Annotated in this window: 110 protein-coding genes, 1 tRNA gene and 5 pseudogenes (1 of these 116 cut by a window edge); 73 read left to right on the forward strand and 43 right to left on the reverse strand. The window is 60.8% G+C overall.

Features of this window, described 5'->3' with window-relative positions; genetic code table 11:
* The 3 genes from FFS45_RS21630 to FFS45_RS21640 all read left to right on the forward strand — a co-directional run.
* Positions 1-610: DUF932 domain-containing protein (locus FFS45_RS21630; RefSeq protein ID WP_249362876.1), on the forward strand; the 610-nt coding region annotated here is incomplete at its 5' end.
* A gap of 78 nt (positions 611-688) precedes the next feature.
* Positions 689-2,740 (forward strand): ParB N-terminal domain-containing protein, encoded by a 2,052-nt coding sequence (locus tag FFS45_RS21635; RefSeq protein ID WP_137956675.1) that lies wholly within the window; start codon positions 689-691, stop codon positions 2,738-2,740.
* 750 nt (positions 2,741-3,490) lie between these two features.
* The gene (locus tag FFS45_RS21640; RefSeq protein WP_137956676.1) at positions 3,491-3,808 is read left to right on the forward strand and encodes a DUF736 domain-containing protein; all 318 of its coding nucleotides are present in this window, start codon (positions 3,491-3,493) and stop codon (positions 3,806-3,808) included.
* Positions 3,809-3,860: 52 nt separating this feature from the next.
* Here the strand turns inward: FFS45_RS21640 and FFS45_RS21645 are convergent, their stop codons facing one another.
* Positions 3,861-4,151, reverse strand: coding sequence for a helix-turn-helix transcriptional regulator (locus FFS45_RS21645; RefSeq protein WP_137956677.1), 291 nt, complete (start codon positions 4,149-4,151; stop codon positions 3,861-3,863).
* Positions 4,152-4,449: 298 nt separating this feature from the next.
* Here FFS45_RS21645 and FFS45_RS21655 point away from each other — a divergent pair, with 298 nt between their 5' ends.
* The 13 genes and pseudogenes from FFS45_RS21655 (at position 4,450) to FFS45_RS42145 (ending at position 13,899) form a co-directional block, all read left to right on the forward strand.
* Positions 4,450-4,800 carry a DUF2958 domain-containing protein gene (locus tag FFS45_RS21655; protein WP_137956679.1) on the forward strand — a complete coding sequence of 117 codons (351 nt, stop codon included), beginning with the start codon at positions 4,450-4,452 and terminating at the stop codon, positions 4,798-4,800.
* 325 nt (positions 4,801-5,125) lie between these two features.
* Entirely contained in the window at positions 5,126-5,881 is a 756-nt protein-coding gene (locus FFS45_RS21660; RefSeq protein WP_137956680.1) for a DUF2285 domain-containing protein, read from the forward strand.
* Positions 5,882-6,006: 125 nt separating this feature from the next.
* Positions 6,007-6,288 (forward strand): helix-turn-helix domain-containing protein, encoded by a 282-nt coding sequence (locus FFS45_RS21665; protein ID WP_085561521.1) that lies wholly within the window; start codon positions 6,007-6,009, stop codon positions 6,286-6,288.
* Positions 6,289-6,302: 14 nt separating this feature from the next.
* Positions 6,303-7,151: a replication initiator protein A gene (locus FFS45_RS21670; RefSeq protein WP_137956681.1), complete on the forward strand. Its 849-nt coding sequence runs from the start codon at positions 6,303-6,305 to the stop codon at positions 7,149-7,151.
* Positions 7,152-7,392: 241 nt separating this feature from the next.
* Entirely contained in the window at positions 7,393-8,031 is a 639-nt protein-coding gene (parA, locus tag FFS45_RS21680) for a ParA family partition ATPase (protein WP_137956683.1), read from the forward strand.
* Complete coding sequence (locus FFS45_RS21685; RefSeq protein ID WP_137956684.1) at positions 8,028-8,279, forward strand: chromosome partitioning protein ParB; 252 nt, start codon at positions 8,028-8,030, stop codon at positions 8,277-8,279. The genes parA and FFS45_RS21685 overlap by 4 nt, the downstream gene beginning before the upstream one ends.
* Positions 8,276-8,812 (forward strand): DUF2840 domain-containing protein, encoded by a 537-nt coding sequence (locus FFS45_RS21690; RefSeq protein WP_137956685.1) that lies wholly within the window; start codon positions 8,276-8,278, stop codon positions 8,810-8,812. Before FFS45_RS21685 ends, FFS45_RS21690 begins: the two co-directional genes overlap by 4 nt.
* Positions 8,809-9,393 (forward strand): S26 family signal peptidase, encoded by a 585-nt coding sequence (locus FFS45_RS21695; RefSeq protein ID WP_137956686.1) that lies wholly within the window; start codon positions 8,809-8,811, stop codon positions 9,391-9,393. The genes FFS45_RS21690 and FFS45_RS21695 overlap by 4 nt, the downstream gene beginning before the upstream one ends.
* A complete protein-coding gene (locus FFS45_RS21700; protein WP_137956687.1) occupies positions 9,390-9,857 on the forward strand; it encodes a hypothetical protein in 468 nt (155 codons plus the stop codon). Before FFS45_RS21695 ends, FFS45_RS21700 begins: the two co-directional genes overlap by 4 nt.
* Complete coding sequence (locus FFS45_RS21705) at positions 9,854-11,815, forward strand: relaxase/mobilization nuclease and DUF3363 domain-containing protein (RefSeq protein ID WP_137956688.1); 1,962 nt, start codon at positions 9,854-9,856, stop codon at positions 11,813-11,815. Before FFS45_RS21700 ends, FFS45_RS21705 begins: the two co-directional genes overlap by 4 nt.
* Before the next feature lie 300 nt (positions 11,816-12,115).
* Positions 12,116-12,481, forward strand: a complete 366-nt coding sequence (locus FFS45_RS21710) for a hypothetical protein (RefSeq protein WP_137956689.1) — start codon at positions 12,116-12,118, stop codon at positions 12,479-12,481.
* 211 nt (positions 12,482-12,692) lie between these two features.
* A pseudogene (locus FFS45_RS42420) lies at positions 12,693-13,517 on the forward strand (MFS transporter); the annotation flags it as partial.
* Between the two features lie 55 nt (positions 13,518-13,572).
* Positions 13,573-13,899: an NAD(P)-dependent oxidoreductase gene (locus tag FFS45_RS42145; protein WP_249362882.1), complete on the forward strand. Its 327-nt coding sequence runs from the start codon at positions 13,573-13,575 to the stop codon at positions 13,897-13,899.
* 215 nt (positions 13,900-14,114) lie between these two features.
* Here FFS45_RS42145 and FFS45_RS21720 read toward each other — a convergent pair whose 3' ends face one another.
* Entirely contained in the window at positions 14,115-15,029 is a 915-nt protein-coding gene (locus FFS45_RS21720; RefSeq protein WP_137956691.1) for a LysR family transcriptional regulator, read from the reverse strand.
* Positions 15,030-15,189: 160 nt separating this feature from the next.
* On the opposite strand from FFS45_RS21720, the gene FFS45_RS21725 reads away from it, so the two are divergent.
* Together FFS45_RS21725 and FFS45_RS21730 are read left to right on the forward strand one after the other, a co-directional pair.
* Positions 15,190-15,975, forward strand: coding sequence for an SDR family oxidoreductase (locus FFS45_RS21725; protein ID WP_137956692.1), 786 nt, complete (start codon positions 15,190-15,192; stop codon positions 15,973-15,975).
* 68 nt (positions 15,976-16,043) lie between these two features.
* The gene (locus FFS45_RS21730) at positions 16,044-16,751 is read left to right on the forward strand and encodes a ribonuclease activity regulator RraA (protein ID WP_137956693.1); all 708 of its coding nucleotides are present in this window, start codon (positions 16,044-16,046) and stop codon (positions 16,749-16,751) included.
* A gap of 33 nt (positions 16,752-16,784) precedes the next feature.
* On the opposite strand, the pseudogene FFS45_RS42425 reads toward FFS45_RS21730, so the two are convergent.
* A pseudogene (locus FFS45_RS42425) lies at positions 16,785-16,898 on the reverse strand (IS5/IS1182 family transposase); the annotation flags it as partial.
* Between the two features lie 13 nt (positions 16,899-16,911).
* Between FFS45_RS42425 and FFS45_RS21740 the strand changes: the two are divergent.
* On the forward strand, positions 16,912-17,316 hold the full coding sequence (locus tag FFS45_RS21740) for a PhzF family phenazine biosynthesis protein (RefSeq protein WP_249362877.1): 405 nt from the start codon (positions 16,912-16,914) through the stop codon (positions 17,314-17,316).
* A 46-nt stretch (positions 17,317-17,362) separates the two neighbouring features.
* Entirely contained in the window at positions 17,363-17,824 is a 462-nt protein-coding gene (locus tag FFS45_RS21745) for a RidA family protein (protein WP_137956695.1), read from the forward strand.
* On the opposite strand, the gene FFS45_RS21750 is transcribed toward FFS45_RS21745, so the two are convergent.
* The 3 genes from FFS45_RS21750 to FFS45_RS21760 all read right to left on the reverse strand — a co-directional run bounded on the left by FFS45_RS21750 (position 17,740) and on the right by FFS45_RS21760 (position 20,357).
* The gene (locus FFS45_RS21750) at positions 17,740-18,339 is read right to left on the reverse strand and encodes a transporter substrate-binding domain-containing protein (protein ID WP_171029711.1); all 600 of its coding nucleotides are present in this window, start codon (positions 18,337-18,339) and stop codon (positions 17,740-17,742) included. The genes FFS45_RS21745 and FFS45_RS21750 overlap by 85 nt on opposite strands.
* A 25-nt stretch (positions 18,340-18,364) precedes the next feature.
* Positions 18,365-19,567 (reverse strand): pyridoxal phosphate-dependent aminotransferase, encoded by a 1,203-nt coding sequence (locus tag FFS45_RS21755; protein ID WP_137956697.1) that lies wholly within the window; start codon positions 19,565-19,567, stop codon positions 18,365-18,367.
* Between the two features lie 514 nt (positions 19,568-20,081).
* Positions 20,082-20,357 carry a hypothetical protein gene (locus tag FFS45_RS21760; protein WP_137956698.1) on the reverse strand — a complete coding sequence of 92 codons (276 nt, stop codon included), beginning with the start codon at positions 20,355-20,357 and terminating at the stop codon, positions 20,082-20,084.
* 10 nt (positions 20,358-20,367) lie between these two features.
* Here FFS45_RS21760 and FFS45_RS21765 point away from each other — a divergent pair, with 10 nt between their 5' ends.
* From FFS45_RS21765 to FFS45_RS21860, 20 genes are all read left to right on the forward strand, one after another.
* On the forward strand, positions 20,368-21,258 hold the full coding sequence (locus FFS45_RS21765) for a LysR family transcriptional regulator (protein WP_137956699.1): 891 nt from the start codon (positions 20,368-20,370) through the stop codon (positions 21,256-21,258).
* A 53-nt stretch (positions 21,259-21,311) separates the two neighbouring features.
* Positions 21,312-21,557, forward strand: a complete 246-nt coding sequence (locus tag FFS45_RS21770) for an EexN family lipoprotein (RefSeq protein WP_137956700.1) — start codon at positions 21,312-21,314, stop codon at positions 21,555-21,557.
* 219 nt (positions 21,558-21,776) lie between these two features.
* Positions 21,777-23,792: a conjugal transfer protein TraG gene (locus FFS45_RS21775; protein WP_137956701.1), complete on the forward strand. Its 2,016-nt coding sequence runs from the start codon at positions 21,777-21,779 to the stop codon at positions 23,790-23,792.
* Positions 23,789-24,253, forward strand: coding sequence for a CopG family transcriptional regulator (locus tag FFS45_RS21780; RefSeq protein ID WP_137956702.1), 465 nt, complete (start codon positions 23,789-23,791; stop codon positions 24,251-24,253). The genes FFS45_RS21775 and FFS45_RS21780 overlap by 4 nt, the downstream gene beginning before the upstream one ends.
* A complete protein-coding gene (gene trbB / locus FFS45_RS21785) occupies positions 24,250-25,266 on the forward strand; it encodes a P-type conjugative transfer ATPase TrbB (protein ID WP_137956703.1) in 1,017 nt (338 codons plus the stop codon). The genes FFS45_RS21780 and trbB overlap by 4 nt, the downstream gene beginning before the upstream one ends.
* The gene (locus FFS45_RS21790; RefSeq protein ID WP_137956704.1) at positions 25,263-25,631 is read left to right on the forward strand and encodes a TrbC/VirB2 family protein; all 369 of its coding nucleotides are present in this window, start codon (positions 25,263-25,265) and stop codon (positions 25,629-25,631) included. Before trbB ends, FFS45_RS21790 begins: the two co-directional genes overlap by 4 nt.
* Positions 25,628-25,897, forward strand: a complete 270-nt coding sequence (locus FFS45_RS21795; RefSeq protein ID WP_137956705.1) for a VirB3 family type IV secretion system protein — start codon at positions 25,628-25,630, stop codon at positions 25,895-25,897. Before FFS45_RS21790 ends, FFS45_RS21795 begins: the two co-directional genes overlap by 4 nt.
* A gap of 10 nt (positions 25,898-25,907) precedes the next feature.
* On the forward strand, positions 25,908-28,334 hold the full coding sequence (trbE, locus tag FFS45_RS21800) for a conjugal transfer protein TrbE (protein ID WP_137956706.1): 2,427 nt from the start codon (positions 25,908-25,910) through the stop codon (positions 28,332-28,334).
* Positions 28,331-29,059 (forward strand): P-type conjugative transfer protein TrbJ, encoded by a 729-nt coding sequence (gene trbJ / locus FFS45_RS21805; protein ID WP_137956707.1) that lies wholly within the window; start codon positions 28,331-28,333, stop codon positions 29,057-29,059. The genes trbE and trbJ overlap by 4 nt, the downstream gene beginning before the upstream one ends.
* Positions 29,060-29,064: 5 nt before the next feature.
* Positions 29,065-29,355: a hypothetical protein gene (locus FFS45_RS21810; protein WP_137956708.1), complete on the forward strand. Its 291-nt coding sequence runs from the start codon at positions 29,065-29,067 to the stop codon at positions 29,353-29,355.
* Positions 29,352-30,719: a P-type conjugative transfer protein TrbL gene (trbL, locus tag FFS45_RS21815; protein WP_137956709.1), complete on the forward strand. Its 1,368-nt coding sequence runs from the start codon at positions 29,352-29,354 to the stop codon at positions 30,717-30,719. Before FFS45_RS21810 ends, trbL begins: the two co-directional genes overlap by 4 nt.
* Before the next feature lie 12 nt (positions 30,720-30,731).
* On the forward strand, positions 30,732-31,439 hold the full coding sequence (trbF, locus tag FFS45_RS21820) for a conjugal transfer protein TrbF (RefSeq protein ID WP_137956710.1): 708 nt from the start codon (positions 30,732-30,734) through the stop codon (positions 31,437-31,439).
* Positions 31,436-32,443 carry a P-type conjugative transfer protein TrbG gene (gene trbG, locus FFS45_RS21825; protein WP_137956711.1) on the forward strand — a complete coding sequence of 336 codons (1,008 nt, stop codon included), beginning with the start codon at positions 31,436-31,438 and terminating at the stop codon, positions 32,441-32,443. Before trbF ends, trbG begins: the two co-directional genes overlap by 4 nt.
* Positions 32,430-33,722, forward strand: coding sequence for a TrbI/VirB10 family protein (locus FFS45_RS21830; RefSeq protein WP_137956712.1), 1,293 nt, complete (start codon positions 32,430-32,432; stop codon positions 33,720-33,722). Before trbG ends, FFS45_RS21830 begins: the two co-directional genes overlap by 14 nt.
* A complete protein-coding gene (locus FFS45_RS21835; protein WP_137956713.1) occupies positions 33,719-33,952 on the forward strand; it encodes a DUF2274 domain-containing protein in 234 nt (77 codons plus the stop codon). The genes FFS45_RS21830 and FFS45_RS21835 overlap by 4 nt, the downstream gene beginning before the upstream one ends.
* A 348-nt stretch (positions 33,953-34,300) precedes the next feature.
* Positions 34,301-34,585, forward strand: a complete 285-nt coding sequence (locus tag FFS45_RS21840) for a DUF6516 family protein (RefSeq protein WP_137956714.1) — start codon at positions 34,301-34,303, stop codon at positions 34,583-34,585.
* Positions 34,586-34,589: 4 nt separating this feature from the next.
* Positions 34,590-34,937: a helix-turn-helix domain-containing protein gene (locus FFS45_RS21845; RefSeq protein WP_137956715.1), complete on the forward strand. Its 348-nt coding sequence runs from the start codon at positions 34,590-34,592 to the stop codon at positions 34,935-34,937.
* Positions 34,938-34,947: 10 nt separating this feature from the next.
* Positions 34,948-37,641 (forward strand): ATP-binding protein, encoded by a 2,694-nt coding sequence (locus FFS45_RS21850; RefSeq protein ID WP_212745750.1) that lies wholly within the window; start codon positions 34,948-34,950, stop codon positions 37,639-37,641.
* The gene (locus FFS45_RS21855) at positions 37,638-38,843 is read left to right on the forward strand and encodes a site-specific DNA-methyltransferase (protein WP_137956716.1); all 1,206 of its coding nucleotides are present in this window, start codon (positions 37,638-37,640) and stop codon (positions 38,841-38,843) included. Before FFS45_RS21850 ends, FFS45_RS21855 begins: the two co-directional genes overlap by 4 nt.
* Before the next feature lie 64 nt (positions 38,844-38,907).
* On the forward strand, positions 38,908-40,767 hold the full coding sequence (locus FFS45_RS21860) for a Z1 domain-containing protein (protein ID WP_137956717.1): 1,860 nt from the start codon (positions 38,908-38,910) through the stop codon (positions 40,765-40,767).
* 51 nt (positions 40,768-40,818) lie between these two features.
* On the opposite strand, the gene FFS45_RS21865 is transcribed toward FFS45_RS21860, so the two are convergent.
* The 5 genes from FFS45_RS21865 to hemN form a co-directional block, all read right to left on the reverse strand.
* The gene (locus FFS45_RS21865) at positions 40,819-41,430 is read right to left on the reverse strand and encodes a hypothetical protein (RefSeq protein WP_137956718.1); all 612 of its coding nucleotides are present in this window, start codon (positions 41,428-41,430) and stop codon (positions 40,819-40,821) included.
* A 251-nt stretch (positions 41,431-41,681) separates the two neighbouring features.
* Entirely contained in the window at positions 41,682-41,888 is a 207-nt protein-coding gene (locus FFS45_RS21870) for a hypothetical protein (protein ID WP_137956719.1), read from the reverse strand.
* 1 nt (position 41,889) lies between these two features.
* Positions 41,890-42,138: a hypothetical protein gene (locus tag FFS45_RS21875; protein ID WP_137956720.1), complete on the reverse strand. Its 249-nt coding sequence runs from the start codon at positions 42,136-42,138 to the stop codon at positions 41,890-41,892.
* A 1-nt stretch (position 42,139) separates the two neighbouring features.
* Complete coding sequence (locus FFS45_RS21880) at positions 42,140-43,021, reverse strand: hypothetical protein (protein WP_137956721.1); 882 nt, start codon at positions 43,019-43,021, stop codon at positions 42,140-42,142.
* Between the two features lie 620 nt (positions 43,022-43,641).
* Positions 43,642-45,027: an oxygen-independent coproporphyrinogen III oxidase gene (gene hemN / locus FFS45_RS21885; protein ID WP_137956722.1), complete on the reverse strand. Its 1,386-nt coding sequence runs from the start codon at positions 45,025-45,027 to the stop codon at positions 43,642-43,644.
* Between the two features lie 236 nt (positions 45,028-45,263).
* Here hemN and FFS45_RS42770 point away from each other — a divergent pair, with 236 nt between their 5' ends.
* The 5 genes from FFS45_RS42770 to FFS45_RS21910 all read left to right on the forward strand — a co-directional run bounded on the left by FFS45_RS42770 (position 45,264) and on the right by FFS45_RS21910 (position 49,746).
* Positions 45,264-45,392, forward strand: a complete 129-nt coding sequence (locus FFS45_RS42770) for a hypothetical protein (protein WP_283204768.1) — start codon at positions 45,264-45,266, stop codon at positions 45,390-45,392.
* A gap of 7 nt (positions 45,393-45,399) precedes the next feature.
* On the forward strand, positions 45,400-45,657 hold the full coding sequence (locus FFS45_RS21895) for a YkgJ family cysteine cluster protein (RefSeq protein ID WP_137956723.1): 258 nt from the start codon (positions 45,400-45,402) through the stop codon (positions 45,655-45,657).
* Positions 45,658-45,742: 85 nt separating this feature from the next.
* Entirely contained in the window at positions 45,743-47,161 is a 1,419-nt protein-coding gene (locus FFS45_RS21900) for a protein kinase (protein ID WP_137956724.1), read from the forward strand.
* An 18-nt stretch (positions 47,162-47,179) separates the two neighbouring features.
* Positions 47,180-48,343 (forward strand): UvrD-helicase domain-containing protein, encoded by a 1,164-nt coding sequence (locus tag FFS45_RS21905; protein ID WP_137956725.1) that lies wholly within the window; start codon positions 47,180-47,182, stop codon positions 48,341-48,343.
* Entirely contained in the window at positions 48,340-49,746 is a 1,407-nt protein-coding gene (locus FFS45_RS21910) for a hypothetical protein (protein ID WP_137956726.1), read from the forward strand. The genes FFS45_RS21905 and FFS45_RS21910 overlap by 4 nt, the downstream gene beginning before the upstream one ends.
* 366 nt (positions 49,747-50,112) lie before the next feature.
* Here the strand turns inward: FFS45_RS21910 and FFS45_RS21915 are convergent, their stop codons facing one another.
* On the reverse strand, positions 50,113-51,978 hold the full coding sequence (locus tag FFS45_RS21915; RefSeq protein ID WP_137956727.1) for a replication endonuclease: 1,866 nt from the start codon (positions 51,976-51,978) through the stop codon (positions 50,113-50,115).
* Positions 51,979-52,111: 133 nt separating this feature from the next.
* Between FFS45_RS21915 and FFS45_RS21920 the strand changes: the two genes are divergently transcribed.
* Positions 52,112-52,417 (forward strand): hypothetical protein, encoded by a 306-nt coding sequence (locus FFS45_RS21920; RefSeq protein ID WP_137956728.1) that lies wholly within the window; start codon positions 52,112-52,114, stop codon positions 52,415-52,417.
* A 237-nt stretch (positions 52,418-52,654) separates the two neighbouring features.
* Complete coding sequence (locus FFS45_RS21925; protein WP_137956729.1) at positions 52,655-53,035, forward strand: hypothetical protein; 381 nt, start codon at positions 52,655-52,657, stop codon at positions 53,033-53,035.
* A 14-nt stretch (positions 53,036-53,049) separates the two neighbouring features.
* On the opposite strand, the gene FFS45_RS21930 is transcribed toward FFS45_RS21925, so the two are convergent.
* Complete coding sequence (locus FFS45_RS21930) at positions 53,050-53,799, reverse strand: hypothetical protein (RefSeq protein ID WP_137956730.1); 750 nt, start codon at positions 53,797-53,799, stop codon at positions 53,050-53,052.
* A 572-nt stretch (positions 53,800-54,371) separates the two neighbouring features.
* Positions 54,372-56,075 (reverse strand): recombinase family protein, encoded by a 1,704-nt coding sequence (locus tag FFS45_RS21935; RefSeq protein WP_137956731.1) that lies wholly within the window; start codon positions 56,073-56,075, stop codon positions 54,372-54,374.
* Between the two features lie 27 nt (positions 56,076-56,102).
* On the opposite strand from FFS45_RS21935, the pseudogene FFS45_RS21940 reads away from it, so the two are divergent.
* The 3 genes and pseudogenes from FFS45_RS21940 to FFS45_RS21950 form a co-directional block, all read left to right on the forward strand.
* Positions 56,103-56,297, forward strand: a pseudogene (locus FFS45_RS21940) (YkgJ family cysteine cluster protein); the annotation flags it as partial.
* Positions 56,298-56,377: 80 nt separating this feature from the next.
* A complete protein-coding gene (locus FFS45_RS21945) occupies positions 56,378-56,962 on the forward strand; it encodes a DUF1439 domain-containing protein (protein ID WP_137956732.1) in 585 nt (194 codons plus the stop codon).
* 75 nt (positions 56,963-57,037) lie between these two features.
* Positions 57,038-57,874 carry an undecaprenyl-diphosphate phosphatase gene (locus FFS45_RS21950; protein WP_137956733.1) on the forward strand — a complete coding sequence of 279 codons (837 nt, stop codon included), beginning with the start codon at positions 57,038-57,040 and terminating at the stop codon, positions 57,872-57,874.
* Positions 57,875-57,981: 107 nt separating this feature from the next.
* Here FFS45_RS21950 and trmB read toward each other — a convergent pair whose 3' ends face one another.
* Both trmB and FFS45_RS21960 read right to left on the reverse strand, forming a co-directional pair.
* Entirely contained in the window at positions 57,982-58,809 is an 828-nt protein-coding gene (gene trmB, locus FFS45_RS21955; protein ID WP_137956734.1) for a tRNA (guanosine(46)-N7)-methyltransferase TrmB, read from the reverse strand.
* 170 nt (positions 58,810-58,979) lie between these two features.
* Positions 58,980-59,053 (reverse strand) — tRNA-Gly (locus FFS45_RS21960).
* A 786-nt stretch (positions 59,054-59,839) separates the two neighbouring features.
* Between FFS45_RS21960 and FFS45_RS21965 the strand changes: the two genes are divergently transcribed.
* Positions 59,840-60,727 (forward strand): hypothetical protein, encoded by an 888-nt coding sequence (locus FFS45_RS21965; RefSeq protein ID WP_137956735.1) that lies wholly within the window; start codon positions 59,840-59,842, stop codon positions 60,725-60,727.
* Between the two features lie 202 nt (positions 60,728-60,929).
* Entirely contained in the window at positions 60,930-64,043 is a 3,114-nt protein-coding gene (locus FFS45_RS21970) for a tetratricopeptide repeat protein (protein WP_137956736.1), read from the forward strand.
* 61 nt (positions 64,044-64,104) lie between these two features.
* Here FFS45_RS21970 and FFS45_RS21975 read toward each other — a convergent pair whose 3' ends face one another.
* The 3 genes and pseudogenes from FFS45_RS21975 to FFS45_RS21985 all read right to left on the reverse strand — a co-directional run bounded on the left by FFS45_RS21975 (position 64,105) and on the right by FFS45_RS21985 (position 65,967).
* The gene (locus FFS45_RS21975; protein ID WP_137956737.1) at positions 64,105-64,668 is read right to left on the reverse strand and encodes a YggT family protein; all 564 of its coding nucleotides are present in this window, start codon (positions 64,666-64,668) and stop codon (positions 64,105-64,107) included.
* Positions 64,669-64,858: 190 nt separating this feature from the next.
* A pseudogene (locus FFS45_RS42895) lies at positions 64,859-64,951 on the reverse strand (EthD family reductase); the annotation flags it as partial.
* 77 nt (positions 64,952-65,028) lie between these two features.
* Positions 65,029-65,967 carry a DUF2520 domain-containing protein gene (locus FFS45_RS21985; RefSeq protein ID WP_137956738.1) on the reverse strand — a complete coding sequence of 313 codons (939 nt, stop codon included), beginning with the start codon at positions 65,965-65,967 and terminating at the stop codon, positions 65,029-65,031.
* A gap of 271 nt (positions 65,968-66,238) precedes the next feature.
* Between FFS45_RS21985 and FFS45_RS41800 the strand changes: the two genes are divergently transcribed.
* Complete coding sequence (locus FFS45_RS41800; RefSeq protein ID WP_171029713.1) at positions 66,239-66,400, forward strand: hypothetical protein; 162 nt, start codon at positions 66,239-66,241, stop codon at positions 66,398-66,400.
* A gap of 381 nt (positions 66,401-66,781) precedes the next feature.
* Positions 66,782-67,081, forward strand: coding sequence for a hypothetical protein (locus FFS45_RS21990; protein WP_137956739.1), 300 nt, complete (start codon positions 66,782-66,784; stop codon positions 67,079-67,081).
* A gap of 212 nt (positions 67,082-67,293) precedes the next feature.
* On the opposite strand, the gene FFS45_RS21995 is transcribed toward FFS45_RS21990, so the two are convergent.
* Positions 67,294-68,862 (reverse strand): UbiD family decarboxylase, encoded by a 1,569-nt coding sequence (locus tag FFS45_RS21995; RefSeq protein ID WP_137956740.1) that lies wholly within the window; start codon positions 68,860-68,862, stop codon positions 67,294-67,296.
* A 585-nt stretch (positions 68,863-69,447) separates the two neighbouring features.
* Between FFS45_RS21995 and FFS45_RS22000 the strand changes: the two genes are divergently transcribed.
* Entirely contained in the window at positions 69,448-70,590 is a 1,143-nt protein-coding gene (locus FFS45_RS22000; protein WP_137956741.1) for a lytic transglycosylase domain-containing protein, read from the forward strand.
* A 157-nt stretch (positions 70,591-70,747) separates the two neighbouring features.
* On the opposite strand, the gene FFS45_RS22005 is transcribed toward FFS45_RS22000, so the two are convergent.
* From FFS45_RS22005 to ribBA, 4 genes are all read right to left on the reverse strand, one after another.
* On the reverse strand, positions 70,748-71,941 hold the full coding sequence (locus tag FFS45_RS22005) for a pyridoxal phosphate-dependent aminotransferase (RefSeq protein ID WP_137956742.1): 1,194 nt from the start codon (positions 71,939-71,941) through the stop codon (positions 70,748-70,750).
* Between the two features lie 170 nt (positions 71,942-72,111).
* Positions 72,112-72,543 (reverse strand): transcription antitermination factor NusB, encoded by a 432-nt coding sequence (gene nusB, locus FFS45_RS22010; RefSeq protein ID WP_137956743.1) that lies wholly within the window; start codon positions 72,541-72,543, stop codon positions 72,112-72,114.
* Complete coding sequence (ribH, locus tag FFS45_RS22015; RefSeq protein WP_137956744.1) at positions 72,540-73,061, reverse strand: 6,7-dimethyl-8-ribityllumazine synthase; 522 nt, start codon at positions 73,059-73,061, stop codon at positions 72,540-72,542. Before ribH ends, nusB begins: the two co-directional genes overlap by 4 nt.
* A 78-nt stretch (positions 73,062-73,139) precedes the next feature.
* Positions 73,140-74,276 carry a bifunctional 3,4-dihydroxy-2-butanone-4-phosphate synthase/GTP cyclohydrolase II gene (gene ribBA / locus FFS45_RS22020; protein WP_137956745.1) on the reverse strand — a complete coding sequence of 379 codons (1,137 nt, stop codon included), beginning with the start codon at positions 74,274-74,276 and terminating at the stop codon, positions 73,140-73,142.
* Between the two features lie 169 nt (positions 74,277-74,445).
* On the opposite strand from ribBA, the pseudogene FFS45_RS22025 reads away from it, so the two are divergent.
* Positions 74,446-75,212: pseudogene (locus tag FFS45_RS22025) on the forward strand (hypothetical protein).
* 37 nt (positions 75,213-75,249) lie between these two features.
* Here the strand turns inward: FFS45_RS22025 and FFS45_RS22030 are convergent.
* From FFS45_RS22030 to FFS45_RS22040, 3 genes are all read right to left on the reverse strand, one after another.
* On the reverse strand, positions 75,250-75,969 hold the full coding sequence (locus tag FFS45_RS22030; protein WP_249362883.1) for an ABC transporter substrate-binding protein: 720 nt from the start codon (positions 75,967-75,969) through the stop codon (positions 75,250-75,252).
* A gap of 189 nt (positions 75,970-76,158) precedes the next feature.
* Complete coding sequence (locus FFS45_RS22035) at positions 76,159-76,446, reverse strand: hypothetical protein (protein ID WP_137956746.1); 288 nt, start codon at positions 76,444-76,446, stop codon at positions 76,159-76,161.
* A 146-nt stretch (positions 76,447-76,592) separates the two neighbouring features.
* Positions 76,593-77,471, reverse strand: a complete 879-nt coding sequence (locus FFS45_RS22040) for a LysR family transcriptional regulator (protein WP_249362879.1) — start codon at positions 77,469-77,471, stop codon at positions 76,593-76,595.
* Positions 77,472-77,754: 283 nt separating this feature from the next.
* Here FFS45_RS22040 and FFS45_RS22045 point away from each other — a divergent pair, with 283 nt between their 5' ends.
* The 3 genes from FFS45_RS22045 to FFS45_RS22055 all read left to right on the forward strand — a co-directional run bounded on the left by FFS45_RS22045 (position 77,755) and on the right by FFS45_RS22055 (position 81,191).
* Positions 77,755-78,882, forward strand: a complete 1,128-nt coding sequence (locus FFS45_RS22045; RefSeq protein ID WP_137956747.1) for a C45 family peptidase — start codon at positions 77,755-77,757, stop codon at positions 78,880-78,882.
* 73 nt (positions 78,883-78,955) lie between these two features.
* Entirely contained in the window at positions 78,956-79,822 is an 867-nt protein-coding gene (locus tag FFS45_RS22050) for an alpha/beta hydrolase (RefSeq protein ID WP_249362880.1), read from the forward strand.
* A gap of 4 nt (positions 79,823-79,826) precedes the next feature.
* On the forward strand, positions 79,827-81,191 hold the full coding sequence (locus tag FFS45_RS22055; protein ID WP_137956748.1) for an MFS transporter: 1,365 nt from the start codon (positions 79,827-79,829) through the stop codon (positions 81,189-81,191).
* Between the two features lie 22 nt (positions 81,192-81,213).
* Here FFS45_RS22055 and FFS45_RS22060 read toward each other — a convergent pair whose 3' ends face one another.
* Positions 81,214-81,465 (reverse strand): hypothetical protein, encoded by a 252-nt coding sequence (locus FFS45_RS22060; protein WP_137956749.1) that lies wholly within the window; start codon positions 81,463-81,465, stop codon positions 81,214-81,216.
* Positions 81,466-81,658: 193 nt separating this feature from the next.
* Here FFS45_RS22060 and FFS45_RS22065 point away from each other — a divergent pair, with 193 nt between their 5' ends.
* Together FFS45_RS22065 and FFS45_RS22070 are read left to right on the forward strand one after the other, a co-directional pair.
* Positions 81,659-82,813, forward strand: a complete 1,155-nt coding sequence (locus FFS45_RS22065) for a serine hydrolase (RefSeq protein ID WP_137956750.1) — start codon at positions 81,659-81,661, stop codon at positions 82,811-82,813.
* Between the two features lie 125 nt (positions 82,814-82,938).
* Positions 82,939-83,418 carry a DUF2501 domain-containing protein gene (locus FFS45_RS22070; protein ID WP_137956751.1) on the forward strand — a complete coding sequence of 160 codons (480 nt, stop codon included), beginning with the start codon at positions 82,939-82,941 and terminating at the stop codon, positions 83,416-83,418.
* Positions 83,419-83,479: 61 nt separating this feature from the next.
* Here the strand turns inward: FFS45_RS22070 and FFS45_RS22075 are convergent, their stop codons facing one another.
* From FFS45_RS22075 to FFS45_RS22115, 9 genes are all read right to left on the reverse strand, one after another.
* Positions 83,480-85,015 (reverse strand): MFS transporter, encoded by a 1,536-nt coding sequence (locus tag FFS45_RS22075; RefSeq protein ID WP_137956752.1) that lies wholly within the window; start codon positions 85,013-85,015, stop codon positions 83,480-83,482.
* Between the two features lie 41 nt (positions 85,016-85,056).
* Entirely contained in the window at positions 85,057-85,572 is a 516-nt protein-coding gene (locus FFS45_RS22080; protein ID WP_137956753.1) for a cupin domain-containing protein, read from the reverse strand.
* A 77-nt stretch (positions 85,573-85,649) separates the two neighbouring features.
* Positions 85,650-86,486 (reverse strand): isopenicillin N synthase family oxygenase, encoded by an 837-nt coding sequence (locus tag FFS45_RS22085; protein WP_212745751.1) that lies wholly within the window; start codon positions 86,484-86,486, stop codon positions 85,650-85,652.
* A complete protein-coding gene (locus tag FFS45_RS22090) occupies positions 86,483-87,703 on the reverse strand; it encodes an MFS transporter (protein WP_212745752.1) in 1,221 nt (406 codons plus the stop codon). The genes FFS45_RS22085 and FFS45_RS22090 overlap by 4 nt, the downstream gene beginning before the upstream one ends.
* A gap of 98 nt (positions 87,704-87,801) precedes the next feature.
* A complete protein-coding gene (locus FFS45_RS22095) occupies positions 87,802-88,626 on the reverse strand; it encodes a class I SAM-dependent methyltransferase (protein WP_137956754.1) in 825 nt (274 codons plus the stop codon).
* Positions 88,623-89,264 carry a maleylacetoacetate isomerase gene (gene maiA / locus FFS45_RS22100; protein ID WP_137956781.1) on the reverse strand — a complete coding sequence of 214 codons (642 nt, stop codon included), beginning with the start codon at positions 89,262-89,264 and terminating at the stop codon, positions 88,623-88,625. Before maiA ends, FFS45_RS22095 begins: the two co-directional genes overlap by 4 nt.
* 30 nt (positions 89,265-89,294) lie before the next feature.
* Positions 89,295-91,214 (reverse strand): FAD/NAD(P)-binding domain-containing protein, encoded by a 1,920-nt coding sequence (locus tag FFS45_RS22105; RefSeq protein WP_137956755.1) that lies wholly within the window; start codon positions 91,212-91,214, stop codon positions 89,295-89,297.
* Between the two features lie 17 nt (positions 91,215-91,231).
* Positions 91,232-92,155, reverse strand: coding sequence for an N-acyl homoserine lactonase family protein (locus FFS45_RS22110; RefSeq protein WP_137956756.1), 924 nt, complete (start codon positions 92,153-92,155; stop codon positions 91,232-91,234).
* The gene (locus FFS45_RS22115; RefSeq protein ID WP_137956757.1) at positions 92,152-93,546 is read right to left on the reverse strand and encodes a lysine 2,3-aminomutase; all 1,395 of its coding nucleotides are present in this window, start codon (positions 93,544-93,546) and stop codon (positions 92,152-92,154) included. The genes FFS45_RS22110 and FFS45_RS22115 overlap by 4 nt, the downstream gene beginning before the upstream one ends.
* A gap of 160 nt (positions 93,547-93,706) precedes the next feature.
* Here FFS45_RS22115 and FFS45_RS22120 point away from each other — a divergent pair, with 160 nt between their 5' ends.
* Together FFS45_RS22120 and FFS45_RS22125 are read left to right on the forward strand one after the other, a co-directional pair.
* Positions 93,707-94,561, forward strand: coding sequence for a LysR family transcriptional regulator (locus tag FFS45_RS22120; protein ID WP_137956758.1), 855 nt, complete (start codon positions 93,707-93,709; stop codon positions 94,559-94,561).
* 138 nt (positions 94,562-94,699) lie between these two features.
* The gene (locus tag FFS45_RS22125; protein ID WP_137956759.1) at positions 94,700-95,713 is read left to right on the forward strand and encodes a hypothetical protein; all 1,014 of its coding nucleotides are present in this window, start codon (positions 94,700-94,702) and stop codon (positions 95,711-95,713) included.
* 35 nt (positions 95,714-95,748) lie between these two features.
* Here FFS45_RS22125 and FFS45_RS22130 read toward each other — a convergent pair whose 3' ends face one another.
* The 3 genes from FFS45_RS22130 to FFS45_RS22140 all read right to left on the reverse strand — a co-directional run bounded on the left by FFS45_RS22130 (position 95,749) and on the right by FFS45_RS22140 (position 98,160).
* Positions 95,749-96,345 carry a PPC domain-containing DNA-binding protein gene (locus FFS45_RS22130; RefSeq protein ID WP_137956760.1) on the reverse strand — a complete coding sequence of 199 codons (597 nt, stop codon included), beginning with the start codon at positions 96,343-96,345 and terminating at the stop codon, positions 95,749-95,751.
* Positions 96,346-96,454: 109 nt separating this feature from the next.
* A complete protein-coding gene (locus tag FFS45_RS22135; RefSeq protein WP_137956761.1) occupies positions 96,455-97,372 on the reverse strand; it encodes an EamA family transporter in 918 nt (305 codons plus the stop codon).
* A gap of 290 nt (positions 97,373-97,662) precedes the next feature.
* Entirely contained in the window at positions 97,663-98,160 is a 498-nt protein-coding gene (locus FFS45_RS22140) for a hypothetical protein (protein WP_137956762.1), read from the reverse strand.
* A gap of 152 nt (positions 98,161-98,312) precedes the next feature.
* Between FFS45_RS22140 and FFS45_RS22145 the strand changes: the two genes are divergently transcribed.
* Positions 98,313-99,185 carry an AraC family transcriptional regulator gene (locus FFS45_RS22145; protein WP_249362881.1) on the forward strand — a complete coding sequence of 291 codons (873 nt, stop codon included), beginning with the start codon at positions 98,313-98,315 and terminating at the stop codon, positions 99,183-99,185.
* A gap of 32 nt (positions 99,186-99,217) precedes the next feature.
* Positions 99,218-99,499, forward strand: coding sequence for a hypothetical protein (locus FFS45_RS22150; protein WP_137956764.1), 282 nt, complete (start codon positions 99,218-99,220; stop codon positions 99,497-99,499).
* A gap of 44 nt (positions 99,500-99,543) precedes the next feature.
* On the opposite strand, the gene FFS45_RS22155 is transcribed toward FFS45_RS22150, so the two are convergent.
* On the reverse strand, positions 99,544-100,032 hold the full coding sequence (locus tag FFS45_RS22155; protein ID WP_137956765.1) for a hypothetical protein: 489 nt from the start codon (positions 100,030-100,032) through the stop codon (positions 99,544-99,546).
* Positions 100,033-100,868: 836 nt separating this feature from the next.
* A complete protein-coding gene (locus tag FFS45_RS22165; protein WP_137956767.1) occupies positions 100,869-101,744 on the reverse strand; it encodes an ornithine carbamoyltransferase in 876 nt (291 codons plus the stop codon).
* Between the two features lie 1,062 nt (positions 101,745-102,806).
* Between FFS45_RS22165 and FFS45_RS22175 the strand changes: the two genes are divergently transcribed.
* Positions 102,807-103,130 (forward strand): hypothetical protein, encoded by a 324-nt coding sequence (locus FFS45_RS22175; RefSeq protein WP_137956769.1) that lies wholly within the window; start codon positions 102,807-102,809, stop codon positions 103,128-103,130.
* Positions 103,131-103,202: 72 nt separating this feature from the next.
* Here FFS45_RS22175 and FFS45_RS22180 read toward each other — a convergent pair whose 3' ends face one another.
* Entirely contained in the window at positions 103,203-104,306 is a 1,104-nt protein-coding gene (locus tag FFS45_RS22180; RefSeq protein ID WP_283204769.1) for a helix-turn-helix domain-containing protein, read from the reverse strand.
* Positions 104,307-104,433: 127 nt separating this feature from the next.
* On the opposite strand from FFS45_RS22180, the gene FFS45_RS22185 reads away from it, so the two are divergent.
* From FFS45_RS22185 to aspA, 7 genes are all read left to right on the forward strand, one after another.
* A complete protein-coding gene (locus FFS45_RS22185) occupies positions 104,434-105,441 on the forward strand; it encodes a porin (protein WP_349292326.1) in 1,008 nt (335 codons plus the stop codon).
* 336 nt (positions 105,442-105,777) lie between these two features.
* Positions 105,778-107,031, forward strand: coding sequence for an MFS transporter (locus FFS45_RS22190; protein WP_137956783.1), 1,254 nt, complete (start codon positions 105,778-105,780; stop codon positions 107,029-107,031).
* A gap of 73 nt (positions 107,032-107,104) precedes the next feature.
* Complete coding sequence (locus FFS45_RS22195; protein ID WP_137956771.1) at positions 107,105-107,956, forward strand: dihydroorotate dehydrogenase electron transfer subunit; 852 nt, start codon at positions 107,105-107,107, stop codon at positions 107,954-107,956.
* Positions 107,949-108,899, forward strand: a complete 951-nt coding sequence (locus FFS45_RS22200) for a dihydroorotate dehydrogenase (RefSeq protein WP_137956772.1) — start codon at positions 107,949-107,951, stop codon at positions 108,897-108,899. Before FFS45_RS22195 ends, FFS45_RS22200 begins: the two co-directional genes overlap by 8 nt.
* Positions 108,900-108,989: 90 nt before the next feature.
* Complete coding sequence (locus FFS45_RS22205; RefSeq protein WP_137956784.1) at positions 108,990-110,243, forward strand: allantoate amidohydrolase; 1,254 nt, start codon at positions 108,990-108,992, stop codon at positions 110,241-110,243.
* A gap of 27 nt (positions 110,244-110,270) precedes the next feature.
* Positions 110,271-111,323, forward strand: a complete 1,053-nt coding sequence (pyrC, locus tag FFS45_RS22210) for a dihydroorotase (RefSeq protein ID WP_137956773.1) — start codon at positions 110,271-110,273, stop codon at positions 111,321-111,323.
* A 28-nt stretch (positions 111,324-111,351) separates the two neighbouring features.
* Positions 111,352-112,444, forward strand: partial view of an aspartate ammonia-lyase gene (gene aspA, locus FFS45_RS22215; protein ID WP_137956785.1) — the 5' portion only. Its footprint extends 392 nt past the window's final position; only the first 1,093 of its 1,485 coding nucleotides appear in the window; its start codon is at positions 111,352-111,354; the stop codon falls past the right edge of the window.

The following is a 112,444-nucleotide window of genomic DNA, read 5'->3' on the forward strand; positions in this document are numbered from 1 at the left end:
CGTTCTGTCCACTTTTTCTTCTAATCTGATGGACGTCCCGCAGACTGGCGATTCCAGTATTTTCAAGGCTCAGGCTGATGTCCATCGTTTTTCTCTTGCGCGTAACGATGGCACGAGCAGCTATCAGATGCTGGCCGGGATGTTCCGCTTCGTGTGCCAGAACGGCCTCGTTTGCGGCAACACCGTGGCGGACGTGCGTGTACCCCACAAGGGCGACGTGGCCGGGCACGTCATCGAAGGCGCTTACGAAGTCCTGCACGGTTTCGACCGGGCGCAGGAATCTCGCGATGCCATGCAGGCAATCACGCTGGACAGCGGGGAATCGGAAGTGTTCGCCCGCGCCGCGCTGGCGTTGAAGTACGACGAGGCCACGCCCGCGCCCATCACCGAATCGCAAATCCTGATGCCACGTCGTCACGACGACAGCCGCAGCGACTTGTGGAGCGTGTTCAACCGCACGCAAGAAAACCTCATCAAAGGCGGGCTGTCCGCCCGCGCCGCGAACGGTCGCCGCCAGACCACGCGCCCGGTGCAAGGCATCGACAACGGTATCCGCCTCAATCGCGCCTTGTGGCTGCTGGCCGATGGCCTGCGCCAGTTGAAAGTCTGAACCCCACAGCGGCAGGGGCAGGCAGCAGCCCTCGCCGCTTCTTTCGCTGCTGCATCTCAACCGCTAGGAGTTGTCACCATGAACGCCGTTACCAAAACCAAAGCCTTCGCCCTCGAAACTGCCGAGCCGCTGGAAGTGGCCGACCCGACCAAGAACCTGATTCTGGTTCCGCTGTCGCAACTGTTGCCGCGCCGCTCCAGGCGCAATGTCCGCACGATGGCACGCCAGTCCATCCCCGAATTGGCTGCAAGCATTTTCCGGGTCGGGTTGTTGCAAAACCTCATCGTCATCCTGTCCGCCGATGGCGAGCAATACGAAGTCGTTGCGGGCGACCGCCGACTGACCGCGTTGAAGCTGCTGGCGAAGAAGAAGCGCATCGCCACCGATTACGAAGTGCCGTGCCTGCTGGTGGCCGATGCGTCCGCCCGTACCGTGAGCCTTGCCGAGAACGTGCAACGCGAGGCCATGCACCCCGCCGACCAGTTCGCGGCCTTCGCCGCGCTGGTCAAGGAAGGCCGACCCATCGAGGACATTGCCGCCGATTTCGGCGTGTCTCCGTTGACGGTGCAACGCCGCTTGAAGTTGGCGAACGTGTCGCCGCGCTTGATGACGGATTACCGCGATGGTGGCGTGACGCTGGAACAGTTGACGGCCTTGACCGTCACCGACGATCACGCCGCGCAGGAAGTCGCGTATTACAGCGCGCCTGATTGGCAGCGCGGCGCATCGGCGCTGCGCGAGCGCCTGACCGAACGCGAGATTGACGCCACGCATTCGCTGGTGCGCTTCGTCGGGTTAGATGCCTACACGATGGCGGGTGGCGGCATTCGGCGCGACCTGTTTGCCGACGATGACAGCGGCACCTATCTGACCGACGCCACGCTGCTGGAAACGCTGGTGCGAGGCAAGCTGGACGCGCTGGCCGAGGACGTGCGCGACGAGGGTTGGGCATGGGTGGAAACCGTACCGCATATGAGCCATGCCGACAGGCAGACGTTCGAGAACGCACCACGCCAGCGGCGCGAGCCGACCGCCCGCGAAGCCCGCCGCATCGCTTCACTGCAAACTCGCCTCGACAAGATCGACACGACACTGGAAGAAGCCTACGACCCCGAGGACGAGGACAAGGTGGCCACGCTGGAAGAACAACGCCAGCAGGTAGCCGGGGAACTGCGAGCCATCGATGACGCCTTGCAGGACTACGCCCCGGACGTGCGCGCCGTGGCCGGTGCCATCGTCACGCTCGACCGCGATGGTGAAGCCGCCATTCATCGCGGCCTGCTGCGCGAGGCCGAAGCGAAAGCGCTGCGCACGCTGGAAAAGTTGCGGCAAGGTTTCAGTGCAGGCGCCAGCGCGAACGACCAGGAAGGCGATGATGCCGACGAAGCGCCCAAGACCGCGAACCTGTCTGACCGGCTGGCGCAGCGGTTGAGCGCCCATCGCACGGCGGCGCTGCAAATCGAAGTCGCGCAGCATCCGCACGTCGCGCTGGCCGCGCTGGTGCATGGCATGGTGCAGACCGTCTTGCAGCCCCACACCTACAGCGGTGATAGCCTGCCGCTCGGCGTGCGCGTGAACGTGCAAGACCGGCTGGAAAGCGTGGCACCGGATTGGTCGGAATCGTCTGCCGCCGTGGCGTTGCGCGAGTTTCAGCGGGTCGCGGGCGAGGCGTTGCCGCAGGTCAGCGCCGAACTGTTCGCGGCGCTGCTGGCGAAGTCGCAGGACGAACTGGTGCGGTTGCTGGCCGTATGCGTGGCGTCTACGGTGGACGTGGTGACGCCTCGCGCTGCGCAGCGCCCGCCCGGCGCGGAACTGGCGCAGGCCGTGGGGTTGGACATGGCGGCATGGTGGAAGCCGACCGGCGAAAGCTATTTCCGGCACGTACCGAAGGCCGCGATTCTGGAAGCCGTGGGGCAGTACGCTCCGGCGCACGTCACCCGCCTGTCGAAGTTGAAGAAAGGCGACATTGCCAGCGAAGCCGAACGGCTGGCCGAGGGCACCGGCTGGATGCCTGCCGTGTTCCACATCGACCACGACACCGAGCCGGAAGGCGTACCGGAGGCGGCAGACGAAACGGATACGCCGGAAGATGCCGCCGACGAAGTGGAAGCGCACGCGCTGGCCGCGTGAGGTAGTCCCATAGCCCCGGCGCAACACGCCGGGGCTTTCTTTCATCCAAGACCGGGCGCGGCAGGTTTCGACGTCCACAGCAAAACCGCCCGTCGTCGCCTTCGATCAGGCGGCGACGGGGCGGGCGCGCAAGCAGCTTGCGCGCGACACAGTGAATCGGTGCCCGCTGACGCGGGCAAGATTTTCAACCGCGCTCCGCCGCAATGGACGGGGCTTATGCGGGGCTACGCCCCAGCTTGCTGCGGCAGGTCGCGCCAAAGCGTGCCGTCCTCGACGCTGGCGGTTCGCCTGTCCGTCAACGAAGGATGGTTCACCGACACGCCGTTCGACCTTGCCTAAGGAGCGTCCACACCACGCCTCACGCACGAGGCCGCATGCTGCAGCAGGAGCATTCTCGTCTTGTAGTTTGTGTTGGCCTTGCCTGCGTCAGGGCACAAGCCAGTGCAGCCGTCATGCGCTGATACCGAGGTCGGCCATATCTCCTTTCGGGAGTGGGCGGCCCCTGCGTCCTTGGCTTGTCGTGAATCCTGGCGAGGGCACGGCTGCGCCTTGGGCTTCATGGCTGCAACCTTCCCGCGAAAACAATTTCCCCGCCGCTGCGCGGCTTCCTCGCGCAGCAAATTCTTTTCGCTTCCAGGTGCTCCACGCTGTTGCGCCCGCTGCGCGATGCAGCCCGCCCATCCCTCGCCGGCCGGTTCACAACAAGGACGCGATGGGCGCGACCTTGTTCAACCCGAAAGGAGAAACATCATGGCTAACATCGGCACCTTCACCGCAGAGAAAGACGGCTTCACCGGCACGCTCCGTACCCTGACGCTCAACGTCAAGGTCAAGCTGGTTCCCAACGACAAAGGCGACAACGAGAACGCCCCCGACTTCCGCGTGCAGGCGGCAAGCCACGACATCGGCGCGGCGTGGAAGAAAGTCAGCAAGGCCGAACGGCCCTACGTGTCCGTGACCCTCGACGATCCTTCGTTCCCGGCAACGGTCTATGCCCGCTTGATCGAGAACGAGGAAGGCACGCACGACCTGATCTGGTCGCGCAGCAAGCCACAGGCGGCGGACTGACCGCCGCCCACCGCGCCCCGTCCGTTGCGGCGGGGCGCTCTCCGTGTGATGCCTACGCCTCGGACACCGCGAGCTGGCGTTCCGTGGCGGTCATCACTACGGCCGTACTGCATCCAAGCGCGCTGGCGATCTTGAAAATGATCGCCAGCGTGGGCATGTGCTCGCCCCGCTCGATCTTGCCCATGTGGGAACGCTCAATGCCAGCCAGGTTGGCCAGCGATTCCTGCGCAATCCCGCGTTCCGTTCGCAGCGCGCGCACCGACGCGCCGAAGGCTTGCGCCAGCTCAGCATCGAAGGTGGTGGCACCGGCCGGTCGGCCGCGCTGGATGGATCGCTTCTGCATGGACAGAAGCGTCCAATCGCGGGACAATTAAAACCACGTTATCTTTAACTCATTGGCGGCAATTTAATCCGCTTCCGTGCTTTTGCTGAAATCCGCATCGGCGGATTTCAACTGAACCAGAGAGGCACATCCGTGTCTTTCCTGACCAGCACAATTCCGCTTCGGCGTTTTCCTGCATGGTCGGATTCGATGGCTTGCGCATCCGTGCTTCTGCATGAAAGCACGAATCCGGTTTCGCGGTTCCGTGCCTCGGTACAGAAGCGTATCCGTGCATCCTCGGCTTTACGGGGTTTCTGACATGACCCAGCCGCTGACCACCGCCGCTGAGCGTGCGCAACTGCTCATCAACGGCACCGCGCGCGCGGCCGGCCAAAGCATCGACCCGATGCCGGTGATACGGCTGTTTACCCCGGACGCGCACGCCATCTGGCTGCTCGCTGCGCTCGATCCGGCTGATGGCGATACCGCCTGGGGATTGATTGACCTTGGCATCGGGATGCCGGCGCTGGGGATAGTCAAGCTGTCCGACCTGGCCAGCATCGTCGGGCCGCAGCAGCGGCCCATCGTGCGCGACCTGTATTTCTATGCAGCACGGCCGCTATCAGAGTACGTCCAGCTCGCGCAACGCGATGGTTCCATCCCCGACTGACCACAGCGTATTGTGTCTTTTCCGGTCTAATGTCAGACGAATACGGTCTCGATCCGCACTCTTGCACCAGACGAGTGCAACCCCGACTAAAAGAGACATGATGCGCGGTACGGGTTGCGGCAGGGTGTCGAGTGCCGCGCGTCATTTCTGTGCGGCGTAGCCGCCGCACTCGGACGATCCGTGCCAGGTTTCGGAGCCAATCGGCCTTTACCCCATCGTTACAGTTTGAGTTCTCGCCTACTGAATGGCGTTTTGATGTTGCCGATATCGTAGCTCCCATGTTCGACGCCCGTGGCGACGTGCCTGCTCGACAGGAGGTTGCGTCGTGGCTGATCGAAGCACCAATGCCTGGTATCCCACTGCGGCGTATCTCTACGTGCTGCATCTGGACGGTCCCGCGCTGGCGTGGGAATACCTGCGCCGGCATCCCGGCTACCGGCGCGACTGGCTGCGCCGTCGCCCCCGGCCGGACTTGGCGCAGGCCTGGGGCCTGCGCCTGCTAGAGGACCCGGCGCTGGATGCGCGCGACGCACATCCGATCTGGTTCCCCGACCACGACACCGTGCTCCAGCTCTACCCGGACGCCGACCCACTGCCCAATGCGGCGGTGTTCGAGTTCTGGCGCATCCCCGGCCACAAGCAGCTGACCCACGACGGCAAGCGCCTGGTGCTGGTGTCGCGCGGGCTCCGCTACCGCGTGCGGCTCGTCCTCGCGCCAGGGCTGGCCGAGGGCATGCCCTACCTCTATGCCGTCCGCGCGTGCCTCACCCCTCGCGCAAGCTACCGTACGATCCTGGCCGAGCTGGACAAGCTGGTGACAGAGGACGGATTTGCGCCTGCAGCGGTGGCCCGTTCCCGGCCCACGCCGTCCGCGCTGCTGGAATTGCACACCTTGCAGGCGCTCGACGCGACCCTTGCGGGCGCGTCCTTGCGCGAAACCGCCGCAGGGGTGTTCGGCGCCGAGGCAGTGGCCGCTGGCTGGTACACCGACGGCGGCCTGCGCTCGCGCGTGCGCCGCTTGGTGCGGCGCGGCCAGTCGCTGATGCGCGGCGGCTACCGCCGCCTTACACAGATCGATTGATTTGCACAGGGTCGTATTACCTGCGTTGCAAAACGACCCTCTGCGCCACGCATCGCTATCTTGAAACTGCCTCCATCCGGCTGCGCTGGTGCCGCCGGCGTTTTTGACCGATGGAGGTCCATCCGATGCGTCCCGCTCCCTTGCGGCCTGCCGCCGTACCCGTCGCCACGCCCGCACAGCCCCAACGCTACCTGACCAACGATGAAGCTGCCGAGTATCTGCGTCTGTCGCCGCGCACGCTCGAAAAGCAGCGCGTCATCGGCAACGGGCCGAAGTTTCGCAAGTTCGGCCGCCGCGTCATGTACGCGGTCGCCGACCTCGATGCCTGGGCCGACCAGCGCAGCTACGAAACCACGTCCGATCCCGAATACGCCGAGCATCACTCGGCCGACAGCCGTGCGCGCTGATTGCTGGCTCGCCGGTGGCCGTCGCCATGTCCAGCCCATCGCAGGAGCGGAACCAGCTCGACCTGTTCCGCGCGCTGCCGGGCGACGGCATGGTGCCGCGCGACAGCCAGGATTTGATGGCCTTTCCGTTCTTCTCACTGGCGAAGTCGCGGCGCACCGCGCCGATCGACTTCAAGAGCGGAAACGTCACGATCCGCGTGGAGGGCACGCAGGAGCACGGCATCGCCACGATCTGGGATGCAGACGTGCTGATATGGGCGGCCTCGCAGATCGTCGAAGCGCGCGACGCGGGCTTGCGCCCGTCGCGCCTGATGCACGCCACACCCTACGAGATCCTGCGCTTCATCGGGCGCGGTGTGTCGCTGCGCGACTACCAGCGCCTCAAGGCCGCGCTCGACCGGCTCCAATCGACGACCGTAGCGACTTCCATCCGGGAGACGACCGGGCGGCGACTGCATCGCTTCTCGTGGATCAACGAATGGAAGGAACTGGCCAACGCCGGCGGCACACCGTTGGGTATCGAATTGATCCTGCCGGACTGGTTCTATGCCAGCGTGCTCGACGCCGCCTTGGTGCTGACCATCGACCCGGCGTATTTCCGGCTCACGGGCGGCATCGAGCGGTGGCTGTATCGGCTCGTGCGCAAGCACGGCGGCAAGCAGCCCGGCGGCTGGCAATTCGACTTCCGGCACCTGCACAAGAAATCGGGCAGCACGGCGAAGCCCTACGACTTCGCTTGCGACCTGCGCGCGCTCGTCGCGCGGCAGTCATTGCCCGGCTACGTGCTCGGCATCGAGCGGATGCCGGACAGCAACACCGAACTGCTGACCTTCCGATCTGTGCCGCTCACGGCACGGGGATAACTGCGGGACAAGCTGTGAATGGCCTCGTGCTATCAGGCGTGCCGGGTATCGTGCTATCAGGCGTGTCCCTATCGTGCTATCAGGCGTGCAAAATCGTCGAAAAGCCAATAACGGCGCGGGTTTCAACGCCCTCTAACTTATCTAACTTAAAAGCTCTAACAGATAGTAGAAGCACGCCGCGTCGGTGGACAACCACGAAACGGCACGCCTGCGTCGTTCCTCCAGCACGGCGGAGCATGCCATGATCGTTGCCTTCCTCAACCAGAAAGGCGGCGTCGGCAAGACTACGCTCGCCACCCACGTTGCCGGCAAGCTGGCAATGCGCGGGCAGTCCGTCATCCTGCTCGATGCCGACCCGCAAGGCTCGGCGCTGGATTGGACGCAACGCCGAAGCCAGCAAGGCTTGCCACGGCTGTTTAGCGCCGTGGGTCTCGCCCGCGAGACGCTGCACCAGGAAGCGCCGGAGCTGGCCCGTCATGCCGATCACGTCGTCATCGACGGCCCGCCGCGCATCGCTGCCCTGGCGCGCTCCGCGCTGCTGGCGGCCGAGCGCGTGCTGATTCCCGTGCAACCCAGCCCCTACGACTTGTGGGCCTCGTCGGAGATGGTGGCGCTGATCCGAGAGGCCCAGGTATTCCGGCCTGCGCTGCGCGCGGCCTTCGTCGTCAATCGGCGCGTCAGCACCACCATCATCGGCCGCGAGGCGCGCAACGCGCTCGCTGAACAGCCGCTGCCGGCACTGCGCGCGGAAGTGCATCAGCGCATCGTCTTCGCCGACAGTGTGGCCGCTGGCCGGCTCGCCCACGAGACGGCGCCCGACAGCGCTGCCGCGCAGGAGATCGCTGCGCTGACCGACGAGCTGCTGCGGTGGCCGGCATGAGCCATCGCAACGGCAAGCGCGTCGGCATCGGCGCACGTCCACCGGCGAACCCGCACGCTGAGGCGTGGGTTCGCCAAGGCGACGCCGACGGCATTCAGAAAGGCGACCTCTACACCGCGCGCCTGACCCTCGACATTACACCCGCCATGCGGGCGCGCATCAAGGTGTCGGCCTTCACGCGCGGCGTGACCGTCGCCGAACTACTGCGCGCACTGCTGGAACGCGAGTTCCCGGAGAAAACGCCATGAACGCAAAACCTTCGGCGGCAACGGCTGCGCCGCCGGCATCGCTTGCTGTGCTCGCCGGCCAGGCCGGCATCGCGCCATTGACCCGCGTTTCGCTCACCTACATAGAACAACGCATCGACGTATATCTGCGCTTTGGCGAACCGGCTCGCACCATCCGGCTTGACCGCTGGCGTCGCGTCGCGGTGTTCCTGCCGCGTGCGATGTTCTGCCGTATTCGCTGGCAGGCCAACGACTACGGCACGATCCGCTGGCAGCTCATGGTGATGCAGGCTTGCACGCCATTGGACGCGGCGCAGCGCATCCCCGGCGTACTGCCGGGCGCGTACCTGTTGCTGCACGCCGAGAGCGAACCCGCCGTGCGCGCCGTGCTGGCGCAACTTGACGCCATCGAGGCGCAGAACATCGCGCCCGCTGACGTGGCACCTGCGTACTGGCGCACGCTCGGCAACCGGCTCGCTGCGCGTTTGCCGCGGCCGGCTTACACCGCCGAGCGGCACGCCGTCTGGCTGGCCGGGAGGAGGCTGCCGCGATGACCATTTACCCATCCGGAACCGCGTCGCATCCTCACTCGCGCTGGCAGGTTCGCATCAGCGTAGCGACACTGGCCGCCGTCGGTTTCGCTGCGCTCGCTTGGGCGTCCCTCGTGTCGTCGCTGCCGCGCCTGACCTACAACCCGTCCGACAGCGTGGCGGTCGGTTGGTATCGCATCACACCGTTCGATCCGCGCACCGCCTCGCTGCCACGTCCGCCGTCCGTGGGCAGCATCGTGCTGGTGCCGCTCCCGGCCAAAGCCGCCGCACTGGCTGCGCAGCGTGGCTACCTGCCGACTCGCATTCCACTCCTCAAGTCGGTCGCCGCCGTTGCGCCGCAGGTGGTGTGCATCACGGGCGGCATCGTCCGCATCGACGGCGTGCCTGCGGCCGCCGTGCTGCGTGCCGACCGCATGGGCCGTCCGCTGACATCGTGGCAGCACTGTCGACGCCTCAAACCGGGCGAGCTGTTCCTGTTGAGCACGACGAATCCGGCGTCGTTCGACAGCCGTTACTTCGGGCCAGTGAGCGCATCCGCTGTAATCGGCGTCGCGCATCCGGTCTGGCTGGAGACACGCCGATGATGGCTGCCGATTCGCTGCATGGCATCGTGCATCCGATCGTGCCATCCGGCATGTTCTTCCTCTGGTCACCGCCATTTCGCTGCGCGTGTCGTGCGAGCGATGATTTTGCGTATTCGGCGCTGCACGTCGCGCAACATCCGGCGACCCTTTCCCCCGTGCAGGCATCTTGCCTTGGACGCGCCCGGCCGATGGCCGTGGCCGCGTTCCCCGGCGCGCGGGCTGCAAGCAGCACCGCGCCACCGGGCCGCCGATGCCCGGAGCGACAGCGATGGGCAAAGGCGGAAGGCAAGATAAAAGGTCGCGGCACATCGCCGCTTGAAAACCTTGTCTGCACATGGGGGGAGCGCGGCACGCGCCACGGGGCAGCAGCGTGCCACGAAGGTGCGCCACGCCGCATCGGAATTGGCGAAGTCGCGTGCTTCGTCCGCTGGACTGCGCCAGTCTTGGTTGGAGCCACACTATGAGCCAACGCGACGATGACCGTTTCCGCGTCCGCCCGGGTGTGCCGAAACAGCGCTGCGATGCCTACGTCAACAAGGTGCTGCGGCAGGCCAACAAGGCCGGCACGAAGCTCGGCAAGGCGGCCGGCAAGGTCGGTCAGCGCCCCGGTTCCCGGCTGGGGCGCGGCCACGCCGCGGCGCGCTTCGTGGGTCGCGGACTTGGAGCGAACGCCCGGCGCGTGACGATCAAGACAAGGCTGGTGAATCTGAAACAGGCCGGGCCGCGCTCGACCGCCGCGCACCTGCGCTACATCGAGCGTGAAGGCGTCGATCGTCAGGGCGGGCCGGGCCATGCCTACGGGCCGGTGACTGACGATGCCGACCTCGAAGCGTTCAAGGAGCGCGGCGAAGGCGACCGCCACCAGTTCCGGCTCATCGTCTCGCCGGAGGATGCCGAACAGCTTGACGACCTGCGCACCTATACCCGGCACCTGATGGCGCGCATGGAGGCCGACCTGGGCACGCGGCTGGAGTGGGTCGCGGTCGATCACTGGAACACAGATAATCCGCACACGCACGTCGTCCTGCGCGGTAAGGACGATACCGGCAAAGACCTCATCATTTCCCGCGACTACATCGCCGAGGGGATGCGCCGGCGAGCATCCGAGCTGGCGACCGAATGGCTGGGGCCGCGCACCGAACTGGAGATGCAGCGCGCCATGCAGCGCGAAGTCGAACAGGAGCGATGGACGGGCCTGGATCGCGCCTTGCAGCGCGAGGCCGGCAATGATCCCTTGGTGCGTGTGGAACGCTTTGCCGAACTCCGATTGCAACGTCTGCGGCAAGTGCTGATTGGCCGCTTGCAACACCTGCAGCGCATGGGGCTGGCGACCGAGCAGCAGCATGGCGCGTGGGCCGTCCACGCCGACGCCGAAACCACGCTGCGGGCAATGGGCGAACGCGGCGACATTATCCGCACCATGCAGCTGGCCATGAGCGGCCAGCAGCGCGAGTTGGCCGTGTTCCATGCCGGCGGGGATGGCCGCGCCATCGTCGGCCGCGTCGCCGGCAAAGGGCTGGCCGACGAGCTATATGACAAAGGCTATCTGATCGTCGATGGCACGGACGGCAAGGCGCACTACGTCGCGCTGTTGCCGAGGGCGGAACTGGGGCAGTATCCGACCGGAGCCGTGGTGGAAGTCAAAGGTGCGGCCGACGTGCGCGCCGCCGACCGAAACGTCGCCGCGCTGGCCGTCAATGGCGTGTACCGCACCGATCATCACCTGGCCATCGCCCAAGGTCAGGCCACGCCCGACCGCGACCCGCGCGAGGTGGTGGCCGCGCATGTGCGCCGGCTCGAAGCCCTACGCCGGGTCGGCATCGTGGAGCGCGAGGCCGAAGGCGTCTGGCGTGTGCCCGGGAACCTGGCCGAGCGTGGTCGCCAATACGACGCTCGGCGGCTCGGCGGCGGCGTGGCGGTGTATCTGAAATCGCACCTGCCCATCGAGCGGCAGGCCCGCGTGATCGGCGCCACCTGGCTCGACCAGCAATTGATCGGCGGTGGCAAAGGACTGGGCGACCTGGGCTTTGGAGCCGAGGTCAAGGATGCGCTGCGCCAGCGCGCCGACTTCCTGGCCGAACAGGGGCTGGCCGAGCATCGCGGGCAGCGCGTCGTGGTCGCCCGCAACCTGCTGGCGACGCTGCGCGGGCGCGAGCTGGCTCAGGTCGCGAAGGACATTGCCATCGAAACCGGCCTGGAGCATCGGCCGGTGGCCGACGGGCAGCGCGTGGCCGGTATCTACCGGCGCAGTGTGATGCTCGCCAGCGGACGCTACGCGATGCTCGACGAGGGAACAGGATTCAGCTTGGTGCCGTGGAAGCCGGTGATCGAACAGCGATTGGGACAACAGCTCGCCGCGACGGTGCGCAATAGCGGGGTCTCTTGGGAGATTGGGCGACAGCGAGGAATGTCGATCATCTGACGTAGTGCGGTCAAACGCAACCGACGATCAGGCCATTCCTCGCTGGTACTCGCTGTGGAGACGAGAGGCCGTCGGAGAGTTGAACAAGATATCAAGACGCGTGCGTGCAATCATCTGACGGAACTGACCATGTCGCGTGGGATCTCCGGCATCGTGCATCGTGCATCGTGTCGGTCGTCCATGTGCTGAGTCCTGATACTTCCAAACGTGAGGCAGAACTGTGTTGGAATAATTCTCCAATGCAGTCCTGTCGTGATCCCATAGGGCTCCCACATCTATATCAGTGCCGCCGCGGTCATCATGGACGATCGCGGCTCACCCGTACGCAACGCCAACGAAAGCGCCCACACGTTCCCGAACAGTTCCTCCGGCCATATCGCAAGCAAGGCGTGGAGCGACGCAGCCGTGCTAGCAGCGGACAAACCCAGCTTTCGCACTATCAGCGGCTCGCATGAATTCCGCGTGATCGCCGACACGGGACATCAAGTCGGCGATCAGCGGGGCGGCTACACCGCGGCTCACCCGGACGAGTTTGCACCTCTCGCCGCACTCGCTGCGCATGGTAATGCCCAATCACCGATTGGGCTCTGGAAGACCGCGCATCCACGTGGTGTCGTGCGAGCCTATGAAGAAGGCGGAGGTATCGGGGGGCATGCGCTTCGTTGACGGCTTAGCATTTTTGTTTTGACACATTCCTTTCCCGACTCAAACCGGCGAAGATTTATCGCTTTTTTCTCGACGTGCCCCCTCCTACCGTGAGGCACAAAAACCGCGAGCTGCGGCAACCAATGGAGGAAGTAAGTGTGACAGAGCCGGATGCAATTGAAGCGGTGACAATGCGCAAGCTATCGCGCAGGATCGTACCGTTTTTAATGCTGTGCTATGCGCAGCTTACATCGACCGAGTGAATGTCGGCTTCGCTGGTCTCACGATGAACAAGGATTTCGGCTTCACGGCCACTGTGTTCGGTGCAGGCGCCGGACTTTTCTTTCTCGGGTACGTACTCCTTGAAGTGCCGAGCAATCTCGCGCTGTACAGGTTCGGCGCGCGGCTATCGTTCGCGCGCATTGTGATTTGCTGGGGGTTGCTTGCCACAGCGTCCGCATTCATCAGTGGTCCGCTCAGCTTCTACACGATCCGATTTCTGCTGGGTGCAGTCGAAGCCGGATTCTTTCCTTGCGTGTTGTTCTATCTAACGCTGTGGTTTCCCAAAGCCTATCGCGGGCGGATCGTCTCGATGTTCATGACGTCAATTCCAGTCTCCGTCGTGATCGGCGCGCCGCTGTCTAGCCTGCTACTTAAACTCGATGGCGCGATGAGCATGCGCGGCTGGCAGTGGCTTTTTGTGATCAAAGGGGTGCCTGCCGTATTGCTCGGCGTCCTCGTGCTGTTCATGCTTGCGGACAAACCCGCCGACGCGACCTGGCTCTCGGACGAAGAAAAGGGCTGGCTCAGCGAACGGCTTGCTCGCGAACGGCAGCAGACCGACGAGGCTCAATCTGCATCGCTCTTCCGCGCCCTGGCGAACGGGTCTACACTCGGTCTCGTGCTCGCGTATTTCGGGCTCGTGACCTGCACGGTCGGCATTAGTTTCTGTCTACCGCAGATCGTCAAGTCGCTGGGGCTCGACAATTTGCAGACTGGCTTCGTGACGGCGATTCCTTCCGTTGCGGCGCTGATCGGCATGGTCCTGATCGGACGTAGCTCGGATCACCGATGCCACGCGCAATCTCGTCGGTCGCGCGGCGATCGCACGCATGAAACCCGGCGTCGTGCTCATCAACACGTCCCGTGGCGAAGTCGTGGATCTGAACGCACTCGAAGACGGACTGCGAAGTGGACGGATCGGAGCGGCTGGCTTGGACGTGATGCCGACCGAGCCGCCCGACCGTCCGCATCCGCTGGTGAAGGCGTGGACCGACAGGGAACCATGGTTGGAGGGGCGTCTGCTGGTGACGCCGCATACTGCGTTCTTCAGCCCCGAAAGCGTGCTCGATCTGCGACGGCTCGCGCTCAAGACCGTGTTGGACTATCCGGCGACAGGCGCGCCAAGAGCATGTGTCAACCGACGCGAACTCACGTAACCGCTCCCTAGACACGCTTAGATGTACGAGGCCGCGGCGTAGGTCGACTTTTTTTCTGCGCGCGTCCGAGATCTAGACGCGAGTGAGCCGCTTTTTCTGACGCGCTGCCCGCCCGAACATCGTTGCTGCAAAGGCCGGCGCTCGCGGCGCGAGGGCTTGACATCTGCGCCCGTCAACAGTGAGTCGCGAGTGAACGACCATGCACCACGCAACCCTTACCGCGGAGAAAAATAGGCCGGAGCAGTTCGAGTAAAATCACAAACATCAGATGCCAGCGACGAGACATACCGCAAAAAGTCATCGGCGCGAGCCTTCTTGTACATCATCACGTAGGGTGCTCGAGGAAGCGGCGGCTTACTCCGTAGCAGTCGCAACTGCCCAGCGGAGATAAGGTTATCGAAAATCCGCTTGGGCAGGTAACTAATCCCCAGCCCACCCAATGTGAGAGAAGCAATGGCCGTGAGGCTGCTGCTCGACAACGTGTTTTCGATCTTGACTCGGTTGTCCTGCAGCCATCGTTCGATCATATCGCCAAGGCCGGAGGCGTGCAGCTGCACGATGATCGTATGTCGGCACAGGTCACGCAGTGGCAATTCGTTAGCGCTATCGAGATACCCGGGGCTGCACATCCAGGCGTACTCGACCGAATCAAGCGCCATCAGCTCGAACTGTGCGTCCCGATAGGTGTCCGGCACGACAACCATATCGAGTTCCTCCTGAGCGAGTTTCTCCATGAGATGGGCGCTCGAATCCACTGTCGGCTCAAGCGCGATCTCGGGATAGCTGCCGCGAATACGCTGCACCAGAGCCGGGAGCCAAGTCATCGCCGTTAGTTCGGTCACACCGAGTCGCAATACCCTCAGTGTGGGCGCCATCACCGCACTCATGCCCATGATACGGTCGCGCACCTCCAGTATTTCCCTTGCCATGACGAGCAGCCGCTCGCCCTGTGGAGTGATCATCGCCTTGCGGTGAGTGCGATCGAATAGGGCCACGCCCAGCAGCGATTCCAGTTCCTGCAGGCGTTTCGAAATCGCGGACTGAGTCGTGTTCAAGCGAGAAGCCGCTTGCTCGAGCCCGCCCAATTCTGCTGCCCAATAAAAACCTTCCAGTTGCTTAAGTGTGACCACAGTTGGCGCGCGAGTTATTTGGAAAAAAATTCCGATTTTGGGGGATAAAAAGTCGCTTGTGGAATGATTACTCGGAACTCTACCATGCCACTAAGGTCTGTGCGAGCGCGGCTAGTTTTGTGCTTGGACACAGGCTTTCGGCACACATATGAGGTCACGAATGGATCTTGGAATTTTTGGAAAGACCGCTCTCGTCCTAGGCGGCGCGGGCGGACTAGGTTCGGCGATCGCCTTTGCGTTGGCGCGCGAGGGGGCATCGGTTGTCATTGCTGACCGCGATAGCCAGGCGCTCGATGCGGTGAGAGAGCGTCTGGCGGAGTCGCAGTTGGATTGTCATTCGATCGTCTGGGATCTGGCCGATTTAGACGCGGTAGATGAAAAAATCGCGTCGATCGAGTCGCGCCTAGGGACTGTCGATATCTTGGTTAACAACACCGGTGGACCGCCTCCTTCGGCGGCGCATGGGCTTGGTGCGGCAGTTTGGCGGGAGCATTTTGAGAAGATGGTTCAGCCACCCATAGCGATCACCGATCGTGTTTTGCCGGGCATGCGCGCTAAACGCTGGGGGCGCGTCATCACGAGCGCATCGTCGGGCGTAATTGCACCGATCCCAAACCTGGCCGTTTCCAACGCGTTGCGTTCGACCTTGGTCGGATGGTCGAAATCGCTGGCCAGAGAGGTTGCGGCGTACGGCGTGACGACCAACATTATCATTCCAGGGCGCATCGCGACGGCCCGCATCGCATTCCTCGACGAGCAGAAAGCAAAGAGAGAAGGAAAGCCGGTAGACGCAATCGCGGCTGAAAGTACCGCCTCAATTCCAGCGGGGCGTTACGGGCGCCCGGATGAGTACGCGGATATGGTCGCCTTTCTTGTCAGCGAGCGCGCGTCTTATATCACCGGCTCGACCGTACGCGTCGACGGTGGTCTGATCGCCAGCATCTAGGGTAGCGAGCAAGTCGCGCGGGATACATCAGTTGAACAGAAGCTTCATGTCTGCGGTGGAGAATTTCAATGATTGGTAAAGACATTGTTGAGACGTTGTCGAAAGTGACGACTGCAACATTAACGACGATTCTCTTCAAGAAAGGCTTGCGAAACGTCTGGCTGCGTCGAACGGCGCCGCTTTTCAATGGTCAACGCCGGATCGTGGGTGAAGCGTTCACGATGCGATTTGTGCCCGCGCGCGAGGACGTCGCAACGCCGGCGGCCTGGTCGTCGCCAAAATCAACTCGAGCGGCCGTCGAAGCAATGCCGGAAGGATGTGTAGTCGTCGCGGATACTATGGGCGTTGCCGATGCGGGGATTTTCGGCGACATCCTGTGCGCCCGCATGCATCAAAAAGGTGTAGTGGGATTAGTGACGGATGGGGCTTTGCGCGACCGTATGGGCATTGCGGACGCAGGATTGCCCGTGTGGTGCAGCGCGGTCGCCGCCCCGCCGGCCGTCGCGCAACTCGCCTTTGTCGACTGGCAAGAAACAATCGGCTGCGGAGGCGTGGCTGTTATCCCGGGCGACGTGATCGTTGCTGACGACGACGGTGCGGTCGTCATTCCTGCCCAGTTGTTGCTCGACGTGCTTGACGTCGCGCTAGCTCAGGAGCAAAGCGAGTCATGGATTCTTAGACAGGTCAAATCAGGAGCGCCGCTCAGCGGCCTCTATCCCATGAGCACGGAAAATCAGGCTCGCTATGAAGCCGATGTCAGGGCAGGGTTGGTCTAAGAGTCGCTGACACAAGTAAACCACAAAACGTGAGCAGATAACGGCAGCGGCCAGGGAGAGTAACGCAGCATGGATGTCGAGACGCCGCTCGAAGCGAATGCGCAGTTTGCCGAAGCCGGCGAACCAGGCGTGCGCACGCTCGACCACCCCAAAAGCGCAGATGGAGTGCGTGCTCCATTGCGAGATAAGCGAGGTGCGAGAAAGCGTTGGTCGTTACGTATGCGTTCTCGGTAGCGAAGCGGAGGTTCGCGATGTGAATGTGAACGTCTGTCAGGCGTCGACGCTACCGCTCCCGGTATTGATCGCAACGGAAAGAGGTAGCGACTGCGACTTCGTTTCCCGATATTTCGCACCGACGAAAGGTGTGCCCGAAGATCCCATCACCGGTACCTCGCATTGCACTCTTGCCCCATTTTGGGGCCGTCGTTTTGGCAAGACGCAATTACATGCCCGGCAGCTATCGGACAGAGGTGGAGAGATACACTGTTCTCTTGACGATGACCGCGCTCGCCTTACCGGTGAATGCAGATATATCTTCAGGGCACGATTGCAGTGCCAGTCTTAGGCTAACAACCCAATCGCAACCGGCCAATGGCCGCAGGAGAAATCACATGTCACCGGAAGAAAAAATTGTCGCTCTGGGTTTTGAGCTACCGCCGGCTCTGCCGCCGCGCTTCAGCTACATCCCGTACAGGCAGGTTGGAGATATGATATTTCTCGCGGGGCACGGACCGAGGCTCCCCGACAACACCTACCGAAGTGGAAGGATCTCAAGCGACGACCAGATTCCTGGCGCGTACGCTGACGCGCAACTCACTGCGCTGAACATTCTTGCCACGCTCAAATCTGCGGTTGGAGAACTGAGCCGAATCAAGGCATTCATTAAAGTTCTGGGAATGGTAAACGCTGCACCGACCTTCACTTCGCATCCGAAAGTGATTGATGGCTGCTCCGATTTGCTCATTAATGTATTTGGCGAAACGGGCCGTCATGCTCGATCAGCCGTCGGGACGTCGTCACTACCTAGCGACATGACAGTCGAGATCGAAGTGATCGTACAACTCGCTGCATAACACTTGGCTGACGGGCCATCGTCGAAGGTGACGATGTTGCTGTCCGTCAGTACCTGTCGAGCGAAGAGCTCCGGCGTCGACGCCCGAATCGCGCTGATGCTTTTTCCTTTTAGGTTTGCGAGCGTTTTGAGGCCCGAATCCGACTTGACCAGTAGCGGAATTGGCATCTGGTAATAGGCCGAGGAAAAGTCGATCTGCTTGGCGCGTACAGGTGTGTAGCCCATGGCCGCTACGACGACGTTGACCCGGCCGGTCAGAAGGGCTGGAATGCGACCCTCCACCGATAGGGTCTTCAGGTCGAGCTTGACGTTCAAGTCCTGCGCGATGGCAGCACATACGTCGACGTCAAAGCCGACTACGGAACGTGTCTTCGGATCCTGATAGCCGAGCGGCACGATGTCGCCGAACACGCCACATGTCAGCGTGCCGCTCGCTTTGATATCGGCGAGCTCGTCTGTATGGGCATTGAGGCTCAGCACGCAGCAGACTGTCAGAAGGGTTGCGAGTGGTTTCACGATGTCTCCTTGGTTTTGGGGCTAGTTATCGAAGTTGTTCGCAGGCTTGCAGGATGCGGTCACACGCTTTCGTGATGACCTCCGTCGAAGTGGCGAACGAAATCCGGAACGCTGGCGACAGCCCGTATGCGGCTCCTTGCACGGTCGCGACCTTAAATTCATCGAGCAGATACATGACGAAGTCGCTATCGTCTTTGATGATCTTGCCCGTACGCGTGGTCTTCCCGATATGCGCCGCACAGGACACGTAAACGTAGAACGCCCCTTCGGGTCGCGGGCAGCTCAGCCCAGCTTTCCCGTTTAGAAGGGAAACGATCAAGTCGCGCCTGGCGCGATAGGTGTTCCGCCATTCCCGGAAGAAGTCAAACGGGCCCGATAGAGCAGCAAGTGCGGCTGCCTGGCTCACTGCGGCGGGATTGCTGGTGCTCTGGGACTGCAGCTTTTCCATTGCCTCGATAAGGTGAACCGGACCCGCGGCATAGCCGATTCGAAAACCCGTCATGGAATACGCTTTGGACACGCCGTTGATTGTCAGGGTGCGATCGGCGAGGTCTGGGTTGACCGCCGCAAAAGTAGCAAAGTGAGTGGCGTCATAGAGCAGGTGCTCGTAGATGTCGTCGGTCATGACATAAACGTGCGAGAAATCGCGCAGCAAGTCACCGAAGCTCCGTAACTCACTCGCGGTATAGGTGGCGCCCGTCGGGTTATTTGGCGAGTTCAACACGAGCCACTTCGTGCGCGGCGTGATCGCGGCTCGCAGCTGAGAGGCCTTTACTTTGAACTGCTGCGTCGCGTCGGCCGTGATCACTACTGGAACGCCGCCGTTGAGCCTGACAATGTCCGGATACGAAACCCAATAGGGTGCGAGTACGACAACTTCGTCGCCGCTATCGATAGTGCAAGTCAGAGCGTTGTATATGATCTGTTTCGCGCCGTTCGCGACGGAGACCTGCTGCTGCGTCACCCGCAAGCCGTTTTCGCGTTCGAACTTGGATACGATTGCCCTCTTGAGATCGGCTGTGCCGTCGGTCGCAGTGTATTTAGTTGTGCCCGCACGCATAGCATTTGCTGCGGCTTCGACGATGTGCGGGGGTGTAGGAAAATCTGGCTCCCCCGCGGTCATGTTGCAGATGTCGACGCCTTCAGCGGCGAGTGCTTTGGCCCGCGTCATTGCCGTGATACTCGGGGAAGGCTGAATACAATCGAGACGCGTTGCGAGAAAGATCATGAATGGGCACCGTCAGGCTGAATTTGCCCTGACTTTGCAACTCGTCAATACAGTCGTCAATGGAATATTTGGATAAAATAAATGTCGATTCTGGAATGTTGTGCTGGTGGCTCACGATTAGCGTTGTGGGCAGGTCCAGTTCGGGGAGAGAGCGGGACTTTGCGTCGCGCTAACTGCAGCCCGTGCAATGAGCTGCCGTTCCTCCGTGCGCCGGAATTCTTTCGGCATGCGGTGGTGATGCGTCGCCGACTGGGCCCATCTCCCTCGTCGCTGCGGATTCGGCTGTGCCCAGCAGTTCAGGCCGTACCCAACGTTTCTAGGAGGAATATTCGCTTCGGGCTTTCCAAAATGTCCCTTGTCGTTAGGGTGCAATCGTTCATAACATCAGAGGATAATTTTGCACAACGTACGACATGGCATTCAACTCGGCAGAGATTTTGGGATTGGCGAGCCCATCGTCGATGGTGTTGACGGCGATATGAGCCGGCGCGACTTTGGACACGGCACTTTCGTGCTATTCAACCCGGCCGAAATTATCGATCTTGCGCATGTCGCCTTTCGTGTGAGCGAGGAACAGTTCGATACTATTGTGGGACGACTGCACAACCTTGGCGTGTCGGTCGGAAACCGGCACGACGACACGCGAAATGGTCAAACCGATGACCTCGAGTTGGACGGAGCAGGGCGTGTCTACTTCGTCGACGAGGACGGCCACCTCTTTGCGATCACGTGCTGAGTGCGCTCGTTCCAGCAGGCAGAACATGAGCATCTGGCGCTCAATCAAAGTCATCTAAAGCCCAATGGAGCTTCGACACTTGCGCTGCTTCGTTGCCGTAGCCGAAGAGCTTCACTTCGCGCGGGCTGCTGAGCGTTTGCATATTGAGCAGTCACCGCTATCGCGTGCTATCAAGGAGCTAGAAGAAGACTTGGGAGCGCGGCTATTCGATCGAACTACTCGTAGTACTCGACTGACGTGGACCGGCCAAGTCTTCCTCGAAGATGTACGTCGCATTTTTACAGCATTCGACCAAGCCCGTGCCAATGTGAAAGCTACCGCCAACGGTTACCGCGGCATTCTTCGTCTTGCTCTCTCCGACGGTATTGTTCCTTCGCGTCTGGCAACGCTGCTTGCACAAAATCGTGCAGAAGAACCGGAGGTGGAAATCCGATTGTTCCATGTGCCGTTTTCACAACAGGTTAGAGGGCTTCGCAACGATCTCTACGATGTTGGGTTCGCACAGTCGGATCACGTTGGTGAAGGTATCCGTGCCACGCCCGTTTGGCGCGACCCGTTAGTTGTCGTGGTGCCGGCACGCCATCCACTGCTGAGGCATAAGCGCATTCCCCTAGAAGACGTACTGCGTTACCCATTGGTGCTATGCCACCCAGAAACTTGTGAGGGGAGCAGTCGGCAGATCAACCGGGTACTGCGTATGGTCGACTCTGAGCCAATCGTTGCCGACCACGTGACGACACATGACATGCTAATAGCGCTGGTGGCCGCGGGTTACGGTATCGGTCTGACCAATGCAACCCAGGTCGAAGACTTCCGCCATGCTGACGTTGTCGTCCGTCCTTTGGCAGGCAGATCAGTTAGTTTGACGACGTATGTATTGCGGCCGCACGGTGAGCCTTCTGAAACGCTGCGGAATTTTATTGCGCGACTCAAGCCTGATATTGATTCGACGTAGAACGACAAAGCCCTAGGTGTTGTGTCTGGATATTAGCGGCAGGAGGATATTTCGTGAACAAATCCGCTCTGGTATTGACAGCTTCCTTGCTGGCGGCATGTAACAGAACTACCCCCATGGACGCCGTGGCTTATTTGATTGCTCACCCTGACCGACTGCGTGAGATCGAGCAGCAATGTGCAAACAATTACGCGCAGGTCGGTGCTGCTGAGTGTAATGTGGCGTCCCAAGCGCGCCACCGCCTGTTCATAGGAAACGGCCCGCAATACGCGCCGTCGAAAGAGCCTCCTAATTTCTGAGTCGTTGGGCACGCAACATATTTCGTGATGCGCTGCGACTTACGTCATTACATGCGCGAATGCGCCGTGATGCGCTACCCATTTCTCTAGCTGGAAATCTTGTTGTTTTAATCATTCTTATCGCTATAACGGTCTTTGACCGGCACTGACCCGGCACCGATGCTCCTGGCTATGCGGCACGTTTTCGCTGCGTGAAGTAGGAGAAAGTCGGAGGCCGGCATGAACGGGACCAGTGTGCTGTTCGGCCAGATGCTGACGGTGTTCGGCATCGTGGTCGCGGGAACTTGGGCTGCTACCCAATGGACCGCCGCACGCCTGGGCTATCAGCTACGCCTTGGCTCGCCCTGGTTCGACTGCCTTGGCATTCCGTTCTACCACCCATGGCGGCTATTCGAGTGGTGGTACTGGTACGACGCCTACGCGCCGCGCCTATTCCTCAAGGGTGGCGCTATCGCGGCGACCAGCGGCATTGCCGCAGCCTTCGTCGCCATCGGCATGTCGGTATGGCGTGCGCGGCAATCGCGCCTCGTCACCACATACGGCTCAGCTCGCTGGGCTGATGCCCGCGATGTTCGCAAAGCTGGTCTGACGCAACCGGCGGGTGTCTTTCTCGGCCTGCATGATGGCCAGTACCTGCGCCACGGAGGCCCGGAACACGTCCTGTCTTTCGCGCCGACGCGTTCCGGTAAGGGCGTGGGCCTGGTGATCCCCACGCTGTTGAGCTGGCCGGCGTCGGCGGTCATTCACGACATCAAGGGCGAGAACTGGGCGATCACTGCAGGCTGGCGCACACGCTTCTCGCATTGCCTGCTGTTCAACCCGACCGATACTAAGTCGGCCGCATACAACCCGCTGCTCGAAGTCCGGCGCGGCGCGCATGAAGTGCGCGACGTGCAGAACATCGCGGACATCCTGGTCGATCCCGAAGGCGCGCTCGAACGCCGCAACCATTGGGAGAAGACTTCGCACGCGCTGCTGGTCGGCGCGATCCTGCATGTGCTCTATGCGGGCGAAGACAAGACGCTGCGCGGCGTCGCCAACTTCCTGTCCGATCCGGCGTGCCCGTTCGAGCTGACGCTGCACCGGATGATGACGACGCGGCACCTGGGCCCGGATCAGGGAAATCGGCCGCATCCAGTCGTCGCGTCTGCCGCGCGCGAAGTGCTCAACAAGTCGGACAACGAGCGATCGGGCGTGCTGTCCACGGCCATGTCGTTTCTTGGCCTGTACCGCGATCCTACGGTGGCAGAAGTCACGTCGCGCTGCGACTGGCGCATTGCTGACCTGATCGCGTCCGAGTATCCCGTCTCGCTGTACCTCGTCGTGCCGCCGTCGGACATCAGCCGCACGAAGCCGCTGGTGCGCCTGATTCTCAACCAGATCGGCCGACGGCTCACCGAATCGCTCGATGGCAGCGACGGCATCGCGCGCCGTCACAAGCTGCTGCTGATGCTCGACGAGTTTCCGGCGCTGGGTCGGCTCGACTTCTTCGAGACGGCGCTCGCCTTCATGGCCGGATACGGCATCCGTAGTTTCCTCATTGCTCAGTCGCTCAACCAGATCGACAAAGCCTACGGCCAGAACCACTCCATTCTCGACAATTGCCATGTGCGCGTGACGTTCGCCACCAACGACGAGCGCACCGCCAAGCGCATTTCCGAAACGCTCGGCACGGCGACCGAGCTGCGCGCGCAGCGCAACTACGCCGGCCACCGGCTTGCGCCGTGGCTCGGGCACCTGATGGTGTCGCGCCAGGAAACCGCGCGTCCGCTGATGACACCGGGCGAAGTGATGCAGCTCCCGCCCGACGATGCCGTGGTGATGGTGTCGAGCCTCGCACCGATCAAGGCGAAGAAGCTGCGCTATTACACCGACGCCAATTTCCTGCGCCGCGTGCTGTCACCGCCCGCGCTCGCGGTCGGGCACTACACCGACGCGCCGCCGTTGCGGCCGAACGACTGGAGCGGTCTGGCGATTCCCGCCGTACCGGCAGAGTCGGCCGCTGCTGGCACGACCGAGGACGCGACCGGCTCCGCTGATGACGGCGGCCTGCGCCGTCAGCCGGAGCTATCCGAAGTCTCCGAATACAACCCTGAACGGCAACCCGCCGACAGCGACCTGGCGCTGCTCGATGACGACGATTTGCCGTTGCCGCTTCCTCACCAGTTCGATCCGGCCATGCAGCGCACGGCCCGGCTGGCGTCCCTCGACCACGACGACGGACTCCAGCTATGAGTCAGTACCGCCTCAACCTGTTCATTGCGCCCGAGCATGCCAAACGCCTCGACGAGCTGGCGACGAAGAAAGGTGTGTCCAAGTCGTCGATCGTTGCGGCGGCACTCGCGTCCTGGCTTTCACCCGACGCGGGCGACCAGCGCGAGGCGGCGATCGCCAAACGACTCGACCGGCTTTCGCGCCAGTTCGAGAAGCTGGAGCGTGACCAGAACATCGAGATCGAGACGCTGGCGCTGTTCGTCCGCTACTTCCTCACGGTCAGCACGCCGGTTCCCGAGGCTCACCAGGATGCTGCCCGTGCGCAGGGCAAGGCGCGTTTCGAGCAGTTCGTCGAACAGCTCGGCCGCCACCTGATGCGCGGGCGCAGCCTCGTGCGCGAAGTGGTGGAGGAACTGAACCCCGACGCCGCACGGCTGGACGATGCGGTGGCGCAAGCCGAAGCGCAGGAGCGTGCATCATGAGCGCGCTCATTTCCAACCAGGGCCAATCCTTCGCCTCCACGTCGCTCGACCGGCGCATCCGCATGTTGCGCACGGCGATGGGGCCGCTGATCGCCGCCGCGCTCGAAGACCCGGACGTGGTGGAAATCATGCTCAACCCCGACCACACGCTCTGGATCGACCGCCTGTCGTCGGGCCGCGCACCGATGGGCGCGGAGCTGTCCGAGGCGGATGGCGAACGCATCATCCGCCTGGTCGCTGCGCACGTCGGCGCGGAAGTGCATCGCGGCCAGCCGCTCCTGACCGCCGAACTGCCGGAAACCGGTGAGCGCTTCGAGGGCATCCTGCCCCCCGCAGCTCCTGGCCCGGCCTTCGCGCTGCGCAAGCGCGCGGTCGGCGTCATTCCGCTCAATCGCTACATCGCCGACGGCATGATGACCGTCGAACAGGCTGCGTTCCTGCGCGACGTGGTACGTGAGCGGCAGAACATCCTGATCGCCGGCGGTACCAGTACCGGCAAGACCACGCTCGCCAATGCCTTGCTCGCAGAGATCGCCGCGACCGGCGACCGCGTGCTGGTCCTCGAAGACACCATCGAACTGCAATGCACGGCGCGCGACCACGTACCGCTGCGCACGCGCGCAGGCGTCGTGTCCATGACCGAACTGGTGCGCGCCACGATGCGCCTGCGGCCCGACCGCGTGATCGTCGGCGAAGTGCGCGGCGGCGAAGCCCTGGATCTCATCAAGGTGTGGGGCACCGGTCACCCCGGCGGTATTGCCACGATCCACGCCGGCTCCGCGCTCGGCGCGCTCTTGCGCCTCGAACAACTGATCCTCGAAGTCGCCGTGAATCCGCCGCGCGCGCTGATCGCCGAGGCGGTCAACGTCGTCATCCACATCGCCGGCCGCGGCCGGCGTCGCCGCATCGAGCGCATCGCCCGCGTGACCGGCTTCGATGCCACCGGCTACCAGCTTTGCGACGCCATGCCGTCGCCATCCCCATCTGTGCTTCTCTCTGGAGAACCCTCATGAGCCACGCCCATGTTCTGCGTTTTTCCGTAAATCCGCTTGTACGTCTTCGCAGCCTGGTCCAGCCCGCGCGTCAGGGACTCATGCTGGCCGTCGTAACGATCGCGCTGACCGGCACCGCGAAGGCCAGCGGCTCGAACATGCCTTGGGAAGCGCCGCTGCAATCCATCCTCGACTCGATCCAGGGGCCGGTCGCCAAGATCGTCGCGGTCATCATCATTATCGTGACGGGCCTCACGCTCGCGTTCGGCGATACCAGCGGCGGCTTCCGGCGTCTCATCCAGATCGTGTTCGGGCTGTCGATCGCCTTCGCCGCATCGAGCTTCTTTCTGTCGTTCTTCAGCTTCTCCGGCGGGGCGGTTGTATGAGCACGACTACCGACCTGCCGGGCTTCGAGGTGCCGCTGCATCGGTCGCTCACCGAGCCGATCCTGATGGGCGGTGCGCCGCGCACCGTCGCGATCGCCAACGGCACGCTGGCCGCTGCCGTCGGGCTGGGCCTGCAACTGTGGATTCCCGGCCTCGCGCTGTGGCTGATCGGCCATTCGCTTAGCGTTTGGGGCGCGAAGGTTGATCCGCAGTTCATGCAGGTCTTCGCGCGGCACCTGAAACACAAGTCGCTGCTGGATGTGTGAGGTCGATGCCATGCTATACCTCGCCGAATACCGCCAGCGTCCTGCCATGCTCGCCGACTGGCTCCCGTGGGCCGGGCTCATCGCGCCCGGCGTGGTGCTCAACAAGGATGGTTCGTTCCAGCGCACTGCACGGTTTCGCGGGCCGGACCTCGACAGTGCGACGCAAGGCGAACTGATCGCCACGACCGCGCGCCTGAACAACGCGCTGCGCCGCCTGGGATCGGGCTGGGCCCTGTTCATCGACGCCGAGCGCCGGCCGGCCGCCGACTATCCGCGCTCGGATTTTCCCGAGGCTCTGTCATGGCTCGTGGACGAGGAGCGCCGCGCCGCGTTCGAGCAGACCGGCAGTCACTACGAGAGCGGCTATCACCTGACGCTTGTATATCTGCCACCAGAAGAATCGCGCGCACGCGCCGCGAAGCTCCTGTACGAGAACACACCTACGTCCGGCGTGGACTGGCGCGAACGGCTCGCTGCCTTCGTTGCCGAAACCGACCGGGTATTCGACCTGCTCGATGGCGTGATGCCGGAGATCGCGTGGCTAGACGACAGCGAGACGCTCACGTACCTGCACGCGACCATCTCGACGCGGCGCTTTCCGCTGGCCGTGCCGCAGGTGCCGTTTCATCTCGACGCGCTGCTGGCCGACTCGGCGTTGATCGGCGGCCTCGCGCCGATGCTCGGTGACCAGCACCTGCGCGTCGTCACGGTACGCGGCTTTCCGATCTCGACCTGGCCTGGTCTGCTCGATGACCTCAACCGGCTCGGTTTCGCCTACCGCTGGTCCACGCGATTCCTCTGTCTGGACAAGGCCGAAGCGGAGAAAGAGCTGACGAGGTTGCGCCGGCAATGGTTCGCCAAGCGCAAGAACGTCATTGCACTGCTGCGCGAAACCATCTTCCAGCAGGAATCGCCACTCGTCGATACGGACGCGAGCAACAAGGCAATGGACGCCGACGCCGCCTTGCAGGAACTCGGCAGCGATCAGGTGGCGTTCGGCTACGTGACCGCGACCGTCACGGTCATGGATGCCGACGCCGCGGCAGCCGACGAAAAACTGCGGAGGGTCGAACGCACGATCCAGAGTCGGGGTTTCGTCACCATCCCCGAAACCCTCAACGCGGTCGAAGCGTGGCTGTCGTCGATTCCGGGCCATGCCTACGCCAATGTGCGGCAGCCGAGCATTTCGACGCTGAACCTCGCGCACCTGATGCCGCTGTCGGCGGTGTGGGCCGGGCCGGAGAAGAACAAACATCTCGGCGGCCCGCCGCTGATCGTTACGCGCACCGATGGCGACACGCCGTTCCGGCTCGTCACGCACATCGGCGACGTGGGCCATACGCTCGTGGTCGGCCCGACCGGCATGGGCAAGTCGGTACTGCTCGCCACGCTGGCGATGCAGTTCCGCCGCTATCACGGCTCGCGCATCTTCGCGTTCGACATGGGCCGTTCGATGCGCGCCACTATCCTCGGTCTCGGCGGCGAGCACTACGACCTCGGCTCCGATGGCGCGATCGCCTTCCAGCCGCTTGCGCGCATCGACCGTGAAAACTATCGCACCTGGGCGGCCGAATGGGTCGAAGGCCGCCTGCTGCACGAAGGCATTGCCATCGGCCCCGAAGAGAAGGCGGCCGTCTGGTCCGCGCTCGGCAGTCTCGCCGGTGTGCCCGTCGAACAGCGCACACTCACGGGCCTGTCGGTGCTGCTCCAGTCCAATGCGCTGCGCCAGGCACTCGCGCCCTACGTGCTTGGCGGCGCGCATGGCCGTCTGCTCGATGCCGATCATGACCGGCTCGGCAGCGCCGACGTGCAGGGCTTCGAGATGGAGGAACTGATGCCGAGCAAGGCGGCGGTGCTCGCCGTGCTCGGCTACCTGTTCGCGCGCTTCGACGAACGGTTCGACGGCTCGCCGACACTGCTGATCCTCGACGAATCCTGGCTGTTCCTTGACGACCCGGTGTTTGCCGCGCGCATCCGCCAGTGGCTCAAGACGCTGCGCAAGAAGAACGTCAGCGTGATCTTCGCCACGCAGTCGCTCGCCGACATCAAGGATTCGAGCATCGCGCCCGCGATCATCGAGAGCTGCGCAAGCCGCATCTTCCTGCCAAACCCGCAGGCCACTGAACCGCAGATTCGCACGATCTACGAAGGTTTCGGCCTGAACAGCCGGCAGATCGAGATCGTCGCCACCGCCGAACCTAGGCGTGACTACTACTACCAGTCGCGCCTGGGAAACCGCCTGTTCGACCTCGACCTGGGGCCAGCCACCCTGGCGTTCGTCGGCGCATCCACGCCGCAGGACCAGCGCGACATCGACCACGTGCTGATGAACGCCGGCACGCCCGGCTTCGCCGGTGCCTGGTTGCGCCATGGCGGCCTCGACTGGGCCGCCGACCTGATGCCTTCGTTCCTCACCTCAACGGAGATTGAACCATGAAGAAGACCGGACTGGCCGTCATCACGGCCTCGCTGCTGTCGGTGTCGTCCGTGTGCTTCGCGCAGTGGGCGGTGTTCGATGCGGCCAACTATTCGCAGAACCTGCTGACCGCCGCGCGCGAGCTGCAACAGATCGACAACCAGATCCAGCAGTTGCAGAACCAGGCGACGATGCTGGTCAACCAGGGCCGCAATCTCACGAGCCTGAATTTCAGTTCGTTGTCGCAGTTGCTGTCCACGCTGGCGACGACGAACCAGTTGATCTCGCAGGCACAGGGATTGACCTTCAACGTCACGCAGTCGCAGGCGACGTTCAACCGGCTGTATCCATCGTCCTATGGGGCCGGCACCAGCAACGCGCAGATGGTGCAGGACGCGCAGACGCGCTGGCAGACCTCGGTGCAGGCGTTGCGGACCTCGACGCAGATGCAGTCGCAGGCCGCGCAGAACCTGCTGTCGGACCAGGGTGTATTGAGCAGTCTTGTCACGCAGAGCCAGGGTGCGATCGGTGCCTTGCAGGCGAGCCAGGCAACGAACCAGTTGCTCGCGCTGATTGCACGTCAGGCCATCCAGGCACAGCAGCTCACCGTGTCGCAGCAGCGCGCAACGGCACTCGACCAGGCGCGTGCCGCAGCCGATGAGGCGCAGGCCCAGCAGGTCCGTACCCGTTTTATCGGCAGCGGTCCGCAATACACGCCGCAGTCGGTGAGCTTCTACGGGAACTGACGGCCATGCGTCACGTGCTCATCGTGTCCACCTTCGTTGCGCTGACCGCTTGCGGTCGGCACGAACCGGCATGGACGGTCGACGCACTCGCACACGATCCGCAGCGGCTTTACGCACTGCGTCATCGCTGCGCTGTTTCACACGCACACATGGACAGCGCGACCTGTCGCGTGGTGGACGCTGCCTATGCGCGGCGCTTCTTCCTCGGGCTGGGCGGTGCCAGCGAGTACCAGACGCTCGCGGAACTGCCGCCGATTCCGGCGAGCTTCGAGGCGCCGCAGCGAGATCGACTATGAACGATCTTTCCGTCATCGACCAGTTCCTGGCCGTCTTCTCGCAATACATCGACTCGGGCTTCGGTCTGCTGCATGGCGAAGTCGCGTATCTGTCGGCCACATTGATCGTCATCGACATGACGCTCGCCGGTCTGTTCTGGGCGATGGGCGGCGAGGAAGTGCTGGCGAAGCTGATCCGCAAGACGCTCTACGTCGGCGCCTTCGCCTACATCATCGGCAACTTCAATACGCTCGCGGGCATCGTGTTCCGCTCGTTCGTGGGCCTCGGCCTGCTCGCGTCCGGCTCGTCGATCAGCATCGGCAATTTCCTGCAACCCGGACGCCTGGCCGCGATCGGTGTTCAGGCCGGACAGCCGATCCTGCAACAGGTTGGCACGATGTCGAACGGTATCACGGCGGTCTTCAGCAACATCGACATGATCGTGGTGCTGCTGCTCGCCTGGGTGATCGTGGTCATCAGTTTTTTCATCCTGGCCGTGCAGCTTTTCGTGACCCTGATCGAGTTCAAGCTGACCACGCTCGCGGGCTTCGTGCTGGTGCCGTTCGCGCTGTGGAACAGGACCGCGTTTCTTGCCGAGAAGGTTCTGGGTAATGTGGTGTCGTCGGGCGTGAAGGTGCTGGTACTCGCCGTGATCGTCGGCATCGGTTCAACGATCTTCGGGCAGTTCCAGACGCCGGCTGGTGCCGATCCGTCGCTGAATCACGCACTCGCCATCATGCTGGCTTCGCTGACGATGCTCGGACTCGGCATCTTCGGGCCGGGCATTGCGACGGGCCTGGTATCTGGTGCGCCGCAGCTCGGTGCTGGCGCTGCCGCCGGTACGGCGCTGGGCGCGGCGGGTCTTGCCGTCGCCGGTGGTGCCGCCGTGGCGACGGGCGGTGCGGCAGTCGCCGCCGGCACACGTCTCGCAGCGCGCGGTGCAGTTGGCACCGCGCGCGCCGCCAGCGGCGCCGCGTCGGCCTATCGCGCGGGTGCCGCCGCATCCGGTGCAACGGGCGCGCGTGCCTTCGGTGCAGGCGTCGCCAACGTCGCGCGCAGTGGCGCGCAGGCCGCTGGCGAGCGGGTCGCGGCCGGTGCCCGTGCCGTACGCGACCGCGTAGCACCCGCTGCCGGCGCAAACACCGGCACATCGTCCACTTCGCCTCAAGCCGCAGGTGCCGCATCCACACCGTCGGCGACTGCCGATAGCGCCTCGCCAGCATCTGCCGACAAGGCGCCCGACTGGGCGCCCGACTGGGCGCAACGCCTGCAACGCCGCCAGCGCGTCGCACATGGCGCAACGACCGCCGCGCATGTCGTGCGTTCGGCCGATCACGGCGGCGGCGGTGCCGCGCCGGACCTCAACGATTCGTCGAACGAGTAAGGGAGGCAAGCCATGCGCTTCACACGACCCGGCGTGCGCTACAGCGAATCACCTGCGCCCGCTACGCCTTATCAGGCCGCCGCGCAGGTCTGGGATGAACGCCTCGGGAGCGCCCGCGTGCAGGCGAAGAACTGGCGGCTGATGGCCTTCGGCTGCCTCGGCCTCGCGCTGCTCATGGCCGCGGGCCTCGTCTGGCAGTCTGGCCAGTCGCGCGTCACGCCCTACGTGGTCGAGGTCGATCACACGGGTCAGGTCCGCGCGGTCGGCGCGGCCGTCACGCCGTACAAGCCCACCGATGCGCAGATCGCCTATCACCTGGCGCGCTTCATCACCGATGTGCGCTCGCTGTCGATCGACCCGGTAGTGGTGCGTCAGAACTGGCTCGAAGCCTATGGCTATACCACCGACCGGGGCGCGGCCACGCTGAACGACTACGCGCGCGCCCACGATCCGTTCGCCCACGTCGGTCAGGACTCCATATCGGTTGACGTCACCAGCGTGGTGCGCGTCACCGATACCTCGTTTCAGGTGCGCTGGACCGAACAGCACTTCAACGACGGCACACCCACCGGCACTGAGCAATGGACCGCGATGCTCACGCTCGTCATGCAAACGCCGCGTACCGAACATCAGGTGCGCCGTAATCCCCTCGGTATCTACATCAACGGGCTGTCCTGGAGCCGCGACCTGGACGCACCGGAAGGAGCCAAGAAGCCATGAAACCGTCGATCACTGCCATTGCCATCCTTGCCCTGACGGGCAGCCTTGCCGGCTGCGCCACGCAAGGCAAGCCGCCGCCGGCGATCTCACTGGACGAATCGGTCAAGGCGCAGCGGTTGCCCGAGCCGCCCAAGCCGGTTGCGGTCGTGGAAGTGCCGAAGCCCTTGCCGCTACCGGGTCAGATGAAGCCGTTGCCCGGTAGCGCCGATGCGAAGCCGACACCGGAGCCGGCGGACGCGAAGGCGCGTGTCGAGCAGGCCAACGCTGATGCGAGCGTGGTGCCGACGCGCGACGGGTACATCAATGCGATCCAGGTCTGGCCGTTCTCCGATGGCGCGCTGTATCAGGTCTATACGAGTCCCGGCCGCGTGACGGTCATCAGCTTGCAACCGGGCGAGGAGCTGGTGACGGTCGCGGCCGGCGATACCGTGCAGTGGATCGTGGGCGATACCGCAAGCGGCAGTGGCACGAGCCGGCGCGTGGCCGTCATGGTCAAGCCGGTGCGCACGGGGATCATGACGAACCTCGTCATCACGACGAACCGGCGTACCTATCTGCTCGAACTCACATCCACCGCGAAAGCGTGGATGGCCTCGGTGTCGTGGGAATACCCGAAGGACCAGATGCTGGCCTTGCAGGCCCAGGCGCAAGCCGCCGATGCGCAGGCACCGGCAGCCGAGGGCCTTTCGCTCGACCAGCTGCATTTCCGCTATGCGATCACGGGCGATCGTCCATCGTGGAAGCCGGTACGCGCCTTCGACGATGGGCAGCATGTTTATATCCAGTTTCCCGCTGGCATCGCGCAGGGCGAATTGCCACCGCTGTTCGTGGTCGGGCCGGATGGCAAGGGCGATCTGGTGAACTATCGTTTCCATGCGCCTTACGACATCGTGGATCGCCTGTTCGGTGCGGCCGAGCTTCGCCTGGGCGGTGACAAGGCAGCCGTCGTGCGTATCGAGCGTACCGACGGCGTGGCTGCGGGAGCTGGTCATGGGCACGACTGACCACGAAGCCCGGCCCGCGCCGAAGGTCGCGCCCGAGGGCGTGGCGCTGCGCGCCGCACCTCGCGCGGTCACGCGGCTCAACCGCCGCACGCTGGCCGTCTCCGCCACACTGCTCGCGGTGGCCGTAGCGGGCGCGTCGATGTGGGCGCTGCAATCGAAGGGCCGGCGCGGCTCAGGCGACCAGACCAATCTCTATAACGTCGATCGGATCACCAAAGCCGACGACCTCGACCAGTTGCCGGCCGACTACTCGAAGCTGCCGCCGAAACCCGCGCCGACGGCCCCGGCCAGCGTGCCGCAGCTCGGGCCGCCGCTTCCCGGTGACTGGGGCGCGGCGTCGGCCATGCCGCCGCTGCCGGACGGCATGGCGAATCAGGGGCCGTCGGCCGAGAGTGTTGATCGTCAGCGCATGGCCGACGAGATTGCGCGGTCGGCCGTGTTCTTCCGCACCGGCAGCGATGCAGGCAAGCCCGATGCAACCGCCGCATCTGCGGGCACCATGCCGGTAGCCAATGCGGCGGCTGGCGCGTTCAATCCGATGGGCGCCGGGCCGGCGTCCACGGCTGCGCAGCCCAACGATCCGACCGCGATCCAGAACCGGCAGGACCAGAAGGAAGCGTTCATGGCGAAAGGCGGCGATGCGGCGACCAGCAACACCGGCAGCTTGCAGGCGCCGGCTTCGCCGTACATGGTGATGGCGGGCACGATCATTCCGGCCGCGCTGGTGACAGGCATCAATTCCGACCTGCCGGGGCAGATCATCGCCGAGGTGACGCAGCCCGTGTACGACACGGCGACCGGCCACTACCTGCTGATCCCGCAGGGTTCGCGCCTGATTGGCCGTTACGACAGCCAGGTCGCGTTCGGGCAGCAGCGGGTGCTGCTGGTCTGGCTGCGCCTGGTGCTGCCGGATACCTCGTCAATCGCGCTCGACAAGTTGCCCGGCACCGACCCCGCCGGCTATGCCGGCCTGGAGGACGGCGTGGACTGGCATTGGGGCCGCGTTCTGGCGGGTGCTGTGCTGTCCACGATGCTCGGCGTCGGCTCCGAGCTGGCCGTCTCCAATCAGGGCAGCGCCAACGGCAATACGGTCATCGCGCTGCGCGACAGCTCGCAGGACACGGCCAATCAGGTCGGTCAGGAAATCACGCGCCGCGACCTGAGCATCCAGCCGACGTTGACCGTGCGGCCGGGATTCCAGGTGAACGTGATGGTGAACAAGGATCTGGTGCTGCGGCCGTATCAGCCGCTCTTTATTCAGCGAGGGCCGATGCAATGAGCACGTCTACGAAGAAACTGAGGCTTGGACCGCTTCCCGACACGCAGACTGTCAAGCTGACTTTCTCGTGCCCAGCGCCCCTTAAGGCGGATCTTGATCGTTACGCCGTGCTACATGCACAGATCTACGGCGAGACGGTCGACGCGGTAACGCTGATTCCGCTCATGTTGGAGGCGTTCATGGCGGGCGATCGGAGATTTCGGCGCATGGGGCGTTGGGAAGCAGGCTGAAGAGTTCGGCCGCGACTGGGTATTAGCCAAACCTGGCCTACCACCATCCGCCGCCGCAGACGGTGTAGTCGGCGGCGATGAGATCTACGTGGATCTGACCTAAGGCGATGCATCGGTTAAAAATGCGTTGATCTCGAATTGGCTTCTAGCTCCAATGGACATATCAACCGGAAAGCGGCGCAGGTGCGGCCATAAAGGACAATTGCTTTGCTCGGGTGCTGCCTCCGCTGCGCTACCGCCAGGTTTTAGCGCTGAGGATCGAGTCTCGTCCACCGGCATCAGATGCCTTAGCTCCGAGCGTCATTATGGTCATTGACGCCATAAATAGCTTATGGTGAAATTCGCCATATGCCGGCGAAACGGATTTTCTACGACAAACAGATCAACCCGATTAAAGGAACCATCATCGAAATGGTGATCTGGCATTTGCCTTCGCCCGTCGTCGGTAGCCGACACCGATTCAAATACCGGTTGTTTTTCGGTCGGGCAGGCGAGCGCGTTGTGGGTTACGACAACGAGCAGCCCAAAGGCGACCACCGGCACGTCGACGGCCGGGAATTACCGTATCAGTCCACTACGCCGGAGCAGTTGATCGCCGATTTTCTGGCGGATGTTCGAGAGGCGGGAGGGTAACGCGATGAGCAAGAACGTACAGTTACATGTCGGAACGGCCGATGAGATGGGGCAGCGTTTCGTTGACGCATGGAAACGCGCAGAGGCAGGCGCAGAGGTCAATGAGTCGCATTTGACGTTCATTGGCCTAGATACGCTGCTTGCAACGCTTACGAACAAGCGTCTGGATCTGCTCCGTCATGTTCATCGCAACGGAGCAGTGACGGTGAAGGCGCTGGCTGATGCGTTGTGTCGGGACTACAAGAACGTCCATACTGATGTCGCAGCATTGGAGGAGGCTGGGCTGCTAGTTCGAGATGGGCGCAAGATTGCAGCCCCCTGGGACGAATTGCAGGCTAGCATTTCGCTGTAACGAAGAAGGGGTGAATAAAATCGACGCGAAAATGAATGGCCCAGTTCCTTCGCTGGAGACGATCGGCCACTTAGCAAGCACTATGAAGGTGGAGCTGAGCACGCGCTTTCTTGAGCACTTCAGTGAGCAGCTCTATTCTTCGCCCCAAAAAGCTTTTGAAGAGTTGATCTCAAATAGCTGGGATGCGGGTGCAGATTTCGTCGATGTGAGAATCTCGCCGCAGCTTTCGAATCCGGATGCGACTATGTGTATTCTCGATAACGGCGCATCGATGGATGAGGACGGACTACGTGACCTGTGGCACATCGCTTTCTCGCCAAAACGAGATAACCCGATTCAACATGGCCGATCCGTTGTTGGTAAATTCGGAATTGGAAAGCTCGCTACTTACGTTCTCGCCTCTCGCTTGACGTTCATCTGTAAAGCGTCCGACGGAAAGATACGTCGCGTTACGATGGACTACGGCAATATTGATCGTCAAAAGGGGCTGAAAGCAGATCGACTCATTAGCGATCTAGAACTCGAGATTTTCGAGGCTACCGACGCGGATGTTAAGTTGGCCTTGGCGGTCGCAGAAGGAGGCGAAGTACTCTTAGATTTGATCTCGAATGGGTTGAAGGTGGACCTTAGTGACGCCGATCAAGCAAGCGAGTTCGGGGGAGTAAAAGCGGAGCTCACGCGTCCGAAGAAGGATACCTGGACACTTGTGGTGCTTTCGGGTCTCAAGCCCACGGGCCAGGCGTTAAAATTACATGTACTGAGACGGATGCTAGAAGCGGCACTTCCCTTTGGAAGTGAAATGCTTATTCGTGTAAACGGTAGCCGGCTTTTTTCCTCGAAGACCGATTTTCCTGTTGTCAAAGAATGGCGGATCGGACCGGACTTGGGCATCGACTATGTGGAGATTGATGCTGAGGAAGACGGTGACACTGGCGACGACGCCGAAGACAGCGCAGCGGGCGACGAGTTGAGTTCGAAAGCTGCCTACACGGCTGGTAAGTCAAAGAAGACACGGATCGCAGTTTTCAGCGGCAACAAGCCGTTTCCCTATGTCGAGATACCAGGCGTAGGGAAAGTCACCGGATTGGCTCGATTATTCGAAGAGAAAATTAGTGGTGGAAAGAGCGATGAACGAGGTTCGTCGAATGGTTTCCACGTAAATGTGTTGGGTCGAGTGGTGAATCAGCTCGACCCTAGCTTTGGGGAAGACAATCTCAGTCATGCAGCTTGGGCGCGCTTTCGAATGGCCGTTAGAGCGGACGGCTTGAATGAGTTGTTGACGACTAATCGAGAGCAGTTCAAGGAACGTCAGGAGACGAAAGTTTTCAGAGCGTTCCTGCGGCGCGTATTCAATGTAGTCCGCAGTTACCACGATAGCGATGTCAATCTAGACATGCCTGATGGAGGAGACGTTCTCGTAAAATCTCTCGGCGTCCTATCTCTCAGCCCCTTGCGAAACGTAGTATCTGAAACATTACGTACTCAAGCAGCCATACCTGGTCTATTTGACGAATCAGGCATTGCGAATAGAGAGGAGCGGCGAAAAACTTGGCGGGCTAATACTGCCGAGAGCATCCAGAGCGCGCTCGCTCATGTGAAGTATGAAAAAGTGGGCGACGATAGTTTTGTCAAATTCAGAATTTCCGACAACACGATTGTTATCAATAAAGAGCATCCATTTGTCATTGAGCATTCTCGTTCCAAAGCCGAGAAGGAGCTAATTCGAACGATTGCGATGGTCAGCTTGCTGTCCGACGTCTATGCTCTTGACATCGGAATCGAGCCGAGCTTACTCAAGGACGTTAGGTCGTATCGCGACAGACTTTTTCGCTTCCGAGCCATGCAGCGCAGACAGTCAGGAATTTCGATCGCCAAAATTCTGCTGCAAACCCAGCACGACAGTGGAAATAGCAAGCGCATGGAGGCCGCAGTCTCTGATGCTCTGCGATATCTGGGATTTCAGGTTCGGGACCTGGCGAAGCCGGGTGAGCCCGAAGGAATTGCTAGTGCCTATCCGACACCGACCGAATCAGATCCGACCGATGATTTCCCGGACCCGCCTCTTTATAGCTTTTCGTTTGATGCCAAATCATCCAAACATGACGTGGCCGCAACCGGCAATATAAAACTGGATGGCGTTGTTGAGCATCGAGAGCGATTTAAGGCGGACTATGCCCTGGTTGTTGCACCCGGTTTCAGCGACGGCGCACTTAGCACCCGATGCGAGCAGCAACGCGTCACGCCAATAAAGGCGCGTGATCTCGGGCAGTTGCTTGAGTACACTGTAGAATACGGCGCGATTTCTGTTGTCAAGCTGAGAGACATTTTCAAGATTTACGATCCGGATGCGGTGACATTGTGGGTGTCCGAGCTTCGTTCGTATCTCAAGGACAGTCGTCGTCTTACGATCGACATTTTTTTACGGGCACTCGAGGCGCTCAAGGGGCAGGTGCCGGACGTTCTTTCGGCGTCGACCATTGCACTCACATGTCGTCGAGATCTGAAGATTTCGAACGTCAAGGAGGCTGATGTCATTGCTCTTGTAAGGGGGCTATCGATCTTGATACCAGATCTCGTGGGGATTACTGAAGACAAAATTATCATTAACGCAAGTGCGAGACGCGTCGCTGACGCGGTCGCCGTCCAGCTTGAAAAATTACATGACGACGACCCTGACGAAATCGGGGGAGGGGAAACACTATGATTCGCACAATCCATCCATTTCCAGCACGCATGGCGCCAGAGCTGGCTCTTGAAACGCTCAATGACCTGGCCGCAAACAGTGTTGTATTAGATCCAATGTCTGGGTCGGGTACGGTCATTCGTCAGGCCGCTGAAATGGGGCACCGGCCAATCGGCTTTGATATGGATCCGCTCGCAGTACTAATGAGTCAAGTATGGACCAAATCGGTCCCGGACGAGCTCATCGTGACGGTAGCTGAAACCCTTCTCGATGAAGCGCGGAAGATCGGTAAGAAGAAAGTGTACCTCCCATGGATTGACGAGGACCCAGAAACGCTAAACTTTATCGACTTCTGGTTCGGGAAAGCTCAGCAGATCGAATTGCGAAAAATCGCCTACGTGCTGCACGCCTTTGGAGCGCGTCGGTTCTCTAAGGAGAAACATGCGGCTGCGGACGTTATTCGCGTGGCGCTGAGCCGCATTATCGTGACAAAGGAACAGGGCGCATCGCTTGCCCGCGATACGTCCCACAGCAGGCCACACAAGGTCGCAGAAGTTTCGGATTTCGACGTAATGTCGGCGCTTGAGCGTTCGATCATACAAGTTCGCAAGCGACTTGACGAGCATCCCCCTTCGGGCATCTCCGACATCAAGCTAGGGGATGCGCGAGCTCTCAAGAAGGTCGCAAATCAGACTGTGGACGCCGTTCTGACCTCGCCTCCTTACCTGAACGCGATCGACTATTTGCGAGGACATCGTCTTTCGCTGGTTTGGCTTGGACACCGCTTGGGTGATTTGCGAACTATCCGCTCTGCTAGCATCGGCGCTGAGCGTGGACCCGATCAGCCGAGACCCGCGGATATGTTTGAGCCAATTAGGCGTGCGATGTGTGACACGACCTCGCTGCCTACGAGACATGTTGCAATGATCGAGCGCTATTCCGAGGACCTTTATCGCATGATGTCAGAAATTGTGAGGGTTGTTAGGGTCGGTGGGGTTGCCACCTTCGTGGTCGGGAATTCATGCCTGAAAGGCTCGTTCATTCAAAATTCTGCCGGCGTTTCAGCGGCAGCATCTATGTTGGGAATGCGAACGCTTCGCGAATTTGAACGCGATCTGCCTTCAGGTAGCCGCTACCTTCCAATGCCAAAGAGCGGGAGCGGAAATGGGGCGCTGGGGAAGCGCATGCGCACCGAAACAATACTTTCGTTCGGACGAGTCTAGAAGTAGGATGTCAAGTGAATTCCGTGAGTTTTTGAATACCAATTCTTGTTTATCTAAGGCACTCATGTTGAACGCTATCGATTTAGAGAAATTTAAAAAAGAATCGAAACTCATGGATCGGTACGGGAAGCAACTGCTTCGACTGTCTGGAAGTGGCATTCCGACAGATTGCATCGAAGCAGCGGTGAACGGAGCGATTGAGAACTTGACGAAGGCGACCACTTCAGCTCTCGTTATTTATGGCGACCCGCAGAGTGGAAAGACAGAAATGATGATATGTCTAACCGCAAAGCTGCTAGACAGCGGGCATAAGACTATCGTTCACTTAATGAACGATAGTGTGGATCTATTAACGCAAAACCTAAAACGATTTAAAGCATCGGGCCTTGCGCCGGCGGCACGCATTTCTTCAGAACTCCCTGAATCTGTCGCGGGACAGAAGCCTCAAGAACTAGTCGTGTTTTGCAAGAAAAATGCGCGAGATCTTGATAAGTTGATCGAACGATTAAAGGACGTAGAACAGGTCGTGGTCATTGACGACGAAGCTGATTACGCAACCCCGAATGGAAAAGTAAATCAAGGTAAGAAGACCGCGATTAATAAATTGGTCGAGCAACTGATAGGGAAAAAGGGATGCTACATCGGCGTAACTGCTACACCTGCTCGACTTGATTTAAACAATACATTCAACAACAAAACAGAAAAATGGGTTAATTTCCCGCCGCATTCAGCCTATACGGGGCAAGACGTTTTTTTCCCCATCAATAAAAAGGTCTCGTTCCGATTAAAATTACTTGATCAAGCGGGGGACGCTAAAGAAGCACAAGCGGCATTGGTGCGGTTTTTGGTGACAGTTGCATATTTGAACGAAACTGTAAAAGACAAAGAAAAAAACTACAGTATGCTTGTCCATACGAGCGGAAAAAAACAGGATCACAGCACAGATTTAATTACGATCGAAGATTCGATAAAGACCCTGCGTGACAGTGATAGTGATGGGTTCGAAGGGTTAGTCACATTGGTTCATTCTACGGCGCAGGAATTGTATAAAGATGCAGACGCCAATCAGTTAACTTCTTACGTCGTATCCAATGCATCACGAGCGACCACTGTCGTATTGAATAGTGAGAGAGATCGGGCTGCCGCGGGTGACAGCGCCACGGAGCCCTCCTCTCCATTTACCATAATTATTGGTGGAAACATAGTTTCGCGAGGCGTCACGTTCCCAAATTTATTGGCAATGTTTTTTACACGGAATGTTCGTCACAAACTTCAACAGGATACCTATATTCAGCGCGCCCGGATGTTTGGTGCTCGCAACGAATATTTGAAACACTTTGAACTTACAATTCCAGCCGATCTTTATGCCGATTGGCATCGATGCTTTGTCTTTCATCGACTGGCGCTAGCCACCGTGAAGACGAATCTGGGCTCACCCGTCTGGATTGGAGATAGTCGAGTCGCGGTTGCGTCGCACGCGAGTATTGATAAGGCAACAGTCACGCTTGATAAAGGTGAAATGTCTTTCGGCGTCTTTGATTTTGCTCCTGATTTGGATGAATTGATTTTAAAAAATCGGAGCAGTTTGGATACGTTAAAATTATTGCGCGATAAACTTGGTGAACAGGCGTTGCCCCATTTTCTGATCGAATATATCCGAGCGGTGATTATGGATGATGCTGAATTGCTTGCAATCCACACTGCTTCGTCGATTGCAGGATATGGTGCTTCTGCCGACAAGGCGACCATTTCTCGGGAAAAGGGGTTCATGGGTAAGAATCAGCTAGAACCCAAGAAATTTCCAATTGCTATGCATCATATTAAGATATTTTATAACGATGAAGGTAAGGCAAAGCTTTTTTATAAATACAAAGAGCGTATTCAATTTGTCCAGAACATGGCGGATGTTCTCCAGGCCGCATAAGGTTCGATGCCAACTCAGTATCTGCGACTCAATCGTTCGCCAGTGGGCGACTTAGGTATCCGATAAAGGAAACTGCAATGGATGCATTTCAGCGATCGGTGGAAGGTTGCCGCTCAATGCTGTATAGAGCGTAAGCATCGCCCGTTGTAGATGATTTAAGTTAATGTAAATTTCGCCGTCGACGGGGATGTCACGTTTTTGTTTGTTGTTGTAGTTTTCGGCGTACCGAAACGCAGTCGCGCCGGGATCTATGAGAGCGATTTCCTTTAGGCGCTTTATGATCCAACTCGGCGCCGCCGCACCACCCTTTGTGACGGCTAAAGAATTGAGCTCGTCAGCGAGCTTAGACAAGTCGTGCGTTTTTACCTTGCCGATAAGGCTCTTTACCATAAGTTCTAGCGCGTGCCGGTATAGGAAAAGCGCTGGGTTGACGAGCTTGTAGTCTTCCCACGCCTGGTTTTTGATTGATTCAATCAGTAGGTGAGCTGCGTCGAAATATTGCTGGCTCAGCTCATTTAAGGTCGGCAGCGACATACCGCCGATCATGAACCCCTGCGGTCCGGACCAGGGGTCTTCGCGCACCGACGCATCGGACGGTTCTTCAAAGATGGGTCGATGCATGGCTTCGTCGGTAAAGATATCGGACAACATGATTTTTTCCATACTCACTCCGTGGTGACGAAGCCTACGGCAGAAAGTCTTTTCAGGACGATGAAGGACAGGGGCCCTGAGTGTATTATTGGAGTTGGTTGATAACGAGGTCGAAAGAGTCGATACCTCGCAAATTGCTCCGTCTCCCGCCCCGGAAGAAGATGTGTGCCTTTGACGGTAAAAGCGACGGTAAAGCCCCATGTCGATCACAGCCAATCCTTTTAACCACGCGGGCTTGGGCGGTCAGTTGATGATCGAGTGGTTTATTTTCCCTTCGGCGTCGTCTTGTTGTTCGATGCGACAGGCGTCGTACTCGACCGAATGCCGTTTTGTTTGATTTGTTTATCGATGGACTTGATTTGCTCCCTTACCTGCCGAAGAGCATCAGGTCGGAGATGACGGATACCTTCAGCGCTATCACCAACACCAACCCAGTTCGATGTTTTGCTAGGCTTTTTGGTATCCGTCATTTTACTTCCCCTTGGAACTCGGGTTGTTTGCTTGGGTTGCCGGTGCGGAGTTGGAAGCTTGGGCCGAGGGCACGGACTGGGCCTGCGATGCGTTCGAGGTTACACCACTTGCGTTCGGACGCAGCGAGTTGATACCGACAAGCGATTTTTGCAAGGAAGTAGGGTGAAGCTTGCTGATGCTGTCAAAGCTCTCGTTAGCCGGGGTCAAGCCAGAAACGTTTGCCTCATTGGTGTTGCTGTCGTTATCCATGTCACTTACCTTTATCAGTTGGATTTGATGCGGGACGGCTGGCTGGCGCCACCGGAGTTGATGAAGCTGGACGTGAAGATGTTGCCACAGGCACGGCCGATTGAGTCTCTTGAAGAGACAACGCCGGAACACTGCTGCTCGCGCTGCTGTTGACGCTGTCGCTCCGAACAGTGGGAGTCGCGGGATGGGCGGGTTTGTTATCAGCCTCTTCCTTCACCTTGTCATATGAGTCCACGGCAGCGGAGACCCCGACGAACGCAGCACAAACAACGCCGATGAAAAAGACGCACATCACGGCAAAGTCGAAGCGCTTGAGCTTCTTGGTGCTTAACTGCTCCTGTCCCTGAACCACATGAATGATGTGGTCCTTGTTCAAGCGAAAAATCCACAACAGCAAAAGCAGGTCGACCGAAAAGGCGCTGATGCCACCCAAGTAGCCGGCAAGCTCGCAAGAGGTCTTGAGACTTGATGTGGTGAGCAACGTTACAAGCAAGCCAAGACCACCGGCCGCTAAGGTGAATATACCCTTGTCGTACTCAAGCGACGTGGTGTAGTAGCCATCGAGCGCGGCGGCGTAAAATTCAATCTCGCGGTCTTTTTCAAATTCTTGCTCTTTCTGTTCAAGCTCGTCCGCTCTCCGGTGAAGCTCTTCTGCTTGCCGCTGCTTTTTCAACTGCCGCCGTTTGTTCGGTGTCGTTGTACGCAAATTCGCCTCGCGTGCTGAACGCAAAAAAGCCGCACATCCGGAGATGGCGGCTCTTCGCTGAATGGTGGTGCCCGAGGCCGGAATCGAACCGGCACGCCTTGCGGCGGGGGATTTTCTTCCCACTTCGACTTTCGCCGCCGACGCTTCCGAAGAAGCGGCGTTCGTGGTCTGGAGCACGCCTTCACCATAGCGCCGCGTGTTACCGCTTTGCCTTAGGTGCCCGCCGTCTGCTCTCTACACCTTCCCTTGGATCTTTCGATCCGAGGGTTTGGCTCGGCATTAGCTCGGACTGAATTCGTCCAGGGCCTTCACCGAGTTTGACGGGCTTCACCTCAAGAATTTCTTCGAGAGGGCTCAAATTTGGTCTGAGTCCCCTGCGTCTACCAATTTCACCACTCGGGCATGACGCGATGTTACATCACTACCTACTACGACCTACCAAGAGCCAGTACGCGCCGTACCGACTCCTGATTGGCTCCTAGCTCGAAAAGCCGACTTTTCGCTCAGGAGCCGCAATTTCCTGAAAACCTTTGCCAGACGTGGCTTTGCAGACGATGAACCTAGACTAACCGTAGGTACAAGTACCTATTTTTGAGTCCCCTGCGTCTACCTGTTTCACCACCTGGGCTTGTCTTGCGACACGCGCGCATAGAACTGCGCGCGGCGGGAAACGCAGATTATGGCTGAAAACGCCGGGCAGGGCAAGTTCCCCTTCCGTCCGGGCCTGCCGGATAAGGCGGCAAACGGCCCGCGCGGCGGCACGCCTCGCCGCGTTCCCAGAATGAATGCCTGAACCCTCAAACCGTCCGCGAGAACCGCTCCAAGGTCTGCTGACCGAGATACCGGTCGAACACCATCGCGATGTTGCGCACCAGCATGCGCCCGGCCATCAGGACTTCGAGCCTGCCGTTTCTGATCGACACCAGTCCGTCCTGTTCGAAACTGCGCAGACGCTCCAGCTCCTGCGCGAACGTATCGGCGAAGCGGATGCCATAAACCGCCTCGAATTCGTCGAGGCGCAGTTCCAGGTTGCACATCAGTTCGGTGATGACGTCGCGGCGTAGCCGGTCGTCGGCGGTGAGGCGCATGCCACGTGCGATCGCGAGGCGTCCGGCGTCGATGGCGGTGCCGTAGCCCAACAGATCCTTGGCGTTTTGCGCATACACGTCGCCCACTTTGCCGATCGACGATGCCCCAAAGCCGATCAGGTCGCACTCCGCACGCGTGCTGTAACCCTGGAAATTGCGGTGCAGGCTGCGTTGAGCCTGGGCGCGCGCCAGTTCGTCGGTAGGCAACGCAAAGTGATCCATGCCGATATACACATAGCCCGCGCTGGTCAGCCGCTCAACCACCAGCCGCAGGATCGCCAGGCGCACCGCCGGCGAGGGCAGCGCGGTGGCGTCCATCCGGCGTTGCATCTTGAAGAGCTGCGGCATGTGCGCGTAGCCAAACACCGAAAGCCGGTCAGGCGCGAGCGCCAGCATGGTGTCGAGCGTTCGGCTAAAGCTGTCGACCGTTTGATGCGGCAGCCCGTAGATCAGATCGACGCCAATCGAATGAAAGCCGGTCGCGCGTGCGGCTCGCATCACCGAGGCGGTCATTTCCAGCGGCTGAATCCGGTTGATCGCCTGTTGAACCAGTGGATCGAAATCCTGTACGCCGAGACTCAGGCGATTGAAGCCGAGATTGCGCAAATGGACGATGGTCTTGGCCGACGCCTCACGCGGATCGACCTCGATCGAGAACTCGCCCGCCGAGTCGGGGCTCAGCGTGAAATGCCGGCGAGTTGCCGCCATCAGCTCGGTCATCTCGTCGTGCGAGAGGAAGGTCGGTGTGCCGCCGCCCCAGTGCAACTGGGAGACTGGCCGCGCGGTGTCGAAGCAGGCCGCCTGCGAGGCGAGCTCGCGCTTGAGCCGCTCGAGGTACGGACGGGCATGAGCGCGGTTCTTCGTCGCGACCTTGTTGCAGCCGCAATAGAAGCACACGGTGTCGCAGAACGGGATGTGGAAGTACAGCGAGAGGTCCGTTGCCGAGGCGCCGGGATCGGCTGCGGCGCGCAGATAGTCGGCCTGGTCGAAATTGTCGCGGAACTGAAGGGCGGTCGGGTAGGACGTATACCGTGGGCCGTTCGCGCTGTACTTGGCGAGCAGGTCGGGACGAAACAGGGTATCGGCGGTGGTCATGGGTGGCTCGGTGGGCGCCACGCCGGGAAGGGCGGAAGAGACCTGCGGGTCGGCTAGGCCGGATGGAACGGGGCAGGCGCCTTCTGAGCGTGGCCTTGGGTATCGTGGCCAGTCTACGTGAGCACCCAAGGCCTGCATTGTGTAAAAAGGTCGCACGCGGCGCAATGGCACAATGCGGGGTTGGCGTGCTGCAGGGGCGCCGTCAGCGGTCGTTGGAGTGTTTCAGGAAGAATGTGGTGACTGTCGAATCTCTGTTTCAGGTAGCGGGTCATGCGTGCCGCCCGGACTGCGGCGCGTGCTGTATTGCGCCGTCGATCTCGAGTCCGATTCCCGGCATGCCGCACGGCAAGCCGTCAGTCAAGTAATTACACCATGAACTGTCGCCCCAACTGCGGTGCATGTTGCATCGCCCCGTCCATATCTAGCCCCATCCCAGGCATGGCTCGTGGAAAGCCAGCGGGAGCACGCTGCATCCAGCTCGACGAAGATGACCGATGCATGATTTTTGGTCGTCCGGAGAGACCAGTCGTTTGTCAGTCTTTGCGGCCAAGCGATGAGATGTGCGGGGAGAGCCGAGAGCAAGCTATTCGCTGGCTCGATAGAGTGGAACGACAGACTTCTCCCAATTGAGCGTGGCTATAATGATGCGCCGCACCTTTCGGCGGTTACAGGGCGATAGAAAGAAAACTGACGACGTCTTCACGGGGGAACTGTCATGCCAGCACTCGACGAAAAAATCGTCGCCGACGTGGCCGAACGGCTTCGCCGACACCTCGCGGGTAAAGCGGGATATGGGGAAGCGAAATACTTGACGTCGGGTGGTTCCGCAGCGGTGTTTTTGGTTCCATCCCCTACGGGTCAGCGCGTGTTCAAGGGCTTTAACCCGAAATTCTTTGACGGACTCACCGGGGCTGCCGAGCGAAAGCGCTTAGATGTGCAACGCAAGCTAATAGGGCATCCCTGCCCCTCGCTAGTCCAGACATTCGAAGTCGTCGAAGCGGAGGGTACCGCTTTCGTTGAAATGGAGTACTTGGACTGGCCGCCGCTCACGGAGGCGCTCGTCACGGTACCTGATGAAGCTGTGGTTCCTTTGTTCACCCAGCTTGTCGACGCAGTTAAGTTTTTGGATACGCTTGGGATAGTGCACCGTGACATCAAGCCCGAAAACATCCACGTTTCAGCGGATTTCACGACGCTCAAGCTGCTCGACCTTGGCGTCGTGCGAGAGGTTGAGCAGAGCGACGCGCCGGATGGCGCTATAACGGACCATGGAAGTACTCGACCGTTTCTTGCTACGGCGCAGTACAGTTCGCCGGAGTACCTGTTCCGACTGGACGAGCCGTCGCCGAAGTTCTGGAAAGGTTTGAACTTTTACCAGCTTGGCGCTGTGTTGCACGACCTCATAGCAAAGCAGCCTCTATTCCAGTACGAGATGAGCCTGGAAAACAGATGGCTTGTCGCGCGAGCGGTGCTCTCAAAGGTGCCCGTATTCTCTGACGGAAATCCTGCTCGATTGGCGAGCCTCAAATCACTTGCTTCGCGTTGCCTTGTGAAGGATTTGGAATCCCGCCTCCAATTGGTGGGCTGGGAGGATTTCAATTTGGGCGATGCGAAGGACCCCCTTGCGACATTGCGAGCTAGGCTTGCGAAAGGCAAGGTGAATGCCGGTGGCCAAATGAGCGCAGCAAACGCTTCCCGGCTAGAGTTCGATAGAGGCGAATTCTTCCGGCGCTTTTGCGAAATGGTGCGGACCGAACTCTTGCAGGTGTGCGGAACTGATATGCCCCTCACGCTCCGTCCGTCGGCTCCTGGAGATGTGCAGGTTGCTCAGTTACTCTTAGCTGTAAGCGCCGAATGGACGGTTGAGTGTGAGCTACATTTCGATTGGCAGCAGCCGCTTTATGAAAGAACCGTCAACGTGTCGCTCCGGGCAAAGCTGGTGCGAGCGGCGCAGGCCGTTGGTAACGTCGGAACTAGCACGCGGTTGGTCGCCGTAGCTACCATCGGGGAGAATGAAGCAGAGGGGGCCGCGTCGGCTGCCGGTGCTGTCGCGAATGCGGCTGGCTCTGCTCTTGACCGCCTGGAGGGCGCAGCGGATGCAAGCACACTCCACGACGCCGACCTGGTTGCTTAACCCTCAAGGAGCAAAAAAATGAACAAGGGTTGGTTTAGGTCAGTAAAAGAACTTGATGACGACCAGAAGGCGTTCATCAAGCTTCCTCCATATGGCAAACATTCACTGGTTGGGCCGCCTGGCTCGGGGAAGACAAATCTCTTATTGCTTCGTGCAGAATTTCTTGCAGGTACCGGTGAGAAGAATGTCCTTATTGTTACCTATACTCGTGCGCTGGCCGATTTCATTCGAACAGGTATCGGAGCCGCAGGCCTAATATCGCCCGACCAAGTTAAAACCTATCATTCTTGGGCATCGGACCATATTTTTCAGTATTTGGGCCGGCCGGCATTGCAAAAGAATATTGATTTTGATGACCAGTCACGCGCCGAAGTGCTGGCGTTGGTGAAGGAGGCTAATCTCAAAATTCCCGCGCCCAAGCTCTTTAGTGCAATATTCGTAGACGAGGCGCAAGATTTAACATCCGAAGAGCTGGAAGCTCTCTTGGGTTTAAGCGACAACGTTTGTATTTGTGGCGATGGCCGACAAGGAATTTATAATCGCGATGGACTGGCTGTCGCTGAAAAGCTAGGTTTGCAGCAACACACTTTAAAGCGCCATTTTCGTATTGGTCAGCGTATCGCTCGTGTCGCTGACCGACTATTGCCACCCGCGTCGGGTGCTAACAGCCTCGAGGCAACATCGAACTACAACCCCAAAGAGCAAGGGGAGTCTAGCGCAAAGATGCATCTCCTGAAAAGCAGGGATGAACAGTTCGAGAAGATGCTAGAGATGATACGTGTCCAGCTTGACGCTTTTGCTGGCGATACAATCGGAATTTTTTGCGGGAAAAAAGATACTCGAATCGAGTTGCGTGAAAGATTCAATGCTACTGACCTTGCCGATAAAGTGGCAGTCCACGGAGTGGACGCTGATTCTACTTTTATGGGTGGACGTCCAATTCATGTTTTAACTATTCATGGTGCTAAGGGGACTGAATTTAGAGCGGTGCATATGTACGCCACCGAAGAGCTTGCCGATTTTCCGTTAAATCGTTCACGATTGGGGTTCACAGCAATAACGCGTGCAAAAACCGCGCTGAACGCTTATCGCACAGGCGACACGAACAAACCGCTCGAAAACGCATTTTCTGAGCCAACGCACTTTGACCTTGAAGATTTACTGCCAGGTGACGCAGCATGAATGAACCCACCATTCGTTGGCAAATATTTCCACGGGATATTGTTCCCGATGTGCTATTTGGTGGACGCCATACTTTAAGCGGTCCCGCGCATTTCTCGATTGAACCCTATGACCTAAAAGATTCGCGTGTAGCCGTTGGGTATTGTGATTCGAGAATGAGAGCCGACTATAATCCGCCCGTCCTCTTAGTGCTGGGGGATGCGTCGGCCGTCGAAACACTTTCGTGGCTCAGAACATATGCCCCTGAGACGGCACCATTGAGTCAGTACGCACGGGTAGTATCTAGTCAAGATTGGGGGATTTTCGGCAGGACGCAGGAAGACATGCGCGATTTGCGCGAGGATATTTGGTCGTCTGTCATTCTGGGTGAAGTCTTAGCTCAGGGTGAAACCGATGTCGAACTGGCGTCTGTTCCTCTATCTCGCGCTGGAGCGTGCTTCTCGATGGCAATCGCGCGGGCTGCCTGTATGCATGGGACGGGTGAGGCGACCAAGATTTGTGCTGACCGGCTGAGCCAGGTCGAAGCAGACAGACGTTTCGTGCGGCGCTCAGTTACGGTTAGCGATTTGATGCCTATCTGGGCGATGGCGGGAGGGCAATTCGGACCGCCCGTCTCCGCCGAGGAGACCGCTAACTTGGTCCTCGACGCTGCGTCGAAGTTTATGCGCGACTCCGCGCGCGCCGCGTTATTTCCCACGTCGATGAAACTGCGGAACATCCCAGGTCTCTCAAGCGATTCTATCGAGGAACGGGTTCTTGCTTTTCAACGTCTTTCGACGGAACTGACAAATGCAGAGGCACACGTTGCCAACAACGGGCTGCCTTCTGTCCTGCTCGCGGCAGCCGCATTTTTAGTAGGTCGGAGCACGTCTCACGAATTCCTGCTGCGTCGCGTAAGCAAGCGATTCCCTACCGCACTCGCATGGTACGGGCTGATTGCCGGGCTGGCAGGTCCGTCGACGTGGGAGGCTGGGTGGTCCAAGGCTGTAAAGGGTGTAGAGCGGCAAGTGCGGCAGCGTTTCGACTGGTCCGAGTCTACTGGATTCGACTTATGTTGGATTGAGTATTCATGGATGGCCAACACTTTCGACGGGCCCGATGCATTCAATTTGCTCCCGAAGCTCTTGCCCCGGGTCATCTCAATCGAAGCCATCCCTGGCGCGGCATGTCAATTTCGCTTGGCGACTGGTTCTTCGCCGGACTCGGATGCTAGGTTACCCCATGACAGTGCTCGCGAAAAAGACCTGCAAGCCGCTCTGGCGCAGTTTGTGACGCTGGCTAACCGGGCTCGTCACCTGCTCGAAGGGGGCAATGTGCCCAGTCAACAGAGCTTGGAGTTTGATAGCGACGACATTGCGCGCGGACGTTCAACTAAGGGCAAGAAAGGGAAAGCATCGAACTAAAAGACTAGGCAGGCGATTGACCAGCGCGTCGTCGTCGTGCCTAGTCGCTATCTAGCAGACCGTGGACCAAAAAAACTTCCGAATAGTTCACAGTCGCTCCAGCAGCCTCGTTTCGCGATGCTTGTACTAACCGCTGTCTCCAACGGTAAGCTTGGATAACTAGGCAAAGTTTTCCGGCCTTATCCACAGTGCCAGGCTATGCCTGACCCCGTGGATAAGGCCGGTCTCAATAAAACTGGCAGTTTTCGCACGTGGCCGACCCAAATCGGGCGGTGTTTCGCGGCACCGCTGACAGATTTTCAGCGTCCAGACATGCCACAGCCTCCACCGCAACGGAGACCTCGTCAAGATTCTGAATCGAAGGCACTAGGCGGATACGTCGATGCCTGTCATCTCAACGAAACGGGCCTGCGCCAGCTTGATGGCCATCGGAAGGGTTTTCTGCGGTGCGAGTATCCATTCCGTCAGTCGGGTGTGCAAGGCTGCGATGACGGTTTTGACGGAGCGCCACGCAAGTTTTGTCGTGATTTCGCCAGTGTGCCGGTTAACCCGTGAGGCCGGGACGCGCTGACGCGTACGCTCGACAAGCGTTATTCCTTTGATTCGCTCAATGTTTTCGCCATAGGCGTTGAGGCCGGGTTCGGTTAGCCGTCCGATGCTTTGCCGGGAGATGCCCTTTGGTGGCTTGCCGCACGCAGCGAGGCCGCCGAGTGCCTGGATAAATCCCTTCGCATTGCCGCGCTGACCTGTACCCGAGTTGATTCGGCCTTCCTCGTCGGAACCCCGCGCTAGCGCCCACAGATGCCGCAGCTCCGGTCGGTCCGGCGCTGCGGCCAGACGGCGCAATTCGTCCCACGCGGTCAAACATTTTGCGACGCCGAACAGCTGGCCTGCATTGATGCCCCATAGACTACGATAGGCATCGACCCGCCGTGCCGCCGCCTTGTGTTCCTTGCGTTTCGCTTTCTTCTCTGCATCATTCTCGATATCGGGAAACAGACCGACCTCGTTGTTTAGCTGCTCTCCAGCATCGACCGTCTTGAGCAGATATTTCATGGCGTAGCTCGCGCCGTTCGATATCGAGCGGTCGATACGCGACAGCTCGACCTGCGCGCCTTCATTCGCGTACGTCAATGGCCGGCTCACCCTGGCAAACAGGTCGGCGCGGCTGTCGAATATCCGGTCATTGGCGGTGTTTTTTTCGCCCTGACGGCTGGGCGCGCGGACCTTCAGCTTGTTGGGGAAATACTTCATCACGGTGGCAAGAATCGCGGCTTCCGCGTCGGGTTGATACAGCAGCCAGATGTGCCAATGGGGGCAGGCGTCCTTGTGCGGCTCAACGACGCGCAGCCCGGACAGGCCGACGCCCGCGCGGTCGAGGTCACGCAAGATGGACTGCCAGCGCGTTGCCATCGAGCGGTGGGCGTCGCGCGGACTGGCCCCGTTCCATGAACCGGTGCCGTGGCTCGGGTTGGGGTGCCACTCGGGTTCGAGCGTCAACGTCAGCATGCCCGCCGAGAGTCCAGCTTCCTGTGCGAGTTCGTCCATTGCTTTCGTGAACGCATACAGCTTCGCGAAGCGCGATTTCGGAGAGCTGGCGACCTGCTCCAGCGTCAGGGTTTTCTGTTCGTCGCCGGGCATCAGGTAGCGCGGTAACAGGATGGTCTCTTTCATCCACTGGTCCTGCCTGCGCAGCTGGGCGACACGCGTGGAGAGTTGAACATCCGAGACGTAGGCTTCAGCACGTTGGCCGACCAGTCGCAAGCGCAGAAAGAGGTGTTCACGTTCGCGCAGCAGGCGTGTTCGGATGGCGCGTCTCCAGAACCTGGCGTCATTGACCCGTGCCAACTGGCTCGATACGGTCTTGCCGGGCACAGGCGCACCGAGTCGTTTCTTTGCCCAATCGAGCTTGCGTAGTTCTGGCAGGTGGTGCTTCGCATAGCGCAATGCCAGCTCGCGAATGTCCTCTTCAGTCGCGTCGAGGTATCTCGCGAGCCTCCCGGCGGTGCCGGTCAACCCGTCGCGGTAGTTGTTGAGCGCCTGTGTAATGGCCTTCAGGTGCGGCGCGTTACGCTCGGCAAATAAGTGAGGAAAGTCGGCCAGCGCCGTCCAGGGACAGTCTTCAGGGAAAAGCGGCGAAAACGTTCGGGCTAGAAGTTCGCGCTCGCGGTCGGCGCAGGCACGGGCAATCAGGGCGTTGACCCCAGAGGTCGAACGTAAAGCGTGGGTCATTACAGCGTCGCATCTTCAATGGGATGCGACGTGTAGCTACCGGTTTATCGCGCTGAAACTGTGCGCGCCTGTCGAGCGTGCCTATACGTTGTCGTGAGGAGGGGCGCTATCGTCCCCTGAGAGGAGTGCAGTGATGCTCGATACCGACTTTCTTCGACTTGCGTGGCTTGCGTGGCTCGTCTACGGCGGCGACACCTTCGCCGCATGCGTGGCCTTTGAGCAGTTCGACGCCACGCGGCATATCAACCGCGTCAACCTCAGCCACGCTCTTCGCGATGGCTTCGAAGTCTCCCGGCGCACCCATGCATGGCTCGTCGGTGAACGGCGGATACCGCTCTCGCAGTTTGTCGAAGACGTTGCGCATGCCCGTGGACGCGTCTCCAGCGAGATTGCCGGGGGCTGGACCCGCCCGGTCCTGATACGCCGCGCTCATCTTTGATGCTGCTTTCGAGTGGGGAAATGACGTAGGAATCCGCCCCAGCAGGATGTTTCGCTGGAGGTGTGACTATACGTTGGTGACGCGGCGAGTGCGTCGCATCTGGGAGAGGTGCCCGATACCCCGGCCCGCAAGGGCTGGGGTATCACTTTTTTTCGGCGTGCAGGCTAAAACCGGTTCATTTACGTAACCGGACCGATTTGAGCATCGGCCTCAGCCACCTTGCCGGAGAAATTTCAAATGAATCAAGTTACCCAACGCCGCCGTCCGTCACGCCAACCGCAACTGCCGCCACTGCGCGAAAGGTTCGCCACCGAAAGCGGAGCCCAGGCGGCCTGGCGTCTGTTCGCCGCGTGCTGGCGACACGACGGCGGCAACACGTTGCCGGTTGCAGCGTTTCTCGTCGGGCTTTACAACGGACGCTATGCGTCGGCTGACCTCGCATGGCTCAGCAAGTGGACCGATGACGCAACGTTCGAGGATTTGCTCGCGACGATGCGCTGGATTCGCGCGAACTCGCAATACGAAATCCACCACATCTTCGCGGGCGACGGCGGCGAAACCATGCTTGCGCTGATGCAGCGGTTTGAGCTTTGGCCTCAATCGGGCCGGGAGGACTGAGCGCGTTCAGGCGTTCAGGCGGCCAGCACGGGAAGCAGCCCGTCGTACCACAGGCTGCCCGTGACGGGTTCGCCAGCGACCAGGCTTTTGTCGACGGGCAATAGAACGAGTTCGACATCAGCAGCCTGACTCTCGCTGATGTCGCCTTGAGTGAATGCATCGGCAAACGAGCGGCACATCGCACGCAGGGCGTGGACGTTCGTGCCGACAATCGCAAGGCGAGCCAGGTACAGGTCGGGAGCCAGTTCGGCAAGTCGGTTGCCGGTGGGCAGATAGCGGCGACTGAAATGGACGACCTTCGCGCGCTCGCGCCGATTCTTCCATGCGTTCTCGACCTCTGCCCAGATGAGCCCGAACGGGGTATCGACAAGGGCGTCCGGTACCTTGCCGTCAACGCTGACGACTGGCGAAATGCCCGTCTGGATTTCATGTTCCGTCCAGGCGGTTGTGCCCTCAAGGATATGGCCGATGACGTACCAGTTCGCGCAGGCGCGGTGGACGGTGTTGCCAAGCGGTAGGCTGGCACCGCTGCGCGCCGGCAACCCGGTCGCCTCGCTAAGGAGGCGGGCACCGGCCGCTGAGAGCGTATAACAGTCACCGCCGTCAGGCAGCGGGCGGCGCAGGATAAGTTTGTCATCGGCGAGCGTCTTTGCCGCGCGTCGTGCCATCGCCGGCGCTTGCCTAGCAGTGGGCCAGACGAGCGCGGCAATCATCCGGCTGGTCAGCCAGCCGAAACGGTGAAGGTTCGTGAGGATGGCGAGCATGTTGCGTTCGCCAGTGGTGCGGTTGTCTATGGTCATTCTGTCGTTTCCCGTGTCGCGGCACAGGAACACCCTTGTGCCATCGACCCGTATAGGAACGACACAACGACAACACCGATGCGACCTCCCGGCCGCATCAGCCTACCGGCCCGCTTTCCTCGCTGGACGCGAGACGCGGGCCTACGCGCTAGGGCGCGTCACGGCTTGAAAAGCAGCGCCACCCCCCGCCGCTCCGCGCCGGGGCAACCCCCTCGGCCCTTTTCATGCACGACACAAGCCCCCGGCGTGGCGGGGGCTGTGGCGCGCATGAAAAGGCGTGGCTGGACGCCCCGGTCTGCGACGCCGACGGCGTTGCCCCGGCGCTTCGCTCTGGGGGTGGCGGGGCTGTGCCCCCAACGAACTAACCAGCGTGGGCGCTGGCCCGCACGTGGACCGTGCTCACGTTCGTCGGCTCCCCCGGCCATCTCGGCCTCGCTAGGGCGAGGCGCATCGCTGGCGGCTGCGGGCTGGACGCCCTTGCCCCACCGCTACGCGGCGGCTCCCGGAACACCGAACGTTAGGACTCCCATTAGCCACTAATCGATGGCCTCTTCGGCTTTCTTTCGCCGTCGCGGAGTGGGAACTACGCACTGACCCGTGAGTGCGCCAAGAAGCCTCGGGCTAGGGGTGAAGGTGGCGGCTCTTCCGTCAGGTGTTTCAATCCATTCGGGCTTCTGCGTTGGGTCAGGGAGCGGCAAAGCGATTGTGTCTGCGTCTGCCTTCAACTGGACTACGACCATTTCTCGCGGCCAAATCCATAGTGCCTCAACGCACAAAATCATTTTCATGTGCGTTTCAGCGCGGATACGCTCAGAGGCGTCGTCATCGGAATACAGCGCTTGCAATACGGCATCTGCATCGTTGTCGTTGTCCGGAACGTATGAAGCAGCGCGTAGCTGGGCTTCAAGAATCGCCGCGCGAGATTCTAGGGCTGGAATGCCGCGCTCGCATTCTGCGAGCCGTTTTATGAGAGTAGGAATGGGTAGCTCCGCCTGCTCAATGGCTTCGGCAAGGCGGGACCGCCGTTTATCCAAATCTGAAATTTCTCCTTTCACTGACGCCAGCTCATCACGCAGAGACGACAGCCGCGTGTCGTCACCCAAATGCTCGGAAAAATAACGATAGAGGAGCGGGATAAGAGCACGTTCCAGTTCCTTTGCATTGTAGTTAGGGCAGGAAGAAGCGCCGCGATGTCTGTCCGAGCAGACATATTGTGCATATCCTTTGCTGTTTTTCTTGCTGCCGGCTTTGGCCTTGCGCGCTAGTGTCGCTCCGCAATGACCGCAAAATATGACACCTTGGAACACATTGCGATAGGTAGCATCCCGCCTGTTCGGCTTTCCACGTCGTGCGTCAATTGCAGCGTTCGCGCGAAAGAACAATTCCTCGCTGATAATTTCCGGATACCATTTTTCGACGACTTGTCCGCTCGGCGTCGATTGGCCGTCACGGATGACGTGGAACTCAAGTTCACCAAGGACAGCGCGATTCCGGACCAATTTTGTGGGCAGCGTCGTGTGCCACCCGGTTCCTTTTTCTCGTGCTGACAAGCTAGGGACCAGCCAGTTTTCCGCGTTAGCTTGTTTAGCGATGGCTACACCACCGTAGCCGGAAGCCGCAAACTCAAACACCTTCTTCACGATTTCAACTAGCTCCGGAATCTCTTCCCAATCGGAGCCATCAGCCGTGCGGCGCAGCCATCCCGGCGCTCTTCCAAAAACGCTTCTATCAAGTTGCTCGCGCGCACGGTCATGGACAGCCCGGATGCGTTGCGATTTGACCCGGGATTCATCGTGCCCGCGATACAGGAGCATGACCGACAGCATAAAATCCGCAGGGTTGGTCAATCGCTCCTTCGACCACTCTTGGCCATCCATCAGAGTCACGCACGTGATACCCGACTGCACGATGCTCAGTAGCAGCGTAACGGCAGTAGGTAAATCAGCGCGAGTGAGCCGGTCGAGATTTTCGATAATCAGGTAACTTCCCTGAGGGACCAGTCCACCCGAGACGGCTTGCAGGAACGTAGCCAGCGCGCCTCGCGAGATGTTGTCCTTATTGAAGCCTGAAACGCCCAAGTCATGGATGGACAATTTCTCATCCAGTGTCCACCCGTGCCGAGCGCACCACTCGCGTGCGCCAGCAGTTTGCCGTCGCAGGCTATCGCCCGAGGCCTGTCGAGGAGTTGAAAAGCGTATGTACGAAACGACGAGGGGTTGGCTCATGTGGTCAGAATTCATATCATGCTAGTATCCCATTATAAGACAGATGGCAAGCCGGCGGGCATTCGCTGCGTGCAACTCGGCGACGATCTGCGCTGCGCGATCTTCGGCCGGCCCGAGCGGCCGGCGTGCTGCTCCGGCCTGCAACCTCAGGCGGAGATGTGCGGCACGACGCGCACCGAGGCGTTGGCCTGGCTGATCCAGCTCGAAACGCAGACGCAGCCCACGGCGCGCGTTTGAGCGCGTCTGATCCCGTCCTTGCGCGCAACAACATCATGGTCCGATCCCCGCCACGGGGCTGTTTCAACTGGAGAGTTCGCATGACCCAACCCGTCGCGCCGGCCCGGCGCCGCTTCCTGCTCACGGCCAGTGCTGCTGTGGGCATCACGTTGTCGCTGGCGGCTTGTGCGTCGTCGACCTTCCCGTTCATCCCATCGCACTACACGTTCTCGCAGCAGCAGGTGCAGGACGCCGTGCAGCGCAAGTTCCCTTACCAGCGGACCATCTCGCAGGTGTTCCAGGTTGCGCTGACCAATCCGGTGGTCGGCTTTCTGCCGGATAGCAACCGTGTCACGGTGCGGCTCGACGCGCACCTCGCCAGCCCGTTCCTGCAGCAGCCGGTGGACGGCGTGTTTACGCTGTCGAGCGAGCTCGCCTACGACGCCGCCAGCCGCTCCGTGGTCCTGAAGTCGCCCAATGTGGACAGCGTCAACGTGAGCGGTGGCGCGCAGGCCTACACGCAGCAAATCAACGCTGCTGCTGAACTGTTGGCCACGCAACTGCTGAAGAACTATCCGATTTACACCTTCAAGCCCGAGCAATTGCAATTCGCCGGCGTGAACTACGAACCCGGTACAATTACAATTCTTACAAACGGCATACGCGTGCAGATCGTCGAGAAATGACGTATACGCGGCCGGCAGGGCCGCGTGTTGCTGCTTGACCCGCCCTGATTCGAAACCTGGCGATGAGGGGTACGGATGGACTGGTTACTGGCTGGCAAGGCGTTGATACTCGGGGTCGTCGAAGGGCTGACGGAATTTTTGCCGGTCTCGAGCACGGGTCATCTGATCGTTGCGGGCAGCCTGCTCGATTTCACCGGAGCACACGCCAAGACTTTCGACGTCGTGATCCAACTGGGAGCGATTCTGGCCGTGTGCTGGGAGTATCGCCGGCGCATCGGCACGGTCCTCGCTGGATTGCCGGCGCGGCCCGATGCAAGGCGTTTCGCGCTCAACGTGGTGATCGCCACCATCCCGGCCGTCGTACTGGGCTTGATGTTCGAAGCGACAATCAAGTCGGCGCTATTTGCGCCGTTGCCGGTGGCTCTTGCTCTCGTGGTGGGCGGCGTAGTGATCCTGTGGGCCGAAGCGCGGCAGCGCACTCGCGGGACTGTGCCGCCGCGCGTGCAGTCGGTCGACGCGCTAGGTCCGCTCGATGCGCTCAAGGTTGGCCTCGCGCAGTGCTTCGCGCTGATTCCGGGCATGTCGCGCTCGGGTTCGACGATTATCGGCGGCATGCTGTTTGGTCTTGAGCGGCGTGTGGCGACCGAGTTTTCCTTTTTCCTCGCCATGCCGATCATTTTCGGTGCAACGGCCTATGAGCTGCTCAAGAGCTGGCACCTGCTCTCGGTGGATGCACTCGGGATGTTCACGCTCGGCTTTGTGGCCGCGTTCGTCAGTGCTTTCGCATGCGTGCGCTGGCTACTGCGCTACATAGCCGCGCATGATTTCACGGCGTTCGCGTGGTATCGGATCTGGTTCGGCCTGTTGATCCTGATCGTCGGTTATAGCGATGGTCTGAACTGGTTTGAGTGACGGGTTCGTTGTTGTCCTTAAGTCCTGAAAGCAAAAAAGGTCCGCGTGCGTGCGGACCTTTTTGCTGCTTCTCTCTGGCTGTTTCGGAGCCGGCGACAGTGCTGCGCTTAGCCGCCGCTGCGCCGCTTGAACACCAGGTCCCACACGCCATGACCGAGCTTCAGGCCGCGGCGCTCGAATTTTGTCACCGGACGGTAGTCCGGGCGCGGCGCATAGCCGTCGGCCGTGTTTTCGAGCGCGGGTTCGGCGCCCAGCACTTCGAGCATCTGCTCGGCGTAGTTTTGCCAATCGGTCGCACAGTGCAGATACGCGCCCGGCTTCAGGCGCGAGACCAGCAGCGCGACGAATTTCGGTTGAATCAGGCGGCGCTTGTGATGCCTCGCCTTGTGCCACGGATCGGGGAAGAAAATGTGTACACCGTCCAGACTCTGCGGCGCGATCATCTGTTCGAGCACTTCGACCGCATCGTGCTGGATGATGCGAATGTTCGACAGTTGCTGTTCGCCCATCAGCTTGAGCAGCGCACCGACGCCCGGCTCGTGGACTTCGACGCCGAGAAAATCGTCGTTGGGGCGATGCGCTGCGATCTCGGCTGTGGTCGCACCCATGCCGAAGCCGATTTCCAGTATGCGAGCGGCGTCGCGGCCGAACACGGCGTTCCAGTCCGGTTGCTGCGGCGTGTAGGGCAACACGAAGCGCGGACCGAGTTCGTCCATTGCGCGGCGCTGGCCAGTGGAGACGCGGCCGGCGCGCGTGACGAAACTGCGGATGCGGCGTAGGCGCAGCGCTTCTTTCGAGTCGTTTGCTTCTGTTGCCTCGCCGGCGCTGACGTCTTCGCTGAGGTCTTCGCGGGTGATGGACGGCTCGTGGTTCGCGTCGTCAGCGGTTTGGGGAAGCGCGTCCGGCTGGCCGGCTTGGTTCGGATCGTGGATCATCTTCGATGGCTACAAAAAGGTAGCGGCAAGGTGAGGGCGGTAGGGACGCCGCTGCGTGCACCGGAAGGCGCGACTGCATCGAGCGTAGCAAGTTACCGCCGTCAGTACGAAAAAGCCGCCTTCATAGAGGCGGCTCTCGTGCTGGATTCCGCTGAGGGTCAGCTTGAATGTGGAGCGGGCGATGGGAATCGAACCCACGGCTCTAGCTTGGGAAGCTAGGGTATTACCATTATACGACGCCCGCAGAGCGCGCTATTTTACGCGGGATTGGGGTGTTTAGGCAAATGCGGCTCGGGCGAGCGGGGTGGAAAGCGGGGCCGGGGATGCGCACCTTGCACGTTTTCCGGGCAGCTTGAAGTCACCCTGTCGGCACCTGACCTCCTGCAGAATGCGCCTGCATCCAGCGGAAGCGAGCCACCTCCGTTGAATTCGTTTAACTCCATGAATTAAAGAGAAATTTCAGATCATTAAGCGTTGCTTGTTCAATGAACCGGATTGGTTTTGGTCAATGGGAAGCCGGGTTCGGCTTCGTCTCGGCATGTCAAATATTGCCTCTAAATGGCGAACTCATGAATTGCACGGGTTCGGAAGATAACACCGTTGACAGTGTGAGGAAATTGATGTCCTTATTCGATTACGTTAACACAGACCGCCCAGCACTTCACCGCTCTCCGATATTGATCCAAATCGCATAGATAAGCGCAGAACACCCGATAACCCTATCAATGCGCCTTGGATATTGACGCTGAAGCCCATCACGTGGACTCCGCCATCGTCCACCGGGAAATGCCTTTTCACCTTGAATCTCTCAAAACCCCTACAGAAATATTAAAGCCTGCAGGGATCTTGCCGTATACCTCTTTAGCACTATTTCAAATTATTACAGAGAACCACATAAGCGACTTTTGTCAAGTGGGCTCCCGAGTAATTCCGAGAATTAGTGCTAACAGCAAAAAATCGAGGTCGTTCAAACTAACGGCACGAGCTTGCGGATTCCACAACCGCGCTTGTCCAAATAAAACAAACAGATATGAAAAACAAAGCAACATTGGCGTTGTCTCTGCTTGCGTCGCTGGTTCTCACCGCTTGCGGCGGCGGTGGCGGGGGTTCCAGTTCAGCCACACCTTCATCTAGCAGTGCTTCTTCACCGACGACTGCAAGCGCACCGGCCGCAGCGAGCGCGCCGACGCCGGCTTCCACGCCCGCGGTCAAGGGTGAATCTCTGCCTAACCTGAGCAGCCCGCAACCCGGTTCGACTGCGGCGACCGGCAACGGTCTCACAGGTATCTGGTCTGCGTCGTCGTCCCTGAACAAGACGACAGCCTTTATCGATCCGCAAAACGACATCTCGTACCTGAGCACCATGGCTACGATTGCCATGTCAGAGTTCTTTGGCGTACTCACGCCGACGACCTCGACGTGGACGCTGGCCTCGGGTGGCCAATTCCAGACGCTCTCCTACTACACCGCGAGCGCGGGTACGGGATCGTTCACGGCGAACAGCGCGTTCAGCGGCAGCTATGTCGCCAACGGGAATACGGTGAACCTGTCCTGGACCTACGACCCGGCTAATGCACTCGCGGTGAGCCAGTCAACCGTGGCCGGGACGTGGACGGAGAACCAGACCTCGCTCACGATCTCGAGCAGCGGGGCAGTTTCCGGCACGATGAGCAACTGCCCGGTCACCGGTACGTTGATGCTGACTACGGCCGGTTCCAGCCAGAATCTGTACACGCTGAACGTTACGACCGGCACGGGTTCGTCCTGCCAGATTCCGAATGCGACGCTCTCGGGTAACGCGGCGATTGTTTTCCTGCCGATCACCAATAGCAGCCTGTACGCGCGTTCGATCCTGTACGTGATCCACACGGCGAGCAACAGCGGGGTTGCATACGGCCAGGTGACGTTGGCGCAATAAGCGGCGTTTCAGCCGCCGCCGCTGCCGTCTTCGCAGAAGAAGATGGCGGCGGCAAGCGATCCCCTCTGTGTATAGCGTCACGCGCAACTGCCTTACCGCCGGTTGCCGGTCATCAAGTTTTTCTCACCATTTGCCGATACTCTTGGGTTGGCACAGAATCGTGTGCCGGTTGCCGTTGCACGGGCTTCTCCCACGAGATCGAATGAACCATCCTACCGGCCGTTTGCGTGGCCTGCCGCTGCGCCGTCCAGTCTTGCGCCGCCTGTGCGCCGCCCTCGCGCTTGCCGCTCCGGCATTCTCGCCGTGGGACGTCGGCGCCATGCCCGCCGCTGCAACCGCAACCAGCGCAACCTGGCTCGTCTCCGCCGCACCCGCCGCACCGTCCGTCACACTGCGCGCGCCGCTTGCCGTTTTCAGCGATCCGACTACCCCATGCGCTTTGTCGAGCACCACTGAATCCTGGGCGGTGTCGCCGCTCGCCAAGCCGGCGCAGCAGTTCTCCACGTGCGCGGCTGAAGCGGCCACTGGCCGCCTCGATGCACGCGCGCTGTACGCCCAGATGGTGCTGTTCGGCTTCGGCACCCAGCCTGACGCCGACCGCGGCATCGCGCTACTCGAAGACGCAGCGCGCGACGGCTCGCTAGTCGCGGCGCGCCTGCTCGGCTCGCTCTACCAGCAGGGTTTGCGGGTGCCCCACGATGACGCAGCCGCACGCCACTGGTTCGCGCTGGCAGCGGACGGTGGCGACGGTTTCGCAGCCGACGCCCTCGGCCTGATGAACTACAGCGGCACCGGGGCACCCGCCGACAATGCGGCGGCCTATGCCCTGTTTGTCACTGCTGCTGAACATGGCGACGCACATGGCGCGGCTAACGCTGGCCGTCTGCAGATGAACGGCCAGGGGGTGCCGCGCGACGCCGCTGGCGCGGTCGTATGGTTCACGCGCAGCGCCGTGGGCGGCGATGCGGACGGCGAGTTCATGCTCGGTCTCGCGCTGCTGCAAGGCAAAGGCGTGGCGCAGGACATCCCGAAGGGCAGCGCATGGGTGAGCGCTGCGGCGGATCAACATCTGCCGGCCGCGCAGGCCATGCTGGCCGACCTTTATCTGAGCGGCGCCGGCGTGCCGCACGATCCGAGCCGCGGCTTCGCATTGATGTCGAGCGCGGCGCGCGCTGGCGTCACCTACGCGCAACGCCGCCTTGGCGATCTGTATGCAAGCGGAACCGGCGTCGCGCGCAACGACGCACGGGCCCGGGCGTGGTATCGCAAGGCCGCGCTCGATGGCGATCCGTTCGCGCAGTTCGGCCTCGCCTTCGAATATCGCAACGGCCGCGGCGGCCCAGCCGATCCGGTAGCCGCGATCGGCTGGATGCGCGGTGCGGCCGATGCCGGTGTGGCCACCGCGCAGAACGATCTGGGCACGATGCTGCAGCATGGCGAGGGCGAGCCGCGGAACCTGGTCGAAGCGAGATCGTGGTACGAGAAGGCGGCCGCGCAGGGGCTCGCACTCGCGTATTTCAACCTCGCAGCTCTCGCTCTTAACGGCGAGGGAACGCCGCGCGATCATGCGGCTGCGTATCGGCTCGCCCGTGAGGGGGCGCGGCGCGGCAATCCGCAGGCCATTGTGATGGTCGGCAGCCTGCTGTTCAATGGCAATGGCGTTGCAGCGGACAAGCCTCAGGCCGTCGCCTGGTATCGCAAGGCGGCCGATCTCGGCAGCGTCGAAGCAGCACGCGCAACCGGCGTGCAGTACCTGAGCGGGATTAACGTGCCGCGCGATCTCACGCTCGGTGAGCAGTACCTCGAACGTGCCGCTCAAGCCGGCGACCCGCAGGCGCAGCTACTGCTCGGCGCTCATCTGCTCGATCGCAAGCAGGCGGGAGACGGCGACGCCGGGATGGCGTGGATCCAGAAGGCCGCCGCGCAGCACTACGCTCCGGCGTACCTGATCCTGGGCCGGCTCTACTGGAATGGCACCGGCGTGGCAGCCGACCGGCGCGCCGCAATCGACTGGTTCACGCGTGGCGCGCAAGCGAACAATCCAGGTTCGCTGCTCGCGTTGTGCGTCGTTTATTTTGGCGGTGTCGGCGTGGCGCGCGACAGCGTGGCCGCAACGCACTGGTGCACGGCCGCCGCCCGTGGCGGCGATCTCTCGGCCATGCGTCTGCTCGCCCTGGATCCATCTCTCGCCGGACCGGACACCAGTGCTCGCGCTTACTGGATCTGGCGTCTTGCGAGCCGTGGCGAATCCCGGTACGAATCGCGGCTGGGTGACGCCTACGATCTCGGTAACGGCGTTCCCGTCGACTACAGCGCGGCGGTTTACTGGTTCCGTAAGGCGGCGGAGCAGGGCGACCCTGAGGCGCAAGAGTCGCTCGCGTGGCATCTGCTCACCGGGCTCGGCGGCGTGCGCGACGAACGTCAGGCATTCGAGTGGGCGTCGCGCGCGGCAAAAGGCGGTCCAATGGGCAAGGAGCTGCTCGGCTTCGCCTATCTGTCCGGGCGCGGTGTCGCGCCTGATGCGGCGGCAAGCCGCGGCTGGTTCGAGAAAGCGGCGGCGGGCGGCGTGAGCTGGGCCGGTACCGACCTCGCGCGGCTTTACGAATTGGGCGAAGGCGTGCCGCGCGACGATCGGGTCGCGCTGGGTTGGCATCACGTGGCTGCGGCGAACAAGGCCGATGCGTCGGAGATTGCGCTGGCGCTCAGGGCGCTGGCAGAAGGGGACCTGCACACACTTGATGCCAACGAGCGGCGTTGGTTGCTGGAAGATCCGCCGTCAGGCGAAGCGCCCGGTGTGGGTCGCATGGTGCGCACGAGCGCGAACGAGGCGGCAATGGTTGTGGCCAATGGGGTGCAAAATGCGGCGCCCAATGAGGTGCCTATTGGAGTGGCTAGTGCAGCACCCGCCCAGGCGCCGAGCGCGGCGGCCAAGCCAGCATTTCGCGCACCGTCCGGCTCGGCGCTGCACGCACTAGCTGAATGGGACGCGCTGTTGTGTCTGAACCGGGCTTTGATGGGCGATGCGCTGATGCAATACGAACTCGGCATTCGCTATCTGACCGGCGACGGCATCATGCTCGACCGTGCCCTGGGCGACGCGTGGCTCAAGCGCTCGCTCGCGAGCTTTGCCGCTGAGCCGGGCTTCGGCGCCTACGCGCAGGGCACGCGGATTGTCGAAGCGCGGGTTTCGGCCCGCCTGAGCGCTGACGAGCTCGAACGCGCGCAACGCCTCGCGGATCACCTCCTCGCGAGCGTGCCCGGTAGCCTCGCTGCGACTGCATCGAGAGGCTCGGCCGAGGCGATCGTCGCGCCGTGATACGCGTATCCCGTTGGACGGCCGCGGGCCCGCAAGCCGCGCCGTCCCACTCTCAGGTCGATCAGATGACGAAATACGTCAGTTGCACGGCGGCTCGCGTGACGATCATCAACAGCACCTGCACGATCACGAACAACAGGATCGGCGACAGGTCGATACCGCCGAGGTTCGGCACCACGCGGCGCAGCGGATTCAGAAACGGCGCAGTGAGCTGAAGCAGAATCGGCATGGCGGGCGAGCGCGGATTCAGCCACGACAGCAGCGCCATCAGGATCGTCAGCCAGATGACGAGGTTGAGCCCCCACTTGATGACGGTCAGCACCGCGACGATCAGCAGGGTGGGCCAGAGGCCAAGCGGGTCGACGCCGGTCACGGCCACCATCAGCATCACATACACAACCGCAGCGATCACAGCGGCGAGAATGCTTGCCCAGTCTATATTGCGTGTGCTCGGCACGATGCGTCGCAGCGGCAGCACAATCCAGTTGGTAGCGTGCAGCACCGCGTTGGAGACCGGGTTATACGGCGGCAGGCGCACGACTTGCAGCCATGCGCGCAACAGCAGCGCCGCGCCGAACAGCGTGAAAACGGTATTGAGCAAAAAACGGGCGATATCGCCGAACATCGTGTGTCCTTTTCCTTCAAGGGAGCGGCCGGTTGGGAGCGGCCGCCGGGCGCCGGCTCGTCATGCCTTGCGAGCCGTCGTGTTCAAAACTTCATGTGCTGTGCACTTGCATTTACGCCAGGCTGGCTGCGTTGGCGTGCGTGTTTCGCGAGGCAGCGTCTGCGCGTTGCGGCGGTTCTTTGATTCGCCTCGCCGCAAGCGGCATGTGCCTGTTGCAGTAGTCATCCGTGTCGAAATAGCCGTCTTCTTCCCGATACGGATTGAGGATGCTGACCTTGATCATTATGCGTTCTCGTCGGTTGGTCCCGGAGCGAGGCGCAGCCGGATTGCGCGCTGCGCCGGACGTCACATTATCACGGCTTACTTGACGCTAGTACCCGCCGGCACCTGATTCAGCGAACGCGCGAGCGATTCTTCGACGGCCTGCGCGATGGCGTCGATCGTGGCGGGGGGCGTGGCGCGGCGGCGTGCCAGTTCGACGGCCCGCCGCGTCATCAATCCGTACAGCGCCGCGTGGTCGCCGCCAAGGCCTTCGAGCAGGGCAAGCTGCTTGCGCACCACGCCGGTATCGCCGCGCGAGACGGGGCCGGCGAGCGCGTTGGGCAAGCCTTTGTCGCGCGCTGTCTGGATGGTGCCGGCGAGCATCGGCAGCAGGGCGCGCAGCGCGTCGTCTTCGGCGAAACCCAGGGTGCGCCACAACGCCACGCACTCGGCAAGGCTGCATAGCGCAAAGCTGGCCGCGTAGTGGGCTGCTCCGTGGTACAGCATCCTGGTGCCGGGCGGTATCGACAGCGGATGGCAGTGCAGCGCCACCGCAAGCGCCGTCAGGACTTCCTTGAGCTCGCCATCCGCTTCGATGGTCACCGAGCAGCCGCTGATGCGCTCGATATCTGCGAGATCGCCACCAAACAGGTAAAGTGGATGAAAACCGCCGGTCGATGCGCCTTGTGATCGTGCCGCGGCAAGCAATTCCACTGGCGACGCGCCGCTGCAGTGCACGAGCGCGCGCAGGCGCCCGGCTGTTGGCGGCGAATTATCGAAACGCAAAGTGTTCGCCGTCGTACCGATGCTGTCGTCGGGAACGGCTAGAAAGACGATATCGGCGGCGTCGACAACCTGCTGCGGGTCGTCGTAGGCCGCACACTGATTGAACTGGCTGGCGAGCTGGCGGGCCGATTCCGCTGTGCGGCTCGCAATTGCCGTCACCGGATAGCCGGCGCGGGCAAAGCCGTGCGCGAGACAGCGCGCGAGGCGCCCTGCACCGATAAAGCCGAGACTCGGCATAGAGGACTGGGACATGGTTCCGGCTCCGGACGGCACGTTGGACTGAAAGCTGGAGTATCGCGCATTCAATTTACGCTCGGGCGCTGTCGGCGCGGCAATGCGCCGCGCAGGTGGCGGCAGGGATGATTTCCTCAGATCAATTTTCGCGCGATATGGCTTGTGGGGCGGATCATCCGCGCCCGCGCGCCCTACAGGCCCGAAAACTGCTCACAATTTCTAGGGTCATTGCGTTTAGCAGTCGCGGTTGGAGTTTTCTCTGTCTCGCAGTCAGATTCGGGAGGTCACAATGAGCATCTTTTCTTACCGAAAGCACTTGCGGTTCTTGACTCATTCGCAGCGCCGCCGCTGGTGGGACCAAAAAAAGCGCCTCACGCCACGCGTCAAGATTAGCGGCGCCTATGTGCCACCGAATGTCACCCGCGAGTTCACCTACGTCAAAGTCGGTTGAGGATTTGTCTCTCAAGTAGGAAATGCCCGGTGCTTGCGCCGGGCATTTGCGTTTACAAGCGCTGCCCACGTTGAGTCGGCGCCAGGTCCGTTGAGGACTGAAGTGAATTTGTAATTAAACATTACCGCAGCAGTGAGCCTGGTGCCTCGGCTGCCGGTAAAACCGCCCGCAGCGTACCTGCAATCTCGCGCAAACCCTTAGTTTTCAAGACTCAGCGATCGCTTTGCGTACAGCAGGCACGCACGGCGAATTACGGCGTATCTACACCGATTGCAATTTGCAACAAATGCGAACAGCGACGCCGATCCTTTTTCGATACATTGAATTCCATAGCATGCACGTCATGCGACACGGTCACCCGGCCGCGCTTGGAGAAGAAAAGTGAAAAAGATCATTCCGTTTGTTGTTGCCGCTGCGCTTGGTGTGGGCTTTGCAACCGCCGCCGAGGCGCACGTCTCCGTTGGTATCGGGATCGGCATTCCGGTCGCGCCCGCTTACCCCGTTTATGCACCGCCGCCGGTGTACTACGCACCGCCTCCGCCGCCGGTGGTCTATGCTCCGCCGCCCGTCGTAGTGGTGGGTGGTGGCTACGGTTACTACGGCTATCGTGGTCCGTATTATCACCATGGCTATTGGGGCCGCGGGTACTACGGTCATGGCGGCTACTATCGCCACTATTAATAGAGCGTTCTAACGGCGCGTCATCACGGCGCAACGCAGGCTGGCTTGCCTGCGTTGCGCCGTTGTCGTTTTAGGCGCGTGGAGGCGCGTGGGTGTGCCCGGCGTAGCGGTTCACTGCGTTGGCCGATTTGCGGCCCGATGCAAAAAGCCCTTGTTTAAAGGCCTGAATTGCATGGCGTTGCACAGCGCCGCGCACGGTACGAAACTCGGGGCTACAAACCCAGTTCGCTCCACAATGCGTCGACGCGTTGCTTGACCGCCGCATCCATCTCGATGGGGCGGCCCCATTCGCGGTCGGTTTCGCCAGGCCACTTGTTGGTGGCGTCGAGACCCATCTTCGAACCGAGTCCCGCCACCGGCGAGGCGAAATCCAGATAGTCTATCGGCGTGCGATCGACCAGCACGGTGTCGCGCACCGGGTCGATGCGGGTGGTGATCGCCCAGATCACTTCCTTCCAGTCGCGGATATTCACGTCCTCGTCGACCACGACGATGAACTTCGTGTACATGAATTGTCGCAAGAAACTCCACACGCCGAACATCACCCGTTTGGCATGGCCGGGGTAGCTCTTCTTCATCTGCACGATTGCCATCCGGTAGCTACAGCCTTCGGGCGGGAGATAGAAGTCGGTGATCTCGGTGAACTGCTTCTGCAGCAGCGGCACGAACACCTCGTTGAGCGCAACACCCAGCACGGCGGGTTCGTCGGGCGGTTTGCCGGTGTAGGTGGAGTGGTAGATCGCGTCGCGGCGCATCGTGATGCGCTCGACGGTAAACACCGGGAACCACTCCTGTTCGTTGTAGTAGCCGGTGTGGTCGCCGTAGGGACCCTCGAGCGCATGCTCGTAGGCGGCACTCGCGCCCCTGGAGGGGCGCGGCGGGGCACCGTCCGGTGCCGGTGTGGGTGTCCCTTCCTGCGGGTAGATGAAACCTTCCAGTACGATCTCCGCGCGCGCCGGCACCTGCAGCGTATCGACACCCGGCGTGATGCACCTGGCGAGCTCGGTGCGGCCGCCGCGCAGGAGGCCGGCGAACTGGTATTCCGAGAGCGTGTCCGGCACCGGTGTGACCGCGCCGAGGATAGTGGCCGGATCGGCGCCGAGTACGACGGCTACCGGATACGGCTTGCCGGGGTTCTGCAGTGCGAACTCGCGAAAATCGAGCGCGCCGCCGCGATGGGCCAGCCAACGCATGATGAGTTTGTTACGCCCGATCAATTGCTGGCGGTATATGCCGAGGTTTTGGCGGCTCTTGTTCGGGCCGCGCGTGACGGTCAGGCCCCATGTGATCAACGGACCCGCGTCGCCCGGCCAGCAGGTCTGAATCGGCAGCCTGGCGAGGTCGACATCCGCGCCTTCCCAGACGATTTCCTGGCAGGGTGGGGCGCTCACCGTCTTCGGCGCCATGTCCCAGACCGCCTTGGCGAGCGAGAACAGCTTGCCGGCGTCCCTGAGGCCCTTGGGCGGCTCGGGCTCCTTGAGCGCCGACAACAGGCGGCCGACGTCGCGCAGCGACTCCAGCGCGCCGTTGTCGCCTTCCTGTGCGCCCGTATCGATACCCATGCCTAGCGCCACACGCCGTGGCGTACCGAACAGGTTGCCAAGCACCGGGAACGCATGGCTCTGCCTGCTCTCAAACATCAGCGCCGGGCCGCCGGCGCGCAGCACCCGGTCGCATAGCTCGGTCATTTCCAGGACAGGCGAGACGTTTTGCGGGATACGGCGCAGCTCGCCTAGTGTTTCGAGACGGCCGACGAAGTCGCGCAGGTCTTTGTATTTCATCTGGTCTGGATCCGGGCCGCGCAGCGCGGCGGAAAGTGGGGCGCGACAGCCGGTTGCCGCGCGGGAACGATTGTCGATTTTACCTGCGTTGGTTGGCGCACGTTGCCCGAGGAAATCTGTAACTGGCTCGAGAGGCGCGCAGCGCGCGGGTTTGATCGCGCTGAACACTGTTCGTTATTACAATTAGTTATACTTTTGCCTATCTATAGTGTTGACGATCTATTTAACCCTGCTAGAATCCGGTCACATTGGTTGCAGGGCGTGAACCTTTTTACCACCGCCCCCCGGTTCTTACGACGCAACGCGTCACCGCTTACCGACCCCCTGCGCGGTATTGACGGCCTTTTTTGCAGTCCTCGCCAGCGTGACCTGACGCTGGTTTTTCGCGTGGGAGCCTCTGCGTGCCTGCTTTTTTGGCACAGCACCGAGCTGTTTTCCAGATGGCTCCCCACCGACGGTTTTGATGCCGTATTCCCGACGCCGCTGCCGCCCTAACCAGAGCGCGCGACGTCTTGACTCTGCGAACGTGTTTTGATGCCGGCCAGACCGGTGGGGTTCGCAGATCATGCAAGATGGGAGATCTGAATGAACGCCTGGTTAACGTGGCGTCCCGACGAACGACTAGCGCAAGCCATGCGCGCTGTCTTGCGTCGCGGTACGCGAATGAGTCATCACCTGTTCAGCATTGTTGGCGGTTTCGCCATCCTGCTGGCGCTCGCGTTGTGGCTGATGCCGGCATGGCGCGGCACCCTGGCCGCAAAGTTGATGCCGGTCATTTCCGCTGCTGTGCAGGCCGGCCCCGCCCGTCTGCTGCAGGGCAACCCGCTGCCCTCGTTCGGCCCCTCCAGTGGAGTGGGTTCCGACGATACGCTGTCTGCCAACCCGGCCAACAGCGACGGCAGCACGAGCAATACCAGCTATGACGGCGCCTTTGACGGCAGTGGCACCAGCGGTCTGGGCGTCACGGCTTTCAACGCGCTCGATCCGCACTCGGTGCAAAGCGTCAGCGCGCTTGCTCGCCTGATCCCGTCGCAGCGTGTCGCTGCCGACGCGCGTGACGACCGTGTGCTGGTGTCGACCCGTGAGCAGGATCTGGTGGCTTCCTATCTGGCGCGCCGCTATCGCGTTGCCCAGGAGCCGGTGGGCGAACTGGTCAAGGCCGCGTTCGATACCGGCCGCGAAGTGGGCCTCGATCCGCTGCTGCTGCTCTCGGTGATGGCGATCGAATCGGGCTTCAACCCGTATGCCGAAAGCGGCGTGGGCGCACAGGGCCTGATGCAGGTGATGTCGAAGGTGCACTCGGACAAGTTCCAGTATTTCGGCGGCGAAAGCGCCGCGCTCGATCCGCTTGCCAACATCAAGGTTGGCGCGCTCGTGCTGAAGGACTGCATTGCTCGCGGCGGTTCGCTGCCGGGCGGCCTGCGTCTCTACGTGGGCTCGACCTCGCAGGACGACGGCGGTTACGGCGCCAAGGTGATGGCTGAACGTGGCCGTCTGCGTGACGTGGCGCGCGGCCGCAAGGTGCCGATCAACGCACCGCAAGCACCGGTCGTGACGACTGCTTCGAACACGCCGGCCTCGGGTGCCGCACCTGCGCCCGTCAAGCGTGTTCAGGTGACGCTCGATTCTGCGCATCCGCTGACCACGACCACGCCGGTCAAGGCGCCGGAGCAGGATGATGCGAGCACCACGGCCAAGCATGCAGCGACGCCGGAGTTGGGCGCCTGAAGCTGGGAGAGAGTGGGTGGCGAGTCGTAAGATCCACCAATAGCAGTAAGCGCAGTACAAATGAGAAAGGCACCCGAGGGTGCCTTTTTTCATGTTGCGATGCCGAGAGTGGCGGCTGGCGCCGGGTGAGCACCCACGTAAGGCGGATGCACGTCGTTCAGCCTCCGAAGAACCCGCGCAGGCGCTCAACTGCCTCTTCGAGCTTCGAATACGCCGTCGCATACGACAAACGGATATATGAGCGCGGCGCGTGGTTGCCGAAATCCATCCCCGGCACCAGCACAACACCTGCGTCGTGCAGCATGGCTGTGGTGAGTGCAGCGCTGTCGCCGGCCGCCGCATGGGCGACCCGGCTGCAATCCGCGTAGACATAGAATGCGCCGTCCGGCATCACGGGCACCGTGAAGCCGAGCGATTCGAGCGCGGGAGCAATGAAATCGCGGCGGCGCTTGAATTCGAGGCGGCGGGCTTCATAGATCGCCAGCGTGTCCGCCTCGAAGCAGGCGAGCGCGGCATGCTGGGCCAGCGCCGACGCGCAGATGAACAGGTTTTGCGCAAGCTTCTCGAATGCGCCGACAAGCGTTGGCGGCACAACCAGCCAGCCCAGCCGCCAGCCGGTCATGTTGAAGTACTTCGAGAAGCTGTTGACGGTGATCACATCGTCGCCGAACGACAAGGCGGAGACCGGTGGTGTGCCGTAGCTCAAGCCCTGATAGATCTCGTCGACGATCGTGAAGCCGCCGCGTGCACGCACTGCTTCGACGATGCGCTTCAATTCCGCCGGCTCGATGGAGGTGCCGGTGGGGTTGGAGGGCGACGCCAGCAGCACGCCACGCGTGTGTTCGTTCCACAGGCGCTCGACGTCGGCTGCAGTCAGTTGAAAGCGTTCCGCCGGGCCGCTCGGCACCAGCACCGGCTTGCCCTCCGCAGCGGCGACAAAGTGCCGGTTGCACGGATAGCAGGGATCGGGCATCAGCACTTCATCGTCACGGTCGACCAGCGCCGTGCACGCGAGCAGCAGCGCAGCCGACGCGCCGGCCGTCACGACAATCCGTGCGGGATCCACGTCAATGCCATAGGCGTGCGCATAATGCCCGGCGATTGCCTCGCGCAGCGCATGCAGGCCGAGCGCGCTGGTGTACTGCGTCACGCCGCGGCGCATCGCGCTGGCCGCAGCTTCAATGACCGGCTCGGGGGCGGTGAAATCGGGCTCGCCGATTCCCATGTGAATGATGTCGCGCCCTTTGCGCTCCAGCAGGGCGGCTTCCTTCGCCAACTCCATCACATAGAAAGGCTGGATGGCGTCGACGCGCGCAGCAAGCCGCACCAACGGTTCGGTCACGGAGTTCATACAGTCAGTACAGTAAATGCCATTTCAAAAGCGTGGCGGCATGCGATGCCGTCATGTCAGGCAATGCGCAAGGCTGCGCGCCGGAACGCCGCCGGCCGGAATCGCGCGCGGCAAACGTGGGTTTGCAGGCACGCTTGCGCCGGCGAGGCAGGTCCGTGCACGGCAGCTTGCTACTTGCGAGCCGCTTGCGTTTCGGCAAGGCGGAATTGCGCCGCCAGCTTGTCCAGCACGCCGTTGACGTACTTGTAGCCGTCGGCGCCGCCGAACGTCTTGGCGAGTTCGACAGCTTCGTTGATGACGACGCGATACGGAATGTCGACGTGATTCTTCAGCTCATACGCTGCAACGAGCAGCACCGCGCGTTCGACCGGCGAGAGCTGGTCGATCGGGCGGTCGAGACACGGCGCGAGGTCGGCCGACAGGGCCTCCGAGTCGCGGATCACGCCGTGCAGCAGCGTGTCCAGGTGCTCGTGATCCGCCTTGTCGAAGCCTTGCGCGCCGCGCAACTGCGCGTCGATCTCGCCACCGGGCGCGCCCGACAGCAGCCACTGATACAGCCCCTGCGTGGCCAGTTCGCGGGAACGTCGGCGAGCGCTCTTCATGCCTGTCCCTCTTCGTCGTCCTCGTCTTCTTCCTCGTCGTCGTCATCGTCGCCGCCGAGTTGTTCGAGCGCGACCGCGAGGTTCGCCATTTCGACGGCCACGCGTGCTGCGTCGCGACCCTTTTCGGTCATACGTGCGACGGCCTGCTCGTCGGTTTCCGTGGTCAGCACGGCGTTGGCGACCGGAATGCCGAAGTCGAGGCCGATGCGGGTGATGCCCGAGCCGCTTTCGTTCGACACCAGTTCGAAATGATAGGTCTCGCCGCGAATCACCGCGCCGAGCGCGATCAGGGCGTCGAACTGGCCGCTTTCCGCGAGCTTTTGCAGCGCCAGCGGGATTTCCAGCGCGCCAGGCACGGTGACGAGCAGCACGTCTTCGCCGGTGACGCCGAGGCGTTCGAGTTCTTCGATGCACGCATCCGCGAGGCCGTTGCAGACGGGCTCGTTAAAGCGCGCCTGGACGATGCCGATACGCAGGCCGTCGCCATCGAGGTTCGGTTGGTATTGTCCGATTTCCATAGTGAGTCCGTAGTGTTTGTTTGAGTGAGCGCTAATGCGCGTGAATGGTCGGATCAGCCTTGCGACTGCTGGTGCCGGTCAGGGCGTTTGCGGCGTTTGGGACGGGCAGCCCGGCATCGGCACGAAGCCCGTGACTTCGAGACCGTAGCCCGACATGCTGCCCAGCTTGCGCGGGTTGGACAGCACCTGCATCTTGCCGACGCCCAGTTCGCGCAGGATCTGCGCGCCGATTCCGTAGGTCTTGAAATCGACCGGGCGGCGCTTGAGTGCGTCGGCCTTGTCCTTCGAATCGAACGCCTTGAAGACGTCGATCAGGTGGTCCTTCGAATCGCCGCAATTGAGCAGCACGACCACGCCGAGATCGCGTTCGGCGATCTCTTTCATCGCGGCATCCAGCGTCCACGAGTGGGTCGACGTGCTGACTTCGAGCAGGTCCAGCACCGAAAGCGGCTCGTGCACCCGCACCGGCGTTTCCTGCTCCGGGGTGGGCTTGCCGCGCACCAGCGCGATATGCGGCTGGCCGCTCGGCTGGTCGAGATACATGACCGCGCGGAACGGGCCGTGTGCGGTCTGCATGGTGCGCTCGCAGATGCGCTCGACGATCGACTCCGTGCGGCTGCGGTAGTGAATCAGGTCGGCAATCGTGCCGATCTTCAGGTTGTGTTCCTTGGCGAACTCGAGCAGGTCCGGCAGGCGCGCCATGGTGCCGTCGTCCTTGATGATCTCGCAGATCACCGCTGCGGGCGTGAGGCCCGCCAGCGCGGTGAAATCGCAGCCGGCTTCGGTGTGGCCGGCGCGCACCAGCACACCGCCGGGCTGCGCCATGATCGGAAACACGTGGCCGGGCTGGACGATATGTTCGGCCCGCGCGTCATGCGCGACGGCGGTAAGGATCGTGCGGGCCCGGTCGGCCGCCGAAATGCCCGTGGTGACGCCTTCAGCCGCTTCAATGCTGACGGTGAACGCCGTGCCGTACTGGGTGCCGTTGCGGTACGTCATGAGCGGCAGGTTCAGCAGCTTGCAGCGCTCCTGCGTAAGCGTCAGGCAGACGAGGCCGCGGCCATAGCGGGCCATGAAGTTGATCGCTTCCGGCGTGACGAATTCGGCGGCTATGACGAGGTCGCCCTCGTTTTCGCGGTCTTCTTCGTCGACGAGTATCACCATCCGGCCGGCTTTCAGTTCGGCGATGATCTCAAGGGTGGAGGCGAGCGTCATGTTGGCGAGAAGTTCGGGAAAGGGCGTATTTTACGCCACCGGCGGGTCCGCGTCGTGGCGGCGAATGGGATAGGCCATTCGGCGGGCTGGCAGAGGGGGGCGCTCATACCCGGTCTTAGGTAGACTGTGGCATCTGCAATGCAGCAATTTACCGGATCAAGTCGAAAACATGTCATTTTTTGGAATCGGTCTTCACGTCATCGTTGCGCTGTTTTTTGCCGTGCATGTGGTGCGTACTCACCAGAATATGTACTGGCTGTTGCTGCTGTTCGCTTTCCCGCTGCTAGGCAGTCTGGTCTACCTGTTCGCGATCTATTTGCCGAGCCTGCGCGAGTCGCGCGGCGGCCGCGCCGCCACACGGGCGATTTCGCAACTGGTCGATCCCAATCGCGCAGTGCGCGAGGCGCGCGTCAACTTCGACCGCGCGCCCACGGTCGAGCACCGGATGCGCCTCGGCGCGGCGTTGCTGGAGGCGGGGCAAGCCGGTGAAGCGCTGGAGCATTATCAGGCGGCCGCGAATGGGCCGTTTGCGACCGATCCCGCCTTGCTGCTCGGTCTGGCAAAGGCACAGTTTTCGGTCGGTCAGCACGCGGCGGGGGAGGCGAGCCTCACGCGGCTGTTTGACGCGAACCCGCAGGCACGCCAGCACCCGAGCCGGCGCTGCTCTATGCGCGGACCCTAGCCGCACTCGATGCCCCCGGCACGCGGGCGGCCTTCGAGCAGTCGCTTGCGTGCGCCAGCGATGCGGCGCCGCGCTGTCTGTTTGCGGACTGGCTGGTCAAGCAAGGCGATGAGGCGGATCGCCAGCGTGCTATTAGCTTGTACGCGGATATCGCGCAGGATGCGAAGCACTGGCCGCGGCATGCGCGGGAACACAACCGCGAGTGGCTGCAGCGCGCCCAGGCGGCGTTGGCGACGGCGCCATCGCGCCCGTAAGAGGTTTTCTTTAGGCAACCCGAGGCGAAGGGCGTTGTTAGTCAGCGCCCGTAGCTACGACCGCGCCCGTGATCTGGTGGCGCGCGAGGGATGCCGCGACAAAGCCTGATGATTTCATCTCTTCGACAAACGTCGAGAGATAGGCGGCCGCTTCATCGCCCCTCTTTTTCGGCACCCCCATCGCCTGGCGGATCACCATGAAACGCTGATCGAGGATGCGCAATCCGCCGGCTTTCGCGGCATCGGTTTCGAGCTGTTGCTTGACGCCCGCGGCCACATCCAGGTGCTGGTCCAGAAAGCTTTGCACCACGGCGGGCGAGGTTGCAATCCGCACAATCTGCGCGTGATGCAATTCGCGCGTGAGAAACAGGTCGTAGGCGCTGTCTTTGCCGACTGCGACCGTCACACCCGCTTGATCGACCTGATCGTTGGTGGTGATCGGCGAGGTCTCGCGCACCAGGTAAAAGCCTTCGATCAAGACATACGGCTTCGTGAAACTGATTTCCTGCCCGCGCTTCGGATCCACGGCGAAGAAGCCGATGTCGGCCTTGTCCTGATTCACGTTGTCGACGGATGCACCCGCGGACTTTACCGCGACCAGTTCCAGCGGCACGCCGAGACGGCGGGCGAGTTCGGCGGCAAGATCGACCGAGACGCCGACAGGCTTGCCGGTGGCCGGATCGATGCTTGCCAGCACCGGATTGCCGAGATTGATGGAGGCGCGCAACGTTCCGCTCGGCGCAAACAGCTTCACCATGTCGCCGGCTGGCTGCGCCGGCTGCGAGCCGGTAGCTTGTGCGAGGGGCGCGCCTTGAGTCTGCGCGAACGTGGACACTGGGGCGAACGCCACGGCGCTGATCGCCAGCATGAAAACCAGCGCGCCAGACAGACCCGTTCGGCGCATTTTCGTCGAAAGCTTCTGCATCTCCTAGGCGCTCGCTCCTGATTACGAGCTGGGGTACAGCGTGTCGCGCGGGAAGAAGATGCGCGGCTCGAAAGCCGGCATCCGTATCGTTGCGCCTGTTGCCGTCAGAGTGACATTGCAGGTCTGGTCGATCTGCTTGCCTTGGCGGTAAATGAATGCACCCGGACCACCGGCACATTCGGGCGTATGTTCGACGAGGCGCAGTTCACGCCCGTTCGAAATGGACCTTCTGATGTCGAATCCGTCGGCGTAGGCCATGGTTACACCGGCGAGGGCGGCTATTCCGATGACGATTTTCGCAAGCTGCATGATGAAGGACCTCCGGATTCGGCTGCGCGACGCACCGGTCGGCCGCCGACAGGCTCGAGCCGATGCGAATACTCTTATATTAGACTGCGCCGCTTTCAAAAAATCTACCGCCGATCCATCTGCTGCGATGCAGGGATTGAGAGGTTTTACTCCGCCAGCGCCGACAGCAACTGATTCTTGACGATCGCCGTCGCCAGCGGCTGACGGCCGAACTCGTACCAGCCGATCTGCCGGCGCCACGTGGTGCCGGGAATCGGCTTGACGCACAACAGCGGGTCGTCGTTCCAGGCGGCATGACGCAGGTGCGGCACGATCGATACGCCGACGTTTTGCCGGACCAGATCGGCAATCGCCGCAATCGAGTTCATTTCCAGCACCGGGTTGACCTCCACGCGCAAGCGGCGCAGCAGGCTGGTGACATGTGCGCCGGTGAGCGATGCCGCTTCGAAGCCGATGAACGGGAAGCGTTTGAGCAGCGAGGTGACAGACGCGTCGGCCGGTGCGGTCGCCATATTGGCCAGCAGCACAAGGGGTTCGTCGTACAGGCGTTCCCACAATTCGGGCAATGTCGTCGCCCTCGGCTCGCTGATGATCACCGCCGCGTCGATCGCGCCGGCACGCACCTGACGTTCCAGATCGGGCGTGCTGCCATGAGTGAGGCGCACATTCAGGCCCGGATAAGACACCTTTAACCGGATTACGTTTGCCGCGAGAAAGCCCATCGAGGAAACGGTCGAGCCGATCGTGATCGAACCTTCGATGCTGCGCGTGTCGGCCACGCCGCGCAGTAGCGAGTCGTAGGCGGCGACCACCGTGCGCGCCTGCTCGATGATCGAGCGGCCGGCATCGTTCAACTGGATGCTTCGCCCACTGCGGTCGAACAACTGGCGCTGGCACACGCGTTCCAGCGTGCGCATCTGCGCACCGACGGCTGCGTGCGTGAGCGCCATGCGATCCGCTGCGGCTGCCATGGTTCCGTGTTTCTCGATTGCCAGAAACGTCCGGAGCATACGGATTTCACTCATGCCAAACCTCCTCGAGGGCTGCCGGCAAACGCGTAAGCGGCGCGTTTGCCCGCTGCTGCAGTGGGTAGCATGATCGCACGAAACGAAAAAAAATCTTTCGCTTGAGGCAACAAAATAACGCTTTTTATTTTATTTCTCGCGTCTGAGAATCGATTTTCAAGCCGAGCCGACGCCACGAGCGTTGACGCGTAGCGGACCGGGCGCGGTGTCCCCGCAGTTGGCCCGCTCGTTACCTTTGACGCATTTGACCGGCCCGGTGCTTTCCAGCATGAGGAGTCCCACGATGTCGCAAATCCAGCAATTTCCTTTTGTCAGTGTGTCCGGCAAACCGTATGACCGCGGCGTGCAATACGGCCGCGCGGTGGCCGAGCGCGTGCATCTGAGCGCCGCGCGCTACGGGCAGACGCTGCGCAATCTCGGCTACAGCGAAGCATCGCAAATGGCGCTGATCCGCTCGCTTGAGCAGGCTATCGGCGAGTTTCAGCCTGCGTATCTGGAAGAAATGCGCGGCATCGCCGCGGGTGCAGAGGTGTCCTACGAGGACATTGTGATGATCAACGCCCGCACCGAGGTGCTGGCAAAGGCGCGTGCGGAAAAAGCGCTGGAGGCTGAGGACGAAGACGGCTGTACCGGCGTGCTGGTGCTGCCTTCCCGTTCGGCGACCGGGAAACTGATCCACGCGCAGAACTGGGACTGGAAGGCCGATTGTGTGGATACCGGCATCGTCTTGCGGGTGCGCAACGAGGACGGGCCCGATTTTCTGACTTTCGTCGAGGCGGGTGGTCTCGCGCGCAGCGGGCTGAATGCCGCCGGCGTGTCGATCACGGCGAACTATCTCGAATCCGATCGCGACTATACGCAGCTCGGCGTACCGCTCTCGCTGTTGCGCCGGCGCGTGCTCGAGGAGCCGGTGTTCGCCAACGCGCTGCGCGTGATCGCCACCACGCCGAAGTCATGCTCGAACAACATCATGCTCGGCATGGCCGAGGGCTTCGGCATCGATTTCGAGTGCGCGCCGGACGAAGCGTTCCCGATCTATCCGGGCGACGATCAACTGATCGTGCACGCGAACCATTGGGTGAGTCCGGTTGCCCGCACCAAGCTGCGCGACACGGGCTGCGAGAACTCGCCGGACAGCTATTACCGCGACTGGCGCGTGCGTCAATTGCTGAATGCAGCGCCCAAGGTGGATCGCAACGCGGTCAAGGCCGCGCTGTTCGACGCCTTTGCTACGCCGTACTCGGTATGCCGTCCGCCACGCCTGGGCACACGGCATACGATGACGGCGACGGTCGCGATGATCGTCATGCATCCGGGCGACGGCGAGATGGATGTGGCGCCGCTACCCGCACTCAACCGGATCTTCACTCGCTACAGCTTGCAGCACGAACCGCTGCACGAAGCAGCGTGAAGGACCTTTAGCGTTCGCCCTGCCTTCGGCGGGCGCCCACGATATGTTTGAATCCGTCCCAGAGGAATGATTGATGTCCGACACTACCGAGAAGCCGTCCACTCGCGGCGATGATAAAGCGCAGGCGCTGTACGATCTGGAATCGACCACCGTCTACGCCAGCCGTCACGACCCGCGCTTTCCGTACGCACTGTATGTACCGCGCGAAGTCCTGACGCCCGGCAATGATGTCGAGCTTGTCGTCGTGATGCACGGCACGGGCCGGCAATTCATGCGATACCGCGATGAATTCGCTCCGTTTGGCCGCTGGAACCGCTGCGTCGTGCTGTGTCCGCTGTTTCCGGTCGGCGTGCGCGGCGATGGCGATCGCAGCGGATTCAAGCGTCTGATCGAAGGCGATATCCGTTACGACAAGGTGCTGCTGGACATGGTGAGCGAAGTCGGCGAGCGCTACGGCAAGCGTTTCGACAAGTTCGCGCTGTTCGGCTACTCGGGTGGCGGACAGTTCGTCAACCGCTTCGCCTACGTTCACCCCGAGCGGTTGTGGGCTGCGTCCATCGGCGCGCCGGGCAACGTCACCGTGCTCGATCAGAGCAAGGACTGGTGGGTGGGTTTGGGTGGCTTCGAGCGGCACTTCGGCAAGCGCTTCGACGTGGCAGCGTTGCAGCGTGTCGCGGTGCAGATGGTGGTCGGCCGGGCCGATCTTGAAACCTGGGAAATCACGATGCGCGAGGACAATCCGGCGTATTTGCCGGGCATCAACGACGCCGGGGCAACGCGGCCGGAACGGCTCAGGACGCTCAAGGCATCGTTCGAAGCGGCCGGCATCCAGGTGCGTTTTGACGAGCTGGAAAACGTCGCACACAACGGTCTGCAGGCCGTCGAGGTGGTTCAGGACTTCTTTGCGCAGGTGCTGCGCGCCAAGCGCGCCGGAGAATAGATCCATGCGTACCGACAGCGAAGCGGCGAAGATCCGGAAAGTCATCGTTTCCACTGTGATCGGAGGCACGTTCGAGTGGTTCGACTTCATGGTGTATGCGTACTTTTCGAGTTTGATCGCGCGGGCGTTTTTCTCCGGCGTCGATCACGCCGAGTCGTTGCTGCTGACGTTCGCGACGTTTGCCGTCGGCTTTCTGGTGAGGCCGATCGGCGGCGTTGTGATGGGGATGTACGCGGACCGTGCGGGGCGCGTGAAGGCGCTGTCGTGGATCATGGTGGCGATGTCGGTGGGTTCGCTGCTGCTGGGCCTGACGCCGGGCTACGCGACGCTGGGGCTCGTCGCGCCCCTGTTGGTAGTGATTGGCCGGCTCGTGCAAGGCTTCGCGGTCGGCGCGCAGTTCGCGCTGTCGTCGGTGACGATTTACGAGGTGGCGCCTCCGGGCAAGAAGATGTTCTACGGCAGTTTCAACATGCTGTCGCTGGGTATCGCGGCGATGTTGTCCTCGGGTGGCGGCTATTTGCTGTCGAAGCATCTCTCGCATGAAGAAATGGCGGCATGGGGATGGCGCGTGCCGTTTCTGATCGGCGCGCTGGTCGGGCCGCTCGGCTTTTACATCCGGCATCACATCCGCGAGTCGGACGAGTTTCACCGGATGCAGGCGCGTCCAGACGCTCGGGCGCCCTTGCTCAAGCGCATGCGCGAATTCGTCCGCGAAAACGGCGATGCGCTCGTCTGCGCGATGGGCGTGATGATTGCCGGTACTTCGCTGAACTACGTATGGAATGCGTATTTGCCGAACTATGCGCAATTCCAGTTACATTTGCCGCTGAGCTCTTCGCTGCAGGCGGTGTTCGTCACGAGCATCATGTCGTGCGTGCTCTCGCCGCTGTTCGGCAAGCTGGCGGATCGAGTCGGCCCGTACCGGCTGTTCTGCTTCTTCATTGTGGGCTGGATGACGTGTGTGTTCCCGTTGTTCTGGTATTTGCTGGCCGCGCCGACGGAAACGAGGCTGTTGGAGGTGCAGTTGATCGGCATGCTGTTCGTGACGCTGCAAGGCGCCGCGCACCCGGGGATGCTGGTGAGGATTTTCACTGTGCAGGGCCGTTCGACCGGTGTGGCGATTTCGTATAACACCGCGGTGATGCTGTTTGGCGGCCTGGCGCCTTTGTATATTTCGGTGGTGTCGCGGTTCACGGACGCCCAGTCCGTTCCGCCGAGCTATCTGTTCGGCACCAGCTTGCTGGCGGTCGCGCTTGTGCTGGTCTCGCGCACGGGGCGACGGGTGCTGCGGGAAGACCGCATGGAGCGGCGGGGCCGGGCTGAATTGGTCCCCAATGGTTCCGGGTCGAGCGGAGCCGGCCGAACCTGAGTGGCAGCAGGCTGGAATTGCGTCACCGGCGGCGCAGATGTTGCAGCTCGATTGGCAGACAGCGGACCATCAGGTGCAATGCCATCGGAACCAGCACACCATCGTCCACAATCCCGACGAAGGGTACGGCGACGTTAAAAGGATCGATCGCGTATAAGGTCACCAAAGCCAGCACGGGTATCAGCCATCCGGGGCGGTCGGGATGCTGCAGTGCATACCAGAGTACGCGCAGATCGCCCTTGAAGACCTTCCACAGTAAAGCAAACTTTTTCATTCCGGCAGTTCCTCACCATCTAGGAGGGCGACGCCGTCGCCCATCCGGCCCTTGCATCAGCTATGCTGCCTTGCGCTCCTGGATGTTCCAAGGCCGTATCTCGCAGATTGAATCCTACTCCCGGATCGCGCGGTAGCGGTCAATCAATGTCAACAGCATCGCAGCTCATTGTTACACGTGGGGGAAACGGGGAATGACGACCAATATCGGGTCTGTAGCGTGCGCCGTCAATATTGTCCTGTTCGGATCGCTGCTCAGTGCGTGTGCATCAGCCCCGCCGCCTGCATCAGCGCCCGGCGAATACAACGCGCAGTCGCCGTTCCCCGGTGCCGAATGGACCCAGGTCGAGCCCAAAGCGCTGGGCTTCTCGCAGGACGGAATTGACCAGGCGGTGGCCTATGCGAAACGGGAGGGCTCCACTTCAGGCATGATCGTCCAGCACGGCGTGGTGGTGGCCGAGTGGGGCGACGTTGCGCGGAAGTCGAATCTCCATTCGGCGCGCAAGAGTTTTATGAGCGCGCTGATTGGTATTGCCGCAGCGCGAGGCCAGATAAACCTGGACGAGACGCTGGATCAACTCGGTATCGACGATAACGAGCCATCCCTGACATCCACCGAAAAGCAGGCAACCGTGCGCATGCTGCTGGAAGCGCGCTCGGGGGTCTATCATCCGACGGTATATGAAACCGCGCAAATGGAGGCCTCCAAGCCGCCGCGCTACAGCCATACACCGGGCACGTTCTGGTACTACAACAACTGGGACTTCAACACGGTCGGCGCGATCTACGAGAAGGCAACCGGCCAGCACATCTTCGAGGCACTGAAGACGGAGATCGCCAATCCGATCGGCATGCAGGATTACCAATCCTCGGATGGGCACTATGTATCCGGGGGACTCGCCACCCGATATCCGGCGTATCCGTTCAACATGAGTGCTCGCGATCTGGCGCGCTTTGCATTGCTGTACCTGCATAACGGCCGCTGGCGTGACCAGCAGATTGTGCCGGCCGACTGGGTCGCGGAATCGACGACCTCGTATTCCAATACGCCGACCGGCGGCTACGGATACATGTGGTGGACGAGTACGCCCTCGAGCGGCCCGCGCGGTCCGAAGGTGGCGCTTCTGAGGCCAACCTATTGGGCCGATGGCAGCCACGGGCAATACGCTGTCGTGGTGCCGTCGCTCGACCTGGTGGTCGTGAATCTGGTCGATGTCCGGCTGACTTCGAAGAGCATGCACCAGTCCAATATGGAGGAACTGGTGTGGCTGGCCGAGTCAGCAGAAGGGGCGGCGGACATCGGGCCTGAGCCGAGGCGCGGCAAGGGCGATTCTGTGATGCCGCAATAAACGGGAGAGCTTGATGCGCACGATCGAGCCGATAAACCATTGGTAGACGGACGGTTTACGCGCTATCGTTCGATTAATGAAAGCTTCAGACGGCAACCGGAAGTCGCCACCTACCGGAGGTACCTATGAAAGCATACATGCACCGCGTCGCAGTTGCGGCAACGCTTATCGGACTCTCCCTTCCATTTCCCGCGGTTCACGCCCAGCTCGGCAATCTTCTCAATCAGCAGGGTAGCAACGGTTCGACGCCAAGCCTCGGCGGCCTGACCGGCGGCACGTCGTCCGGAAGCCTCGGCGACCTCGGTAGCGCCTTGTCGGGCGGTTCGGTGACCTCCAGCAACAGCAGCAACGTCGCAGGCGTGCTGCAGTTCTGCATCAAGAACAACTACCTGGGTGGCAATAGTGCGTCTTCCGTCAAGGATTCGCTCATGAGCAAGCTGCCGGGTGGCGCGTCGAATTCCAATAGCAGCTATACCGACGGCGCCAGCGGCATTCTCGACACAGGTAGCGGGCAGAAGCTGAGCCTGGGTGGCGATGGCGTCAAACAGCAGCTCACCAAGCAGATCTGCGACAAGATACTCGACCAGGGCAAGTCGATGCTCTGACCGCTGTCCGGCCTTTGCAAGACGGCATCAAAGCCCTTGTCTTGCCCGGTGCCGTCGAGCCTCATCCCATGTCGGTGTGTGCCGGGATACCGGCTTCTCCGGTCCCTTCGAAACGGGCCGCTGTTTTGCGGAACGGAATCACCCGGAGATTTTTCAATGCTACCCATGCAAGGGCCAATGTCGCCGCACAAACCGCAAAGAATACGCCGAAGGCGTGGGTCAACCTGACTGTGCCAACGGCCTGGGTTGCGAACGCAGCGTGCGTATGCAGGTCGGTTCGCGAACCGTCGAGCAGCCGCGCGTCCGTACCGAGCAGGTGGAGTATGAGCGCGCTGAAGACGGCGACGCCGATCGTGCCGCCTACTGCGCGAAAGAACGTATGCACAGCAGTGGCGATGCCGATATCGCTTGCCGGCACGGAGTTTTGCGATGACACCATCATCGGTGGCAGGCTGGCGCCGATCCCGACACCTTGAAGGAACGTCAAGGCGACGATGGCGACGATGGGCAGGCCGGCAATGCCGTAGGCGAGTATGGCGAGTACCGGAGCGGCGACCGCCAGACCGGCCAGTGGCGGCAGCTTGTATTTGCCGCTATAGCGCATGTATTGCCCCGACAGGTATGAGCCAAGGACCACGCCGAAGAGCGGTGCGGTGAGCATGCCGCCCGCTTCGCCGACGCTCTGGCCGCGGCCGATCTGAAGATAAAGCGGCAGGTAGATGCTGAGCGCCATGTTGACCATCGTGATCAGGACCGCGCCGATCGAAGTGACGACGATGATGCGGTTGTGCAGGATGGAGAGCGGCAGCAGCGGTTCGCGGGCGCGCTTTTGCCATGCTACGAACAGCGCGGCGAGTGCAACGGTCCCGCCGAACAGAGCGACGGTGGGCAACGCATCCCACGCGAAGCGCCGCCCGCCCCAGGTGAGCGCGAGCAACAGACACACGGTCGAGCTGACCATCAATGCGGAACCGAGGTAGTCGATCTTGTGCTCCTTGCGTTGCGCCGACAGGTCCGCCAGCGTGACCCAACTGAGTCCGGCCGCAATCACGATCAGCGGCAGGTTGATCCAGAAGATCCAGCGCCACGAATAGTGCCCGGACAACAGGCCGCCGAGCACGGGGCCCGCCAGGCTCGAGACGGCGTAGGTGCCGGAGATATACGCCTGGTAGCGGCCCCGTTCACGTGGCGACAGAATGTCGGCGACGATGGTGTTGGGCAGCGCCATCAACGCGCCGCCCCCTAGCCCCTGGATGCCGCGTCCGATGATCAGCGTGTTCAGGTCAGGCGCCCAGCCGCACACAATGGAGCCGGCCAGGAACAACACCAGCGCGGCAATGACGACGCTGCGCCGCCCGTGGATATCGCTCAGGCGTCCCGCTACCGGTGTGCTGGCGGTGGAGGTCAGAAGGTAAGCCGTCACGACCCATGAGACGCTGCCGAATCCGCCGAATTCGGTTGCGATCGGCGCCAGCGCCGGCGCAACGATGGCCTGATCGATCGTACCGAGCAGCATGATCAAAACCAGTCCACAGAAGATGGTGTGGATCTGTCTACCGGTGTAGCGCGTGTGTGCATCTGCAGGAATACTACTCATGACTGATCATCCGTCCGCCAGATTGAGGTAATCGGCGCTGCTCAGACCGCAGCAACGCTTTCGTTTGCATAGATATGCTTCAGGTGCCCGTCGTCCTCGCGTGCCAGCGTACCAAGACTCGCATTCTGGGGCAGATTCTGCAACCGGAACAGAACCAGTGGCGCCTGTCCGTTGCGATTGTCGACGGCGTGCGTACACCATGCGGGGACGAACAGCACGTCGCCCTCGGCGATGCGCTTTCTGTCGTTTTCGCTGCCGAGACTCGCGTCGCCCGAACCGGAACGCACGATGTAAAGATGCCAGAAAGAATGGCGATGCGGTTTGGTCGTCTCGCCAGGATTGAGCACCTGGATCACCAGCGAGAGGCCTGGCGCAATCGTTGCCTGATCGGCGGCCTGGCTGCTGCCCAACGCGAGTGTTCCTTGCACGTTGTGCGGCCGCTTTGCAAGCGACGTCTCCACGTCGCTCCAGTTCCAGACGAGGGCATCCGCCGCGAGCCGTGTGGTTTTTTCGAGGTACTCCGAAAAGGCGAGAATTTCACCGCGAGAGACTTGCATGTGTCAGCTCCTGTAACGTAAACCGTGATGAATATAGATCGCTATCCTGATCGAATTGCTAACCACCTGAGCTTGATCTAAACCGTAGGCGAACTCGGGTATAGCGAGAACGGCAGCAGGTATCGCGGCCTGCGTGTATTTTCGCGGGATGCGATCACCGCTCGATGAGTCGCTGACGCAAACGTGTGATGACTCGCGTGCTGCAACATATCGCCGACATTGAACACGATGGCGTCGTCTTGCGGCGTGACAGGTAACCAGTTTCCGTCGTGCGTCAGCACCTCCAGTCCTTCAGCGTCCGAGCCCGGCAGCAAGGTGGCGAAGTGACTGTCCTTGTGTGAGCTGAACAGCACGTCCGCGAGATTGCTGGTGGGCAGCGGCGGAAAATGGATCGCGCGCAACGTCGAGTCGCCGACGCGCGTCAAGTCGGCGAAGTGACGTTCCGGCAAACCGGCATCCAGTGCCAGGCCGTGCAGCAGGCGTGCGGCCAACCGGTCGAACGCGTCATACAGACCGTAGCCATATTGTTTCAGTTCGGCTACTTCATCTGCCCAGATATTGAGCGGGATCGACACGGCCAATGCCGAAGCGGGATCGACCTCGCGACCCAGCCGCCACGACTCCGAGTGTTGGGCGAGACCCGCGTACTGACGATCGTCGACGGACTGCGCCCTGGCCGGTGTGTAGCCGCGCTGCCCGTCGCCGCCTGGCAGGTGGTATTTCATCTTGGTCTCGACCGGCAGGTCGAAGAGGCGCTTGAATACGGCGTAGGCGCCGTGTATCAGTTCGCGAGAGATGCCGTGCGCACTGATACAGCAAAAGCCGAACTGCCGGCAGGCAGCACCCAACTCCGTCACAAAGAGTTCCCGTTCACTATCGAAGCGACGGATATCCAGCGTCGGAATATTGTTCATTGTTTCACCGACATGCGCGGCAACAGCGCGGCTAGAACGAATATGGCGGCAAGCAGGCTAAGGTAATGCGCACCCGCATGCTGAAGAAAGAGCGCGCCGAACGCGCCCGCCAACGAGACCCCAAGGTAAAGCATCGCCTGATAGAGTCCCGTAACAAAGGACTGCGTTCCCGGCGGAGCGTGCGAAAGAATCAGGTGCTGCTGCGGCGTGGTCTGCGAAAAGGTAAAGAGCCCTGCTGCGAACGTACACGGTAGTGCCAGTGCGACTGTCTCCCGCGTCCATGGAATCAGCACAAAGATGAGCGCCAGCCCCAGCGAGCCCGCTACGAGAACCCGAGGCGGCCCGAGGCGGTCAGCCAGGTGCCCAGCCAGCAGATTGCCGGCGGTACCGGCTGCACCGAACAGCAGAACCAGCACGCTCAACAATTGCGGATGCGGCTGGGTCAGCGGTGCATAGATCGCACTGATGTAGGTGTAAGGGATAAAGATGCCGGTGAATACCAGCAGGGCGCGCAGCAGGATGCGCAGGATCTGCCGGTCGCGCAGCGGCGAGAGCCGTACCGCCAACCCGGCAGCGGCATGATCGCGCAACGGCGGAATACGTAAAAACACCGCCACGCCTGCGACAAGCCCAAGCGCGGCGACCGCGTACAACGTGATGCGCCAGTTTGAAAACGTGCTGATTGCCGTCCCCAACGGCGCGCCTAATACCAAAGAGGACGTCATGCCCAGTATCACGATCGCAATGGCTTGCCCGCGTTTCTCGGGGCCAGCCAGCGCGGCGGCGGTTGCACTTGCCGTGGCGGTATACAGGCCGGCGCCGACAGCGGCAACCACTCTGGACGCAAGCACAAGTCCAAAGCCCGGTGCAAGCGCGGTCAGAATATTGCCGAGTACCAGCACGAGGATGCCGACGCTCAATGATGTTCGCCGCGGCCACCCGGCGCACAATGCGCCCACCACCGGCGCGCTGAGCGCATAGGCGAGGGAAAATACCGTCACCATCTGGCCCGCCCCCGCGATGCTCACATGCAGGGTCGAGGCGACGGACGGCAGTACGCCTGCAATCACAAACGCGTCCGTGCCGACAGCGAACGTCCCGATCGCGAGCATGGCGACGTCGGTTCGCCACGAAGCCGAACCCTCAGACGTGGCGTCTGCGGGCCTGCTTATGGTGGTGCGTCCCGGCATCAGATTCAGCGGCTCTTTGGTGTTCATAGGTTCAGGGTAATCAGGAACTCCGTTTTTCTCTTGCGGTCCGGCGAGCAGGCGCATGTGCATACCCGAAAGCAGCCGATCGACTCATGCGTCATGCTTCAACGTTTCCTGAACACATACAGATATTGGGTACTCGACACGTCGAGTGATCCGGTGCGCGTCCAATGGATTTCGATTGCCTTGCGGACCGCGTTGCGCAGCGACTCGTCACCGAGTTGTTGCGCGATGTTCTTGTAGCGCAGCGTACGGACATAGAAATCGAGAAGCCGGTCCACATTCGGGAACGTCATCGTGCCGTCGAACGGTTCCTGCCTGACCAACTCGAGCGACTCGGGGACGAAGCCCGCGATATTGGCGTCGCAGAAGCGGTTAGTGCCTGGCGCGGTCAGATAGACATGGTCATAGGGAAATCCAAGTTCCAGCAATGCGCGATCCTGGAAGCGGTTAAGCTCGCTCATCCAGTCGAAGGCCGCCGTGAGTAGCGCAACATGCCCGCCGGCCCGTGTCAGTTGCGCGAGCCTGCTGAACGCCGCCTTGATGTCGGGAACGTGGTGCAACAGCAGATTGGCCAGTACCAGATCAAAGCTGCCGTTTTCGAAGGGCGCCTCTTCAATCGAACTCTGGATGAAACGGTGATCGCCAGGTATGGACTCGAAGCGTTTGCGCGTAGCCTCGACCATCTCGCGAGCAATATCGATTGCCGAAACATTGACCGGCCTCGATTCCGCGAGTGCCGCGCCGAACCGTCCCAGACCTGATCCGGCATCCAGCACCCTGGTAAAGCGGAGGTCCTGGAGCTGCCCGACGTACCATTGACTGATCGAACGCTTCGCCAGTGACTCCCAGTCGTCCGAGCGGGACTTGAAGTCGTCAATGGTCGCATAGTGTTGTTGCAGATGCTCCTTGTCAAAGTACGTGCTCATTTTCGCTGCTCCTCGTGACGGTCCGGATGGGCTTGCAAAAACGCGGACTCCTCGCTGCAGGCATCGGAAATCCTCTGAATGAGCGGCCACGCGTCGAAGGCGAGACCGAGGCGCCGAGCCGAATACACCTGAGGGACCAGTGCGATGTCCGCGAGAGTGGGCTGGTCGCCATGACTGAACCGGCCTGTGTGCGGGCTCTTCGCGAGCAGTGCTTCGAGCGCGCCGAAGCTTTCCGTCAACCAGTGGTGCTGCCATTCACGCACTTGCGTGTCGTGATGCTCGAGGCGTGTCTTCAGATACGCGCTGACGCGCATCGACGTGACGTGATGTGTGTCCGCAGCGATCAGTTGAAACAACGCCCGTACCCTTGCCCGTCCCAGCGGATCCGCCGGCAACAGCGCGGGCTCGGGATATCGTTCTTCCAGATATTCGATGATCGCGGCCGACTGGGTCAGCACGGCGCCCTCATCCTCGATTGCGGGCAGCAGGCCCTGCGGATTGATCGCCAGATAGCCGGGAGCGCGATGCTCCCCCAAGGTGAGATCGTGCGTGAGCGTCTCGTACGGAATGTGCTTCAGGTTCAGCGCGATCCGTACACGATACGAGGCCGACGAACGGTAAAAACCATGCAGCTTGATCAAGGGAGCTTCTCCGTGAGAAAGGGCGGATTACGCGACGATGGAATCGGCCGCTGCTGCCAGACTGACCGAAGCGTGGGGCTCACGGCGATGGAGCGCCTGCGTCTCGTGGCCCGGGTGCGTCTCTAGTCTTGCGGCAATGGCCGCGAACAGTTCCAGCACGCAACGTTGCGCATCATGCGTCTGCCGCGAAGCGATCTGCGGACGCGGAAGTGCGTGGGTGTAGAAATGCGGGCCCTCCACCAGGAATCCGACCGCCCAGATGTTTTGCCGAGCTGTCCCCGTTGCGCCCACCGGATGCAGCGAGGCATCGATATCGATGCCGCCTGGGTGGTAGTCGCCGTTGTAGTACGGCCGGATCAGGCCGCGTGCGAGCAGGTTGGCTGACAACGGCGATCTGTCGGTCAAGGGCGAATAGGCGTCGAGTCTCGCCACCACCAGCACATCCGCATAGCTGTGCTCGACACGCTCCGCATAGCTGGCCTGGATGCGAAAGCGGGCGTGGGCATCGTCGGCGACAACCTGCGCGCCGGGGCCACCCGCGATATCGATCAGGCCGGCCTCGCGCAACGCCAGATATTCGACGTTGCGCTGTTTCGGCGGCCCGAACGAAACGCGGTTCGTGGTCGCGTTGAAGTCCTCGACAAAGTAGCGATGCGATGCAGGCGTCAGGCCGCCGTATTCGACCGCGGTACGCAGCGCTTCGCGTGTATCTCGCAGGACATCGGTTGCTGCTTTCACCGGGCTCGTCAGGTTGCCTTTGAACGCCTCGCGGAGATCGGCATTCAACAACGCGTCAAAGAATTCGCGGAACGCGGCGAACGATTCGAACTGGCGGCCTTTAAGCGGCCAGAGAATCGACTCGATAGCACGCACTTCCTCGGCGGTCGGCTCGAAGCCGTCCACCGGGACTTCCTCGCCGGTTTGCGCGCTGCGATAGGCGTAAGCCATTTCGCGGATTACCAGCGGCAGCACCTCGGCCTTGAAATCGATGCGCGGGTCTCCGGTCGCGGCGAGTACAGCCCGCCGTTTCGCGGCGACGGCGTCAGGCGTAAAGAAACGCGGCCGATGGCGTCCGGTCAGCCCCTTCTGATTGATCCCCCGCGCGGCGAACGGCAAGCAATGGCGGGAGAACAGCAGGATAGTGGGTTCGTCTCCGGAGCGCAGATAACGGAGCTTGCCGTTTTCCTCCACATAACGGCCGCCGCGCCCAAGCGTCAGCGACGAAATGACGTCGTGCGCCGTGAGGCCGAAACCCTGTACCGCGACGGTTGCCGATGACGGGATCTGCGCGAGGTTTTCGACCGGATAGGGCGAAGCGAAATATGCAAGGTTCTCGTTGTGGCCGGCATGGCGCCCGACAAACGCGGAGAACGCCAGATCCTCATCCGTGGGCTTGCGATAACCGTGTCCGGTCGTGAGGAACACGTAATCGGCCTGCCGCACGTCGCCGCTTTCAAGCACGACGTCGAAGCCGGCGTCACGCTCGATCAGGTCGATAACGCGCGAGCGGCGGTGCACCACGCGGATAGTCGGTGGCAATTTCTCGACCACCCGTCGATAGACCCAGGAGAGGTACTCCCCGAGCAGGCTGCGAGGTAAATGATCGGCCTCAGTGATCGGCACGCCCGCGTCCCCGGCATCGCGGCGAAAGTGCTCGCCGACGCGCCGGTAGCCCGTCGCGTGAGCCCATTGCACGAGCGAGACGCCATCGTCGCCCCCGGCAAGACTCGACGGTGCGAACATCGTCACCTGCGAAGCCACCGTGTTGATCAGCAGATGATCCGGTTGTTGCGACCGATGCACCCCTTCGCCGCTCTCGCCCTCGTCGAACACTTCGATCTGCAGACGCGCCCCGGCAGGCAGCCGGTGCGCATGCTCCAGCACCCGTTCCAATATCGTCAACCCGCGTGGACCCATGCCCACGATTGCTATAGATGTCGCTTGCATTGATGAAAGCTCCTCGTTCAGCTCAAGGTGGGCACGGAGTCGAGCCCGTGCGCATGGGTATGGTCCGGCGTCGGCAGGGTTCGAGCGCTTGCGAAGCTGTCGCTGCGGGCAAGCGGCAGCCGGTGCAGCTCGACGATGTCCGGCTCGCCTTTCCACGAGGGAAAGCGCAGGCGAACGGCCGGATCGTGGCCGGGAATGATGTGATCGGGACCATCGGCCAGTTGCTCGATGAGGCTGTGTGCCTCGAGCATGCGCACAACATCGAGCACGATCGGAAACGGCCTGCGCGAGCGCAGGTTGTCCCAGTAGTGCGCCGCGTCGCTCGCCAGTACGACATAGCCGCGCGACGTGTGCACGCGCACCACCTGCAGGCCGGCGGTATGTCCGCCGAGCAGATGGACGCTCACGCCCGGCGCGATCTCCTGGTCGCCGTTGGCGAACTGAACGCGCCCGGCATACAGGCGCTCGATCGCCGCCGCGACGTCACGGGCTTCGAACGGTTTGCGCATGACGTCGTGGCACATGCAACGGCCCGTGCAGTAGGCCATTTCCGCTTCCTGCAGATGCAGCCGTGCATTCGGAAACGCGCCGATATTGCCGGCGTGATCGTAGTGCATATGCGTAATGACGATATCCTGGACGCCGGCCGCGTCGATTCCCAGCTTCTGCAGCAACGCCACCGGCGACTGCAGGTAGCGGCGCTTTCTGCGCGCGGCCATCTCCGCGCTGAAGCCGGTATCGACGAGGATCGTGCGGTTGCGGTCGCGGATTACCCACACGTAGAAGTCGAGCGGCATCGCGATGTCGTGGTGCGGGTCCTCGCCCAGATAGTTCTCCGCGCTGCGCCGCTCTTCGTGCGTCGCATAGCGCAATGCGAAGATCTCGTACTCCGGCGCGACCGTATCCCTATCCGCTTTCGTATGCAGGTCGAGGCGCGTCATGCCACCGTCTCCAGGGCGTCAGGCCGCTTCTGGCTGCCATGCTTCGCCTGATGGATGTGAACCACGGGGATCGAATCGTGCTCAGCGACTGCCTCCCGCTGGAAGAAGAAGCGCTTTTCGCCGAAGGCCGGTTTCAGATCGTCGAGCCACGTGGCCTGCGCATCGAACTTCGCATAAAACGGCCGCCGCACCCAGTCCGGATTGCGTGCCTGCAGGAACTGCAGGGCGAACACCTTTTCTCCCGCAATCTCGACGATACCGTCGATCACGACCTTGCCTGGGAACGCGCTCATCGACGGGCCGCGGACCGTGCGTGCGAGACCCGATACCGTTTGGTACGCCGCCTTGAAGATCTCATAAGCGCGTGCGAGCGGAAGCTTGAAGTAGTCGCTCGGACCGGTGTCCCGTTCGACGAACATGTAGTAGGGAATCGCGCCGAGCCGCACGCCGGTCGTCCACAGTTCGGCCCAGCCGGCCGGATCTTCGTTGATATGGCGGATCAGCGGCGCCTGGATTCTCAGAGTTGCACCCGTCGCGATGATGCGGCGCACCGCCTGTTGCGCAATGGGATGCGCAAGTTCGCGCGGATGGTTGTAGTGCCCCATGAGCGCCAGATTGCGCCCGCTATTTACGACCTTCTCGAACAGGCGTAGCAGGTCATCCGAGTCCTTGTCGCTCACAAAGCGCTGCGGCCAGTACGCAACAGATTTCGTACCGATGCGGATGTTTTGCACATGCGCCAGTTCCGGCACGAGCAGCGGCTCGAGATATTCGGCAAGTGAGCGGGCGTTCATCACCAGCGGATCGCCGCCCGTGATCAGAACGTCGGTGACGTCGCGGTGCCGCTTCAGGTATTCGACCAGATCCAGCGAGGCTCGCGCGTCGAACTTCAACTCGTCCATGCCGACGAATTGCGGCCACCTGAAGCAGAACGTGCAGTACGCGTGGCACGACTGGCCCGCGCTCGGGAAAAACAGCACGGTTTCGCGGTATTTATGCTGGACGCCGTTGAGCGGCACGCCGTCCAGATACGGCACGTTGTGCGTCATCTGGCCCGCGGGATGCGGGTTCATTCGCATGCGAATTGAATGAACGAGCCGATCTATTTCGCTCTCCTGCGCACCGCTCGCGATCAGATCGGACAACGTTGCGTATTCGCTTTCACGCAACATGTCCCGATGCGGGAAGGTCAACCGGTAAATCGGATCATCCGGAACCTTGTCCCAGTCGATCAACTCCGCAAGCACATACGGATTGACGCGAAATGGCAGTACCCGCGACACAACGTCGACTGCCTCTTGCTGCTCGGCCGGCAAGTTCATCCATTGCGGCGCCTGTCGAATGCTTTGACGTGTATACGGCTTGAATTTCCACACCTGATCGTTCTGCATCGGTATCCCCTCATAACGTTCAGCCGGTCGGATCGAGTGGCGGCGACAAGGTCACGCGGTTCGCTCGCCCCTGAACTACGGGATGCAATCTAACAATCTTCAATGTGCACATACAGTTATGATACGATATATCAATCATTTCAAATGGTTATCAAAAGATATGCGGCAACATCTCGATCTTTCGTCTGTTGAAGCGTTTATTCTGGTCGCGGATCTGCGGAGCTTTACCCACGCAGCGGATGCGCTTGGCCTCACTCAGGCCGGTGTCAGCCTGAAATTGCGGCGGCTCGAGGAAACGGTGGGGCGGCGTTTGCTCGACCGCACACCGAGACAGGTGCGGCTGTCCACAGACGGCGAAGCGTTCTTGCCGCACGCGCGAACCTTGATGGCGGCCCAGGATCTCGCGTTGATGACGGGCAACGAACCGGAGCGCGAGTTGACCATCGCGATTAGCGATCACGTTGCCGGCCCCGAATTGCCGGAGATTCTCGCGCGCGTGAACGCGTACGATCCAGGGCTGATGCTCAAGGTGCGGGTCGACTATTCCCGCAAGGTGCTCGCCGACTTCGATCACGGCGAGGTTGACGTCGCCGTGGTTCGTCACGAAGGACGCCGGCGCGATGGGGAAGTACTGTTCGAAGACGGCTACGGGTGGTTTGCGAGCATGTCGGCGAGATTGGATGGCAAGCCCTTGCCGCTGATCACAGTGACCGAATCATGCGGCGTGCGTGAGGTGGCCATACGTTTGTTGACTCAGGCAAAGGTTCACTGGGTCGATGCGTTTCTGGGTGGTGGCGTCGCCACCGCCATGTCGGCCGCCAATTCGGGTATCGGCGTGCTGCCTCTGCCGCGGCGGCTGGCGGCTACGGGGCTGGTAGAGGTTGGCGAGCCGCTTGGTCTGCCGCCATTTCCGTCTGCCAAAGTCACGATGCATACGCGGCGTGTCGATGGCCACACCAAGGCCACGCTGCGCGTGCTGAGTTCGGCGTTCCGCTCAGCCAGTTCGCATAGCTAAGCGATCCCGCGAGGCACGGCTTCGTTCATCAGGCAACAGAACAGATAAGCAAAGCACATTTGATCTGTTTGTCACATAGCGGGCATACCCTATATTTCCCCAGCAGTGCCATCGTCACCGATCTTGACGGAGCCTCGGATGAACGAGCATGTACATAAAATGCGGCGCGATTCCCGCAACCGGTCGCCTGGATTAGTCGTCGCGGAACCGAAGTCTTTTGCGTCGCAGGACAGGCATAACGCGGTGCAGGCGGTCGTGCATCTTGCGAAGCAGGATCCAATGCACGCGTTCACCACAGCGATGCATATCGTAGCCAGCCAGATACCCGACGAGACGTCGGATATCGCCCCGTTGGCGCTTTCGCTTCCGCTTGACCACAGCCGGCTCGTCGGGATACTGCATCGGCAAACGGCGCGACGGATGCACTGTTTTCCTTCCGCGACGGCTGTGCGCGACGGCGGGGCCTGGGTAGTGAGTGCGGATGCGCTGCTGGGCGTCGATCCCTCGTCGGTGCGGCGCTGGTGTGTGCTCGCCCACACGGACGGCGACAATATCGATGCATTCTGGATCGATCCGGCTGCTGAGGGTGTGCGCCAGCATCCGGAGCCGGCGGCCGGACGCCTCGCCCCGTTCAACGCCTACACGTTCACGCTCGACAAGGTGCGTGTTGCCGAAAGCGGGCGCGTCCGGCTTGGCCGGGCCGACGCGCCAGGTCCCATCCTGCTGCGCCTTGCGCGGGTGTATCCGGCGATGGCCTCCGCATTGTGCTGCGGCATAGGCCACGCTACGAGAACGGTGGCAAGTCGCGACGTTGGGACGTCGGTGCGGGCGTCGACCTATCCCATAGCCCGTTGCAGAACCACGGAGCGCCTGAGTCGTGTCGACGCGTTGCTGTTGACGAGCGAAGTGTTGCTTCGCGATATAGCGAGCGATCTGGTCAAGGGCGGTGCGAGCACCACGGCGCGCAGGTCCGTGCGTCACTTGCATCGTCTGGCGATGGACAGCTCGATTGCCGCGATCTCGCTGGCGTCGCGCAGCCTGCCTAAACTTTCGAACCTCGATCATGCGTCATTGCACCGTTATCGGCGCGACGCGGCTGCGACCTGCGCATTGGCGGCCAGCTTCGACACGGTTCACGCACTTAGTGCGTGAACCGAATGCCCGCAGGAAGGAGGAAGGCGGGCGGATCAGTCGACGCTTAGGTCAAGCAGGCTGAGTCCGACGTCGGGCCGATAGGTTTTCTTGAGCGGCACGAAATACTCGGTCACGAATAGTTCTATCTCCAGGCCCACCTTGCCTTCGATCAGGTGGCCACCGCGTACCGTGCCTTCACGATTCGCGACCGAGCCGTGCAGGTGCGGTTGCGGCACGCCCTCCACGGCCGCAATGTCGCCGATGAGCCCGGTAATGTCCGTACGTTCATCGATTGCGATATTGGCAAACGCCTTTTTGTCGACGTCGTACCAACCAAACAGCGCGCTGACGAAATTGCCCCAACCGCTCAGTTCCGCACTGGCGATATGGTGCTCCGCGGCCCATTGAGCGAGCCCGGACATCAGCTCGTCGCCGGGGGCGAACAGCAGGAACCAGGTACGTTGTTCCTTTCCCTGCGCAAGGACGCGCGTTCGCAGACCGGGCGCGCGTCCCTTTTCCGTGTAGACGAAGCCCTTGGTGTAGCCAGGCGGGGCAGGCGCGGCATCGGCCCGTGCCGATGGAATACAGCTTAATACTGATGAGGCCAGTCCAATACAGCAGCGACGACGGCCCTCATTGACCTCTTGCATTGCGGCTCTCCCATTTCTCGATTCTCAGGTTCCGGGGGTGCACGTGTTTCGCGCGCGAGAGCCATTTTATTGATTGCGGAGGTTCTTTCGTTAGCTTGATTCGTTGTGACTATTTCGCTGCCTGTGCCATGGCCTTAGGACGAGGCGTGGTAGCGTGCCGGGTGACCAGCCAGATACCGATGCCGATTGGTACCGTGCCCACCAGGTCGGCCGCACGCAGGGGTTCATGCAGTATCAACCAGCTCATGACAAGGCCGACCGGAGGCATCAGGAAATGCAGGGAACTCGCGGAGGTCGCGCTACCTTTGCTCAGCAGGTAGAACCAGAGTGAGAACGCACCGATCGATACCACGCCGATGTGCCAGGCCAACGACAGCCAGAACGTTGAATTGAGCGAAATATCGGCGAAGCGCTCCGTGCCCAACCCAACAGCCAGGAGCATCGCCCCTGCGCATAACTGCTGGCCACCGACCACGACGATCAGCGACTCCTTCAGATCGAGCTTCTTGAAGGCCAGTGTGCCTGCCACCATGCATAACAACGCAATGCCGATCAGCAGGACACCATGTGCATCTTCACCGAAGGCGATGCGGTCGTGTACGACGAGCGCGGCGCCGGCAAGGCCTAACGCCAGGCCGACCACCTTGCGGGTGCTGAGCGACTCACCAAGCACCAATGAGGCCGCGACCGAAACCAGAACAGGGTTCAGACTGGTGATGAGTGTCGCAAGGCCGGATGAAGTGGTTTCCATGCCGGCCCACGCGAGCCCATAGTAGCCGGCCTGATTGAGCAACCCGAGCAGCGCGATTTTGGCCCACGGTATATGCCGGTGCAATTGCCCTTTGGCGGCGGCGACTGCCAGCAGGATGACACCCGCGGAGATGAAGCGAAAGCTCAGAAACAGGTTGGGCGGACAGGTCGTCAGGGCGAACTTTGTCGCCACAAATGCCGAGCTCCATGTCAGTACGAATACGCTGACGAGGGCGAGATAAAGCCGGTTGTCTTTCATGGCTGACGTGACGCGCATGAGGCAGTGCGGACAGCGGCTCTGCTACATGGCGACGCCGATGGTTTCAATGAAGCTTATTGTCACTTCATTTTGTCATTTCAACAACTTATCAAGAAATATTTCTCAAATAAATAATTGTTATTTATGGGGGCGATCTGGGGGATGCGATCTGATTGGCCGGTACGAACGCGAACCGGCTAATACAGTGTGCGTCTCGTATACCGTCTGTTGTCGCGCGTTTTCCGGCTACTTCTGGCGATGGGGCATGCGAAGTGACCGGGTCGTAGCTCCAGCAACTTCTCTCGTTTCTATGCTTGTGTCGAACGGAACGCTTGGGGCTTTCCACGCAGATAGTAGGCTTGAGCTATCAGGCCCAAAACGAGCCCCAACACAAGCACTCCCTGGGCACCGACAAGCAAGGGTGACTTTAGATTCGTAACCAATGGATGACCATCAGGAACGCGTTTTAAAGTTTCGGTTACCGTAGGAACCATCAACACAAAGACAGTTAGTGTTAGGGAGAATGTTTCGGCATATACGCTTATTCGACCAGGTATCGGCAGACGCCCGACACCATAGCCGAAGATCAGCAACAGAATTGCAGCTACACCGATTATGTAACTGGCTTTCTGATGCGCCACGAGAAACACGGTCAGAGACCCGATCAGCATCGCAAAGAAGTACACCGCTCCGGGAATCGAGCGCGGCACAATTCGACCGTAGCGGGCAAACATGTACACGGCTACAGGGATCGCAGGTAGACTGCCGAGAGTGTGAACCCAGCCAAGTGATGAAATTCCAAACATTGCCAAATCCTTATCTTGCGTGAGGGGCACGAAATGTCTAAGCCCGTCTTTGAACCGGGTTAGCCATACGATCTGAGTGCAGTTCTTCTGGTGATCGGCGCCTACTTTAGGCTCACGAAGCTCAAATTGACATGACCGAATCAAGGAAAAATTTGACCATTCTTCCGGAATTGGCACTTGATGGTCTAGCTAGTGGCGATCTCCTGTCACAGGTGCTCGCACGCATGCGCATGACAGGTGACTGTGTCTATTCGTGTGAATTGCTGCCGCTTGCGCAACTGGAGATTTCAACGCAGGCTGCACATGCGTGCGTAGTCAGCGGCGGAGTTGTGGAAGTCACGGGTGATGACACAGCCCGTTATGAGATTCAACCGAGCGAGTTGGTGTTGTTCCCACGTGGACTTCGCGACTTCCGGCTTATGGCTTGCAATGGACCAGCGACTGTGGTCGTTTGCCGTTTCTGGTTTGATCCCGATAGCCTGCAAAATTTGCTTTTCGGTTTGCCTGCGCTGATCCACCTTCGACAAACGGAGACGGACGGCTGGCTCGACAACATCATGAGGTTTCTTCTGCATGAGGCCGGCAATGACCAACCAGGCTCGGCTTTGATGGTCTCCCGCATGATTGATCTGGTTGTTGTGCGCGCATTGCGGGCGTGGGTTCATCATGGTCATGCATCTAGCTGGCTAGGTGGATTGGCAGACCAGCGCATTGCTCGCGCCTTGAAGGCGATCCACGAGCAGCCGCCACGAGGCTTGACCATTGATGGGCTCGCAGCTGTCGCTGGAATGTCCCGCTCAAGCTTCTGCGAACGCTTCACGGCGCTTGTAGGGAAGTCGCCCCTTCGTTACCGCAACGAATGGCGTTTGACCATCGCCCGGGATATGTTGGCAAAGGGCGATGCGCGTGTGGGCGACGTCGGCATGTCGGTTGGTTACGAGTCCGAGGCCGCTTTCAGCCGTGCATACAAGACATTTTTCGGCCACACACCGAGAGAGGCGAAGCCGACAAATGCTATGCCTTAATGATCTATGGGATATTTTGGTGGATTCAGACCGTGATGGTAGTAGACAGTCAATGCTCAAAACACCGCATTACTTCTGCGATTTATGGCCGTCAGGAGATGATGCGAGCATCCGCTTATGGCTTGGGCGATTGCTGGGACGGCAGAAGAATTGCCGAGAACCCCAAGCTCAAACACAATGTCTTCGTGGCGCTCGTGTCCGTCAAAGTTGAGCAGTTCAATCAAGAGAGGCAGTCGAGATTCGCCTTCCGGCAGGGCATCCAGTGTCGCACACAGCTCAGCGATGTTTTTTGGTTCATTCGTAGAGGCACTTGAATTTCTGATCGAGGCCGTGCCGCATCCCACGGCCGAACTTAGCCTTAAAATATAACGAGGCAGCCGGTCGGGAACGCTCCCGCCCACCCGCATGGAAATCGTCCCGCGACGTACCAGTAACCCTGTGCTGCGTAGAATCCCGGCGGGACAATATCAGCGTGCTCTGCCTCCATCAGCAGATGTAGGATATCCCAATGAACCGTCTGCTCAAATGCGGTTGGCAATTGATTGAATGCAACAACCGACGCTGTCTTTTCGCGGACCAGCGGTTCGGACACGAGCTTCATTCGCCGGATAATCGCGTTCCATTGTTGAAATCGCCCAGGGGCGACCTCGAGGATGCGACTACGAAGCTGATTAGCGGCCTCTAATCGGAGGTTTTCCCAATCGAGTGACGAGACTTGTTCGATTGCTTCAGCCCAGCTATGCACCCTCAAGACCTTGTCCGTCGCGGAATTTCCCACAGCTGAGAACCACTCAGCACCGGCTAGTTCGTCGAAGGTCGCATTTGTTGCGTTTGTGTGGCCGAGCATCTATCGCGTCCTGAAGGGTTAGGCAGACATGGACTGTCGATTGTCGGCGATTCGTGCCGGTATGTCGATTGACCGGTCCTGACAGACCTCTGTCTGATGCACCTGGCTCAGAATGACCCGGAGCGGCCGGTCGTTGCTCGATCACGCCGTGAGACTGACAGTGCAAGCAGGATAGCCTGGTGTTGAGGATTGGCTCACCGATCCTGGTACTCTATAACTTGATAGACTGGAACCCGTTGATAGGATCGCCGCTCGTGGCCCGCTGCCGAATGACCATCCCCAGTTCTCAAAGCCCATGCCAGCGAATACTCTTTTAGCGCGGAATGTCGAATTTGGAAATGCAGGCGATCTAAATACCAATGGAACAGGGTGGTTCGTCGGATTTAGCGAGTGGACAAAGGGATCATCAACTGAACTTCGCCACGTCGACGCTGGCGAATCATCGGCCGGGCTGTGTATCAAATGGTTCGCACACCCGGCAGGCGATCCGAACGGTGAGGCTAAACCGTTGAGCGAGGGCCGGACGATGTCGATCCTGGTAAGCCCCGCTAGCGAGTTCAGACTTGAGTTTTCGACGACGGTCGATTTCGCTCCAAACGAGTTATTGGCGCACACCTTGCGCCGTCAGGGCGAGTTCGTAATCTGGGGGCTCGGCATTTTTCACCGTGCCTATGGCATTCAGTCTGCGTCTATTCTAACGGTCCGCTGGAAGTCGCCTTAATCGGACACGGGCGGTGGCGGAGCGTCGGACTCGAAGTTCCTGGGATTTCAGCCTGCGGCAAAGGGAGAATGAAACCGAATCGGATACCGAGTAATCCTAGCTCCGGGGACGCACCTCAGCCGTTTCGGAATACCCATTCCAATGCCGCGTTTTGTGTATGCATCAAGAATTCCTTTGCTTCGATCACGTGGCAACTGGCGTGTTGCATTGCCTCGGATGACACCTCATTCCCTCGGTGTACCGGTGGACACGGTACAAACTCGACGTTGCCCGGCAAGTCATCGAGAATTTTCGCGGTAATCTGGTAGTCAATCAGCTCGGCAGGGTCCGCATTCTCAGGCCAGCAATCAGTGATGACGATATCTGAACCTTCGATCGCCTTGATATCCGAACTACATGAGAAGCGAGGGATTGCTTCCGCGCTTCGTTGATCGAGCCAGTTTGCCGGGTAAATTTGCACGACTTCAATGGGCAATACCGCCGCTGCTTCGATCCAGGACCCGAGGATATTCGACTTTGGGGAAACGACTGCGACCTTGATGCCATCGATGGTTCGATTTCTATTGAAGTAGAACGCCAGATCACCCAGGGTCTCGCACGGATGGTTGTACTTCGTCCTCGCATTGATAACCGGGCCATCAAATGCGTCGGCGAGGCTTCGCAAGATCGATAACTCGGGTGCCCGCGTGACTATGGCGTCGAACCAGGTGCCGAGGTAGGCGGAGAGATCATGCAGTTCCTCGCGCGTATCCCAGCGCAGCGGTGGTTGCACACAGATTCCGCCCATTGACTGAATACCGAGATTGAAGGCAGTAGTATTTCGCCAGCCAGTATCGTTGACGACGAGTGCGACCCGCTTGTTCGACAGGCTCTGGGGCATGCGTCGTTCGCGCCAGAGTTGTGCCATCTCCGTCGCGCGCCCCAGAATCCACATCAGGTCCGATGCCTTAACGTCGGTTAGCTCTATGATGCTGCGAAGATTCTGATTCATATATCGGATCGCTCTCAATAAACCGAGGAGGCTTGATGATATACAGTCATTGACGCCGTGGCAGTAGGCAAGTCCCGCCGACAACGGCGGCAAGAGCCGTAAATACGGCATATAAGCACGTGTACGCAAAGAAATCGTTAGGCCGCGCTGCCCGCGTGATGTCGACCCAGGGTTCATGCTTGGGGATGCTCAATACCACGTCGTGCGAGAACGCTCTCCACAGTTCGTACAGAGGAAAAGCCGCGAGGAATAAAAATACACAAAGAACAACAATAATGCGCTTCACGGTCTAGTCCTTTGAAAGATCCCCGTCCATGCACGTTTCTTGCGGAGTACATCGCCAACTGCGAGCGCTATCGCTTGCATGGCCGTCCACGACATCCTGAATACGCGCGACGCGTGCTTCAGCGCTCAGGTTTTACAAACAGTCTGTTATCAACCGAAACCACACCTGTGACATTTCCTGCCGCTGCCCGGGCGCGATCAATCTGATCTTGAGTGTGCGCAGACCCTACAAGAGTGACCCGGCCGTCGTGGACGAACACAGCCATGGACGACATATCGACACCGGGCGTTCTGCTAATCGCTGCACGAACCTGATGTACCGTCGGCGATCTGGCGCTTGCGTGCGAATCCGAAGCGGAATTCGCACCGCCTGCCTGCGTAGTGGTGGCCGGCGAACCGGTCCCACCACTGACTTGCGTCGCACTGGACTGCGCGTAAGTGCTGCACGCTACCGCCATTACAACTGCGGCCCGGAAAGGGCCAAAAGACACGGACAACCTCATGGCTTCTCCCTATGTAGTGCCAGATCTGCGAAAAGCGTGGAATGATGCATGCGGGTCCCGCAAAGCAGGGTCGGCGCTGCGAACCGCTGCGCTGCCTTGAGCATTGTGCAAAACAAGGGGGGGCACATCCTCGCCGGCGACGATCGAAGTATCGTGGGGCACACAATAATTATACTTGTCGTTTTTTTTAGACTGGCGCATGATAACCTTTTTTGAGGGCTCACGCAGACAGATCTGGCGTTGGCTTTGTCCCTTGCCAAAAGAGGAATCCAGTATGAATCTCCAACTCGCAACCCTATGGCTCGAACGTCAGCACGCTGGTTTCAGCGACCTTCACCATTTCGCAGCCCAGTTGCGCGATGCTGCATCGGCGTCATGCCGTGAGTCGGCCGCGCTTCTGCTCCTGGCCGAGCGGTCGGTAGCATTTTGCGATCGTCACGAAGGCGCCGCGATATCGACCGGGGTGGTCGACGAATTTATCGCCGGGCTTCGCGCAGACGCGTTGATTCTCGCGCGAGCCGGTGAGACGTCAGACGCCGTATTTCTTGAAGCGCTGAACGCATTCGCGGGCAAGCTCGCGCCAGCACTGGTGGTTTGACTGGACTGTGGCCGGGATGGTGGCAACTCGTTGTCAGTGACGGTGCCGAGGCCGCAGGAGAGCGCAGCCAGACTAGCTGCGTTCCAGAAGATCCTGCAGGACGCGCGCGCCGTCGCGCCCCTTTGCGGCTCCGGCCCATAGTCGTTCTATCAAGCCCCGGTACATCGCAACCGCATCCGGAGATGTGCTGATGGTCGCAATGCCGGTCCGCACGTTCGGCAACTCGCCAAGACGGAATGGCGAAACCGCAACGTGCTGGACGCCTGGTTCCTCGAAAATCTGGAAGGTTTCGCTGGGCAGATGGTCAACGACAATGCCCACCTGTACCCCGATCGGATCGCTGTTTAGCACGTCGATCATGTGAGTGACTTCCTTGCGCGCTGCCAGTTTGCGTTCAAGCTGCGTGCCGGGCGGAAGACCGAGCCGGCCAACCAGTCCGTGATGAAGGAATTGTTCAACCTGCCGCAAACCGATGAGGCTGAGGATGCCAGGCCGTTGCTGCTCGAAACCTTTCCGGCGGGCAAAAAGAATCTTCAGCACATCGCTGTTGATACGAAGCGATGTTTCGTCACGAAGCTCGTCGGGCACGCTTTCGTCGAGCATTGTGCGAAGGTGCTGTCCATAGGCGTCCGACGTCAACAGAATAGAAATTGGGTCGAAGTTGGCGAGGATGCGTGTCGAACGTGATTCGAGTTGCCGCATCCGCTCGAAATAGCTGACAGCCGAGTCGTGATATTCGGATTCGACGCCAAGCAGATTGGCCAGGGTGACTTCGAGTAGCGCGGCAAGCCGTTCGAGTGTCTCGACCTTGACGATCTCTCCGCGCTCGAGGTTATAGACAGCCGCGCGCGAAATTTCCAGGCGCTCTGCAATGTCATCCGAACGCAGGTTACGTGCGAGGCGATAGGCGCGCAGGCGCTCGCCTATGGCAAGGAAGTCGAACGTGGGCACGTTCTTGCGGGAAATGGCTTCTGCCACGATCGGTCCTCGTATAAAAAACCGTACAGATTGTAACTCACAGCGCCAAACGGCAATAAAAACTAGGGAAAGTACCGACGAATACTTGTACAAAAAGCGCATGTCGATCGTTTTTGTATACTTGTATTTATTTGTGGACGATTGCAGAATTTTTCCAGTGATGACACCTTTGGCGACAACATCACGACGCCCGGCCATTGTGTGCTTGCAGCGGGGAGACAGGGTCGGAAATTATTATTGTAGTTAGGATGACGAACAAACGAGATTTTCCATGCCTGGCGAAAAATTTAAACTTCTGCCAAGTCTTTGCTTTTTTGGCGCTGCCGTGCTTAGTGCGTCGGCTCACGCGCAGTCGTCGGTTCAGCTCTACGGCCTGATCGACACATTTGTGGGCGCGGTCAAAAATCCGGGCGGCCACAATGCGGTCGTCACCCAGGGGGGAGGACTGTCAACGTCCTTCTGGGGTATTAAAGGCACCGAAAATCTCGGCGGAGGTTACATCACTTTCTTCGTGCTGGAGAGCTACTTTCAGCCTCAAAATGGCAGCTACGGCCGTTACAGTAGCGATTCATTTTTCTCGCGTAACGCGTACCTGGGTATCGGTACGCCATACGGTTCAATTTCTGCTGGCCGCTTGACCACGCCGCTGTATATCTCGACGATTAACCTGAACCCGTTCTTCAACTCGTACACGTTTTCGCCGTGGATTTTCCACACTTATAAGGGATTGGGTCCGCAGGGTGTCGTGGGGGACTCGGGCTGGAATAACGCTGTCGCCTATACACCGCCGCCGATCGGTGGCCTTAGCGGTACGGTGATCTACGCATTCGGCAACACGGCGGGCGACGCGGGCACCCATAAGTGGGGGGCGAACCTAACGTACCAGATGAACGGTCTGCTACTGGCAGCGAACTATCAGTACATCAACTTCAGCAGCACACCCGGTGACATCGGGACAGCCGACGCGGCGGTGCCGGGACTGCATGAGCAGGAAACCATCCAGCTCGCCGGCCTGTACAACTTCAACTTTATGCGTTTGTTCGCCGGCTACATGAACATCCGCGACGGTGCGCAACTCGGCGAAACGAACTCGAACACGGAGCAGATCGGTGTCTCGGTGCCTGTCTCCACGCACGGCTTTATCCTCGCTGATCTGGCGTACACAAAGTCGGTGGGCCCGCAAAGCGGTGACGTTCGCCGTACGACCTGGGCGGTCGGCTACGATTACCCGCTGTCGAATCGCACGGACGTTTACATGGCCTTCAAATACGATTACTACGCGAGCGAGTCCACCGGTCTGACCTACGGCGCCGGTCTGCGCCACAACTTCTGAGAAATTCGTGCCGAACCGCTTTCCATTGTGCTCATGGGGGTTTTCCCCTGGGCAGAAAGTATTGCAGCGCACGTCCAAACCGCGTAATCTAAATTTTTAGACAGAGAGCCGGACCACAAGAGTCGGGTATCTGCGAAACAACCTTTGAACGCGGTTCCGAAGCGTTATCCGTGTGAAAGTAGCCGAGCGGAAGGTCCTCTCAGGTTTTAGTAAGTGAAAAGGGGCTTTTTCGCGCCAACTGTCTATTTTATTGTACGGGCGCGCCGGGATATGACTGATGGCCGAAATCCAGCCATCGTCGATACCTCGAAAAGGTTGTCTCCACTGGAGGAAGTCATGGTAGCGAATGCAAAGGCAGCGGGACGCAGTACGCCGTCGAACGCAGGATCCGATGAGCGCCCTAGCGACTATGCCTGGAAGGCACTTGCTGGCTCAGCGATCGGATATGCGATGGATGGCTTCGACCTCCTGATCCTTGGTTTCATGCTCCCGGCTATCGGTCTCGGGCTACACCTGACCACGCAGCAGTCTGGTGCCTTGGTTACGTGGACGTTGATCGGCACTGTTGGCGGCGGTATCGTCTTCGGCGCGTTGTCGGATCGCTTTGGTCGTATTCGTGTACTGACCTGGACGATTGTTCTGTTTGCACTCTTTACCGGCCTTTGTGCATTTGCGCAGGGTTTCTGGGATCTCCTGGCCTATCGCACGATTGCCGGGATTGGCCTGGGCGGCGAGTTCGGCATTGGGATGGCGCTGGCCGCTGAAGCGTGGCCCGCCAGGCTGCGTGCGCGCTCGACGTCCTACGTCGCGCTCGGCTGGCAGGCCGGCGTACTCGCAGCTTCGCTCCTGACACCGGCACTGCTACCGCATATCGGATGGCGCGGCATGTTTCTGGTCGGCGTGGGTCCAGCACTCGTCGCATGGTTTGTGCGGAACCGCTTGCACGAGCCAGAGGTATTCGTTCGTGCTACGAGCACGACGAAGAAGCCGAACGCCTTCAAGCTTTTGATCGCTGACGCCCGCACCGCGCGCACGAGCCTCGGCGTTGTCATCCTCTGTTCGGTCCAGAACTTCGGCTACTACGGCATCATGATCTGGCTGCCGACCTATCTTGCCAGAACATTGGGTTTCAGCCTCACGAAGTCGGGCCTCTGGACGTCTGTCACCATCGTCGGGATGATGGTTGGTGTCTATCTCTTCGGCCAGCTCGCCGACCGTATTGGCCGCAAGCCGACCTTCATCCTGTTTCAGGCCGGCGCGGTGGCCATGGTCATCACTTACTCGCAACTCGTCAATCCAGCTGTGATGCTTTGGGCTGGGGCATTCATGGGTATGTTCGTCAACGGGATGATCGGCGGCTATGGCGCGCTAATGGCGGAGGCCTATCCGACCGCGGCGCGAGCGACCGCTCAGAACGTTCTGTTCAACCTTGGGCGCGCGGTCGGTGGCTTTGGCCCGATCGTCGTCGGCGGGGTCGCCGCAGCCCATTCGCTGCAGTTCGCTATCGCGCTGCTCGCGAGTATCTATGTCGTCGACATCATTGCCACGATATTCCTGATCCCCGAGTTGAAGGGCGTCGAGCTGGAATAACAAGGCTGTCTGTCGCGAGAGCCTCCAGTCCCCCGGGCGGCTCGCGATGTATTCGAAGAGTGGAGTCACCATCATGTCAGCAAGCCCGTGCTGCGGCTCGAACGCCGCTGCCACCGTTGCCTCGTATCGCTGCAAGGTAGTCGAGCACTACTGGGTCAACCAGCGATACAAGTACATCCGCCTGGAAGCGGACGCACCAATCGCCCGCATCACCGGGGCCGGACAGTTTTACCAGCTCAAGTGTCCCGCGACGCTGGAGCATGAGCCGTTCCTGCTGCGACCGATGAGCGTGTATGGCGCCGGTCCAGAGGATAACCGGATCGAGTTCCTCTACAACGTCACCGGCGTTGGCACCAAGGCGATGGCGACCCTGCCGGAGAGCGGCTACATGGATATCGTGGGACCGCTCGGCAACACGTTCAACTTCAGTCCTGAGTACCGCCGCATTCTCGTCCTGGCGCGAGGCGTGGGCCTTGCGACTATGGCTCCGCTGATCAAGGACGCCGCGAAGGCTGGTGTCGATATCACTGCAGTCATGTCGGCACGTTCTTCCGCCGACCTGATGGAAAGGGAATTCCTTCGGGGGGCGCGCGCCGACGTGCGCAGCGTTTTCGATACCGATGGCAGTTCGTCAGTCGAAGCCATGGAAGTGCTGCTTCGCAAGCTGATCGACGAGCAGCGCCCGGACGCCGTTTATACGTGCGGCTCACACCGGCTACTGATGCTGCTGCGACGTCTGCTTGCAGATTACCCGCAGATCATCGGTGAAGTCGCTATGGAGCAACGCATGGCGTGCGGTATGGGCGTCTGCCTTTCGTGCGTGCGTCTCTTCGACTGCGATGGCGACCGTAAATTCCTTCGCGTCTGCCGCGAAGGTCCTGTGTTTCCTATCCGCGAAGTCGTGGGGGAGGTGGAATTTGGCTAATTTGACCGTCCGGGTTGGCGACATGATTCTGCGCAACCCCGTTATGCCGGCGTCAGGCTGCTTTGCAATCGAATACCAGGAAGCGCTGGATCTCGACCGGTTAGGCGCGCTGGTGGTGAAAAGTGTGTCGCCAAAATGCCGAGCCGGCAATCCCACGCCGCGCGTATGCGACGCATACAGCGGCATGCTCAATTCGATCGGTATTCCGAGCAAGGGGCTCAAGTACTACCGCGAAAACGTGCTGCCACCGTATCTGAAATTCGACACTCCGGTTGTCGTGTCGATTTCGGCCGATACGGCTGACGAATTCGCCGAGGCATGTGATCAGATGTCGCTGCCAGAAGTTGCGGCGATTGAGGCAAATATTTCGTGCCCGAATCTCGAAGCCGACGGTATGGCGTTCGCCATGGAAGCGGACACAACCTACAAGGCCGTGTCGGCGATTCGCCGTCGCACGAATCACCCGTTCTGGGTCAAGCTCACTCCGAACGCAGGCAACATTGCCGCTATCGCGCGAGCCGCAGAGGACGCCGGTGCTGATGCGATCGTAATGGGCAACACCGTCCTTGGCATGTCGATCGACGTGCGTTCGCGCAAGCCGAAGCTCGGCAATGTGATGGGGGGGCTGTCCGGACCTGCAATCAAGCCGATTGCGCTACGCCTGACTCACCAGTGCTACAGGGCAGTTCGCATTCCGATCATCGGTTGTGGTGGGATCCAGAACGCGGAGGATGCCGTCGAGTTCCTGCTCGCGGGCGCAAGCGCCGTGCAGGTCGGTACCGCTTCATTCCGTGATCCCGGCGTGATGCAGAAGATCATCGACGGCCTTGACGGCTATTGCGACGAAATGGGCGTCGAAAGCATTCGCGATCTGACTGGTCAGGTGAAGCTGGATCAGCAACTGAGTGATCGCTGGCTACGATTCGCCCAGCAATCCGGCTGAATTCAGGACTGGGAACTGGCGACTTACTGAGTGAGCCGTCAGTGGCAGACGCCGGCCGCGGTCGGCTTATCGCACAATTGGACAGGCATCATGGAAATACAAGACCTTGCCGGGCTCGCTCAAAAACTCTTCGACGACATTCGAGAAATTTCTTCTGATGGCGTAGGCGTTACGCGCGACAGTTACGGTGACGGCGAAACCTCTACGGCGAACTATCTCCGGCAGTTTGCTGAAAGCGAAGGGTTGCACGTCGAAACTGACCGTGCCGCCAATCTGATCTTCAGCCTCCCGGATACACGCGAACAGGATGCATCCATCTGGGTAGGCTCTCATATGGACTCGGTTCCGCAAGGCGGCAACTTCGACGGACTTGCGGGCATCATTGCGGGCCTTCTTTGTCTGATAGTGCAGAAGCAGCGTGGCCGGTCATCGGTCACTCCGCTTCGTGTGATTGCCTTTCGCGGCGAAGAGAGCGCATGGTTCGGCAAGGCTTATATGGGTTCGGGCTCTATCTTCGGAAAGCTTTCCGCGGATGATCTGAAGCTCAAGCATCGGTCGACTGGAAAGCCGCTATCGAGCTACATGGAACAGGTGGGCGTGGATACTGCCGCCATCGCTGCCCAGGAATTGTTGTTCGACAAGAAAAAAGCCACCGCGTATCTCGAACTGCATATCGAACAGGGGCCGATCATGGTGGCTCGCAAGATTCCGCTGGGCGTGGTGCCGGGCATTCGCGGCAATGTACGCCATAACCGCGTGACCTGTATCGGCGAGGCGGGGCACTCGGGCGCCGTGCCGCGCTGGCTTCGTCACGACGCGATGTTTGCGGTCGCGGAACTCATCACGCGACTGGATGAGCACTGGCGTGCACTGCTCGAACGCGGCATCGACCTCGTCGTGACGGTGGGTATCGTCGGAACGGACCCTGCCGAACATTCCATCTCCCGGATCCCGGGTTCGGTCAACTTCAGCTTTGAGGCACGTAGCAAGAGCCACGAAACGCTCGAAGGCTTTTACCAGCTGATGCGCAGCGAGTGCGCGTCAATCGCGCGTGAGCGCGGTGTGAAATTCGAGTTCGACAGGCGACTTGAATCGGCTCCCGCAGTGATGGACGAAAAAATCTGTGCGGCGCTCGCTGAGGCGTGTGAGCGTAATGGCACGACCTACGAAAACGTCCCAAGCGGTGCTGGGCATGATGCATCACTGTTTGCGAACGCCGGCATCCCGAGCGGTATGCTCTTCATCCGCAACGAGAACGGTTCGCACAATCCACTCGAAGCGATGGACATTGACGATTTCATGCTCGGTGTTCGGGCGCTGGCCGACACCATCGATCATCTCTGACTCATACCAATCATTCGAGAATTTCCCATGGCTCAGTCCGTCACCATTCGTCGACCTGACGACATGCATCTGCACCTGCGCGACGGGCCTATGTTGCGTGCCGTGCTGCCCTATACCGCGCGGCAGTTTGCGCGCGCCATCGTCATGCCGAACCTCAAGCCGCCAGTCACGAACGTCGAAGCTGCGCGCGCCTATCGCGACCGTATTCTGGCTGCGGTACCGGCAGGCGTGACGTTCGTGCCTCTAATGACGTGCTACCTGTGCGACAACACCGATCCTGAAGAGATCAGGAAGGGTTTTAGTGAGGGCGTATTTACCGCCGTGAAGCTCTATCCGGCGGGAGCGACGACGCATTCCGAATACGGCGTGACCAGCACAGACAAGATAGCGAAGGTTCTCGACGTGATGGAGGAGCTTGGCATGCCGCTCCTGATCCACGGCGAGAGTACGGATCCCGGCGTGGACGTCTTCGACAAGGAAGCGGTGTTTCTCGACAAGACGCTCAAGCCGCTGCTCGAAAAATTTCCCGCACTCAAGGTCGTCCTCGAGCACATCACAACTGAACAGGCCGCCGAGTTCGTAGAGGCGGACAGAAGCGGCCGGCTGGCTGCGACCATCACACCGCAGCATCTTCTGTTCAATCGTAACGCGATGTTTACCGGGGGACTGCGCCCGCACTATTACTGCCTGCCTGTGCTCAAGCGGGAACAGCACCGTCGTGCGCTTCGTCGCGTCGCGACTTCCGGTTCGTCTTCGTTCTTCCTGGGCACTGATTCAGCGCCACACGAGCGAGGAACCAAAGAAGCCGCTTGCGGTTGTGCGGGAATTTTTAGCGCACCTACTGCACTCGAAGCGTATCTGACGGTGTTCGAGCAGGAAAACGCAATCGACCGGTTCGAAGCGTTCGCCAGTGAAAATGGTCGACGCTTCTACGGACTTCCGCCGAACGAGGGAACCGTCACGTTGACGCGTGAGTGCAACGATGCGCCAAGCAGCATCACGCTCGGCGATGGTAAGTCTATCGAAACTTTCATGGCGGACGGCGAACTGTCGTGGCGTCTTTCTGCTCCTGCGAACTGATCTGAGAGTAATCCCTGTCGGAGAAAACATGAATACCCCAAACTACCGCACCGAATATGATTTGCTTGGCGAGCGCCTGGTGCCGCAGGAGGCGTACTACGGCGTGCATACACTTCGCGCCAAGGAGAATTTCGAGATTTCGGGCACAAAGATATCGACCTTCCCGAATCTGGTGATCGCACTCGCGGCAGTCAAGCAGGCCGCAGCAGAAGCAAACGCTGAACTCGGACTGCTTAAACCCGAACTTCGCGATGCGATTGTCGCGGCGTGCGTCGAGTTGCGCGAAGGTCATCTGCATGACCAGTTTGTTGTCGACGTGATCCAGGGCGGCGCGGGCACTTCGACCAATATGAACGCGAATGAGGTGATCTGCAACCGCGCACTGGAGATCATGGGCCATTCGCGGGGCGAATATATCTACCTCCATCCCAACGAACATGTGAACCTTGCACAGAGCACGAATGACGTTTATCCGACCGCGTTGCGCATTGCGACTTTCTTCGCGATCGAGCATCTGCTGGAAGCGATGGCCCATTTGCATGACGCGTTCGACGCGAAGTCCGCCGAGTTCGCCGGATTTCTCAAACTCGGCCGCACCCAGCTTCAGGATGCCGTTCCGATGACATTGGGTCAGGAGTTTTCAACCTACGCGGTTATGCTCGAAGAAGATATGGCCCGCCTGCGTGAGGCTTCGGCACTGATCCGCGAAATCAACCTCGGCGCCACAGCTATCGGCACAGGTATTACTGCGCATCCCGAGTACGCACAAAAGGCTTGTGAAGCGCTTCGCAGCATCACGGGAATCGAACTGATCACTGCGCCAAACCTGATAGAAGCGACACAGGACTGCGGTGCGTTCGTCCAGATTTCCGGCGTTCTGAAACGCATCGCCGTCAAGCTTTCCAAAACGTGTAACGATTTGCGGCTGCTGTCGAGTGGCCCGCGCGCGGGCCTTAACGAGATCAACCTGCCACCGATGCAGGCCGGCTCCTCAATCATGCCGGGCAAGGTCAACCCGGTCATTCCGGAAGTGGTGAATCAGGTTGCATTTGAAGTGTTTGGCAACGACATCACGGTGACTTTTGCTGCCGAAGGCGGTCAGCTTCAGCTCAATGCGTTCG

Origin of the sequence: Burkholderia sp. 4M9327F10, assembly GCF_005503145.1 — a bacterium.
Lineage (GTDB): Bacteria > Pseudomonadota > Gammaproteobacteria > Burkholderiales > Burkholderiaceae > Paraburkholderia.

What these genes read in the sequence shown, in the direction of transcription:
- FFS45_RS21635 (WP_137956675.1), top strand. Translation starts at nt 689, where the DNA reads ATGAACGCCGTTACCAAAACCAAAGCCTTCGCCCTCGAAACTGCCGAG.
- FFS45_RS21640 (WP_137956676.1), top strand. Translation starts at nt 3,491, where the DNA reads ATGGCTAACATCGGCACCTTCACCGCAGAGAAAGACGGCTTCACCGGC.
- FFS45_RS21645 (WP_137956677.1), bottom strand. Translation starts at nt 4,151, where the DNA reads ATGCAGAAGCGATCCATCCAGCGCGGCCGACCGGCCGGTGCCACCACC.
- FFS45_RS21655 (WP_137956679.1), top strand. Translation starts at nt 4,450, where the DNA reads ATGACCCAGCCGCTGACCACCGCCGCTGAGCGTGCGCAACTGCTCATC.
- FFS45_RS21665 (WP_085561521.1), top strand. Translation starts at nt 6,007, where the DNA reads ATGCGTCCCGCTCCCTTGCGGCCTGCCGCCGTACCCGTCGCCACGCCC.
- parA (WP_137956683.1), top strand. Translation starts at nt 7,393, where the DNA reads ATGATCGTTGCCTTCCTCAACCAGAAAGGCGGCGTCGGCAAGACTACG.
- FFS45_RS21685 (WP_137956684.1), top strand. Translation starts at nt 8,028, where the DNA reads ATGAGCCATCGCAACGGCAAGCGCGTCGGCATCGGCGCACGTCCACCG.
- FFS45_RS21690 (WP_137956685.1), top strand. Translation starts at nt 8,276, where the DNA reads ATGAACGCAAAACCTTCGGCGGCAACGGCTGCGCCGCCGGCATCGCTT.
- FFS45_RS21695 (WP_137956686.1), top strand. Translation starts at nt 8,809, where the DNA reads ATGACCATTTACCCATCCGGAACCGCGTCGCATCCTCACTCGCGCTGG.
- FFS45_RS21700 (WP_137956687.1), top strand. Translation starts at nt 9,390, where the DNA reads ATGATGGCTGCCGATTCGCTGCATGGCATCGTGCATCCGATCGTGCCA.
- FFS45_RS21705 (WP_137956688.1), top strand. Translation starts at nt 9,854, where the DNA reads ATGAGCCAACGCGACGATGACCGTTTCCGCGTCCGCCCGGGTGTGCCG.
- FFS45_RS21710 (WP_137956689.1), top strand. Translation starts at nt 12,116, where the DNA reads ATGGACGATCGCGGCTCACCCGTACGCAACGCCAACGAAAGCGCCCAC.
- FFS45_RS42145 (WP_249362882.1), top strand. Translation starts at nt 13,573, where the DNA reads ATGAAACCCGGCGTCGTGCTCATCAACACGTCCCGTGGCGAAGTCGTG.
- FFS45_RS21725 (WP_137956692.1), top strand. Translation starts at nt 15,190, where the DNA reads ATGGATCTTGGAATTTTTGGAAAGACCGCTCTCGTCCTAGGCGGCGCG.
- FFS45_RS21730 (WP_137956693.1), top strand. Translation starts at nt 16,044, where the DNA reads ATGATTGGTAAAGACATTGTTGAGACGTTGTCGAAAGTGACGACTGCA.
- FFS45_RS21740 (WP_249362877.1), top strand. Translation starts at nt 16,912, where the DNA reads ATGGAGTGCGTGCTCCATTGCGAGATAAGCGAGGTGCGAGAAAGCGTT.
- FFS45_RS21745 (WP_137956695.1), top strand. Translation starts at nt 17,363, where the DNA reads ATGTCACCGGAAGAAAAAATTGTCGCTCTGGGTTTTGAGCTACCGCCG.
- FFS45_RS21755 (WP_137956697.1), bottom strand. Translation starts at nt 19,567, where the DNA reads ATGATCTTTCTCGCAACGCGTCTCGATTGTATTCAGCCTTCCCCGAGT.
- FFS45_RS21760 (WP_137956698.1), bottom strand. Translation starts at nt 20,357, where the DNA reads ATGACTTTGATTGAGCGCCAGATGCTCATGTTCTGCCTGCTGGAACGA.
- FFS45_RS21765 (WP_137956699.1), top strand. Translation starts at nt 20,368, where the DNA reads ATGGAGCTTCGACACTTGCGCTGCTTCGTTGCCGTAGCCGAAGAGCTT.
- FFS45_RS21775 (WP_137956701.1), top strand. Translation starts at nt 21,777, where the DNA reads ATGAACGGGACCAGTGTGCTGTTCGGCCAGATGCTGACGGTGTTCGGC.
- FFS45_RS21780 (WP_137956702.1), top strand. Translation starts at nt 23,789, where the DNA reads ATGAGTCAGTACCGCCTCAACCTGTTCATTGCGCCCGAGCATGCCAAA.
- trbB (WP_137956703.1), top strand. Translation starts at nt 24,250, where the DNA reads ATGAGCGCGCTCATTTCCAACCAGGGCCAATCCTTCGCCTCCACGTCG.
- FFS45_RS21790 (WP_137956704.1), top strand. Translation starts at nt 25,263, where the DNA reads ATGAGCCACGCCCATGTTCTGCGTTTTTCCGTAAATCCGCTTGTACGT.
- FFS45_RS21795 (WP_137956705.1), top strand. Translation starts at nt 25,628, where the DNA reads ATGAGCACGACTACCGACCTGCCGGGCTTCGAGGTGCCGCTGCATCGG.
- trbE (WP_137956706.1), top strand. Translation starts at nt 25,908, where the DNA reads ATGCTATACCTCGCCGAATACCGCCAGCGTCCTGCCATGCTCGCCGAC.
- trbJ (WP_137956707.1), top strand. Translation starts at nt 28,331, where the DNA reads ATGAAGAAGACCGGACTGGCCGTCATCACGGCCTCGCTGCTGTCGGTG.
- FFS45_RS21810 (WP_137956708.1), top strand. Translation starts at nt 29,065, where the DNA reads ATGCGTCACGTGCTCATCGTGTCCACCTTCGTTGCGCTGACCGCTTGC.
- trbL (WP_137956709.1), top strand. Translation starts at nt 29,352, where the DNA reads ATGAACGATCTTTCCGTCATCGACCAGTTCCTGGCCGTCTTCTCGCAA.
- trbF (WP_137956710.1), top strand. Translation starts at nt 30,732, where the DNA reads ATGCGCTTCACACGACCCGGCGTGCGCTACAGCGAATCACCTGCGCCC.
- trbG (WP_137956711.1), top strand. Translation starts at nt 31,436, where the DNA reads ATGAAACCGTCGATCACTGCCATTGCCATCCTTGCCCTGACGGGCAGC.
- FFS45_RS21830 (WP_137956712.1), top strand. Translation starts at nt 32,430, where the DNA reads ATGGGCACGACTGACCACGAAGCCCGGCCCGCGCCGAAGGTCGCGCCC.
- FFS45_RS21835 (WP_137956713.1), top strand. Translation starts at nt 33,719, where the DNA reads ATGAGCACGTCTACGAAGAAACTGAGGCTTGGACCGCTTCCCGACACG.
- FFS45_RS21840 (WP_137956714.1), top strand. Translation starts at nt 34,301, where the DNA reads ATGCCGGCGAAACGGATTTTCTACGACAAACAGATCAACCCGATTAAA.
- FFS45_RS21845 (WP_137956715.1), top strand. Translation starts at nt 34,590, where the DNA reads ATGAGCAAGAACGTACAGTTACATGTCGGAACGGCCGATGAGATGGGG.
- FFS45_RS21855 (WP_137956716.1), top strand. Translation starts at nt 37,638, where the DNA reads ATGATTCGCACAATCCATCCATTTCCAGCACGCATGGCGCCAGAGCTG.
- FFS45_RS21860 (WP_137956717.1), top strand. Translation starts at nt 38,908, where the DNA reads ATGTTGAACGCTATCGATTTAGAGAAATTTAAAAAAGAATCGAAACTC.
- FFS45_RS21865 (WP_137956718.1), bottom strand. Translation starts at nt 41,430, where the DNA reads ATGGAAAAAATCATGTTGTCCGATATCTTTACCGACGAAGCCATGCAT.
- FFS45_RS21870 (WP_137956719.1), bottom strand. Translation starts at nt 41,888, where the DNA reads ATGACGGATACCAAAAAGCCTAGCAAAACATCGAACTGGGTTGGTGTT.
- FFS45_RS21875 (WP_137956720.1), bottom strand. Translation starts at nt 42,138, where the DNA reads ATGGATAACGACAGCAACACCAATGAGGCAAACGTTTCTGGCTTGACC.
- hemN (WP_137956722.1), bottom strand. Translation starts at nt 45,027, where the DNA reads ATGACCACCGCCGATACCCTGTTTCGTCCCGACCTGCTCGCCAAGTAC.
- FFS45_RS21895 (WP_137956723.1), top strand. Translation starts at nt 45,400, where the DNA reads ATGAACTGTCGCCCCAACTGCGGTGCATGTTGCATCGCCCCGTCCATA.
- FFS45_RS21900 (WP_137956724.1), top strand. Translation starts at nt 45,743, where the DNA reads ATGCCAGCACTCGACGAAAAAATCGTCGCCGACGTGGCCGAACGGCTT.
- FFS45_RS21905 (WP_137956725.1), top strand. Translation starts at nt 47,180, where the DNA reads ATGAACAAGGGTTGGTTTAGGTCAGTAAAAGAACTTGATGACGACCAG.
- FFS45_RS21910 (WP_137956726.1), top strand. Translation starts at nt 48,340, where the DNA reads ATGAATGAACCCACCATTCGTTGGCAAATATTTCCACGGGATATTGTT.
- FFS45_RS21915 (WP_137956727.1), bottom strand. Translation starts at nt 51,978, where the DNA reads ATGACCCACGCTTTACGTTCGACCTCTGGGGTCAACGCCCTGATTGCC.
- FFS45_RS21920 (WP_137956728.1), top strand. Translation starts at nt 52,112, where the DNA reads ATGCTCGATACCGACTTTCTTCGACTTGCGTGGCTTGCGTGGCTCGTC.
- FFS45_RS21925 (WP_137956729.1), top strand. Translation starts at nt 52,655, where the DNA reads ATGAATCAAGTTACCCAACGCCGCCGTCCGTCACGCCAACCGCAACTG.
- FFS45_RS21930 (WP_137956730.1), bottom strand. Translation starts at nt 53,799, where the DNA reads ATGCTCGCCATCCTCACGAACCTTCACCGTTTCGGCTGGCTGACCAGC.
- FFS45_RS21935 (WP_137956731.1), bottom strand. Translation starts at nt 56,075, where the DNA reads ATGAATTCTGACCACATGAGCCAACCCCTCGTCGTTTCGTACATACGC.
- FFS45_RS21945 (WP_137956732.1), top strand. Translation starts at nt 56,378, where the DNA reads ATGACCCAACCCGTCGCGCCGGCCCGGCGCCGCTTCCTGCTCACGGCC.
- FFS45_RS21950 (WP_137956733.1), top strand. Translation starts at nt 57,038, where the DNA reads ATGGACTGGTTACTGGCTGGCAAGGCGTTGATACTCGGGGTCGTCGAA.
- trmB (WP_137956734.1), bottom strand. Translation starts at nt 58,809, where the DNA reads ATGATCCACGATCCGAACCAAGCCGGCCAGCCGGACGCGCTTCCCCAA.
- FFS45_RS21965 (WP_137956735.1), top strand. Translation starts at nt 59,840, where the DNA reads ATGAAAAACAAAGCAACATTGGCGTTGTCTCTGCTTGCGTCGCTGGTT.
- FFS45_RS21970 (WP_137956736.1), top strand. Translation starts at nt 60,930, where the DNA reads ATGAACCATCCTACCGGCCGTTTGCGTGGCCTGCCGCTGCGCCGTCCA.
- FFS45_RS21975 (WP_137956737.1), bottom strand. Translation starts at nt 64,668, where the DNA reads ATGTTCGGCGATATCGCCCGTTTTTTGCTCAATACCGTTTTCACGCTG.
- FFS45_RS21985 (WP_137956738.1), bottom strand. Translation starts at nt 65,967, where the DNA reads ATGTCCCAGTCCTCTATGCCGAGTCTCGGCTTTATCGGTGCAGGGCGC.
- FFS45_RS41800 (WP_171029713.1), top strand. Translation starts at nt 66,239, where the DNA reads ATGAGCATCTTTTCTTACCGAAAGCACTTGCGGTTCTTGACTCATTCG.
- FFS45_RS21995 (WP_137956740.1), bottom strand. Translation starts at nt 68,862, where the DNA reads ATGAAATACAAAGACCTGCGCGACTTCGTCGGCCGTCTCGAAACACTA.
- FFS45_RS22000 (WP_137956741.1), top strand. Translation starts at nt 69,448, where the DNA reads ATGAACGCCTGGTTAACGTGGCGTCCCGACGAACGACTAGCGCAAGCC.
- FFS45_RS22005 (WP_137956742.1), bottom strand. Translation starts at nt 71,941, where the DNA reads ATGAACTCCGTGACCGAACCGTTGGTGCGGCTTGCTGCGCGCGTCGAC.
- nusB (WP_137956743.1), bottom strand. Translation starts at nt 72,543, where the DNA reads ATGAAGAGCGCTCGCCGACGTTCCCGCGAACTGGCCACGCAGGGGCTG.
- ribH (WP_137956744.1), bottom strand. Translation starts at nt 73,061, where the DNA reads ATGGAAATCGGACAATACCAACCGAACCTCGATGGCGACGGCCTGCGT.
- ribBA (WP_137956745.1), bottom strand. Translation starts at nt 74,276, where the DNA reads ATGACGCTCGCCTCCACCCTTGAGATCATCGCCGAACTGAAAGCCGGC.
- FFS45_RS22030 (WP_249362883.1), bottom strand. Translation starts at nt 75,969, where the DNA reads ATGGTGAAGCTGTTTGCGCCGAGCGGAACGTTGCGCGCCTCCATCAAT.
- FFS45_RS22035 (WP_137956746.1), bottom strand. Translation starts at nt 76,446, where the DNA reads ATGCAGCTTGCGAAAATCGTCATCGGAATAGCCGCCCTCGCCGGTGTA.
- FFS45_RS22040 (WP_249362879.1), bottom strand. Translation starts at nt 77,471, where the DNA reads ATGAGTGAAATCCGTATGCTCCGGACGTTTCTGGCAATCGAGAAACAC.
- FFS45_RS22045 (WP_137956747.1), top strand. Translation starts at nt 77,755, where the DNA reads ATGTCGCAAATCCAGCAATTTCCTTTTGTCAGTGTGTCCGGCAAACCG.
- FFS45_RS22050 (WP_249362880.1), top strand. Translation starts at nt 78,956, where the DNA reads ATGTCCGACACTACCGAGAAGCCGTCCACTCGCGGCGATGATAAAGCG.
- FFS45_RS22055 (WP_137956748.1), top strand. Translation starts at nt 79,827, where the DNA reads ATGCGTACCGACAGCGAAGCGGCGAAGATCCGGAAAGTCATCGTTTCC.
- FFS45_RS22060 (WP_137956749.1), bottom strand. Translation starts at nt 81,465, where the DNA reads ATGAAAAAGTTTGCTTTACTGTGGAAGGTCTTCAAGGGCGATCTGCGC.
- FFS45_RS22065 (WP_137956750.1), top strand. Translation starts at nt 81,659, where the DNA reads ATGACGACCAATATCGGGTCTGTAGCGTGCGCCGTCAATATTGTCCTG.
- FFS45_RS22070 (WP_137956751.1), top strand. Translation starts at nt 82,939, where the DNA reads ATGAAAGCATACATGCACCGCGTCGCAGTTGCGGCAACGCTTATCGGA.
- FFS45_RS22075 (WP_137956752.1), bottom strand. Translation starts at nt 85,015, where the DNA reads ATGAGTAGTATTCCTGCAGATGCACACACGCGCTACACCGGTAGACAG.
- FFS45_RS22080 (WP_137956753.1), bottom strand. Translation starts at nt 85,572, where the DNA reads ATGCAAGTCTCTCGCGGTGAAATTCTCGCCTTTTCGGAGTACCTCGAA.
- FFS45_RS22085 (WP_212745751.1), bottom strand. Translation starts at nt 86,486, where the DNA reads ATGAACAATATTCCGACGCTGGATATCCGTCGCTTCGATAGTGAACGG.
- FFS45_RS22090 (WP_212745752.1), bottom strand. Translation starts at nt 87,703, where the DNA reads ATGAACACCAAAGAGCCGCTGAATCTGATGCCGGGACGCACCACCATA.
- FFS45_RS22095 (WP_137956754.1), bottom strand. Translation starts at nt 88,626, where the DNA reads ATGAGCACGTACTTTGACAAGGAGCATCTGCAACAACACTATGCGACC.
- FFS45_RS22105 (WP_137956755.1), bottom strand. Translation starts at nt 91,214, where the DNA reads ATGCAAGCGACATCTATAGCAATCGTGGGCATGGGTCCACGCGGGTTG.
- FFS45_RS22110 (WP_137956756.1), bottom strand. Translation starts at nt 92,155, where the DNA reads ATGACGCGCCTCGACCTGCATACGAAAGCGGATAGGGATACGGTCGCG.
- FFS45_RS22115 (WP_137956757.1), bottom strand. Translation starts at nt 93,546, where the DNA reads ATGCAGAACGATCAGGTGTGGAAATTCAAGCCGTATACACGTCAAAGC.
- FFS45_RS22120 (WP_137956758.1), top strand. Translation starts at nt 93,707, where the DNA reads ATGCGGCAACATCTCGATCTTTCGTCTGTTGAAGCGTTTATTCTGGTC.
- FFS45_RS22125 (WP_137956759.1), top strand. Translation starts at nt 94,700, where the DNA reads ATGAACGAGCATGTACATAAAATGCGGCGCGATTCCCGCAACCGGTCG.
- FFS45_RS22130 (WP_137956760.1), bottom strand. Translation starts at nt 96,345, where the DNA reads ATGCAAGAGGTCAATGAGGGCCGTCGTCGCTGCTGTATTGGACTGGCC.
- FFS45_RS22135 (WP_137956761.1), bottom strand. Translation starts at nt 97,372, where the DNA reads ATGCGCGTCACGTCAGCCATGAAAGACAACCGGCTTTATCTCGCCCTC.
- FFS45_RS22140 (WP_137956762.1), bottom strand. Translation starts at nt 98,160, where the DNA reads ATGTTTGGAATTTCATCACTTGGCTGGGTTCACACTCTCGGCAGTCTA.
- FFS45_RS22155 (WP_137956765.1), bottom strand. Translation starts at nt 100,032, where the DNA reads ATGCTCGGCCACACAAACGCAACAAATGCGACCTTCGACGAACTAGCC.
- FFS45_RS22165 (WP_137956767.1), bottom strand. Translation starts at nt 101,744, where the DNA reads ATGAATCAGAATCTTCGCAGCATCATAGAGCTAACCGACGTTAAGGCA.
- FFS45_RS22175 (WP_137956769.1), top strand. Translation starts at nt 102,807, where the DNA reads ATGAATCTCCAACTCGCAACCCTATGGCTCGAACGTCAGCACGCTGGT.
- FFS45_RS22180 (WP_283204769.1), bottom strand. Translation starts at nt 104,306, where the DNA reads ATGGCCGGGCGTCGTGATGTTGTCGCCAAAGGTGTCATCACTGGAAAA.
- FFS45_RS22190 (WP_137956783.1), top strand. Translation starts at nt 105,778, where the DNA reads ATGGTAGCGAATGCAAAGGCAGCGGGACGCAGTACGCCGTCGAACGCA.
- FFS45_RS22195 (WP_137956771.1), top strand. Translation starts at nt 107,105, where the DNA reads ATGTCAGCAAGCCCGTGCTGCGGCTCGAACGCCGCTGCCACCGTTGCC.
- FFS45_RS22205 (WP_137956784.1), top strand. Translation starts at nt 108,990, where the DNA reads ATGGAAATACAAGACCTTGCCGGGCTCGCTCAAAAACTCTTCGACGAC.
- pyrC (WP_137956773.1), top strand. Translation starts at nt 110,271, where the DNA reads ATGGCTCAGTCCGTCACCATTCGTCGACCTGACGACATGCATCTGCAC.